93 protein-coding genes, 1 pseudogene and 1 riboswitch (2 of these 95 cut by a window edge) are annotated in these 115,343 nt (G+C 70.1%); of the genes and pseudogenes, 55 read left to right on the forward strand and 39 right to left on the reverse strand.

What is annotated here, in order from left to right:
- Positions 1–976, reverse strand: the 5' portion of a protein-coding gene (locus ABTV10_RS07980) for a D-arabinono-1,4-lactone oxidase (protein WP_499033793.1). Its footprint begins 335 nt before the window's first position; only the first 976 of its 1,311 coding nucleotides appear in the window; the start codon lies at positions 974–976; its stop codon lies off the left edge, out of view.
- Between the two features lie 77 nt (positions 977–1,053).
- On the opposite strand from ABTV10_RS07980, the gene ABTV10_RS07985 reads away from it, so the two are divergent.
- Both ABTV10_RS07985 and ABTV10_RS07990 read left to right on the forward strand, forming a co-directional pair.
- The gene (locus tag ABTV10_RS07985; protein WP_433611412.1) at positions 1,054–1,725 is read left to right on the forward strand and encodes a TetR/AcrR family transcriptional regulator; all 672 of its coding nucleotides are present in this window, start codon (positions 1,054–1,056) and stop codon (positions 1,723–1,725) included.
- 48 nt (positions 1,726–1,773) lie between these two features.
- The gene (locus ABTV10_RS07990) at positions 1,774–2,952 is read left to right on the forward strand and encodes an amino acid deaminase/aldolase (protein ID WP_499033797.1); all 1,179 of its coding nucleotides are present in this window, start codon (positions 1,774–1,776) and stop codon (positions 2,950–2,952) included.
- 10 nt (positions 2,953–2,962) lie between these two features.
- Here ABTV10_RS07990 and ABTV10_RS07995 read toward each other — a convergent pair whose 3' ends face one another.
- Complete coding sequence (locus ABTV10_RS07995) at positions 2,963–6,442, reverse strand: TM0106 family RecB-like putative nuclease (RefSeq protein ID WP_499033799.1); 3,480 nt, start codon at positions 6,440–6,442, stop codon at positions 2,963–2,965.
- 100 nt (positions 6,443–6,542) lie between these two features.
- Between ABTV10_RS07995 and ABTV10_RS08000 the strand changes: the two genes are divergently transcribed.
- Together ABTV10_RS08000 and ABTV10_RS08005 are read left to right on the forward strand one after the other, a co-directional pair.
- Positions 6,543–7,187, forward strand: a complete 645-nt coding sequence (locus tag ABTV10_RS08000) for an alpha/beta hydrolase (RefSeq protein ID WP_499033802.1) — start codon at positions 6,543–6,545, stop codon at positions 7,185–7,187.
- Complete coding sequence (locus tag ABTV10_RS08005; protein ID WP_499033805.1) at positions 7,187–7,942, forward strand: maleylpyruvate isomerase N-terminal domain-containing protein; 756 nt, start codon at positions 7,187–7,189, stop codon at positions 7,940–7,942. Before ABTV10_RS08000 ends, ABTV10_RS08005 begins: the two co-directional genes overlap by 1 nt.
- Before the next feature lie 84 nt (positions 7,943–8,026).
- Here ABTV10_RS08005 and ABTV10_RS08010 read toward each other — a convergent pair whose 3' ends face one another.
- The 4 genes from ABTV10_RS08010 to ABTV10_RS08025 all read right to left on the reverse strand — a co-directional run bounded on the left by ABTV10_RS08010 (position 8,027) and on the right by ABTV10_RS08025 (position 12,797).
- Positions 8,027–9,814: an AMP-dependent synthetase/ligase gene (locus ABTV10_RS08010; RefSeq protein WP_499033807.1), complete on the reverse strand. Its 1,788-nt coding sequence runs from the start codon at positions 9,812–9,814 to the stop codon at positions 8,027–8,029.
- Positions 9,815–9,978: 164 nt separating this feature from the next.
- Complete coding sequence (locus tag ABTV10_RS08015) at positions 9,979–10,698, reverse strand: DUF8548 family protein (RefSeq protein ID WP_499033808.1); 720 nt, start codon at positions 10,696–10,698, stop codon at positions 9,979–9,981.
- Between the two features lie 68 nt (positions 10,699–10,766).
- Positions 10,767–11,411: a phosphoribosyltransferase gene (locus ABTV10_RS08020; protein WP_499033809.1), complete on the reverse strand. Its 645-nt coding sequence runs from the start codon at positions 11,409–11,411 to the stop codon at positions 10,767–10,769.
- A gap of 96 nt (positions 11,412–11,507) precedes the next feature.
- Positions 11,508–12,797 (reverse strand): TrpB-like pyridoxal phosphate-dependent enzyme, encoded by a 1,290-nt coding sequence (locus ABTV10_RS08025; protein WP_499033810.1) that lies wholly within the window; start codon positions 12,795–12,797, stop codon positions 11,508–11,510.
- 223 nt (positions 12,798–13,020) lie between these two features.
- On the opposite strand from ABTV10_RS08025, the gene ABTV10_RS08030 reads away from it, so the two are divergent.
- Positions 13,021–14,811, forward strand: coding sequence for a DEAD/DEAH box helicase (locus ABTV10_RS08030; protein ID WP_499033812.1), 1,791 nt, complete (start codon positions 13,021–13,023; stop codon positions 14,809–14,811).
- Between the two features lie 171 nt (positions 14,812–14,982).
- Complete coding sequence (locus ABTV10_RS08035) at positions 14,983–15,585, forward strand: NlpC/P60 family protein (RefSeq protein ID WP_499033813.1); 603 nt, start codon at positions 14,983–14,985, stop codon at positions 15,583–15,585.
- Here the strand turns inward: ABTV10_RS08035 and ABTV10_RS08040 are convergent, their stop codons facing one another.
- The 3 genes from ABTV10_RS08040 to ABTV10_RS08050 form a co-directional block, all read right to left on the reverse strand.
- A complete protein-coding gene (locus ABTV10_RS08040; RefSeq protein ID WP_499033814.1) occupies positions 15,586–17,475 on the reverse strand; it encodes an ABC transporter ATP-binding protein in 1,890 nt (629 codons plus the stop codon).
- A 98-nt stretch (positions 17,476–17,573) separates the two neighbouring features.
- On the reverse strand, positions 17,574–18,221 hold the full coding sequence (locus ABTV10_RS08045; protein WP_499033815.1) for an AMIN-like domain-containing (lipo)protein: 648 nt from the start codon (positions 18,219–18,221) through the stop codon (positions 17,574–17,576).
- Positions 18,222–18,307: 86 nt separating this feature from the next.
- On the reverse strand, positions 18,308–19,084 hold the full coding sequence (locus tag ABTV10_RS08050; protein ID WP_499033816.1) for a deoxyribonuclease IV: 777 nt from the start codon (positions 19,082–19,084) through the stop codon (positions 18,308–18,310).
- A gap of 109 nt (positions 19,085–19,193) precedes the next feature.
- Between ABTV10_RS08050 and ABTV10_RS08055 the strand changes: the two genes are divergently transcribed.
- From ABTV10_RS08055 to ABTV10_RS08090, 8 genes are all read left to right on the forward strand, one after another.
- Complete coding sequence (locus tag ABTV10_RS08055) at positions 19,194–19,955, forward strand: SDR family NAD(P)-dependent oxidoreductase (RefSeq protein WP_499033818.1); 762 nt, start codon at positions 19,194–19,196, stop codon at positions 19,953–19,955.
- An 85-nt stretch (positions 19,956–20,040) separates the two neighbouring features.
- Positions 20,041–22,401 (forward strand): sulfatase-like hydrolase/transferase, encoded by a 2,361-nt coding sequence (locus tag ABTV10_RS08060; RefSeq protein ID WP_499033821.1) that lies wholly within the window; start codon positions 20,041–20,043, stop codon positions 22,399–22,401.
- Between the two features lie 81 nt (positions 22,402–22,482).
- Entirely contained in the window at positions 22,483–23,241 is a 759-nt protein-coding gene (locus ABTV10_RS08065; protein ID WP_499033824.1) for an ABC transporter ATP-binding protein, read from the forward strand.
- A 4-nt stretch (positions 23,242–23,245) separates the two neighbouring features.
- The gene (locus tag ABTV10_RS08070) at positions 23,246–25,771 is read left to right on the forward strand and encodes an ABC transporter permease (RefSeq protein ID WP_499033825.1); all 2,526 of its coding nucleotides are present in this window, start codon (positions 23,246–23,248) and stop codon (positions 25,769–25,771) included.
- A 60-nt stretch (positions 25,772–25,831) separates the two neighbouring features.
- Positions 25,832–26,275 (forward strand): hypothetical protein, encoded by a 444-nt coding sequence (locus ABTV10_RS08075; protein ID WP_499033826.1) that lies wholly within the window; start codon positions 25,832–25,834, stop codon positions 26,273–26,275.
- Positions 26,276–26,365: 90 nt separating this feature from the next.
- Positions 26,366–27,541: an acyl-CoA dehydrogenase family protein gene (locus ABTV10_RS08080; protein WP_499033827.1), complete on the forward strand. Its 1,176-nt coding sequence runs from the start codon at positions 26,366–26,368 to the stop codon at positions 27,539–27,541.
- An 8-nt stretch (positions 27,542–27,549) separates the two neighbouring features.
- Complete coding sequence (locus tag ABTV10_RS08085; RefSeq protein WP_499033828.1) at positions 27,550–28,683, forward strand: acyl-CoA dehydrogenase family protein; 1,134 nt, start codon at positions 27,550–27,552, stop codon at positions 28,681–28,683.
- A 35-nt stretch (positions 28,684–28,718) separates the two neighbouring features.
- Positions 28,719–31,586 carry an ATP-binding protein gene (locus tag ABTV10_RS08090; RefSeq protein WP_499033829.1) on the forward strand — a complete coding sequence of 956 codons (2,868 nt, stop codon included), beginning with the start codon at positions 28,719–28,721 and terminating at the stop codon, positions 31,584–31,586.
- Here ABTV10_RS08090 and ABTV10_RS08095 read toward each other — a convergent pair.
- Both ABTV10_RS08095 and ABTV10_RS08100 read right to left on the reverse strand, forming a co-directional pair.
- Complete coding sequence (locus ABTV10_RS08095; RefSeq protein WP_499033830.1) at positions 31,580–32,518, reverse strand: hydroxymethylglutaryl-CoA lyase-like TIM-barrel protein; 939 nt, start codon at positions 32,516–32,518, stop codon at positions 31,580–31,582. The genes ABTV10_RS08090 and ABTV10_RS08095 overlap by 7 nt on opposite strands.
- Positions 32,518–33,753 carry a CaiB/BaiF CoA transferase family protein gene (locus ABTV10_RS08100; RefSeq protein ID WP_499033831.1) on the reverse strand — a complete coding sequence of 412 codons (1,236 nt, stop codon included), beginning with the start codon at positions 33,751–33,753 and terminating at the stop codon, positions 32,518–32,520. The genes ABTV10_RS08095 and ABTV10_RS08100 overlap by 1 nt, the downstream gene beginning before the upstream one ends.
- A 140-nt stretch (positions 33,754–33,893) precedes the next feature.
- Here ABTV10_RS08100 and ABTV10_RS08105 point away from each other — a divergent pair, with 140 nt between their 5' ends.
- From ABTV10_RS08105 to ABTV10_RS08145, 9 genes are all read left to right on the forward strand, one after another.
- A complete protein-coding gene (locus ABTV10_RS08105; protein ID WP_499033833.1) occupies positions 33,894–34,760 on the forward strand; it encodes an SDR family NAD(P)-dependent oxidoreductase in 867 nt (288 codons plus the stop codon).
- Positions 34,761–34,816: 56 nt separating this feature from the next.
- Positions 34,817–35,989, forward strand: coding sequence for a hypothetical protein (locus ABTV10_RS08110; RefSeq protein ID WP_499033835.1), 1,173 nt, complete (start codon positions 34,817–34,819; stop codon positions 35,987–35,989).
- A 362-nt stretch (positions 35,990–36,351) separates the two neighbouring features.
- Positions 36,352–37,578, forward strand: coding sequence for a DegT/DnrJ/EryC1/StrS family aminotransferase (locus ABTV10_RS08115; RefSeq protein ID WP_499033837.1), 1,227 nt, complete (start codon positions 36,352–36,354; stop codon positions 37,576–37,578).
- A gap of 227 nt (positions 37,579–37,805) precedes the next feature.
- Entirely contained in the window at positions 37,806–39,041 is a 1,236-nt protein-coding gene (locus ABTV10_RS08120) for an amidohydrolase family protein (RefSeq protein WP_499033839.1), read from the forward strand.
- Entirely contained in the window at positions 39,038–39,898 is an 861-nt protein-coding gene (locus ABTV10_RS08125; protein ID WP_499033841.1) for an SDR family NAD(P)-dependent oxidoreductase, read from the forward strand. Before ABTV10_RS08120 ends, ABTV10_RS08125 begins: the two co-directional genes overlap by 4 nt.
- Complete coding sequence (locus ABTV10_RS08130) at positions 39,895–40,758, forward strand: amidohydrolase family protein (RefSeq protein WP_499033842.1); 864 nt, start codon at positions 39,895–39,897, stop codon at positions 40,756–40,758. Before ABTV10_RS08125 ends, ABTV10_RS08130 begins: the two co-directional genes overlap by 4 nt.
- 6 nt (positions 40,759–40,764) lie before the next feature.
- Positions 40,765–42,966 (forward strand): acyl-CoA dehydrogenase family protein, encoded by a 2,202-nt coding sequence (locus ABTV10_RS08135; RefSeq protein ID WP_499033844.1) that lies wholly within the window; start codon positions 40,765–40,767, stop codon positions 42,964–42,966.
- Positions 42,963–43,847: an SDR family NAD(P)-dependent oxidoreductase gene (locus tag ABTV10_RS08140; protein WP_499033845.1), complete on the forward strand. Its 885-nt coding sequence runs from the start codon at positions 42,963–42,965 to the stop codon at positions 43,845–43,847. Before ABTV10_RS08135 ends, ABTV10_RS08140 begins: the two co-directional genes overlap by 4 nt.
- Positions 43,848–43,856: 9 nt before the next feature.
- Complete coding sequence (locus ABTV10_RS08145; protein WP_499033847.1) at positions 43,857–44,477, forward strand: TetR family transcriptional regulator; 621 nt, start codon at positions 43,857–43,859, stop codon at positions 44,475–44,477.
- Between the two features lie 3 nt (positions 44,478–44,480).
- Here the strand turns inward: ABTV10_RS08145 and ABTV10_RS08150 are convergent, their stop codons facing one another.
- The 3 genes from ABTV10_RS08150 to ABTV10_RS08160 all read right to left on the reverse strand — a co-directional run bounded on the left by ABTV10_RS08150 (position 44,481) and on the right by ABTV10_RS08160 (position 45,947).
- Positions 44,481–45,167, reverse strand: coding sequence for an SDR family NAD(P)-dependent oxidoreductase (locus tag ABTV10_RS08150; RefSeq protein ID WP_499033849.1), 687 nt, complete (start codon positions 45,165–45,167; stop codon positions 44,481–44,483).
- A 27-nt stretch (positions 45,168–45,194) separates the two neighbouring features.
- Positions 45,195–45,320 carry a hypothetical protein gene (locus ABTV10_RS08155; RefSeq protein WP_499033851.1) on the reverse strand — a complete coding sequence of 42 codons (126 nt, stop codon included), beginning with the start codon at positions 45,318–45,320 and terminating at the stop codon, positions 45,195–45,197.
- Between the two features lie 114 nt (positions 45,321–45,434).
- A complete protein-coding gene (locus tag ABTV10_RS08160; RefSeq protein WP_499033854.1) occupies positions 45,435–45,947 on the reverse strand; it encodes an excalibur calcium-binding domain-containing protein in 513 nt (170 codons plus the stop codon).
- A 503-nt stretch (positions 45,948–46,450) separates the two neighbouring features.
- Here ABTV10_RS08160 and ABTV10_RS08165 point away from each other — a divergent pair.
- The gene (locus ABTV10_RS08165; protein ID WP_499033856.1) at positions 46,451–46,654 is read left to right on the forward strand and encodes a hypothetical protein; all 204 of its coding nucleotides are present in this window, start codon (positions 46,451–46,453) and stop codon (positions 46,652–46,654) included.
- Positions 46,655–46,666: 12 nt separating this feature from the next.
- Here the strand turns inward: ABTV10_RS08165 and ABTV10_RS08170 are convergent, their stop codons facing one another.
- Complete coding sequence (locus ABTV10_RS08170; RefSeq protein ID WP_499033859.1) at positions 46,667–47,803, reverse strand: T3SS (YopN, CesT) and YbjN peptide-binding chaperone 1; 1,137 nt, start codon at positions 47,801–47,803, stop codon at positions 46,667–46,669.
- A gap of 202 nt (positions 47,804–48,005) precedes the next feature.
- Between ABTV10_RS08170 and atzF the strand changes: the two genes are divergently transcribed.
- Together atzF and ABTV10_RS08180 are read left to right on the forward strand one after the other, a co-directional pair.
- Positions 48,006–49,727 carry an allophanate hydrolase gene (gene atzF / locus ABTV10_RS08175; RefSeq protein ID WP_499033863.1) on the forward strand — a complete coding sequence of 574 codons (1,722 nt, stop codon included), beginning with the start codon at positions 48,006–48,008 and terminating at the stop codon, positions 49,725–49,727.
- A gap of 26 nt (positions 49,728–49,753) precedes the next feature.
- On the forward strand, positions 49,754–50,455 hold the full coding sequence (locus ABTV10_RS08180; RefSeq protein ID WP_499033866.1) for a GntR family transcriptional regulator: 702 nt from the start codon (positions 49,754–49,756) through the stop codon (positions 50,453–50,455).
- A 96-nt stretch (positions 50,456–50,551) separates the two neighbouring features.
- Here ABTV10_RS08180 and ABTV10_RS08185 read toward each other — a convergent pair whose 3' ends face one another.
- The gene (locus ABTV10_RS08185; RefSeq protein ID WP_499033869.1) at positions 50,552–50,824 is read right to left on the reverse strand and encodes a chorismate mutase family protein; all 273 of its coding nucleotides are present in this window, start codon (positions 50,822–50,824) and stop codon (positions 50,552–50,554) included.
- Positions 50,825–50,957: 133 nt separating this feature from the next.
- On the opposite strand from ABTV10_RS08185, the gene ABTV10_RS08190 reads away from it, so the two are divergent.
- From ABTV10_RS08190 to ABTV10_RS08205, 4 genes are all read left to right on the forward strand, one after another.
- The gene (locus tag ABTV10_RS08190; protein ID WP_499033873.1) at positions 50,958–51,437 is read left to right on the forward strand and encodes a MarR family winged helix-turn-helix transcriptional regulator; all 480 of its coding nucleotides are present in this window, start codon (positions 50,958–50,960) and stop codon (positions 51,435–51,437) included.
- Positions 51,430–53,223 (forward strand): AMP-dependent synthetase/ligase, encoded by a 1,794-nt coding sequence (locus ABTV10_RS08195; protein WP_499033875.1) that lies wholly within the window; start codon positions 51,430–51,432, stop codon positions 53,221–53,223. Before ABTV10_RS08190 ends, ABTV10_RS08195 begins: the two co-directional genes overlap by 8 nt.
- A 327-nt stretch (positions 53,224–53,550) precedes the next feature.
- Complete coding sequence (locus ABTV10_RS08200) at positions 53,551–72,180, forward strand: non-ribosomal peptide synthase/polyketide synthase (protein WP_499033877.1); 18,630 nt, start codon at positions 53,551–53,553, stop codon at positions 72,178–72,180.
- Positions 72,177–73,097 carry a glycosyltransferase family 2 protein gene (locus ABTV10_RS08205; protein WP_499033880.1) on the forward strand — a complete coding sequence of 307 codons (921 nt, stop codon included), beginning with the start codon at positions 72,177–72,179 and terminating at the stop codon, positions 73,095–73,097. The genes ABTV10_RS08200 and ABTV10_RS08205 overlap by 4 nt, the downstream gene beginning before the upstream one ends.
- A 3-nt stretch (positions 73,098–73,100) precedes the next feature.
- On the opposite strand, the gene ABTV10_RS08210 is transcribed toward ABTV10_RS08205, so the two are convergent.
- The 3 genes from ABTV10_RS08210 to ABTV10_RS08220 all read right to left on the reverse strand — a co-directional run bounded on the left by ABTV10_RS08210 (position 73,101) and on the right by ABTV10_RS08220 (position 75,767).
- Positions 73,101–73,988 (reverse strand): glycosyltransferase family 2 protein, encoded by an 888-nt coding sequence (locus tag ABTV10_RS08210; protein WP_499033882.1) that lies wholly within the window; start codon positions 73,986–73,988, stop codon positions 73,101–73,103.
- 17 nt (positions 73,989–74,005) lie between these two features.
- Positions 74,006–74,896, reverse strand: a complete 891-nt coding sequence (locus ABTV10_RS08215) for a glycosyltransferase family 2 protein (protein ID WP_499033885.1) — start codon at positions 74,894–74,896, stop codon at positions 74,006–74,008.
- A gap of 115 nt (positions 74,897–75,011) precedes the next feature.
- Positions 75,012–75,767 (reverse strand): SIR2 family NAD-dependent protein deacylase, encoded by a 756-nt coding sequence (locus ABTV10_RS08220; RefSeq protein WP_499033889.1) that lies wholly within the window; start codon positions 75,765–75,767, stop codon positions 75,012–75,014.
- A gap of 102 nt (positions 75,768–75,869) precedes the next feature.
- Between ABTV10_RS08220 and ABTV10_RS08225 the strand changes: the two genes are divergently transcribed.
- The 4 genes from ABTV10_RS08225 to ABTV10_RS08240 all read left to right on the forward strand — a co-directional run bounded on the left by ABTV10_RS08225 (position 75,870) and on the right by ABTV10_RS08240 (position 79,734).
- Positions 75,870–76,742, forward strand: a complete 873-nt coding sequence (locus tag ABTV10_RS08225; RefSeq protein ID WP_499033893.1) for a uracil-DNA glycosylase — start codon at positions 75,870–75,872, stop codon at positions 76,740–76,742.
- Between the two features lie 112 nt (positions 76,743–76,854).
- Positions 76,855–77,373 carry a VOC family protein gene (locus ABTV10_RS08230; RefSeq protein WP_499033897.1) on the forward strand — a complete coding sequence of 173 codons (519 nt, stop codon included), beginning with the start codon at positions 76,855–76,857 and terminating at the stop codon, positions 77,371–77,373.
- Between the two features lie 89 nt (positions 77,374–77,462).
- Positions 77,463–79,001, forward strand: a complete 1,539-nt coding sequence (locus tag ABTV10_RS08235; protein WP_499033899.1) for an FAD-binding protein — start codon at positions 77,463–77,465, stop codon at positions 78,999–79,001.
- Between the two features lie 136 nt (positions 79,002–79,137).
- Complete coding sequence (locus tag ABTV10_RS08240) at positions 79,138–79,734, forward strand: hypothetical protein (RefSeq protein WP_499033901.1); 597 nt, start codon at positions 79,138–79,140, stop codon at positions 79,732–79,734.
- On the opposite strand, the gene ABTV10_RS08245 is transcribed toward ABTV10_RS08240, so the two are convergent.
- The 5 genes from ABTV10_RS08245 to ABTV10_RS08265 form a co-directional block, all read right to left on the reverse strand.
- A complete protein-coding gene (locus ABTV10_RS08245) occupies positions 79,731–80,426 on the reverse strand; it encodes a chymotrypsin family serine protease (RefSeq protein ID WP_499033902.1) in 696 nt (231 codons plus the stop codon). The two genes, ABTV10_RS08240 and ABTV10_RS08245, sit on opposite strands and share 4 nt — an antisense overlap.
- 232 nt (positions 80,427–80,658) lie before the next feature.
- A complete protein-coding gene (locus ABTV10_RS08250; RefSeq protein ID WP_499033904.1) occupies positions 80,659–81,432 on the reverse strand; it encodes an ABC transporter ATP-binding protein in 774 nt (257 codons plus the stop codon).
- On the reverse strand, positions 81,425–82,240 hold the full coding sequence (locus ABTV10_RS08255) for an ABC transporter permease (RefSeq protein WP_499033907.1): 816 nt from the start codon (positions 82,238–82,240) through the stop codon (positions 81,425–81,427). The genes ABTV10_RS08250 and ABTV10_RS08255 overlap by 8 nt, the downstream gene beginning before the upstream one ends.
- Positions 82,218–83,246, reverse strand: coding sequence for an ABC transporter substrate-binding protein (locus tag ABTV10_RS08260; protein ID WP_499033910.1), 1,029 nt, complete (start codon positions 83,244–83,246; stop codon positions 82,218–82,220). Before ABTV10_RS08260 ends, ABTV10_RS08255 begins: the two co-directional genes overlap by 23 nt.
- Positions 83,243–83,971: a TenA family protein gene (locus tag ABTV10_RS08265; RefSeq protein WP_499033913.1), complete on the reverse strand. Its 729-nt coding sequence runs from the start codon at positions 83,969–83,971 to the stop codon at positions 83,243–83,245. Before ABTV10_RS08265 ends, ABTV10_RS08260 begins: the two co-directional genes overlap by 4 nt.
- A riboswitch (TPP riboswitch) is annotated at positions 83,965–84,061 on the reverse strand. Its footprint overlaps the gene before it by 7 nt.
- A 114-nt stretch (positions 84,062–84,175) precedes the next feature.
- On the opposite strand from ABTV10_RS08265, the gene ABTV10_RS08270 reads away from it, so the two are divergent.
- Entirely contained in the window at positions 84,176–85,762 is a 1,587-nt protein-coding gene (locus tag ABTV10_RS08270) for a carboxylesterase/lipase family protein (protein WP_499033915.1), read from the forward strand.
- Here the strand turns inward: ABTV10_RS08270 and ABTV10_RS08275 are convergent.
- A complete protein-coding gene (locus ABTV10_RS08275) occupies positions 85,759–86,217 on the reverse strand; it encodes a MarR family winged helix-turn-helix transcriptional regulator (protein WP_499033916.1) in 459 nt (152 codons plus the stop codon). The two genes, ABTV10_RS08270 and ABTV10_RS08275, sit on opposite strands and share 4 nt — an antisense overlap.
- An 86-nt stretch (positions 86,218–86,303) precedes the next feature.
- Between ABTV10_RS08275 and ABTV10_RS08280 the strand changes: the two genes are divergently transcribed.
- Positions 86,304–86,681 (forward strand): cupin domain-containing protein, encoded by a 378-nt coding sequence (locus tag ABTV10_RS08280; protein WP_499033918.1) that lies wholly within the window; start codon positions 86,304–86,306, stop codon positions 86,679–86,681.
- A gap of 38 nt (positions 86,682–86,719) precedes the next feature.
- On the opposite strand, the gene ABTV10_RS08285 is transcribed toward ABTV10_RS08280, so the two are convergent.
- From ABTV10_RS08285 to ABTV10_RS08305, 5 genes are all read right to left on the reverse strand, one after another.
- A complete protein-coding gene (locus ABTV10_RS08285; protein ID WP_433611526.1) occupies positions 86,720–87,067 on the reverse strand; it encodes a zinc ribbon domain-containing protein YjdM in 348 nt (115 codons plus the stop codon).
- Positions 87,068–87,093: 26 nt separating this feature from the next.
- The gene (locus tag ABTV10_RS08290; RefSeq protein ID WP_499033920.1) at positions 87,094–87,390 is read right to left on the reverse strand and encodes a DUF2470 domain-containing protein; all 297 of its coding nucleotides are present in this window, start codon (positions 87,388–87,390) and stop codon (positions 87,094–87,096) included.
- A 21-nt stretch (positions 87,391–87,411) separates the two neighbouring features.
- Positions 87,412–88,665, reverse strand: coding sequence for an MFS transporter (locus tag ABTV10_RS08295; RefSeq protein WP_499033921.1), 1,254 nt, complete (start codon positions 88,663–88,665; stop codon positions 87,412–87,414).
- 102 nt (positions 88,666–88,767) lie between these two features.
- Positions 88,768–91,275, reverse strand: a complete 2,508-nt coding sequence (locus tag ABTV10_RS08300) for an FtsX-like permease family protein (protein ID WP_499033922.1) — start codon at positions 91,273–91,275, stop codon at positions 88,768–88,770.
- A 2-nt stretch (positions 91,276–91,277) separates the two neighbouring features.
- A complete protein-coding gene (locus ABTV10_RS08305) occupies positions 91,278–92,048 on the reverse strand; it encodes an ABC transporter ATP-binding protein (RefSeq protein WP_499033923.1) in 771 nt (256 codons plus the stop codon).
- A 109-nt stretch (positions 92,049–92,157) separates the two neighbouring features.
- Here ABTV10_RS08305 and ABTV10_RS08310 point away from each other — a divergent pair, with 109 nt between their 5' ends.
- Both ABTV10_RS08310 and ABTV10_RS08315 read left to right on the forward strand, forming a co-directional pair.
- A complete protein-coding gene (locus ABTV10_RS08310; RefSeq protein WP_499033925.1) occupies positions 92,158–93,408 on the forward strand; it encodes a sensor histidine kinase in 1,251 nt (416 codons plus the stop codon).
- Positions 93,396–94,040, forward strand: a complete 645-nt coding sequence (locus ABTV10_RS08315) for a response regulator (protein ID WP_433611538.1) — start codon at positions 93,396–93,398, stop codon at positions 94,038–94,040. Before ABTV10_RS08310 ends, ABTV10_RS08315 begins: the two co-directional genes overlap by 13 nt.
- Before the next feature lie 7 nt (positions 94,041–94,047).
- On the opposite strand, the gene ABTV10_RS08320 is transcribed toward ABTV10_RS08315, so the two are convergent.
- The gene (locus tag ABTV10_RS08320; protein ID WP_433611540.1) at positions 94,048–94,332 is read right to left on the reverse strand and encodes a hypothetical protein; all 285 of its coding nucleotides are present in this window, start codon (positions 94,330–94,332) and stop codon (positions 94,048–94,050) included.
- 81 nt (positions 94,333–94,413) lie between these two features.
- Between ABTV10_RS08320 and ABTV10_RS08325 the strand changes: the two genes are divergently transcribed.
- The gene (locus ABTV10_RS08325; protein WP_499035151.1) at positions 94,414–94,551 is read left to right on the forward strand and encodes an Rv1535 domain-containing protein; all 138 of its coding nucleotides are present in this window, start codon (positions 94,414–94,416) and stop codon (positions 94,549–94,551) included.
- Between the two features lie 62 nt (positions 94,552–94,613).
- Here ABTV10_RS08325 and ABTV10_RS08330 read toward each other — a convergent pair.
- Positions 94,614–97,337, reverse strand: a pseudogene (locus ABTV10_RS08330) (cation-translocating P-type ATPase); the annotation flags it as partial.
- Positions 97,338–98,584: 1,247 nt separating this feature from the next.
- Positions 98,585–99,184 carry a hypothetical protein gene (locus tag ABTV10_RS08335; protein WP_499033927.1) on the reverse strand — a complete coding sequence of 200 codons (600 nt, stop codon included), beginning with the start codon at positions 99,182–99,184 and terminating at the stop codon, positions 98,585–98,587.
- Positions 99,185–99,490: 306 nt separating this feature from the next.
- On the opposite strand from ABTV10_RS08335, the gene ABTV10_RS08340 reads away from it, so the two are divergent.
- The 11 genes from ABTV10_RS08340 to ABTV10_RS08390 all read left to right on the forward strand — a co-directional run bounded on the left by ABTV10_RS08340 (position 99,491) and on the right by ABTV10_RS08390 (position 108,722).
- The gene (locus ABTV10_RS08340; RefSeq protein ID WP_499033930.1) at positions 99,491–100,519 is read left to right on the forward strand and encodes an NrtA/SsuA/CpmA family ABC transporter substrate-binding protein; all 1,029 of its coding nucleotides are present in this window, start codon (positions 99,491–99,493) and stop codon (positions 100,517–100,519) included.
- Positions 100,520–100,521: 2 nt separating this feature from the next.
- A complete protein-coding gene (locus ABTV10_RS08345; RefSeq protein WP_499033932.1) occupies positions 100,522–101,376 on the forward strand; it encodes an ABC transporter permease in 855 nt (284 codons plus the stop codon).
- Entirely contained in the window at positions 101,373–102,185 is an 813-nt protein-coding gene (locus ABTV10_RS08350) for an ABC transporter ATP-binding protein (protein ID WP_499033934.1), read from the forward strand. Before ABTV10_RS08345 ends, ABTV10_RS08350 begins: the two co-directional genes overlap by 4 nt.
- Complete coding sequence (locus tag ABTV10_RS08355; protein ID WP_499033935.1) at positions 102,182–103,219, forward strand: ABC transporter substrate-binding protein; 1,038 nt, start codon at positions 102,182–102,184, stop codon at positions 103,217–103,219. The genes ABTV10_RS08350 and ABTV10_RS08355 overlap by 4 nt, the downstream gene beginning before the upstream one ends.
- Positions 103,216–104,262, forward strand: coding sequence for an LLM class flavin-dependent oxidoreductase (locus tag ABTV10_RS08360; RefSeq protein ID WP_499033936.1), 1,047 nt, complete (start codon positions 103,216–103,218; stop codon positions 104,260–104,262). Before ABTV10_RS08355 ends, ABTV10_RS08360 begins: the two co-directional genes overlap by 4 nt.
- The gene (locus tag ABTV10_RS08365; protein ID WP_499033937.1) at positions 104,259–105,416 is read left to right on the forward strand and encodes an LLM class flavin-dependent oxidoreductase; all 1,158 of its coding nucleotides are present in this window, start codon (positions 104,259–104,261) and stop codon (positions 105,414–105,416) included. Before ABTV10_RS08360 ends, ABTV10_RS08365 begins: the two co-directional genes overlap by 4 nt.
- 10 nt (positions 105,417–105,426) lie before the next feature.
- Positions 105,427–106,134, forward strand: coding sequence for a class II aldolase/adducin family protein (locus ABTV10_RS08370; RefSeq protein WP_499033938.1), 708 nt, complete (start codon positions 105,427–105,429; stop codon positions 106,132–106,134).
- Between the two features lie 27 nt (positions 106,135–106,161).
- The gene (locus ABTV10_RS08375) at positions 106,162–107,106 is read left to right on the forward strand and encodes an ABC transporter substrate-binding protein (RefSeq protein WP_499033939.1); all 945 of its coding nucleotides are present in this window, start codon (positions 106,162–106,164) and stop codon (positions 107,104–107,106) included.
- Between the two features lie 100 nt (positions 107,107–107,206).
- Positions 107,207–108,061, forward strand: coding sequence for a spermidine synthase (locus ABTV10_RS08380; protein WP_499033940.1), 855 nt, complete (start codon positions 107,207–107,209; stop codon positions 108,059–108,061).
- Positions 108,062–108,115: 54 nt separating this feature from the next.
- The gene (locus tag ABTV10_RS08385; protein ID WP_499033942.1) at positions 108,116–108,430 is read left to right on the forward strand and encodes a hypothetical protein; all 315 of its coding nucleotides are present in this window, start codon (positions 108,116–108,118) and stop codon (positions 108,428–108,430) included.
- A gap of 10 nt (positions 108,431–108,440) precedes the next feature.
- The gene (locus tag ABTV10_RS08390; protein WP_499033943.1) at positions 108,441–108,722 is read left to right on the forward strand and encodes a hypothetical protein; all 282 of its coding nucleotides are present in this window, start codon (positions 108,441–108,443) and stop codon (positions 108,720–108,722) included.
- Between the two features lie 9 nt (positions 108,723–108,731).
- Here the strand turns inward: ABTV10_RS08390 and ABTV10_RS08395 are convergent, their stop codons facing one another.
- Positions 108,732–109,139 carry an SdpI family protein gene (locus tag ABTV10_RS08395; protein ID WP_499033944.1) on the reverse strand — a complete coding sequence of 136 codons (408 nt, stop codon included), beginning with the start codon at positions 109,137–109,139 and terminating at the stop codon, positions 108,732–108,734.
- 170 nt (positions 109,140–109,309) lie between these two features.
- Between ABTV10_RS08395 and ABTV10_RS08400 the strand changes: the two genes are divergently transcribed.
- On the forward strand, positions 109,310–110,236 hold the full coding sequence (locus tag ABTV10_RS08400) for an SPFH domain-containing protein (RefSeq protein ID WP_499033945.1): 927 nt from the start codon (positions 109,310–109,312) through the stop codon (positions 110,234–110,236).
- A gap of 11 nt (positions 110,237–110,247) precedes the next feature.
- Positions 110,248–110,448: a type II toxin-antitoxin system antitoxin gene (locus ABTV10_RS08405; protein ID WP_127917344.1), complete on the forward strand. Its 201-nt coding sequence runs from the start codon at positions 110,248–110,250 to the stop codon at positions 110,446–110,448.
- 45 nt (positions 110,449–110,493) lie between these two features.
- Here the strand turns inward: ABTV10_RS08405 and ABTV10_RS08410 are convergent, their stop codons facing one another.
- Both ABTV10_RS08410 and ABTV10_RS08415 read right to left on the reverse strand, forming a co-directional pair.
- Positions 110,494–111,492 carry an MBL fold metallo-hydrolase gene (locus tag ABTV10_RS08410; RefSeq protein WP_499033947.1) on the reverse strand — a complete coding sequence of 333 codons (999 nt, stop codon included), beginning with the start codon at positions 111,490–111,492 and terminating at the stop codon, positions 110,494–110,496.
- Between the two features lie 106 nt (positions 111,493–111,598).
- Positions 111,599–111,877, reverse strand: coding sequence for a GNAT family N-acetyltransferase (locus tag ABTV10_RS08415; protein ID WP_499033948.1), 279 nt, complete (start codon positions 111,875–111,877; stop codon positions 111,599–111,601).
- Between the two features lie 207 nt (positions 111,878–112,084).
- On the opposite strand from ABTV10_RS08415, the gene ABTV10_RS08420 reads away from it, so the two are divergent.
- Genes ABTV10_RS08420 through ABTV10_RS08430 form a run of 3 tightly spaced genes read left to right on the forward strand, consistent with a single transcriptional unit; the run spans position 112,085 to position 113,263 of the window.
- Entirely contained in the window at positions 112,085–112,534 is a 450-nt protein-coding gene (locus ABTV10_RS08420) for a DUF6325 family protein (protein WP_433611573.1), read from the forward strand.
- 18 nt (positions 112,535–112,552) lie between these two features.
- Positions 112,553–112,849, forward strand: a complete 297-nt coding sequence (locus ABTV10_RS08425) for an SHOCT domain-containing protein (RefSeq protein WP_499033949.1) — start codon at positions 112,553–112,555, stop codon at positions 112,847–112,849.
- Between the two features lie 36 nt (positions 112,850–112,885).
- Entirely contained in the window at positions 112,886–113,263 is a 378-nt protein-coding gene (locus tag ABTV10_RS08430) for an SHOCT domain-containing protein (RefSeq protein ID WP_499033951.1), read from the forward strand.
- A 148-nt stretch (positions 113,264–113,411) separates the two neighbouring features.
- On the opposite strand, the gene ABTV10_RS08435 is transcribed toward ABTV10_RS08430, so the two are convergent.
- The 3 genes in view from ABTV10_RS08435 to ABTV10_RS08445 are tightly spaced (at most 16 nt apart) and all read right to left on the reverse strand, a layout consistent with a single transcriptional unit that may run on beyond the window.
- Complete coding sequence (locus ABTV10_RS08435) at positions 113,412–113,819, reverse strand: hypothetical protein (RefSeq protein ID WP_499033952.1); 408 nt, start codon at positions 113,817–113,819, stop codon at positions 113,412–113,414.
- A gap of 3 nt (positions 113,820–113,822) precedes the next feature.
- Positions 113,823–115,253 carry a hypothetical protein gene (locus tag ABTV10_RS08440; protein ID WP_499033954.1) on the reverse strand — a complete coding sequence of 477 codons (1,431 nt, stop codon included), beginning with the start codon at positions 115,251–115,253 and terminating at the stop codon, positions 113,823–113,825.
- A gap of 16 nt (positions 115,254–115,269) precedes the next feature.
- Positions 115,270–115,343 carry the final stretch of a DUF7144 family membrane protein gene (locus ABTV10_RS08445; protein ID WP_499033956.1) on the reverse strand. The gene runs 334 nt beyond the window's last position, so the window shows 74 of its 408 coding nt (coding positions 335–408); the start codon falls outside the window, past its right edge; it ends in the stop codon at positions 115,270–115,272.

A 115,343-nucleotide genomic window follows, 5' to 3' on the forward strand; every position in this document is an offset into this window, starting at 1 on the left:
CCGCGATCTCGCGCAGCGTGTCCTTCACCGCCTCCTGCGGCACCGCGTACTCCATCTCCTTGAACCGCACCCGGCGGGGTGACGCGAACACCTCGTAGCTGCGGTCGGTGAACTCCCGCGCCGAGAGCGCGCGCGCCGAGACCTGGTTGATCTGCGGAATCGTCGCCGGGAACGCGGTCGTGAGCCGGTTGATGCCCTCGAACAGCGTGTTGGAGAGCAGTTCGTCGTCGATGTAGCCGCGCACACGCCCCACCGGTTGCAGCGGCGTGTGCCCGGGAAGTCGGGTGTTCCGCTTCGTCAGAACACGATTGGTGTGCGGGAACCAGTAGAACTCGAAGTGGTCGACGGTCGCGAGATCGTGTTCGAGACCCTCGAGGGTCTCGTCGAGCGCGGCCGGGCCCTCGACCGCCCGCATCGCGTACCTGGGCTGGACCGCGAGGTCGAGCTTGGTGATGATGCCGATCGAGCCCAGGCTGATCTTCGCGGCCTGGTAGAGGTCGGGGTTCTCGGTGTCGGAACAGTCCACGACCGAGCCGTCCGCGAGGACGATCTGCAGCCCGCGGATCAGCGTCGCGAGCCCACCGAATCGTGCTCCGGTGCCGTGGGTTCCCGTCGAGAGCGCGCCGGCGATCGACTGCACGTCGATGTCGCCGAGGTTGATCATCGCGAGTCCGCGGTTCCAGAGTTGCTCGTTGAGGCTCCGCAGGCGGGTGCCCGCCCAGGCGGTCGCGATCGGTCCGTCCGGGGTGGTGCGGACCGACTCGATCCCCGCGATGTTGTCCAGGCTGACCAGAATGCCGTCGGTGACCGCGACTCCGGTGAACGAGTGGCCCGCCCCCACCGCCTTGACGCGCAATCCTCGTTCGGTCGCGCTCGCGACGAGCGCGCTCAGTTCGGCCACCGATCTCGGAGTTTCGAATCGGTGCGGTGTCGACGAGTGGGTCCCCGCCCAGTTGCGCCACGTGTCCTGTGCCATTCCGGCAACTATTCACCTGGACGAGCGTCCAGGCAAATGAAACACGAAAATTCGGCTCCGGGTTTTACGATCGGGGGATGTTGAATCGGCTCCCTGCGGAAGAACGCCGCGCCCAGCTCATCGAAGCGGCGCTGAACATCGCCGAACGCGGCGGGATCGCCTCGGTGACGATCCGCGCCGTCGCGGAAGAGGCGGGCGTGTCGCTCGGCGTCGTGCACTACTGCTTCGAGAGCAAGGAAGCCCTGGTTGCGGCCATGGCGGAGAGCCTGGTTCTGCAGCTCAGCGCCGGTATGCGCGAGGCGTTCGCCGCGGTGTGGGATTCCCAGGAGCTGCACGGTCTGCGCGACCTGCGCGAGGTCCTGCACACGGGTCTGACCGGGATGTGGCCGCTGGTCGAGGCCACCGCCGATCGCCAGTTGCTCACGTACGAGATCACCGCCTACGCGCTGCGTCACCGCGCGGCCGGCGCGCCTCTCGCCGGGAGCGTCGCGGACGAGCAGTACCGGATCATGGACGTCGAGGCCACCGTCTTCCTGCAAGAGAGCGCCCGCCGGACCGGCTGCACATGGACCGAACCGGTCGAGGCGATCGCCCGCTTCGCGCTGGCGGTCATCGACGGGATCGTGCTGCGCTGGCTCGTCGACCGTGACAGCGACGCGATCCTCACCGAACTCGACGATCTCGTGCGCATCGTCGCCAGCAAGGCGGTCGAGGCGGAGTCAGACCTGGACAATCGTTCAGGAGAGTGATCGACTGGTCCGGACGCCGGCCTCCTCGGACTGACGAACGGAACTGATGTGACTGCCACGATCGACCGACTGACTGCCGCCACCGCTCATCTCGATCCACCATTGGCGGCACTGGATCTCCCGACGCTGCACACGAATGCAGCCGACCTCGTCCGGCGGGCGGAGGGTACGCCGGTACGGGTCGCCAGCAAGTCGGTGCGCTGCCGCGCGGTCCTCGAGATCGCGCTCGGATCCGGCCTGACCTCGTCGGGCGGCTTCCGCGGCATCATGTCGTACTCGCTGCGGGAGGCGATCTGGCTCGCCCGGCAGGGCGCCGAGGACATCCTGATGGGCTATCCCACCGTCGACCGCGGCGCGCTCGCCGAACTCGGTGGCGACGCCACGCTGCTCGACAGGATCACCCTCATGGTCGACGACGTCGCGCAACTCGACGTCGTGCGCGCCGCAGTGGGATCCGACAAGGTCCGGCCGCGGATCTGCCTCGACGTCGACGCGTCGCTGCGGATCGGTCCGGCGCATCTCGGGGTCCGGCGGTCACCGCTGCGTGAGCCCGCCGCGGTGGCCCGGCTCGCCCGGCTGGCGACCGACCGCGGATTCGCCGTCGTCGGCGTGATGTTCTACGAGGCCCAGATCGCCGGCCTGCCCGACACCAGCTTCGCGGTGCGGATGGTCAAGAAGGCATCGGCGGCCGAGTTGTCCACGCGCCGAACGGCGGTCGTCGACTCCGTCACCGACGAGGTCGGCAAGCTGGAGATCGTCAACAGCGGAGGGACCGGCTCTCTCGAGGTGAGCTCCGCCGACCGGACCGTCACCGAGGTCACGGCGGGCTCGGGGCTGTACGTGCCGACGCTGTTCGACCGCTACCACTCGTTCACGCCGCGTCCGGCGATGTTCTTCGCACTGCCCGCCGTCCGCAAGCCGACCTCGAAGGTGACGACCCTGTTCGGCGGCGGCTACATCGCCTCCGGACCGGCGGGCAACACCCGCGTTCCGGTGCCGGTGTGGCCGCGCGGACTGAAGCTGCTGCGCAACGAGGGTGCGGGGGAGGTCCAGACGCCGGTCACGGGTGCCGCGGCCGCGGCACTCGCGGTGGGGGACCGGGTCTGGTTCCGGCACGCGAAGGCCGGCGAGTTGTGCGAGCGCTTCACCGAGGTGCACCTGGTGGACGGCGACGGAAAGGCCACTGCGGTACCGACCTATCGCGGTGAGGGCGGCTGTTTCGGGTGATGGCGCCGGGTCACGGTCTCCGGCACGGCTCGCTCGCGAGCCGCATGAACGCACCCAGTTCGGCGAGCCCGGCGGGCGTCGCCGGCAGGTAGTGGGTGAGGGCCCGTGAGCGCACGATAACCGCACACCACTTGCCCCGCGACACCGCCACGTTCAACCGGTTTCGGGACAGCAGGAACGACATTCCGCGGGGAACGTCGTCGACCGACGACGCCGTCATCGACACGAACACCACCGCGGCCTGACGTCCCTGGAACTTGTCGACGGTTCCGACGAGGACGTCGGTGAACCCGGCCGCCGCGAGGTGCTGCCGGATCAGGCCGACCTGCGCGTTGTAGGGGGCGACGACGAGGACGTCGGACTGGTCCAGCGGCCGGGTGCCGTCGAACGCGCCCAGGTCGGTCCACGCTCGTCCCAGCAGCGCGCCGATCCGGGCGACGATCTCGCGGGCCTCCTCGACCGACTCCGTGGCGTTGCCGCGGTGGTCGAGTATCGCGCTGTGCACCCCCGGTTCGACGCCGTCGAGGCGGCGGGCCGTCGTCACCGGTTCCTCCGAACGCAGCCGGCCGTCGTACGAGAGTGCGGACACCGGGGCGCACAGTGCGGGATGCATCCGCCAGGTGCGCTCGAGGAAGTAGCCGCGGTCGGACGGGAGCGCGTCGTGTCCCTGTGCGAGCCAGCCCAACGCGGACTCGTCGACCGGTTCGGGGTGGGTGCCCTGACTGACCTGCGGCAGCTGTTGCGGGTCCCCGAGCAGCAGCAGGTTCCGTGCGGCGGCACCGACCGCGATGGTGTTCGCGAGCGCGAACTGCCCGGCCTCGTCGATCACCAGCAGGTCGAGGCTGCCGGGCGGAATCCGCCCGGCGTGCGCGAAGTCCCACGCGGTGCCGCCGATGACGCAGCCGGTGCCGGCGGAGGTGTCGACGAACTCCGCGTAGGCGTCGGCGGTGATGGCCGTCCACGAGCGTTCGTCCCGACGCCCGTCTTTCTTGGCGACGAGCCCGCCGTCGAGGCCGGCCGCGACCACCGCGTCGAGCATGTTCTCGATCACCGAATGCGACTGGGCCACCACGCCGATCCGCCACCGGTGCCAACCGACGAGCTCGGCGATCACCCGGGCACCGGTGTACGTCTTGCCGGTGCCGGGCGGTCCCTGCACGGCCACGTAGGAATCGTCGAGATCCAGCAACGCGGCGGCGATGGTCGCGGCCGGGTCCGCGCCGCGCGCGAGGCCCGGGAGCGGAGCGCCGCTGCGGGTACGGGGCGGGATCCGCCGCAGGACGTCCACCGCGGCGTCCGGCGGCATCACGGGCACCGCCTCCGCCATCCGGTCGGCCGCGGCCTCGACGGCCTTCTCGATCCGAACCGTCGCGATCGGGTGGCCGGGAGCGGTCGCGATCGGCAGATCGCCGTACTCGACCGTGCCGGTGAGCAACTCCTCGACCACGACCACGTCGTCGAAGCCGGCGCCGGAGCCGACCGACAGTACGACCGCAGTCGACGTTCCCCGCTGGGTGGGCTTCTCACCGGCCAGCGCGTCGGGGAGCGGCGGCTCGTAGAGGGTGAACACCTCGGCACCCGGCACGACCGTGCTGCCGGTGCCCAGCCGTCCCGTCAGTCGGAGGTGCCGGCGCAGCTTCCGCTGTTTGGGGCTGCTCTTGTGCCAATCCTGCAGCACGTCCGCCTGCTCCACCTGGAGCACGTCGCGGGTATCGGACCAGTCGTCCACCGGCTGCGTCAGCCTGTCGAAGTGAGCCCACCAGAACGGCTTCCGTTCCCTGCCGTGGTACCCGATCGCGGCCGCCATCAGCGCGGCGGCCTGCTGGTCGGCGGATCGCGCCTCGCGGGGCCCGTCACCGGCGAAACGTCGCAGCACGCGTTCGGCGTGTCCGGCCGCGTCGTCGGCCGCGGGAGCGGAGGGCGCTCGTCGATGCGGCGACACACCGTGCTCGGCGGCGCGGACGAGCAACCAGTTGCGCAGTTCGCGCGTGGAGACGCAGTCGTACTCGTTGTAGTCGGCGATGCCGAGCAGCACCTCGTCCGCGGCCTCGACCATTCCGCGATCGCGAAGGTCGCAGTAACCGGCGTAGGCCACGACGGAATCGGCGGCGTTCGTGACGTCGCCTCCGCGTAGTCGATCGCCCATGTAGAGGGGCTCGAGCTTCTTGATGCTGTACGAGCGCTCCCCGATCCGCAGCGCGGCGCGGACGATCGGGTACAGGTCCACCAGCACACCGGCGCGCAGCAGGTCGTCGACGGCGTCCTCGCCGACACCGTGCCGTCCGGCCAGCCGTAGCAGAGCGGACTTCTCGTACGCGGCGTAGTGATAGACGTGCATGTCCGGGTGCTCGGTGCGCCGGGCCCGGATGTACTCCAGGAAGTCGATCAGCGCGCGCCGCTCCTGCCGGCGATCGTGCGCCCAGAACGGCCGGAACATCGGATCCGACGATCCCGCGCGCGGTTCCTCCACCACGCCGAAGAGGTATTCGAGACCCCAGTCGTTCGAGCCGGCCTCGGACCACAGCGGGTCCCCCTCGAAGTCGAAGTAGACATCCCCGGGGTCGGGCTCGGGGAGGGCTGCGAGCGCACCCGGGTCGAACACCTCGAAGGTACTGCCGCCGTCTCGTTCCCGGCGCAGTTGGATGGCGGCCTGCGCCTGCAGCGTCGCCAGGGTCCGGCCGGACAGATCCGCGACGGAGCCGGTGTGCGCGGCGAGGCCGTCGATGGTCGAGATTCCGCCCGACACCAGCTTCTGCCGACTGCTCGTACGAATCCCCGCCACCAGCAACAGGTCCCGATGGCCGTCGACCTCCGGTGCACACGTTTCGCAGCGACCGCACGCGAGGTACCGTTCGTCGCCCCACGCCACGGGGACGCCGCCCGCTCGGTGCTGGTCGAGGACGCGCTGCAGGTCGATGCGGCGCGCGGTGAACACCGGCGCGAGGTCGGCGAGGGAATGGGCCGAATCGGAACCGTCGCCGAGCAGGAGGTGCACGAGCGGCGCGGGACGGATTCCCGCGGCGGAGAGCGCGTCGGCGTACGCCGCCAGTTGCAGCAGCGCCGGAACCTCGGCGTGGCGGGCGAGTTTGGTGTCGTACACGGCGTACGCGTCGTCGCCGTCGTGAACGAGGAAATCGCAGAACCCGAGGAAGCGTCCGTCGAAGAACGTGCCCTGGTAGATCACCGGGACGCCCGCGTGGGCCGCGTCGACGGTGGCCCGGTGTGCGTCGTACAGGCCGGTGACGGTGTACTCGGGTCGGGGGATCGTCTCGACCCTGCCGTAGCGGCGTTCGAAGTCCTCGCGCACGCCGCGCTCGTGGGCTGTGCCGAGTCGAGACGTCCGTTCGAGCAGGGGATCGGTCGCGGATCCGGCTGCGGCGGGGACGAATCCGAGGAGGCCGTCGAGTCGTCGGAGCAGTGCGAACTCGCATGTCGCGGCGAGCGTCAGGTCGCCGGAGCTGTAGACCACGACGTCGTCGAGAAGGAACATCGCACCCCTTCCGGGTCGGTTCCGGTCGATTGTGCCACCGGGCGCCGACAAGGTGGGTGCCGTCGCACGACGCGTCGAACGCGTTGCGCACAATGAAGGTATGCCGTTCTTCGCCGGTGCCACCGGACAGATCCACTACCGCCGCTGGCCCCTCGCGTCTCCCGAGGGGCAGGGCCGGCCGCGTGCCGGTCTCGTCTTCCTGCACGGGATGGGGCAGCACACCGGTCACTACCACCGGTTCGCCGCCGGTCTCGCCGCGCGGGACATCGAGATGTGGGGCGTCGATCAAGCCGGGCACGGGCTCTCGGAGGGGACTCCCGGCACGCCCGGCGCGCTCACCGACCTGGCCGACGATGCGGCGCGACTCACCGAGATCGCCGCCGGTGACCGGCCAGGCCTGCCGCTGGTCCTCATGGGGCACTCCCTCGGCGCCGCCGTCTCCGTCACCCTGCTCCGTCGCGGACGCGCACCCTTCCGCGCGGCCGTGCTCTGCGGAACTCCCAAATCGGTTGTGCAACACGAGGACACCGCAGACTTCGCCGATCCGGTCTTCCCGGTGCTCGCGATCCACGGGGTCGACGACCGGCTGGCGCCGATCGACGGCGTGCGGGGCTGGACGTCGGGTCTCGCGGGCGTCACCTTGCGGGAGTATCCCGACATCGGACACGACCTGCTGCACGAGAAGACCCACCGGACGGTGACGAACGACGTCGCGGACTTCGTCCTCGGCGCTACCGTGGGCTGATGGATTCCACAAGTCTGCTGTCCGCGCTGCGCGAGCAGGGCGAGATGCTGGCCGCGACCCCGGTCGTGGCGTTGTCCGAACCCGTGCCGACGGTTCCGGGCTGGACCGTCGAACACGTGGTGCGACACACCGGCAAGGTGCACCAGTGGGTGCTCGCGGCGTTGCAGACGCCGGCCGACGCGCCGCTGTCGGACGTCGTTCGACTCGGCGACATGCCGAGGGGCCCGGAATGCGTTGCCGCATACCGACTCGCGTTCGATTCACTCGTGGACACCTTCGCTCGCCTCGACCCCGAACATCCGGCGCCGACGATGGTCGGGCCGGGCACGGCGTTCTGGTGGCTGCGCCGGCAGACCCACGAGGTGTCGGTCCACCGGATCGACGTGTCCGACACGCTGCGAGCGGCCGGCGGCCCGAGCGTTCCCGAACTCGATCCGGAGATCGCCGCCGACGGGGTCGACGAGTGGGCGCACAGCTTCCTCGACCTCCTCGCGCGGGACGGTCGACTGCCGGAGTCGCTCCACGGCCGCACCATCCACCTGCACGGAACGGACACCGGGTCGGGGGAATGGCACCTCGCGTTCGAGCCCGGCGCGGTGACGGTGACACGCGAACACCGCAAGGGCGACGTCGCGCTGCGTGGTCGGGCCCAGGATCTGTTGCTCACCATGTGGCGTCGGCGGCCGCTCGAGCGTCTCGACGTGGTCGGGGACGAGACCGTCGCGCGCGATCTGCTCGAGGCGGCAGCACTGTAGCTTCCGAACAGCTTCCGAACAGCTTCCGAACGGCTCGGGGCCCGGGTGCCGACGGCATCCGGGCCCCGAATCGTCTTCTCGCGCTTACGTGTAGATCCGGGCGATGGCCTCCGCATGCTGTTCGTGGATGATGTTGCGCTTGAGCTTGAGCGTCGGGGTCAGCTCGCCCGAGTCGACGGTGAAGTCGACCTCGAGGATCCGGTACTTCTTGATCTGCTCCGGGTTGGAGACCTTCTTGTTGCCCTCGGAGACCGCCGCGTCGATCTCGGCGACCAGGTCGGGGTGCTTCACGAGTTCCGCGATGGGGGTGTCGGCGGCGAGGCCGTTCCGCTCCTTCCATCCGGGCAGTGCCTCGGGGTCGAGCGTGATGAGCGCGCCGATGAAGGGCTTCGCGTCGCCCACGACGAGACACTGGCTGATCAGCGCGTGTGCGCGCAGGGCGTCCTCGAGCACGGCCGGGGCGACGTTCTTGCCGCCGGCGGTCACGATGATCTCCTTCTTGCGGCCGGTGATCGAGACGTAGCCCTCCGTGTCGATCGATCCGAGATCGCCGGTGTGGAACCAGCCGTCGCGGATCGCGTCGGCCGTGGCCGCCTCGTTGTGCCAGTAGCCGCCGAACACGACGGGACCGCGGATCAGCAGTTCGCCGTCCTCCGCGATCTTCGCGGCGTGACCGTCGATCGGCTTGCCGACCGTCCCGATCTTCTGGTCGCGCGTGGTGTTGACGGTGACCGCCGCGCTGGACTCGGTGAGGCCGTAGCCCTCGTACACCGGGATGCCGACACCGCGGAAGAAGTGACCGAGGCGGGCGCCGAGCGCGGCGCCACCGGACACCGCACGGTCGCATTCACCGCCCAGGGCCGAGCGGAGCTTCGAGTAGACGAGCTTGTCGAACAGGGCGTGACGCAGGCGCAGGCCGAGTCCGGCGCCGCCGGCGTCCTGCGCCTCGCTCCACGCGATCGCGGTCTCGGCGGCCTTGGCGAAGATCTTGCCCTTGCCACCGTCCTCCGCCTTCTGCTTGGCCGAGTTGTAGACCTTCTCGAACACACGGGGGACCGAGAGGATGAAGTTCGGCTTGAACACCGCGAACTGATCGAGCAGCGTGGTCAGGTCCGCGGTGTGTGCGACGGTGACCTTCGCGTCGAACGCGCCGAACGAGATGGCCCGAGCGAACACGTGGGCGAGCGGAAGGAACATCAGTGTGCGCTTGCCCTCTTCCAGCGCGTCGCCGAGCGCGATCCGCACGGCGGCCGATTCGGCGTAGAAGTTCGAGTGGGTGAGCTGCACCCCCTTGGGGCGTCCGGTGGTGCCGGAGGTGTAGATCAGGGTCGCGGGCGACGACGCGCGGACCTGGTGCCGTCGCTCGTCGAGGTCGTCGTCGCTGATGCTCGCACCGCGGGTCACCAGTTCGTCGATGGCGCCGGCCTCGATCTGGAGGACCTCGCGCAGGGCAGGGGCGGCCTCGGCGACGTCCTTGACGGTCTCGGCGTGGGTCGACGTCTCGACCACGAGCATGGACGTTGCGGAGTCCTCGAGGATCCACTGGGCCTGATCGGCCGACGATGTGTCGTAGATCGCGACCGTGCAGCCACCCGCGGTCCAGATCGCGTAGTCGAGGACCACCCATTCGTACCGGGTGGACGACAGGATCGCGACGCGGTCACCGAGTTCGATGCCCGAGGCCATCAGGCCCTTGGCAACGGCCCTGACCTCCTTCGCGAACTGGGCTGCAGTGACGTCCACCCAGCCGCCGCTGCCCGGCTTCTTGAAGGGCACGAGGTTCGGGCATTCCGCTTCGTAACGGAAGACCGTGTCGGCCATCGACGCGTCTTCCGGGATGGTGAACGACTGTGGAACCGAATACTCACGCACTGTGACCCCTCCGAGAAATGACATGACGGATGTGCATTGCATCACACTTGGAGTCTCATTGCACTCAGTCAAACGCCCGATTTGCGGCATTCCGCGCCGCCACCTGGGAAAATAGGTGTAACCGTAAGTCCTGCTAACTTTCTGCAGGTCCGGGCCCTGCAGCGTCACGAGACGGGTACGAAGTGGTCCTCCCGCGTGCACCTCCACCGGCGGACTGCGTGTTCGAGCGCGGCCGGAGGGACGTCGAGGCGGTCGGCGGCCGCGGAGAGGATCGCCGCCGGACGGGCGTCGGGCTCGACGCCGGCATCCGAGGACGCCAGGGCCGATCGGACGAACTCGTCGATGGCGAGCGTGGTGTCGTCGGCGCCCGGGGCGCCCGCGAGCAGCAGCAGGTGCTGCCAGGTGGTGTCGTCGCGGGCGCCGCTGGACTCGTCCCACACGGTGCGCAGGTGGTGCCGGGTCCCGGCGGTGCGCGTCGCGCCCACCAGGTCCTCGACGGAATCGACCTGCAGGGTGTGGAGACGTTCGGCGGTGCGCTGGATCTCGGTGGCGCGCAGAGGTGCGGTCGACTCGGAGTAGCGGCGCTTGTAGTTGCCGATCTTGCCCGCCCACAGATCGGCGCTGCCGGCCTCCTCGAACGTCCGGAGCAGGGCGCGGGCGCCGTCGGTGATCGGGCCGGACTGATGGGCGCGGCGATAGGCGAGGTAACGGTCGACGACGGTTCCCGCGTCCGCGAGGCGGGTTCCCGCAGCCTGTACCGACTCGATGATGCACAGCGCCAGGCTGTGGCGGTACTCGTCGGGCGGAACCCACCCGGCCGGATCGCCCAGCCGTTCCCGGCAGGCCTGTGTCACCGCCTGTACTTGCTGTTCCGAGACGCTCACGGATCCTCCCTGACTGCGTGGGGCCTCCGAAACGTGTATCGCCGGCGAGGCGTCGAGTGTTGCACCGGTCACGTGCCCGGTTCGCGGGCGCGTGCCAGCAGCTCCGTCACCTCACGGTCGTCGAGTTGGTGGAAGTCGATGTAGGCGCCGCCGACCCCGCCGAGGTTCGCGGGGACGAACGGGCAGACGACCTCGTCGGCGGTGACCCTCAGCCTCGACATCGCTTCGGGGGACGCGACCGGTACCGCGACCACGATCCGGCTCGCTCCCTGGGCGCGCGCCACCTGGCAGGCGACCGCGGCCGTTGCGCCGGTGGCCATCCCGTCGTCGACGAGGACGGCGGTACGGCCGGTCAGCGGTGTACGCGGATGACCGCCCCGCAGGGCGTCGGCCCGTCGAAGCAGCTCCTGCCGCTCCCTGGCCCGCACCGCGTCCACCGACTGGCGCGAGACGTGGCCGAGGCGGATGACGTCCTCGTTGAGCACCTCGGTGTCGCCCTCGCCGATGGCGCCCATCGCCAGTTCCGGCTGCCACGGCACGCCGAGCTTGCGAACCAGGATGATGTCGAGGGGGGCGCCGAGCGCGTGTGCCACCTCGAATGCGACCGGCACGCCGCCGCGGGGGAGTCCGAGTACGACCGTGTCCGTCCCGCGGAGGTGGCTCAGCGATGTGGCCAGCGCGCGACCGGCTCTCGCGCGCGTCGCGTAGTGCATGCGCGTGCTCCGTTTCGCTCTCGCTTCCGACGATACGCCCGCCGAACCGGCGCGGGCCGCGGCGGAGCACTCCGACGCGGCCCGCTTCGATGTCGACTAGGCCGTCGAGACCAGGTCGCCGTCGATGTGTGCCTGGTAGGCGGGCAGATCGAGCATGCCGTGGCCGGACAGGCCGATCACCAGGACCTCGGGCTCGGTCAGCCCGCGGGCGTACTCGGCGGCCGCGGCGATCGCGTGTGCCGACTCCGGGGCGGGGACGATGCCCTGCGTGCGGGCGAACAGCACACCGGCGTCGAAGGAGTCGCGCTGGTCGACGGCCTGGCCGGTGACGTAGCCGAGTTCGACGGTGTGGCTGAGCAGCGGCGCCATGCCGTGGTAGCGCAGGCCACCGGCGTGGATCGGGTCCGGGACGAAGTCCTGGCCGAGCGTGTGCATCTTCAGCAGCGGCGTCAGGCCGGCGACGTCGCCGTGGTCGTAGCGGTACTCGCCCTTGGTGATCGACGGGCACGCGGCGGGCTCGGCGGCGACGATGCGCGTCTGCGCCTTGCCGTGCAGCACCTCGCGGATGAAGGGGAACGCCAGGCCGGCCAGGTTGGAACCGCCACCGGCGCAGCCGAACACGACGTCGGCGTTGGCCTCGCCGGCGGCGCGCAACTGCTCGACGGCCTCGAGGCCGATCACCGTCTGGTGCAGCACCACGTGGTTGAGGACACTGCCGAGCGCGTACCGCGCGTCGGGGTCGTTCGCGGCGACCTCGACGGCCTCGGTGACCGCCATGCCCAGCGAGCCGGGGGTGTCGGGGAAGTCGGCCAGCATCTTGCGGCCCGACTCGGTGAGCTCCGACGGGCTCGGGTGCACGGTGCCGCCGTAGGTCTCCATCAGGTGCCGGCGGTACGGCTTCGACTCGTACGACGCGCGCACCTGCCACACCTCGAGGTCGATGCCGAACTTGGCGCACGCGAACGACAGCGCGCTGCCCCACTGGCCGGCGCCGGTCTCGGTGGTGATCTTCTTCACGCCGTCCTGTGCGTTGTAGTACGCCTGCGCGACGGCCGTGTTGGTCTTGTGGCTGCCGACCGGGCTCACGCCCTCGTACTTGACGTAGATGCGGGCCGGGGTGCCGAGGGCCTTCTCGAATTCCCGCGCGCGGATCAGCGGCGCGGGCCTCCACGTCCGGTACGCCTCGCGGATCGGTTCGGGGATCTCGATGTACTGGTCGGTGGTCACTTCCTGCTCGATCAGCGCGCTCGGGAACAGTGCGGCCAGGTCAGCGGCCTGAACCGGCTCCTTGGTGCCCGGGTGCAGGTGAGGCGGCGGGGCGACCGGCAGGTCCGCGACGATGTTGTACCAGTGGGTGGGGATGGCGTTCGCTACAGAATCGGACACTGCGGGTTCCTCTCGAAATGAAGGGGGGTCGCCCACATTGTGATCCCGGTCATTTCGGGCGCGCGGGCGGGGTCGTCCCTGCTCCGGTTCCGTCCCGAAGCGCTGAACGGGAGTTCACGATACGGATCGGACCCGAAAGCGGACCATGAATTCCCGTTCAGGAGTTGGGAGGGGGAGGAGGGCGGCAGGGCCATACCACGCATCGACTAAACTCACTGGTCAAATGAGTGACACCGAGCGCGACCCGCAGTCCGACAACAATCCCATCACCTTCGCCGACCTGCAGATCGACGAACGGGTGCTGAAGGCCCTCTCCGATGTCGGCTACGAGTCGCCCTCGCCCATCCAGGCCGCGACCATCCCGCCCCTGCTCGCGGGCAACGACGTCGTCGGCCTCGCGCAGACCGGTACCGGCAAGACGGCCGCGTTCGCGATCCCGATCCTGTCCCGCCTGGACGTGGAGCGGAAAGTGCCCCAGGCGCTGATCCTGGCCCCCACCCGTGAGCTGGCGCTCCAGGTCGCGGAGGCCTTCGGCAAGTACTCGGCCCACATTCCGGGTCTGCACGTGCTGCCGATCTACGGCGGCCAGGCGTACGGCGTGCAGCTGTCGGGCCTGCGTCGTGGCGCGCAGATCATCGTGGGCACCCCCGGTCGCGTGATCGACCACCTGGAGAAGGGCACGCTCGACCTGTCGAATCTCGAGTACCTCGTCCTCGACGAGGCCGACGAGATGCTCAAGATGGGCTTCCAGGACGACGTCGAGCGGATCCTCGCCGACACGCCCGAGTACAAGCAGGTCGCGCTGTTCTCGGCGACGATGCCGCCGGCGATCCGCAAGATCTCCAAGCAGTACCTGCACGATCCCGTCGAGATCACCGTCAAGGCGAAGACCGCGACCGCCGCGAACATCACACAGCGGTGGGTGCAGGTGGCGCACCAGCGCAAGCTCGACGCCCTCACCCGCATCCTCGAGGTCGAGTCGTTCGAGGCGATGATCATCTTCGTTCGGACCAAGCAGGCCACCGAGGACCTCGCCGAGCGGCTGCGGGCGCGCGGCTTCTCGGCCGCCGCGATCAACGGCGACATCGTCCAGGCCCAGCGTGAGCGCACGATCGGCCAGCTCAAGTCCGGTGCGCTCGACATCCTCGTCGCCACCGACGTCGCGGCCCGCGGCCTGGACGTCGACCGCATCTCGCACGTTGTCAACTACGACATCCCGCACGACACCGAGTCGTACGTGCACCGCATCGGCCGCACCGGCCGCGCGGGCCGCACCGGCGACGCGCTGCTGTTCGTGGCCCCGCGCGAGCGGCATCTGCTCAAGTCGATCGAGCGCACCACGCGCCAGCCGCTCACCGAGATTCAGCTGCCCACCGTCGAGGACGTCAACGCGCAGCGGGTCGCGAAGTTCGGCGATTCCATCACCGCGAGCCTGAGCTCGGACAACCTCGCGCTGTTCCGCAAGCTCATCGAGGACTATGAGCGCGAGCACGACGTGCCGCTCGCCGACATCGCCGCCGCGCTGGCGGTGCAGTCGCGGGACGGCGAGTCGTTCCTGATGGCGCCGGAGCCCCCGGCCCCGCCGCGCCGCGAGCGGGAGGCGCGGGAGCGGCCGGCCCGCCGATTCGACGAGGGCGGTCCCAGTGGTCCGCGCGTCGGTCGCGACGGCCAGGAGTTCGCGACCTACCGGATCGCGGTCGGCAAGCGGCACAAGGTGGTGCCCGGTGCCATCGTCGGCGCTATCGCCAACGAGGGTGGCCTGCGCCGCAGCGACTTCGGGCACATCAGCATCCGCCCTGATCACAGCCTGGTCGAGCTGCCCGCGAACCTGTCACGCGAGACCGTCGAGGCGCTGCGCGCGACGCGGATCTCGGGTGTGCTGATCCAGCTGCAGCCGGACCAGGGCGCGCCGGCGGGCCGCCCGTCGTCGCGGGGCGGCCGCGACGACCGGGCCGGTGGCAAGTTCAACCGCGGCAAGGGCGAAAAGTTCGGCAAGCGTCGGCCGCGCGACTGACGCCTGACCTGGGCGAACGGCTTTCGAAAGGGGCGCCGGCGGGTATCGAACCCGCCGGCGCCCCTTTTCGTCGATCGCCGAATCCTGTGACGGAAGTGATTCCTGCTCTGTAATGTGCCTCACAGTTTGGGGTCGGGGGATTCGCGCATTTCCGAGCAAGGAGGCACGAGCGTGGCCCACGTGATTCGTCGAGGATTGATCGCAGCAGGACTCATCGCCGGTGGTGCTGTCGGATTGGCTGCACCCGCCGCCGCACAACCCGATATCGCAGGCTCGATCACCGGGGCAGCCGAGTTCACCAACGGCCTGGCCGACATCGCATCGTCCGGCAGCGCCGGCGGCAGTGGCGGAACGGGGAGCGCCAGCCTGTTCGCCGGCAGCGGCGACATCGCGATCCCGCTGCCGATTCCCAGCCCCCGCGGCCTGGCGGCGCTGGCGGCTGCCACGACCCAGACCGGAAAGCCGTATCTGTGGGGCGGCAACGGCCCCGACGCGTGGGACTGCTCGGGGTTGGTGCAGTGGGCCTTCCGGACGGTGGGGATCTCGCTGCCACGCACCAGCCAGGAGATGGCGCGCGACACCGGCGGCATGCTGGTACCGCTGTCGGCGCTGCAGCCCGGCGACGTGATCACGATGAATACCTACGACATCGCCGGACACGTCGGCATCTACGCCGGCAACGGCATGGTGTTCAACGCGTACGGATCGGGTGTCCCGACCGGGCTGCGGCCGCTGTCGGACTTCACGATCCACAACATCCGTCGGTTCTTCTGATCAGCGCAGGACCTCGGTGAGAATCGGCGATCCGGTGTCGAACTGCGTCCGGTACAGCTCGGTGTAGCGTCCGCCGGCGGCGAGCAGTTCGGAGTGGTTGCCGCGCTCGACGATTCGGCCGTCTTCGACGACGAGGATCTGGTCGGCTGCGCGGATGGTGGACAGCCGGTGGGCGATCACGACCGCGGTCCGCCCTTCGAGGGCTTCGCCGAGTGCGTCCTGCACCGCGGCCTCCGACGTCGAGTCGAGGTGCGCGGTGGCCTCATCGAGGATCACGACGCGCGGCTGTGCCAGCAGCAGTCGCGCGATCGTGAGGCGTTGCCGCTCACCGCCCGACAGTCGGTACCCCCGTTCGCCGACGACGGTGTCGAGGCCGTCGGGCAGCGACTCGATCAGCGACTCCAGGTTTGCGCGCCGCAGCACGTCCCACAGGTCGGCCTCGGTCGCGTCGGGCCGCGCGAGCAGGAGGTTCGCGCGCACCGACTCGTGGAACAGGTGCCCGTCCTGCGTCACCATGCCGACTGTTGCGCGGACCGAATCGGTCGTCAGATCGCGGACGTCGACGCCGCCCACCAGGACCGCGCCGGAATCGACGTCGTACAGGCGCGGAAGCAGTTGCGCGATGGTTGATTTCCCCGCGCCGGACGACCCGACCAGTGCGGTCATCCGGCCCGGTTCCACCCGGAACGAGACGTCGTGCAGCACGGTCGCGCCGCCGCGGGTGTCGAGGCCGGCGACCTCCTCGAGGGAGGCGAGGGAGACCTTGTCGGCGGCCGGGTACGCGAAGTCGACCGACCGGAACTCGACGGACACGGGCCCTTCGGGGACATCGACGGCGTCGGGCTTTTCCGCGATGAGCGGCTTCAGGTCGAGGATCTCGAAGACTCTCTCGAAGCTGACCATCGCGCTCATGACGTCGACGCGGGCGCTCGCCAGCGAGGTGAGCGGCGAGTACAGCCGGGTGAGGAGCAGCGCGAGCGAGACGACGGCGCCGGCCTCGAGTTGTCCGCGCAGCGCGTAGTAGCCGCCCAGGCCGTAGACGAGGGCGAGCGCGAGGGCCGAGACGAGGGTGAGGGCGGTGACGAACACCGACTGCAGCATCGCGGTGCGGACGCCGATGTCGCGGACACGGCGGGCGCGCACCGCGAACTCGGCGGATTCCGCGGAGGGGCGGCCGAACAGCTTCACCAGGGTCGCACCGGGCGCCGAGAACCGCTCGGTCATCTGGGTGCTCATCACCGAGTTGTGGTTGGCGGCCTCGCGGCTCAGCCGCGCCAGTCGGGTACCCATGCGGCGGGCCGGGATCACGAACACCGGCAGGAGCAGCAGCGACAGCAGCGTGATCTGCCACGAGATGCTCACCATCACCACCAGGGTGATGGCCAGTGTCACGAGGTTCCCGACCACGCCGGAGAGGGTGTCGCTGAACGCCCGCTGAGCGCCGATCACGTCGTTGTTGAGACGGCTGACGAGCGCGCCGGTGCGGGTGCGGGTGAAGAACGCGACGGGCATGCGCTGCACGTGATCGAAGACCGCGGTGCGCAGATCGAGGATGAGGTCCTCGCCGATACTCGCGGACAGCCACCGGGTGAGCACGGCCATCCCCGCCTCGACGAGCGCGATGGCCGCGATGGCCGCGGCCAGCAGCACGACGACGCGGGTGTCGTCGCCGGCGACGATCGCATCGACGACCCGTCCGGCCAACACGGGTGTCGCCACCGCGAGCGCGGCGGTGACGACGCTGAGGAGCACGTACCAGAGGATGTGGCTACGGTGCGGGCGCGCGTAACCGGCAACCCTGCGCAGGGTCGCCCGCGAGAAGGGGCGGCGGTCCTGTTGCGCGTGCATGGCGTTGTACATCGCGTTCCACGCGGTCACGTCCATACTCATCCGTCGCCCCTCTCGTCGGCCCCGCCACTGTAGGACGGGGGTACGACACCGAAGGTAGGACCTCGAGAAAGGTTGAGGTCAAACCGGGAGGTTCGGCGTCAGCGCGCGATGTCGACGACCAGGCGTGTCGGCTCGGTGAGGGTGTAGACACGGTACGAGACGTTGCGGTCGGTGAGCCCGACGAGCGTCTGGTCGGTGCCCTCGAAGATCCCGGCGTCCCGGACCTCGGTGACGACGACGGGATTCTCGACCTCGAGCGGGTTCGGGCCCGCGTACGGCTCGACGTTCGTCATGAACGGCATCGAGGAGCCGTCGATCAGGACCTGCAGAATGCCCTGGCCGGCGACCGCGAGGGGGTTGCCGCTGCCCTGCTGGGTCGCAGTGGACACGATCTCGGCGCGCCAGCCGGGGGTTCCGGTGCCGCCGAACTCGTAGACCACGCGGTCGAAGCCGTCGTGCTTCCCGACGCGGATGTCGGTGATGGTGAGCGCGGCATCCGCTGACGCCGCGGAGGTCTGCGGCGCCGCCTGCCCGGTCGGTGCGGCGGTCAGCGTGCCCTCGGCGGGAGCAGCGAGCGCCTTCGGCTGGCGGCTCGAGTCGGAGTCGGAGTCGACGGCGGCCGACGAGGTCATCGACGTGGTCGAGGCGGCCGGCTCGGATTCGGCGCTGGTGCACCCCGCGAGGGCGAGTGCGGCGACGGCGACGGACGACATGGCGAGGGTGCGGCGGGACCGGAAGTGCGTCATGTCTCGGGATGGTAGGTGCCGGTGGCGGGTCGGTTCGCCTCCGACGCGGCGTCGTGTCCGATTCGGTATGTGATGTCGGAGACTCGTCAGTCCCCGGCCAGCGCGTCGCGCAGGTAGGCGAGATCGTCGGCGATCCCCTCTGCAGGCGTCTCGAGAATCACCGGGGCGTCCGCGGTGGCGGCGACGGCGGTGAGCATCGCCGGGTCGATCGTGCCGGTGGCCAGGTTGGCGTGCCGGTCGCGGGCGGAGTCGAACTCGTCGCGCGAGTTGTTCAGGTGCACCAGGTCGATCCGGCCGGTGATGGCCTTGACGCGCTCGACGATGCCGAGCAGTTCCTCGCCCCCCGCCCACGCGTGGCAGGTGTCGAGGCAGAAACCGGCGCCGAACTCGCCGACGGCGTCCCACAGCCGTGCGATCGCGTCGAGGTGGCGGGCCATCGCGAAGTCGCCGCCCGCCGTGTTCTCGATGAGGATCGGCACCGGGAATCCGCCCTTGTCCTGCTGCCGTTCGAAGAGCTTGCGCCAGTTCGTGACACCGGCTGCCGGATCCTCACCGTCGCGGACATGACCACCGTGGACGACGAGACCGATCGCGCCGATCTCGGCGGCCGCCGCGGCCTGGTCCGCGACGGCCTTGCGTGACGGCATCCGTAGTCGGTTGTTGAGGCTGGCCACGTTGATGACGTACGACGAGTGCACGACGACGTCGATCGGGCTCTGCAGGATCTGTTCCGTCCGCGGATGCGGTTCGGGCTTGTCCCATGCCTGGGGGTCGGTGAGGAACAACTGGACGATGTCCGCACCGAGACGTTCGCCGGCCCCGATGGGGTCGGCGTCCTGCCGGACGTGGGCTCCGATCCGCATGCCGTCGAGCGTAGCGGCGAACCGGTCCCGATCAACGGGAAACACGACGTGACGATCGGCCGTACCTGGTTGTGTGTGCGACACATCGATTGCGGGAGATTGAAACCACATGGGCAAGTTGGAGGGAAAGGTCGCGCTCATCACGGGTGCCGGCCAGGGCGTCGGTCAGGGCGTCGCGTTCGCGCTCGCCAAGGAGGGCGCGCGAATCGCGGTGTCGGGGCGGACCGAGTCCAAGCTGATCGACACCTGTGAGGCGATCGCCGCGTTCCGCGGCGTCGCCGAACCGGTCGTCGCGGACGTGTCGGACGCGGAGGACATCGCACGTGCCGTCGACACGACCGCCGCGCTGTTCGGTGGCGTCGACATCCTGGTCAACAACGCCAGCCTCAATCCGTTGGGGCCGGTCAACGAACTGAGGCCGGACGTCCTCGAGCGGGCCTACACCTCCGGTCCGATCGCGGCGCTGCGGACGATGCAGGCCTGCTATCCGTACATGAAGGAACGGGGCGGTGGCGCGATCGTGAACATGGTGTCGTCCGTCGCCGTCCGGTGGGACGCGAGCGGGTACGGCGGGTACGCGTCCGTGAAGGAGGCGGTCCGCGCCCTCACCCGCGCGGCGGCGTGCGAGTGGGGTGTCGACAATATCCGCGTCAATGCGGTTGCACCGCACGCGATGTCGCCAGGTCTGCAGCGTTGGACCGAGGCGCGTCCGGAGGAGGCTGCCGCGTTCGTCGCGAGTATCCCGATGCGTCGGATCGGTGATCCCGAGACCGACATCGGCAATGCGGTCGCGTTCCTGGTCGGGCCGGACGCGAGATACCTGACGGGTGCGACGATCCCCCTCGACGGCGGTCAGGCCCGGTGGTCGTGAATCCCGCGTAGTTCGACGAAGCGGTCCGGGTGGCTCCCGGTGCGTGTGATGATGATCGGGTACCACGCATCGGGAGGACCCGGCCATGGCTGCGGAGTTCACGGGCAAGGTTTCGGTCGATATCCGGGATTCGACGCCGGACTGGGCGCCGTTCGCGGAACCTCGCGCGCCGGAGGGTGCCCCGAATGTCCTGTACCTGGTGTGGGACGACACGGGGATCGGTACGTGGGACTTCTACGGTGGCCTGGTCGAGATGCCGAATCTTCGGCGCATCGCCGAGCGTGGGGTGCTGCTCAGTCAGTTCCACACCACCGCGTTGTGCTCGCCGACGCGGGCGGCGTTGCTGACCGGACGGAACCCGACGTCGGTGGGAATGGCGACGATCGAGGAGTTCACCGACGGGTTCGCCAACGCGAGTGGTCGGATCCCCACGGACGCGGCGCTGCTGTCGGAGGTGCTGAGCGAACGCGGGTGGAACACCTACGCCGTCGGCAAGTGGCATCTGACTCCGTTGGAGGAGTCGAATCTTGCGGCTAACAAAAGAAATTGGCCGCTCTCGCGAGGATTCGAACGCTTCTACGGATTTCTCGGTGGTGAGGCGGACCAGTGGTATCCCAATCTCGTCTACGACAACCATCCGGTCACCCCGCCGTCGACGCCCGAGGACGGCTACCACCTGTCGAAGGACTTGGCGGACAAATCGATCGAGTTCATCCGCGACGCCAAGGTGATCGCGCCGGACAAGCCGTGGTTCCTCTACCTGTGCCCGGGTTGCGGGCATGCGCCGCATCACGTATCGAAGGAATGGTCCGATCGGTACGCCGGTCGGTTCGACATGGGCTACGAGCGGTACCGCGAGATCGTCCTCGACAACCAGAAGCGGCTCGGACTGGTTCCCGCGGACACCGAACTGTCGCAGATGAATCCGTACGCGGGCGAGGTGAGCGCGGACGGGGTGCCGTGGCCGGTGGGGGACACCGTCCGCCCGTGGGACGCGCTCGACGACGGCGAGCAGCGTCTGTTCTGCCGGATGGCGGAGGTGTTCGCCGGGTTCCAGAGCTACACCGACGCCCAGATCGGTCGTCTGCTCGACTATCTCGAGGATTCCGGGCAGCTCGACAACACGATCGTCGTGCTGCTGTCCGACAACGGCGCCAGCGGTGAGGGCGGCCCCAACGGCTCGGTGAACGAGTACAAGTTCTTCAACGGCTATCCGGACCGGGTCGAGGACGGTCTGGCGCAGATCGACGACCTGGGTGGTCCGGAGACGTACAACCATTACTGCACCGGGTGGGCGATGGCGTTCAACACCCCGTACAAACTGTTCAAACGGTACGCATCGCACGAGGGAGGGATCGCGGACCCGTGTGTCGTCTCGTGGCCGGACGGGATCGCCGCCCGCGGTGAGGTCCGCGACAACTACATCAACGTCTGCGACATCACGCCCACCGTGTACGAGCTGCTCGGTATCGATCCGCCGCTGCTGGTCGGCGGGGTGCCGCAGCGCCCGCTCGAGGGGGTGAGCTTCCGTCCCGTCCTCGCGGACCCGGATGCGGCGACCGGCAAGACGACCCAGTTCTATTCGATGCTCGGCACCCGTGGGATCTGGCACGACGGCTGGTTCGCGAACACCGTGCACCCGGCGGCTCCGTCCAACTGGGCGCACTTCGACGAGGACCGCTGGGAGCTGTTCCACATCGAGCGGGACCGCAGCCAGGTCCGCGACCTCGCGGCGGCGCGGCCCGACAAGCTCGACGAGATGCGCCGGCTGTGGTTCGACCAGGCCGCGAAGTACGACGGGTTACCTCTCAACGACCTCGACGTGCTGTCCGCGTTCCTGCGCTACCGTCCGTACCTGACGGGGGCGCGCGAGTCGTTCGTCTACTACCCGGACGCGGCCGAGGTGGGGCCGGGCGCTGCCCTCGAGATGCGGGGCCGCTCCTTCTCTGTGCTGGCAAACGTGCGAATCGAGGCCGACAGTCCCGTCGCGGTCGAAGGGGTCCTGTTCGCGCACGGCGGCAGGCTCGGGGGCCACACCCTGTTCGTCCAGGACGGGCACCTGAAGTACGTCTACAACTTCCTCGGGGAGGACGAGCAGCTCGTCGTCTCGTCGGAGCCGGTTTCCGCCGGCGCGCACGTGCTCGGAGTGCGCTTCGACCGGACCGGAGCGGCCGCCGATGGATTCACCCCCGTCGGGGACGTGACCCTGCACATCGACGACCGAGAGGTCGGTTCGCTCGGTGGCGTGCGGATCCAGCCGGCGATGTTCTCCGGGGTGGGCGAGGGAATCCGGGTGGGACGCGACACCGGGCAGTCGGTGTCACGGCTGTACCAGGCACCGTTCCGGTTCCGCGGGGGAACCGTCGCGACGGTGACCGCCGACGTCTCGGGCAGCGCGTATCTCGACCTCGAGCGGGAGATCGCTCGCGCCTTCTCCCACGACTGACATGCCATCCCTGGGTCGGGGGACAAGATCAGGGAAGTCCCCGATGGTTTTCCGTCACCCTCTCGGGTGAGGATGTTGGGCATGCCAACCGAAACCGAGATGCCCACCGAAACCACCGTTGCCGCACGGGCGGTCAACCTGACGAAGGTGTACGGGACGGGGGACACCCAGGTCCACGCCCTGGCCGGCGTGTCCGCGGAGTTCGCGCGGGGGGAGTTCACCGCCATCATGGGGCCGTCCGGCTCCGGCAAGTCGACGCTCATGCACTGCCTGGCCGGTCTCGACGCGGCGACGTCGGGTTCGGTGCTGATCGGTGCGACGGACCTGACCACCCTCTCGGACAAGCAGATGACGCAGCTGCGCCGGGACCGGATCGGGTTCGTCTTCCAGGCGTTCAACCTCGTGCCGACCCTCACCGCGCTCGAGAACATCACCCTGCCGCTCGACATCGCCGGCCGGAAGGCCGACCAGCAGTGGCTCGACACCGTGATCGACCGGCTGGGTCTGCGCGATCGCCTCGACCACCGTCCCGGTGAGCTCTCCGGCGGCCAGCAGCAGCGTGTCGCGTGTGCGCGTGCCCTCGCCGGGCAGCCGGAGATCATCTTCGGTGACGAGCCGACCGGCAACCTGGATTCGCGCTCGTCGGGCGAGGTGCTGTCGATCCTGCGCGCCGCGGTCAACGAGTTCGACCAGACCGTCGTGATCGTCACGCACGACCCGCGGGCCGCGAGCTTCGCCGATCGGGTGGTGTTCCTCGCCGACGGGCAGATCGTCGACGAGTTGCGCGAGCCCACCGCGGAGTCGGTCCTGGACCGCATGAAGAACCTCGAGACGGTCTGACGCCATGGCAGTCACCAACTCCCCGATGCGCAAGGTCTCCCTGCGCAACCTCGCCGCGCACAAGGTGCGGCTGATCCTCACCGTGCTCTCGGTCGTGCTCGGCACGGCGTTCGTCGCGGGATCCTTCGTCTTCACCGACACCCTGCAGAAGACGTTCGACAGCATCATGGACGGCGGCGCCAAGGGTGTCGACGTGCGGGTGAGCCCTGTCGAGCAGGGCTCGAGCGGTGTCCCGATCGCGGACGTCGACACCATCCGCGCCGTCGACGGTGTCCGTGCCGTCGCGCCCGCTGTGGGCGGTCAGATCGTGGTTCTCGACTCGGCCGGCAAGCCCCTGCAGAACGGCGGCGCGCCCAGCATCGGGTCGTCGTACCTGCCGCCGGACCAGCAGCTCGGCGAGCCGGAGAAGTTCGTCGGCGGCACGCCTCCGCAGCAGGCGGGTCAGATCGCGCTCAACGAGAGCGCCGCGAAGCGGGCCGGACTGGCGGTCGGCGACCACACGCGCGTGTTGACCATGAGCGGCTGGAACGACGTCACGCTGTCGGGCATCTACGCCCCCGAGACCGACACCGGCGGGTACGTCGGTGCGCTGTTCACGGACGCGCAGGCGCGTCAGCTGTTCACCGATGGCAGCCACGTCGGCTACATCGACGTCGCCGGTACCGGTGTCTCTCAGGACGAGCTGCGTGACCGGATCGCGGCAGCGGTGCCCGATACCAAGGTCCAGACCGCCGACGAGGTCCGCGAGGAGACCAAGGACGAGGTGGGCAAGGCGCTCAGCTTCGTCAACTACTTCCTCCTGGCATTCGGCGCGATCGCGCTGCTGGTCGGCACCTTCATCATCTACAACACCTTCTCGATGATCGTCGCGCAGCGCCTGCGCGAACTCGCGCTGCTGCGGGCGATCGGCGCCAGCCGCAAGCAGGTGGGCCGGTCGGTGGTCTTCGAGGCACTCGTCGTCGGCGTGATCGGCAGCGCACTCGGCATCGCGGCCGGCGTCGGCCTCGCGTACGGTCTGCGCGGTCTGCTCAACGCGTTCGACCTGGGCCTGCCCGAGGGGCCGCTGCAGATCGAGCCGCGCACGATCATCGTGGCGCTCGTGCTCGGTGTGCTCGTGACGGTCGTCAGCGCCTACGCGCCGGCCCGCCGCGCGTCGAAGGTGCCCCCGGTCGCGGCCATGCGCGAGGAGTTCGCGTCCACCGGCGACACCCTGAAGGTGCGCACCCTGATCGGTGCGATCGCCGGCGTGCTCGGTCTCCTCGCGCTGGTCGTCGGCGCCCAGTCCACCGGTGGCGGTGCGGCGGCGATCGTCGGACTGGGGGCACTCGCGCTCGTCCTTGCAGTGTTGCTGGCCGCGCCGGCGCTGTCCCGGCCGGTCGTCGGTGCCCTCGGCGCGGTGTTCGCCAAGCCGTTCGGCCCGGTGGGACGACTGGCCCGCACCAACGCGGTGCGCAACCCCAAGCGCACGGCCGCGACGGCGTTCGCGCTGACCCTCGGCCTGATGCTGGTGTCGGTGATCGGGGTGTTCGGTGCGTCCGCCAAGTCGAGCGTGAACGCGCTCGTCGACAAGGGCGTCGAGGCCGACTTCGTGCTCACCGGACCGCAGGGCATCGGTGTCCCGGCGGGCGCGGCGGCAGCCGCGGCCCAGGTGACCGGGGTCGAGGAGGCCGTCTCGCTCCACGGCGTCGCCGTGAAGATCGACGACAAGGACGTGTTCGGCACGGCGCTGAGCGGTTCTCCCGACGGCGTGCTCGACTACACGATGAAGGAGGGCACCACCTCCATCGCCGGCACCGACATGCTGGTCAGCGAGTCCGAGGCCACCGATCACGGTTGGAAGCTGGGCACGCCGGTCACGCTCACCGACCGCGACGGCGAGCAGGTCACCACGACAGTCACCGGCATCTACGCCGACAACCAGTTGCTCGGCCCGTGGGTCATCTCCGACCAGGTGTACCAGCAGGTGACGCCGCTGAGCATGCGCACCGAGTGGGCTGTGCTGGTCAAGGCGGCGCCGGGCACGAACATGACCATGATGGCGACCGACCTCGCGACCGCGACCGACCCGTTCGTCGTGGTGCAGGTCCAGGACCGGGAGCAGTTCAAGGGCACCCAGGGCCAGCAGATCGACATGCTGCTCGCCGTGCTGTACGGCCTGCTCGCGCTCGCGGTCGTCATCGCGATCCTCGGCATCGTCAACACCCTCGCCCTCTCGGTCGTCGAACGGCGGCGTGAGATCGGCATGCTCCGGGCGGTCGGTATGCAGCGGGCCCAGGTGCGGCGCACCATCTATCTCGAGTCGGTGCTGATCGCGGTGTTCGGCGCCATCGTCGGCGTGGTGCTCGGCGTGGTCTTCGGCTGGGGCTTCGTGCGGACGCTCGCCGATCAGGGCCTCGACCAGATCTCGGTCCCGTGGGGCCAGGTGCTGGCCATGCTGATCGGGTCCGCGGTCGTCGGCGTCCTCGCGGCCCTGTGGCCGGCGAGCCGTGCGGCGCGGACCAAGCCGCTCGAGGCCATCGCCGACATGTAGGGGTGATGCTCCGGGGACGGTACCGCCGCGGCCCGACGCCGCGGCGGTACCGTCGTCACGATGAGCAACCTGCAGGACATCGGTGAACGCGACGGCTGGCGCTGCTGGCTGTGCGACGAGCCCGTCGATCCGGACATGTCGGTGAACGATCCGCGTGGGCCGAGCGTCGACGGCATCAGTACCGCGAAGAAGAGCAAGGGCAAGTCGGTTCAGGAACGCCTTGCGCATCGCGCGTGCAATACGAAAAAGGGCGCCGTCAAGCCCGTCGTGCCCTGGCCCGACGAGTTGTTCGTCGTCGATCCGGCGCCGATCATCGGTGTCGTCGAACAGCTGGGCCGCAAGGGCGGCCGGGTTGCGGTGGCCCGCTGTCCGGGTGAATCGGACGCCACCGCCGCCGGGGAGTGGCTGCTCGACCGGCTCTCGCGGCTGGCACCGGATCTGGCGCTGACGACCCGGGTGGATGCGGGCGGCGGCGGATATCTCCTGGTCCTGGAGACGCGCTAGGAGCCGAGCAAAGCCGCCGTTCGTCGCGCCCGAGGGAGTAGCGTTCGGATCGAGGACCATTGAGATCCGTGCGCGTGAAGGGAACCGTCGATGAACCTGGCCCTGACCGCGGAGGAGCGCGCGTTCCGGGAGGAGATGCGGACCTTCTTCCGCACCGAGATCCCCGGGGAGATCCGCGAGCGGGTGGCGTCGGGTGCACAGATCGGCCGCGACGATTTCGTCGCGACGCAGCGCATCCTCAACGCGGCGGGCCTCGCGGTGCCGCACTGGCCGGTCCGGTGGGGCGGCCGGGACTGGACGGCGGTGCAGCGGCACATCTGGCTCGACGAGATGCAGTTGGCCGCGGTGCCGGAACCGCTCGCGTTCAACGCGAACATGGTCGGTCCGGTGATCGCGACGTTCGGGTCGGAAGAGCAGAAGGAACGGTTCCTGCCGCCGACCGCCAACCTCGACATCTGGTGGTGTCAGGGGTTTTCCGAACCCGGGGCCGGATCCGACCTCGCGTCGCTGCAGACCCGTGCGGTGCGCGACGGCGACCGCTACGTCGTCAACGGGCAGAAGACCTGGACGACGCTGGCGCAGTACGCCGACTGGATCTTCTGTCTCGTCCGCACCGACCCGGACGCCCCGAAGAAGCAGGCGGGGATCTCGTTCCTGCTCGTCGACCTCACGTCGCCGGGCGTCACGGTCCGGCCGATCCGGTTGATCGACGGCAGTTACGAGGTCAACGAGGTGTTCTTCGACGACGTCCACGTTCCCGCCGAGAACCTGGTCGGCGAGGAGAACGCCGGGTGGAGTTACGCGAAGTTCCTGCTCGGCAACGAACGCACGGGCGTCACGGGGGTGGGCCGCGCCAAGGTCAGGTTGGCGCGGGCGAAGGAACACGCGGCGCGCACCTCCCTCGGACCGGGCAGCCTTCTCGACGATCCGTTGTTCGCGGCCCGTGTCGCCGAACTCGAGAACGAACTGCTCGCGCTCGAACTGACACAACTGCGCGTGGTGGCGGCCTCGGCCCACGGCAAACCCGACCCCGCGTCGTCGCTGCTGAAGCTGCGCGGCTCGGAACTGCAGCAGGCCGCGACCGAACTTCTCGTCGATGTGGCCGGTCCGGACTCGTTGCCGTTCGAGGCCGGGCCCGACATCGAGACACCGTCCTGGGCGCAGCGCGCGGCGCCGACCTACCTCAACTACCGGAAGGTGTCCATCTACAGCGGGTCGAGCGAGGTGCAGCGCAGCATCATCGCGTCCTCGATCCTCGGACTGTGAGGAGGGGCATGGACTTCGAACTCGACGAGGAACAGAAGCTGTTGCGGGACACCGCGAGAAGCCTGCTAGACCGCAGTTACGACCAGGAGACCCTCGCCGCGGTGAAGGCGTCGCCGCGGGGGTGGAGCGAGGACGTGTGGCGTCGGCTGGCGGAGACCGGGCTGCTCGGACTCGGGTTCGCCGACGAGGACGGCGGATCGGGTGCCGGGCCGGTCGAGGTCGGGCTGGTGATGACGGAGTTGGGGCGGCGCCTCGCACCCGAACCGGTGCTCGATGCGGTCGTGGTGCCCGGCGCCGTGATCGCGGACGTGGGCAGCGAGGTGCAGCGGCGGAAGATCCTTCCCATCGTCACCGACGGTGGCATGCTGCTGGCCTTCGCGCATGCCGAGCCAGGGTCCCGTTGGCCGGCAGTCGAGGTGAACACTCGCGCTGTGCGGCAAGGAGATTCGTGGACGGTGACCGGAACCAAGAATCCGGTCCCGCACGGCGACTGCGCCGACACGCTCGTCGTCTCGGCGTCGCTCCCGGAGGTTGGGGTCGGTCTGTTCCTCGTGGGTGCGGGCGGCCCCGGTGTGACCCGGCGACGCTACGCCACCCACGACGGTCTGCGGGCCGCCCAGATCGAGTTGCGCGACGTCGCTGCGGAACCGCTGGGTGATGGCGGGGACGCCGTCGTTGCGATCCGGGCGGCGCAGGTCCGCGCGCAGGCCGCTCTGTGTGCCGAGGCCGTGGGCGCGATGGAGGAGGCGTTGCGGCTGACTACCGAATACCTTCGCACCCGAAGAAAGTTCGGCGTTCCGCTGGCCAGCTTTCAGACGCTCACGCAGCGCGCCGCCGACATGTACGTGTCGTTGGAGTTGGCGCGGAGCATGAGCCTGTACGTGACGATGTCGCTGGCGGACGGCGTGGTCGATCCCGTGGTCGCGTCGCGCGCGAAGCTGCGGATCGGCAGGTCGGCGCGGCACATCGGGCAGGAGGCGATACAGATGCACGGCGGTATCGGCATGACCGCCGAGTATGCGGTGGGCCACTACGTTTCCCGGCTGACCGCGATCGAGCACACGCTCGGTTCGGCCGACGACCACCTGCGGGTTCTCGCGGCCGACGTCGCCGGGCACGACATGGTCGAGGTCGCAGAGTAGCCGTGCCCGCGGGACGGCGTGAAGGGAGCAAGGTGGTGGCGAGCGACATCGCGTTCACGGTCCTGGGTCCCGTCGCGGCCACCCGGGCCGGCCGCCAGATCGTGCTCGACCAGCAGCAGAGGGCACTGCTCGCCGCGCTGTTGGTGGCCTACCCGCATTCGGTCGACATCGAGCGGTTGCGCGCCCAGGTCCGGTACACGCGTGCGGCCGCGGCGGGGAACGGCCAGGCCGGAAGCGGACCCGACCCCCTCGAACAGGCGCTCGAGGGACTCCGTGGTCGACTCGACGACGGGGGCGCCGCGGACAGTGTCCTGGTGCGGGATGGCACGCGATATCAGCTGGTCGTGCCCCGCGACGCGGTCGACTCGGCGCGGTTCGTCGACGAGGTCCGTCGGGGCGACGCGATGCTGCGGCATGCCCCGGACACGGCCGCAGACGCCTACCGCGAGGGACTGCGCCAGTGGCGCGGCCTCGCGTACGAGGGCCTCCCGGTGTCCGCGTTCGCCGACACCGTCTTCATCGAGTCCGACGTGGCGCGGCTGACGGAACGCCGGTTCGAGGCGCGGATCTCGCTGGCGCGGGCGGAACTCGAGGCCGGCTCCCCGGCGTCGGCCGCGGTGGAGGCCGAGGCCGTTCTGGCGGACCATCCTCTCGACGAACGCGCCTGGGAGTTGTTGACGCTGGGGCTCAGTCGATCCGACCAGCAGGCGCACGCCCTGGCGGCGCTCCGGCGGTGCCGCGCCATCTTCGACGACCGCCTCGGGTGCGAGATCGGGGCCGGCCTCCGGCGCATCGAGACGGCCCTCATGACGCACGACAGTGTCTATCTCGAATCGGCGCAGCTCTCGCCGCCGCTCGAGGTGCCGAACTCGAATCTGATCCAGCCCCGGACCCGGCTGGTCGACCGTGAACACGACGTCTCGGCGGTCATGCAGTTGCTCGACGAGCGCCGGCTCGTCACGCTCGTCGGTCCGAGCGGGGTGGGCAAGACGCGACTGGCGGTCGAAGTGTGTCGGAGAGTTCAGGCTCCGGACGGACCGTGGATCGTCGATCTCACGAAAGTCAGTGACGGTGCCCTGATTCCGTCGACGATCGCAACGTTGCTGGCGCTGCCGGGCGTCGGCTCGCCGACGCATCTTGCGGAGACCATGGCAGCCAGGTCCTGTGTCCTCGTGCTGGACAACTGCAAGCACGTCGCCGACTACACGGCGGACGTCGCCCGGGCGGTCCTCGCACGCTGCCCGGACGTCCGGTTGATCGTGACGGGACGGGTGCCGCTCGGTGTCGTGGGTGAGGGCGTCCACGAGGTCGAGCCGTTGTCGGTGGACCGCGCTGCCATAGAACTCTTCTCCGAACGCTCCGTCGGCGTCAGTGCCACTTGGACGCTCAATGCGAAGAATCAGAGTGCGGTGCAGGCGATCTGCCGGGAGGTCGACGGGCTGCCGCTCGGTATCGAGTTGGCGGCGGCGCAACTGCGCTACGTGAACGAGGAGGCGATCGCCGACGGCCTCGCGGAGCGCTTCACACTGCTGCACGGGGACCCGGCGCCGGCGATCGGGCCGCGTGGGCGGACGTGGGACATCGTGGACTGGGCCAACCGATTGATGTCGGGCGGCGAGGCCCGCCTGTTGCGGCGGATCGCGGTGTTCGCGGGCTCGTTCGACGTGGAGGGTGCGACCGCGATGTGCGTGTTGGGTTCCACGACACAGGTTTCCGCGGTGCTCACCGCGCTGGTGCGCCGGGGGCTGCTCCGGGTGGTGCCGGGGTCCTCACCGACCCGCTATCGGATGTTGGCGACGATCCGCCAGTTCGCGCGCGAGCAGGCCGACGACGCCGAGTCGATCGCAGTCCGCACGGCCCATCGCGATTTCGTGTTGGGGCGGGTCGAGTCGGTGTCGGCGGCGCTGCGCAGCTCCCGTGGTCGGCAGGCGATGAGGCTCCTCGCCGCGGATCAGGCGGAGCATCGCGCGGCGCTGGAGTCGGCGTTCGCGGTGGACGACGCTCATTACGCGCTCGACCTGGCGGGTCGTCTGGCCTGGTTCTGGTATCGGACCGGGAACATCGGCGAGGGCCTGCAGTTCCTGCGGACCGCGTTGGATCTGGTGGCGGGGGACTGGCGCCCGCCCGAGCCGCGCGTGATGGCACGCGCCTTGGACGGCCTGGCGTCGCTGACATACCTGACGGGTGACGCCGCGAGCGCCGAGGACGCTGTCCGGCGGGGCGGGCAGTTGTGGTCGTCGATCGGCGACGTGGGGGAGGTGGCCCGCGACGAGGCGTGGCGCGCGCACTTCGTGGCGATGCAGGGACGGTCCGACGAGGCGGTCGACCTGGCCCGGCATGCCGTCGCCCTGGCCGTCGAGCACGACGCGGGATGGATCGAGGCCGAGGCGCGGATGGTGCTCGGCATGCTGCTGCGCGCGGTCGGGCAGGCCGCGGAGGCGAGGGTCGAACTGCGGGAGGCCATCCGTGCGGGTGAGCGGTACGGGCACCGCTGGGCGGTGACGTCGTCGACGTGGGCGCTGATGAAGGCCGCGGCCGACACCGGGGACGTGGAGGGCGCGCTGGCGACGATGCGGGTGCTGCGGGCCGACCTCGAGGAGGAACCCGACGTCATCTCCTGGCTGGTGATGATCCACTCGACCGCCGCCGTGCTGGCCGGCGCGGGACGCCCGACGGACGGTGCCGTGCTGATGGGCGCCGTGGACGCGCTCGGCGCGCAGGCAGGATTCCTGCCGGCGTGGATCGACGCGGTGGACGGTCCGATCGAGGCCGCCGTCGTCCACGACGCCCTCGACGACGAGGAGTACGAGCAGTACGCCTCCCAGGGCGCCCATCTCACCCGCGAGCAGGTCAACCGGCTGGTCGGCGAGCTGGTCGAGGGGCCGGTCGTCGAACCTCACTGACTCTGCGGACGCACCCACTCGAAAGCGTGTGCCGCCGAACGGCTTCCCTCCGCAGTGCGGGACCGGTTGGGCTCGCCCAGTTCCGCGAGCATGGGTGCCGCGATGTCGACGAGCGCGGTCAGGGTCTCGGGTGTGAGCCAGTCCGGCCGGGTCGCGAACGCAATGTCCTCGGTCGAGGTGTTCCCGCTGGCGCCCGGAGCGAACGGGCAGCCACCGAGCCCGCCGAGGGAACCGTCGACGACGGTCGCGCCGGCGCCGATCGCGGCGAGCGTGTTCGCGACGCCGAGCCCCCACGTGTCGTGCCCGTGGAAGACGATGCGGCGCTGCGGTGACTCCGCCGCGACGCGGGCGACCAGTGCGGCCACCTGCGCCGGCACGGCCTGGCCGAGGGTGTCGGCGAGCACGATGTCGTCGGCGCCGTCGCTCCGCGGGTCGTTCGCGATCGCCAACACCCTGTCGTCGGGCACCTCGCCCTCGAACGGGCACGTGAACGACGTGGCGATGCACAGCTGGATGCTGCCACCGACGGATCGGGCGATCTCGATGGCCGTCGGCATCGCGGCGAGGCTGTCGTCGGTGGGGCGTCCGATGTTGGCTCGGTTGTGCGAATCCGATGCCGAGAAGCAGTACTGGAAGTTGCGGGCGCCCGCGGCCGCCGCCTTCTCGACGTGGCGCGGGGTGGCTACCCACACCCAGCAGCGGTCCAGTTCGTCGGGGGTCAGTTCCCCGATCACCTCGAGCGTGTTCGCCATCGGCGGCACCAGGTCCGGTCGGGCCATCGAGCCCACCTCGAGTTCGGGAACGCCGAGCGCCAGCAGGCCGCGGGCGATCTCGAGCTTGCGGTCGGTCGACAGCGGCTTGCCGGTGAGCTGGAGCCCGTCGCGCAACGTGACATCACGCAGAATCGACTGCGGTGCAAAGGAATAGGTCATCACGCCTCCGTCTCGGTGATGATCCGGTCGATGTCGGCGTCGGACTTGCCCAGCACTGACGCGAGCACCTCGCGGGTGTGCACGCCCAGGTCCGGGCCGATGTGGTCGATCGGCAGCGACTTGTCGCCGATCACCGGCACGATCCCGGGGAAGCCCACGGGTTTCGCAGACGTGTCGCCTGTATCCACCCAGAACGTCTGAATCATGTTACGGGCGTTGTACTGTTCGTCCTCGACGATGTCGGCGGCGGTGTAGATCGGGCCGGACGGGACGTTCGCCGCATCGAGGATCCGCAGCGCGTCGTCGCGGGTGTGCCGCGACGTCCAGGCGCCGATCGCGGCATCGAGTTCGTCGCGGCGCGCCCACCTGCCGGCGTTGGTCTGCAACTCCTCGTCCGCCGCGAGGTCCGGGCGTTCGATGGTTTCCATGTAGCGCTGGAAGATCGCGTCCCCGTTGCCCGAGATGATGATGCTGGTGCCGTCGCTGCACGGGTACGCATTGGACGGGGCGATGCCCTCCATGCGACCCCCGACGCGCTCGCGCTGGACCCCGTACGCCAGGTAGTCGGGGACGAGCGATTCCATCATCGACATGATCGACTCGTTGAGGGCGACGTCGATGATCCGCTGCGACAGCGCGAGCGGCTGCCCGTCGCGCGACTTGCGTTGGTAGAGCGCCATCACCGAGCCGAACGCGGCGTACAGACCGGCGATCGAGTCGCCGATCGACACGCCCACCCGCACCGGCGGCCGGTCCGGGTCGCCGACCAGTTCGCGGAAGCCGCCGAGGGCCTCGGCCACGGCCGCGAAACCGGGCCGCTCGGCGAGCGGGCCGGTTTGCCCGAACGCCGAGATCCGCGTGATCACGAGCTCCGGGTTGACGGCGTTCAGCTGCTCGGGGCCGATGCCCCACTTCTCGAGCGTGCCGGGGCGGAAGTTCTCCAGCAGAATGTCGCACTCCGCGGCCAGGTCGAGCACGAGGCGGCGGCCCTCGTCCGACCGCAGGTCGAGCACGATGGACTTCTTGTTCCGGTTGATCGTGCGGTAGAGCATGGACGTGCTGCCCGAGTAGAGGCGCCAGTTGCGCAGTTCGTCACCGGTGCGCGGCCGTTCGACTTTGATCACCTCGGCGCCGAAGTCGGCGAGCAGCCGACCCGCGGTGGGGGCGGCGATGTAGTTGCCGAGTTCGAGGACGCGCACACCGTCGAGGGGGCGCGTCGGGATGTCCTGCGTCATGCCTCGATTGAATCAGTTTCCGCGGCGCCGTGGTTTCCCGTCCATCGGGAAGTGACATGCACGGACGCCCGCGCCTACGGTGTGCTGGATGAGACGTGAGCCACACTCGGCGTGTGGTCGCCCGACGACGGATGGAGTGCATGGTGGGTCTGAGTTCGGATCGGATCGTGGTGGTCACCGGAGCGAGCCGCGGTGCCGGCAAGGGCATCGCCCTCGCCCTGGGCGAGACCGGCGCGAAGGTGTACGTGACCGGACGGTCCAAGACCGAGGGTGACGCCCCGCTGCCGGGCACGGTGTTCTCGACCGCGGAGGAGATCACCCGGCGTGGCGGCACCGGCGTCCCCGTCGTCCTGGACCACAGCGACGACGCGCAGGTGGAGGCGTTCTTCGCGCGGCTGCGCGAGGAGCACGGCCGCCTGGACATCCTCGTCAACAACGCCCTGGCGGTGCCGGACGCACTGACCATGAAGGGCCCGTTCTGGGAGAAGCCGCTCTCGCTGCTCGATCTGTTCGACGTCGGCATGCGCTCGAGCTACATCTCGAGCTACTACGCGGCCCCGCTGCTCGCGGCGAACGGCGAGGGTCTGGTCGTGAACACGTCGTCGTTCGGCGGCACGTGCTACATGCACGGTCCCGCCTACGGCGCCGGCAAGGCCGCGGTGGACAAGATGGCCCACGACATGGCCGTCGACTTCCGTCCCTTCAACGTCGCGGTCGTCTCGCTGTGGATGGGACTGCTCATGACCGAGCGCACCAAGGCCGGGTTCGATGCGAACCCCGGTGCCTACGACGGTCTGGCGGCGACCGCGGAGTCGATGGAGTTTCCGGGCCGCGTCATCGACGCTCTTGCCCGCGACCCCGAACTGATGAAGCGCAGCGGTCAGGTCCTGGTCGGTGCCGAGGTGGCGGAGGAACTTGGCGTCAAGGACCTCGAGGGGAAGCAGCCGCCGTCGCACCGGCCGTTCCTCGGCAATCCGCCGGTGTTCTCCGACGCTGTCATCGACTGACGACGCCCGCGAATTCTGGAACAGTGGTGTGGTAGAGCGCTCCCTGAGGAGGCACCATGCCCGCTCCCGACCCCGCCACGGCCGAGCGCCGCGCGCGCATCAACGAACAGGTCCGCTGCTGGTGCGAGCGCGCGCGTCTCGACGGTCGGCACGCGCCGCTGTCGGACGCTGCGTCGCTGCTGATCGCCGCCGGCAGGGTCGACGCCTCGACCCGCGGAATCGTGGCGGCCCGCCGGCGGGCGGGGCGGACCCTGCCGTCGATCGGCGGCTTCGGTGCTCTGCGCCTGTTGGCCGACGAGCATGCCCGGATCTTGCGGAAGGCCGCGTCGCTGCGGCCGGGGCCGGTGCAGTTGGCGTACCGGTACCGGGCTGCTGAACTGGGCAAGCGGCTCGACGGCCTGCGAACGGCGACGACGATGTCGAACGCGCACTACGCGGGCGGGGTCCGGGCCATCCGCCGGGACCGCCGCGACGGGGTCCACCTCGACCCGGAGCAGCGCGACGCGCTGTTCGTCGCGCTGACGCGGACCCCGGCGCCGGTGCCGGAGTATCGACGCCACCTGCACGAGTTGCGCAACGCGATGCTCGAGGGCACGGCCTCTCGGGTGACGCGCGTGTCCGAGCACACGAGGGCGCACGAGGCGGGTCGCCGTGCCGCGGACGTGCTGGCGGCCGCGGTGACGCCCGACGACGACCGGTTCGCCGACCGCTACGACACGCTGCTGTTCCTGGCCGGAACGCTGTACGACCGGGTCGAGGGTTCGGCGGCGTGGCACTCGGAGCACTTCGCGGTGCAGCGGGCGCAGCTCGACCTCGCGGAGGAGCTGACCCAGATCGCCGTCGACACCGTCGCGCTGCACGGGATCGTCGGCGAACTCGACGGTGCGCTCGAGTCCACGCCGGAGGCCCGCGAGCACGTGGAGTCCCGCCGCGACGCACTCGCACCGGTGTGGGACCAGCTGGTGGAAAGGGTCGCCGCCCTCGCCCGGATCGGGGACCTGCTGGCGCATGCCGAGATCCAGCTCCGCGCAATGGAATCGATGCGGTGGGCGACCAGCCTCGATACCCGGATCGACGCGCTGATCGCCCGGTCGGGGAACCGGGAGTTGTCGGCCGAGAACACCCACCAGGTCGGCGATCAGCTCGGCGGGGTCGAGGAACTTATCGGGACGTACCGCAACACCCTCGGTGGCGACATCGCGGCGCTGACCTCGCGCGGGGTGCAGTAAGGGCTCAGGCCGAGCGAGCCTTCAACCGCTTCTAGAACCCGGGTTCGGAATCGTGCCCCACGGCGGCAGCGGTGCAAGCGCGTCCTTCGGCGACGTTCCCGTGGATGACATGGTGGTAGAGCGCAGTGGTCGGCACTGCCAGACGTATCGTCTCATCTTGACGATGTGAGAACCCCGTTCTATATTCGCTTCTGAATGAACCGTCGTATGGACTTCGTTCACGTGTGACGGCGCGGTACCCGTGCGGGGCGATCCGCCTCTTCCTTTCCGTCCCTGCTCGAGCAGGGTTGGCGTGCAGAGCTTGCTGCCGTAGCTGATCGGTGCCCACGGACGCCTTCCGAGATATCAACCGAGGAGATCCCATGACCAGGGTTGTCTACGCCCGAAGTGTTCACGACGATGCCGAGATCGATGCGTGTCTGGAGGTGCTGCGGGGTGGTCCGTTCGCGCTGAAGATCGGTAAGAATGTGGCCGAGATGGAGCGGCGGGTCGCCGATTTGTACGGCAAGAGGCTCGGACTGATGTGCAACTCGGGCTCGTCCGCGCTGTATCTTGCGTTGGAGTTGCTGGATCTGCCGAAGGGGTCGGAGGTCATCACCTCGCCGCTCACGTTCTCGACCGATGTCTCGCCGATCGTGCGTGGGGGCTGGGTTCCGGTGTTCGTGGACGTCGAGCCGGATACGTACAACGTCGACGCGTCGAAGATCGAGGAGTTGATCACCGACAAGACCAGGGCGATCCTGGTGCCGAACCTGGCGGGCAATGCGCCTGACTGGGACGCGATCCGGGAGATCGCGGACCGGCACGATCTGAAGGTCGTCGAGGATTCGTGCGACTGCATCGGAACGACGCTGCGTGGCACCAGGACCGGGTCACGCTCGGACATCACCGTCACGAGCTTCGCGATGGCGCACATCATCACGTGTGCGGGTAACGGTGGCATGGTGTGTCTCGACGACGAGAAGCTGCGGGACAAGGGTCTGATGCTGCGGCGGTGGGGGCGGCGTTCGGAGCCGCACCTGTTCGGCTCGGAGAAGACGGGCCGGGTGTTCCGTGAGGATCTCGACGGTGTCGCGTACGACAACGACTTCATCTTCGATGTTCTGCCGTGGAACTTCGAGCCGTCCGAGCTGGGTGCGGCGTTCGGTTTGGTGCAGCTGAGCAAGCTCGACGTCAACTACACGCGGCGGGCGCAGATCTTCGAGGCGTTCTCCGCGGCGTTCGGGGCGTATCCGTCGCTGTTCCGGCTGCCGAGGCAGCTCGAGGGGTTCCACACGGCGTGGCTGTGTTATCCGGTCACCGTTCGTGAGGATGCCGGCTTCACCCGGTCCGATCTGCAGGAGTCGCTCGAGGGTGCCGGTATCGACACGCGGACGGTGTGGAGCGGCAACGTCACCCGCCATCCGATGATGCGGGGCGTCGAGTACCGCATCCCGGAGGGTGGTCTGCCCTTCGCCGACGAGGTCTTCGAGCGTGGGATGTCGCTCGGCATGAGTCACGGGATGAGCGACGAGGAACTCGATCACGTCGTGGAGAGCATCCACGCCTTCGCCTCGAAGCACGCGCGCACAGCTGTAGCGCCGACGTAGGCGCCGGTGCGGGGCATGCAGCCGCCTTCCACGAGCCCTCGACTTCCGAGTCGGGGGCTCGTCGCGTTCTCACGCACCATCCATGCTGGAGTCGATAGGGCATCTATGGAACCTGGTTCTATATTTGCACACCCCGGCGCTCCTTGACTTTCGAGGAAGCCTCGCTAGTCTGAAGACAATCGGATAGAACACGGTTTCATATTGAACCCCTGTAAGGAGTGTCCATCGTGACGAACGAAACGCCGTACATTCTCATCTCCGCGGACAGTCATGCCGGTGCCGATCACGCCACCTACCGGTCGTACCTCGAGTCGAAGTGGCACGACGAGTTCGACACCTGGCGCGGCAAGTACAAGAACCCGTACCGTGACCTGGTCGACGACGGACGAAACCGCAACTGGGACAACGAACGTCGAATGCGTGAGACGCAGGGTGACGGCACCGTCGGCGAGGTGCTGTTCCCCAACACCGTGCCGCCGTTCTTCCCGAGCGCGGCAGTTCTCGCCGGCCCGCCGCGGGCGGAGGATTTCGAGAAGCGCCTTGCCGGCATCCGCGCCCACAACCGGTGGCTGAAGGACTTCTGCAACGACGCCCCCACTCAGCGGGCCGGTGTGGGGCAGGTGTTCCTCAACGACGTCGACGAGGCGATCGCGGACGTGAAGTGGATCAAGGACAACGGGCTGCGTGGCGGTATCCTGCTGCCGATCCTGGCGCCGGATGTCAAGTGGGTCAAGCCGCTGTACGACCCGGAGTACGACCGGTTGTGGGAGGTGTGTGAGGATCTCGGCGTTCCGGTGAACAGCCACGCCGGCACGGGTCTGCCGGACTACGGCCGCTACAAGACGTCCTCGTTGCTCTACATCAACGAGGTCGGGTTCTACTCGATGCGTCCGCTGGTGCAGATGATCCTCTCGGGTGTGTTCGAGCGGTTCCCGCGGCTGAAGTTCGCGGTCTCCGAGCAGGGGTGCGCGTGGGCGCCGGACTTGATGCGTCAGCTCGACACGGTGGACCTGCGGGTCAAACGGACCGGGCGGATCGGTGAGCTGTTCTACAGCGAGGACGAGCAGTTGCCGCTGCGTCCGAGCGAGTACTTCCGTCGCAACGTGTGGGTCGGTGCGACGATGCCGTCGGCGCAGGACATGGCCTCGCGCGGCACGCTCGGTGAGGGCAAGTTCATGTGGGGCAGCGACTACCCGCACAACGAGGGTACCTACCCGTTCACGCGTGAGTGCATCCGTCAGGTCATGCACGACGTCGAGGAGGGTGAGCTGCGGAAGCTGTTCGCGGAGAACGCCGCCGAGCTGTACGACTTCGATCTCGATGCGCTTGCCTCGCTGGCGGCGAAGTACGGTCCGACACCGTCGGAGGTGGCGCGGCCGCTGACCGAGCTGCCGGAGAACCCGAACGACGTGCTGCTGCGGGAGTCGTTCGCCGAGCAGCTCGAGGCGGAGCTCGGCGCATGAGCGTCCGGCTGCAGGGCCGCAGGGCGATCGTCACCGGCGCCAGCCGCGGGATCGGGGCGGGCATCGCGCAGCGGCTCGCGGCGGAGGGCGCGGCCGTCGCGATCGTCGCGCGGACGGTCGACGAACCCGATCGCAGAGCCGAGGGCACCCTCGCGAAGACCGCAGAGCTGATCCGCCGGGCAGGCGGCACGGCTGCGATCGTTCCGGCAGCGCTCGAGGATCCCGAGTCCCGTGGTCGGATCGTGGAGGAGGCCGAGCGGCAGCTCGGCGGTCCGATCGACATCCTCGTCAACAACGCCGCGGCGGCGATCTTCCAGCCGCTGCGGGACTACCCGGCGAAGCGGGCACACCTGAGCTTCGAAGTCAACGTGCATGCGCCGCTGGACCTGGCGCAGCGGGTGATTCCCGGCATGCGCTCGCGGGGGGAGGGCTGGATCGTCAACATCACCAGTGGCACCGCCCGGATCAGGCCCGTCGAGCCGCTCCCGGACGGCGCCACCGACCTGGACGCCGACATCCACGGCACCACGCTCTACGGCATGAGCAAGGCCGCTCAGGACCGGATGACGGCCGGCCTGGCAGCCGAGTTGAACGGCACCGGGATCCGGGTCAACGCCGTGCGCCCGCGTTCGGCGGTCGCGACGGCCGGTGCGCTGACGGTCGCGTCGAACATGGTCGGATCCGAGTGGTTCGTGCCGGAGTCCCTCGAGGAGATGGTCGAGGCGGTGACCTGGCTGTGCGACGCCGCACCGCACTACACCGGCCATGTCGAGGCCAGCCTGGACATCCTCGAACGTGAGAAGGTCACGGTTCACGGCCTGGACGGCAGGCCGATCGCGAAGGAGCAGAACGCATGACACCTTACGCCGGCATCCCGATCATCGACACGCACATCGGATTCCGCGAGGCCGGCCACGACGAGTACGCCTTCATCACGCGGCAGACGAAGGATCAGGAGAGTCGCGCCGAGTTCAGCATGCCGGCGCAGTACATGTTCAAGGGCGTGCCGGATCTCGCGACCGACGATCCGATCTCGGTGACGCTGCACGAGATGGACAAGCACGGCATCGAGATCGGCATGGTCAGCATGGCCAAGGAGTCCGGGCAGCGCGCCGTGCGGATGTTCCCGGACCGGTTCGTACCGCAGGGTTCCGCGGTCGACCCCAACGACATCATGGGCACGCTGAACCGGATGACGCGCGAGTACGAGGAATTCGGCATCCGGTCGGTGAGTTCGTTCGCGGCCGGCACCTTCCCGCAAGTGGCACTCAACGCGCCGCAGATGTATCCGATCTACGCCAAGTGCGTCGAGTTGGACATCCCGATCTTCGCGTGCGCGGGTATTGCCGGACCGCGGGTCAAGTCGTCGGTCCAGCACGTCGAGCTCATCGACGACGTGATGTTCGACTTCCCCGACCTGGTGTTCGTGACCCGCCACGGGTGCGAGCCGTGGGAGGACTTGGCGATCAAGCTGATGCTCAAATGGCCCAACCTGTATTACTCGACGTCGGCGTTCGCGCCCAAGCACTATCCGAAGGCGATCGTCGACTACGCGAACACCCGCGGCGCCGACAAGATCATCTACGCGGGCTACTTCCCGGCCGGGCTGAGCCTGGACCGCATCTTCGAGGACATGCCGCACGTGCCGTTCAAGGACGACGTGTGGGCCAAGTTCCTCCACGAGAACGCCCGCCGGGTACTGAAACTGAAAGGTTGATCGGATATGCCGATCGGTATCGGAGCAGACCACGACGCACTCGCCGACGCGCTCTCCAGATTCGCCGCGCGCGAGACACCCGTGGAACGCACCCGCACCCAGTTCTCGGAGCTCGGTCGGGGAGAGCTGCCGGAACACTGGAAGCAACTCGTGGACATGGGGATTCCGTCCCTGCACATCCCCGCGGTGTTCGACGGAGCCGGCGCGGGAATGCTGGAACTGGCCGTCGCGCTGGAACGGTCGGGTCACGGGCTGATCCCCGGTCCGCTGCTCGCAACGGTGACGGCGAGTGCGGTGGTCCAAGCGCACGGCACCGACGCCGTGCATCAGGCTCTGCTGCCGCGTTTCGCGGCGGGCGCGACCGGAGCGTGTGCCCTCGAACCGGGGACGGTCACACTCGAGGGCGACGGCGACGAGGTCGTCGCGTCGGGCACGACGGCGCCCGTTCTCGGCGCGGTCGGTGCGGACATCCTGGTGCTGGCCGGCCAGTGCGGTGAGAAACCGGTGTGGTTCGTGGTCCCGGCCCACACCTACGGCGTCAGCCGGACAGTTGAGGAAGGTGTCGACCTGACCCGGGACATCGGTCGGATCCACCTGTCCGAGGCCCGCATTCCCGCCGACCACATCCTCGGGGCGCTGCCCGAGGAGGTCAATGCGCTCGCCGTCGTGCTGCAGTGCGCCGAGGCCGTCGGCATCGCCCGGTGGGCGCAGGAGACGAGCCTCGCATACGCGAAGATTCGCGAGCAGTTCGGCCGGCCGATCGGATCGTTCCAGGCAATCAAGCACAAGTGCGCGCAGTTGTTCATCCGCGTCGAGGTGATGACCAGTGCCGTGTGGGACGCCGCGGCCGCCGCCGACAGCGGGGCCCGGGCACAGGCGGCGTTGACAGCCGCCCGCGCGGCTACCGTGTGCCGCCGCGAGGCCGTGGACATCGTCCTGGACTGCCTGACGCTGCTCGGCGGCATCGGCAACACGTGGGAGCATGACATCCACCTCTACTGGCGGCGGGCGGTGAGCCTGCTCGCTCTGGGCGGTTCACAAGACCAGTGGGCCCGGCGTGCCGGCGAACTCGCGTTGACGATCGAGCGGAACGCCGACCTCGGCGTCGAGGACCGTCCCGAGTTCCGAGCGCAGGTCGCCGCGGCGATCGCCGCGGCCGCGCAGCTGGATTCCGGGGCGGCGCGCACGCTGCTGGCCGAGCGGGGGCTCGTCTCCCCGCACTATCCCGAGCCGTACGGTCTCGGCGCAGACACTGTCGGTCAGCTCATCGTCGCTGAGGAGTTCGACCGCGCCGGGATGTCACAGCCCACGACCGTGATCGGGGAGTGGGCGCTTCCGTCGGTCCTCCAGTACGGCACTGAGGAGCAGACGAGGCGGTTGGTGGCCCCCACCCTGCGCGGCGAGATCGTGTGGTGCCAACTCTTCTCGGAGCCGGGCGCCGGATCCGATCTCGCGTCGCTGACGACGTTCGCCACCAAGGTCGACGGCGGCTGGCGCATCGACGGCAACAAGGTATGGAACTCCAGGGCGCACGAGGCGCACTGGGGCATCTGTCTGGCGCGCACCGACCGTGAGGCACCCAAGCATCGCGGCATCACCTTCTTCCTCGTCGACATGAGCGCGCCCGGTGTCGACGTGCGGCCGCTGCGGGAGGCCAACGGCGACAGCATGTTCAACGAGGTGGTCCTCGACGGAGTCTTCGTGCCGGACGCCGACCTGGTCGGCGCTCCGGGGGAGGGCTGGAAGGTGGCCCGCACGACGCTCGCGAACGAGCGGGTCGCGATGGGCAACACGCCGGTTGCGGGCGGGCACCGCTTCGATCCGATCGAGGTGGCCCGCACGCTGGACCCCCAGACCCGTCGAGACGCGCTGCCGGAGCTCGGACGGATCACCTCCACCACCGGCGCACTCGACGCGCTCGGGCACCGCAGCGTACTCAAACGGCTCTCGGGACTGAACCCCGGCGTCGAGGCGAGCGTGCTCAAGGCCGCGGCGGCGCGGCACATCACCGAGGCCGCGGCACAGGTGTTCGAGTGGTTCGGCTCCGAGTCTGCGGTCGGCAGCCTGGGCCCCGACGTGGTCGGGGGTGGCCGCGCGGCCAAGGCGTATCTGTCGACGCCGTCGCTACTGATCGGTGGCGGCACCCTCGAGATCCAGCTCAACGTCATCTCGGAACAGATCCTGGGACTGCCGAGGGAATCGCGGTGAGCACGCGATCCCTCGACGGCCGCACCGCCATAGTCACGGGGGCCGGCGAGGGGCTCGGGCGGGCCGAGGCTCTTGCGCTCGCTGCGGCCGGAGCGAATCTCGTGATCAACTCCCGCAGCGCGCGCATCGACGACGTGGCCGCCGAGATCCGCCGCGTGGGCGGGAAAGTCGTCACGTGCCGCGGGGACGTCGGCGAGCGCTCCACCGCCGATCGGCTCGTCGCACTCGCGCTCGAACGGTTCGGTGGGCTCGACATCCTCGTGAACAACGCGGGCATCATTCGGGATCGCATGGTGTTCAATATGTCCGACGAGGAATGGGACGAGGTTCTACGAGTCAACCTGCGGGGAACGTTCCTCACGACGCGGGCGGCCACCGAGCACTGGCGTCGTTCGGCCAAACAGACTGGTGCGCCGGTGTACGCGCGCATCGTGAACACGTCGTCGGAGGCGTACGCGTCCGGACCGCCGGGCGCCGCCAACTACGCGGCGTCGAAGGCTGGCGTCGTCGCGCTGACGATGTCGACGGCCCGCGGATGCGGAGCGTTCGGCGTGCGGGCCAACGCGATCTGTCCGCGCGCCCGGACCGAGATGACCAGCGAGGTTTTCGGCCCGCGACCCGAGACGGGGGCGGATCCCCTCTCCGTCGAGCACGTCGCACCGCTCGTCGTCTACCTAGCGTCGCCCGTGGCGGATTCGGTCACCGGCCGGGTCCTCGTCGCGTACGGTGATCGGATCGATGTGATGTCCGCGCCGACGGTCGAGACGAGCTTGCGGTCGGCATCGCGATGGAGCCAGGACGAACTGCACGACGTGCTGGGCGGGCATCTCGCCGCGACGTCACAGGCGACGGGCCAGGTGGTGGCAGGTGGCGACCGCTAGGCTGCACTCGTGACCGAATCCGTTGCCGTGCCAATGAGCCCCGACGACATGACTGACGCGCAACGCGCGCGTCGCCGGCACCTGACAGACACCGTGATCGCGATGCTCGCCGAGACGGGGCCCGACGGGATCCAGATGCGCGAGGTCTCCGAGCGGTCGGGGGTCGCCCTCGGCACGCTGTACCGCTACTTCCCGGCGAAGCAGCATCTGCTGGCCGCCGCGATGGTCGCGTGGAACGAGATTCTCGCCGAACGGCTCGCCGAGGAACGGACCACCGGGCGGCGCAGTCGAGGGCACGCCTCGGTTCTCGACCGTGTCGTCGACCTCTACACCCGGCAGATGAAGGCGTTCCAGCGGGGGCCGAACTTCGCGCGCCTCGAGGTGGAGCTGCAGACGTCCGACGACCCGTACGTCCGCGACACGCTCGACGAGCGGTCGGCCGCGAACCGGACGGCGCTGTTCGAGCTGATGGAAGGCGTACCCGCCGAACTCGCCCGGCTCGCGTCGCTGTCGATCGGTAGCACGATGCTCAATTCGCTGGTCCTGTGGACCACCGGCCGCATCGGGTTCCCCGAGGCCCTCCGCAACGTCCAGGACGTGTCCCGCCTGGTACTCGGGGACTACGCGTAGTCGTCAGAGTCCCAGCGGGATCGCGGCACCCGAGATCGGACCGGAGTCGTCCGAGAGCAGGAAAGCGATGACCTTCGCGATATCGGCCGGATCGACCCAGTTCGACCGGTCGGAGTTCGGCATCGCGGCGCGGTTCGCCGGCGTGTCGATCACGCCCGGCAGCAAGGCATTCGACCGGATGTGATCCGTCTTGTACTCGACCGCGATCGACTCGGCCAGCGCGAGAACCGCAGCCTTGGACGTGCTGTACGCGGTCCCGCCCGGGAACGGCTTCAGTGCCGCGCCCGACGACATCGACACGACCGAGCCGCCGCCGTTGGCGACGAGGTGCGGCAGTCCCTCGCGCAGCACCGCATACGTGGTGCGCACGTTCAGATTCAGTTGGCGGTCGATGGCCTCCGCGTCGGCCTCGTGGGTGCGCGGACCCGACTCGAATCCGCCGACGAGGTTGACGAGCGCCGTCAGCGGTGCGTCCGCGTCGCCCGCGGCCACCGCCACGGCCTCGGTGAGTTCCGCCGGCACCGAGACATTGCACCGGACCAGCTCGAGCCGGTCGTGGTCGTCGAGTCGCGCGGCCTCGGACGGCTGGATGTAGGGAACGACAACCCGCCAGCCCAGCGACAGCAGGTGGTTCGTGACGTGGACGCCGAGGGCGCCAGTGCCACCGGTCACGAATGCGGTTCCAGTCATCTACGTTGTGTCCTTTGCCGTTTCGGGTCAGCGGCTGTCCGGTGCGACCCAGCCGTCGAGGGGTAAGGCGACGAATTCGTCGGTGCACTCGGGCGCCGTCGACGTCGGGGGCACCGCCCGCGCGCATGCGCTGGTGCCTGAAGCTCCGTACATGATTGCAGCCGTAAGCGGGGGGCCGCAATAGACGCCCCCGGCCGCACGCCGCTGTCGGTCGCGCGCGCGAATTGACGTCCCGCGCGCACGATTGTGCGCGCGGGACGGCGACCCCTACTCGCAGGCGATTCCGTCGTTGTCGCGATCCAGGTGCGGCGCGTATCCGGCCTGGCCCCGGTAGATCGGCGTGACTCCGGCATTGCGGGCCTCGGTGCAGTTCTTGTACCCGGTCTGCGGTACCGGCGCGGGAGCGGCCTCTGGAGCCGGCGCCGGAGTCGGCGCCGGAGCCGGGGTGGGAGCGGGGGCGGGCGCCGGAGTCGGGGCAGGAGCGGCGACGGGCGGCGCCACGACCGGCGGGAGCATCGAACCGAGTGCGTCGGCCGAACCGGTGGGGATCAGATTGGCGATCTCGAACGGGAGGAAATCCTGAATTGTTCCGGGTCGCATCGGCGTTCCCGGCGCCGGGGGAAGCAGGGGCTGGACCGCATCCGCGACGAACTGCGGAACTGCGTTGGCCACCGCGGGCGGCAGGAAATCGTGAACCGTCGATGCCGTCGCGATAGCCGGCGCGGCAACGGTCACCGCCGCGCAGCCGACGAGTGCCAGTGTGAACGTGCGAACTCGCATGAATCCTCGATTCGTCGACGAGGCTGCAGAACAGCAGGACCTCGCGTGCTTGTGGGAACAGGGAAGATTTACACGAAACCTTTCAGTCGGTTTTGTTGGGGTGTCGGATCGAGCTTCCACGACGGTGCGGTATAACTGCCGCCGTTGACATAACTGCCGCCGTCGGCCGGCCGAGGCCATTGGGATAGGTAGTCATATCAGGGGGAGGTTCCATCACGATGTTCGGTGTCCGGGATGTGTGCGGTACCAGTCCGGTTCGAGTCGCGGGCGGCGTGGGCGCGTGCCTGGCGATCACTGCAGCGCTGACGGGCTGCGGAGCGTCCGACGCCTCGTCGACGGCGGCCGCCTCGACGACGACCCCGCCGGTCACGACGACTGTTGAGGCACCGGCATCTTCGCTTCTGGGACCCGAGCCGAGTCCGGATGCTGTTCCCCCCGCCACGGTGCCGGTCGTGTCCTCCGCGTCGGCGCCGACGCTGGTGCCCATGCCGAATGTGATGTGCATGAATCTGCAGGCTGCGCAGAACCTCATCCAGGAGAGCGGCGTCTTCTTCTCTCGCAGTGCGGACGCCACCGGCAAGGGGCGCAACCAGGTCGTCGACTCGAACTGGATCGTCGTCGGTCAGACCCCTGACGTGGGTGCGCTGATCGGCGAGGGAGATGCTGTGCTCTCGGCCGTGAAGATCGGCGAACCGAACCCCTGCTGAGCGGGCGCGGGCCTACTGGTCGTCGAGGTCGTCGAAGAGCGACGGCTGGATGGGCTCCTCGACCGGGGCCGGCTGCGCGGGCCGCTCGTCCGGCTGGGCGTCCCTCTCGGGTTCGGGCTTGTCGGGTGTGGGCTCCGCCGGCGCCTCCGGGGCGTCACCGATGGTGGCGGGAGACGCGGGCGGAAAGTGCAGTTGCCCGCCGAAGTGGGCCGCGAACTCTGCGTCCACCCCGCTGAGGAAGTCGCCCAGGTGCTCGACCATGTCGGCGAGGTGCTGGGGGACGAAGGGATCGGCCAGCATGTCGATCATGACGCGCAGCCGGTCCTCGTAGAGGCCGAACCGCAGGTACGGCCAGCGTCGGTTGAGATCGGTGATCAACTCGGACGCGCGGGTCCGCCCGCTGATGTCGCGCACCAGCGGCGCCCACAACTGCACCTCGGGGGTGCTCTCGTTCGCGATGACGAGCGCGAGAGCCGAACCGAACCGCAGGACGATGTCGCCGTCGGAGTCCCGTTCCGGGATCTGGCCGTACATGTCGGCGAGCGTCATGGCGATCACCTCGCGGAGGTGTTCGGTGTCGCGCGGCCTGATCGCGACGTGCCGGTCGAGCGCGGTCGGTCGGGGTGCTCCCGCTCCGGGCTGGGCGGGGTCGACATCACCGTCGGCGCCGAGGTGATGGAGCGAGAGGAAGCTGGGATGCGGCACGTTCCACGTGTCCCGGAACACCGACACCGTCATCGCCGCGAGTTGGTCGGCCCACCGAGGCGCCTTCTCGACGACGAGTGAGGCTTCGTCCTCGCTGAACTCCGCGAACAGGGGCGGCTCGTCGACGGCCGGTGGAAGTGTCCAGCCCTGCTCGAGCAGTCGCGCGCGGTCGGCGTCGGAGAGTCGTCGGCGCGGCGGCAGGTGCAGGTCGGCCGGAATCTCGCAGCGGACGAGGGGCCCGTCGGGTCCGGTGACGATCTGGCACTGCACGAACGGGACGCGACCGTCCGCCTCGTCGGTCTCGCACGTCGTCTCCAGGACCAGTTGGTCGTCTGCGGAAATGGCCGCGATCCGGTCGGCGAGGCGCGCCCGGTAGGCACCCCAGGCCTCGTCGACCGCCTGATCGAAGTCGCCTCGGGCGGACCTGCTGGAGAACTCGGACACGACATACACGGTATCGCGCCGGTGGGGAGGCCCTGGCAGAGGCGGTCGGGGCTCTCGCCGAGAGGCCCGATACGGCCCGGTCGGTCGACACGAGATCGTCACGCCGCGTAGCTCGCACGTAACACCAGGCCACCTAGCGTATACGCCGAGGTATACACCGGTTGGGCCGTTGTCTGCGGTCCTCGCGAGAAAGCGGTCGACGATGACGACGACACTCGAGACCCCCACCCCGACCGACAGCGTGCGCTCCGCCTTCGCCCGGATCGCCGCCTGTGGTCGTCCGGAGGTCTGGATCTGCTTGCGTGCCGAGGTCGACGTGCTCGCGGACGCGGCGACGGTCCAGGCGCGCCTCGCCGCGGGGGAGGCGCTGCCGCTCGCCGGAACGGTGTTCGCGGTCAAGGACAACATCGACGTTGCCGGGCTGCCGACCACGGCGGCCTGCCCGGAGTTCGCCTACGTGCCCGAGGTGTCCGCGCCGGCGGTGACGCGACTGCTCGCCGCCGGTGCCGTGCTGCTCGGCAAGACCAATCTCGACCAGTTTGCGACCGGCCTGGTCGGCACCCGCAGTCCGTACGGAATCGTCCGTGCGGCACAGCATCCCGAGCGAGTGTCCGGAGGGTCGAGCTCCGGGTCGGGCGCGGCCGTCGGATTGGGGCTCGTGGATTTCGCGCTCGGCACCGACACCGCGGGCTCGGGCCGCGTCCCGGCGGCGTTCAACGGCGTCGTCGGCATCAAGCCGACCGTCGGCCTGGTGCCGACGCTCGGTGTCGTGCCGGCGTGCGCCGACTTCGACTGCGTCACGGTGATGGCGCCGACCGTGGGCCTCGCCGGACTCGTGATGTCGATCATGGTGGGGCCGGATGCGGCCGACCCGCGCAGCCGGGTGTGGCCGGCGGACGTGACCCTCTCCGCCCCGAGCCGTCCCCGGGTCGGTGTCCCGCTGGAGTCGCAACTCGAGATGCTCTCGGACAGCTATCGGGCCGCCTTCGCGGCGACCGTCGTCCGGGCGGAGGAGTCCGGCACGGATGTGGTGCCCGTCGACATCGCACCGCTGCTCGAGGCCGCGCGGCTGCTCTACGACGGCGCCCTCGTCGCCGAACGGTTCGACGCCGTCGGGGAATTCGTCGTGGCACATCCCGACGCCGCGCTCGATCCGACGGTCGCGGCCATCGTCCGCGCCGCCGCTGCGAAGCCTGCGCACGAATTCGTCCGCGACACAGGTGTTCTCGTGGCCGCCAAGCATTACGCCGCCGGACTGTTCGCGGAGGTCGATGCGTTGCTGCTGCCCACCACGACCGAGCACCCACTCGTCTCCGACGTGCTCGCCGACCCGGTGGAGATCAACCGCCGCCTGGGCACCTTCACGAACTTCTGCAACCTGCTCGACATGGCCTCGGTCGCGGTGCCCGCCCCGGGCGTCCCCGGCGAATCGTTCGGGGTCATGACCGTCACGCCGGCGTTCGGCGACCAGGTGGCGCTCGACGTCGCGGCCCGCGTCGCGGGCAGCGACACCGCCGTTCTGGCGCCCGACGCCGGGGTGCTGCTCGCAGTGTTCGGCGCGCACCTGCGCGGGCAGCCGCTGCACCACCAGTTGGAGGCGCTGGGGGCGCGGTTCGAGCGGGCGGTGTCGACCACGGACGACTACCTCATGGTCCGCCTGGACTCGGTGCCGCCCAAGCCGGGGCTGGTGCACGTGCCGGGCGGAGGCGGACGGTCGCTGCCCGGGGAGCTGTACCGGATCTCGCCGGCCGGCCTGGGCGTCTTCCTGGCGGCGTTGCCGGAGCCGATGGCGCTCACCGCCATGACCCTGGCGGACGGCACCGCCGCGGTCGGGTTCACCTGCACGCCCGCGGCGGCGGCGTCGGGCGTCGACATCACCGATTTCGGTGGCTGGCGGTTCTTTCTCACCGGGACACCGGCGTGACGGCGGGCAGGCACGGGGGCGACCACGTGACGGCCACCGTCGGCGAGGGATCCGGTACCGGCCTGCGGGAGAAGGTGTACCTGGAGCTGCGGGAACGGATCATGAGCGGGCAAGTCCCGGCGCACGCGCGGTTGGTGGAGGGGCGGCTGTGCGAGGCGCTGGGTGTGTCGCGTACTCCGTTGCGGGAGGCCCTCGTCCGGCTGCACTCGGACGGCATCGTCACCCGCCGCGAGGACGGGTACTACCCGATGTTCCCCGACCTGGACAGCATCCGGGACCTGTACGAGCTGCGGATCACGCTCGAATTGCGCGGGATCGCGCGGCACGTGGAGAACCCGGCGCTGGAGTTCGACCGGACACTGCTCGAATCGGTGCGCCTCCGCTGGCTCGGTCTGAAGGCTGAGCCGCCGCGCCCGTCGCCCGACATCGTCCAGCTGGACCAGCAGTTCCACCTCGACCTGTCGACCGCGGCCGGCAATCCGGCCCTGACGCGCGCGCTGGCGACCGTCAACAGCCAGATCCGACTCGTCCGGATGTACGACTACCGAACGCCCGAGCGGGTGGAGGCGACCGTCTCCGAGCACCTCGCGATCGTGGAGCAGGTGCTCGACGGTGAACTGACGGGTGCGCTCGCGGCGCTGCACGCGCACGTCGGCGAGTCCCTGGAGGTCGTCGAGCAGCGCGCCGCGCACGCGCTCACTGCGCACGCCCTCCACGGGCGGCACTGACGACGCCACGGATCCCGGAACCAGTCGAGCCGCCTGCGTTCACGTGACGGATGTCACGGAGCGGAGGCGGCTCGCATCGTCCGGGTGCGCGGGCGGCTACTGCGGATCGGCCGCACTCAGGCGCGCGAGCATGCGGTCGAGGGCCGGGCCGTCGGGGCCGAGGTCATCGAAGTGGGACGCGGTCGCGTCGGATCCGATCGACTCCGCGGACGCGAGGCTGCGGGCCAGGTCGCTGCGTCGGCGCACGGTAGCCAGGATGAGGGCGTCCAGGTCGACGATCTCCTGCTCGAGCCGGTCGAGCGTGGTCGCGTCGGCATCCCGGGACGATCCAACGGTGTGGACGGCGAACGATTCGGTCTGAACGGTCACATCGTCTCCTCGAGGCTCGGGCGGCAAGGCCGCGGTGTGCGACGCCGTCTCATGGTTAGTCGCAGCAGCGGGCTATACGTTACTTCCGGTACGCGAAGCGTGCCCGGTTCGCTCGACGGCGTATAGTTGCACTGTGCAACACGAACTGGCGGTCGACCATGTGGCGGCGGTGCATGCTGAGCTGGTCCAGTTGGCGCGCGAGTTGGTCGCCGGGGGTCGCGACGCAGAGGGCGGGCCCTCGTTCGCCCAGCACTCGGTGCTCTCGTTCGTCGCGCGGCACCCGGGGTCCCGGGCCACCGACATCTCCGACGCGTTCGGGGTCAACCGGTCGACCGTTTCCCGTCAGCTGCGAGGGTGCCTCGATGCAGGTTGGGTGCGCACCGAGCCGGGCTCGGTGCGGAACGGGTACCCGCTGCGGCTGACCGACAAGGGTGCCGCGGCGCTCGCGGAAGCGGATCGGAAACGGTTCGACGAGGTCCGTGCCCGGGTGCGCGGGTGGTCGCCCGCCGAGATTGCTCAGTTCGCTCGCACCCTGCGTCGGTTCCGTGACACACCGGTTCCGGCTGACGACCACAACCCCACCGCCCGAGTTGGAGATGACGCACATGCGTGAGTACGGCACCCCCGCCCGCTTCACCGTCGCCGAGGACGACTCGATCGTCCATACCGTCTTCGAACACGCGCGCCGCAGCCCCGATCTGGTGCTCTTCTCCCGGCCGCGCGGCGGCGAATGGGTGGACGTCACCGCGACGGAGTTCGCGGACCTGGTGACCGGCGTTGCGAAGGGGCTCATCGCGGCGGGCGTGCAGCCGGGGGACCGAGTCGCGCTGCTCTCGCCCACCCGGTTCGAGTGGACTCTGTTCGACTTCGCGATCTGGGCGGCCGGGGCCGCGTCGGTGCCGATCTACGACTCCTCGTCGCCCGAGCAGATCCGGTGGATCATCGAGGACTCCGGGGCCGTGGTCGCGATCGTCGAAACCGCCACGCATGCTGCGGGATTCGACGGTGTGGACGGGCAGCTCACGCGGCTGCTGCAGATCGAGGACCGGGCCGTCGAGAAGTTGATCGCGGAGGGCTCCGGAATCGACGACGCCGTGATCCGGGAGCGTCTGTCCGGTATCCGGGCCGACGCTCTCGCGTCCCTGGTCTACACGTCCGGCACCACGGGGCGCCCCAAGGGCTGCGTCCTCACGCATCGGAACTTCCTGTCCGAGGTCCGCGGAATCCTCTCCGCGTCGATCGGTGAGGTTGCCCGCCCGGGCCACCGGATGCTGACGTTCCTGCCGCTCGCGCACGTGCTGGCCCGCGCGGTCTCGCTCGCGATGTTCGAGGCCGGAGGGATGCAGGCGCACTGGTCGAACTTCGGCACCGTGGCCGCGCAGTTCGAACGGTTCCGCCCGCACGTGATTCTCGGCGTGCCGCGCGTGTTCGAGAAGGTCCGTGACAGCGCCGCGCACGCCGCGGAGAAGGGCGGCCGAATCCCGCGGGCCGTTTTCGCGTTCGCCGAGACCACCGCCGTCGCCTACAGCGAGGCGCTCGACGCAGGTGGCCCGTCGCTGCGGTTGAAGCTGTACCACGGCGTCGCGGACCGCCTCGTCTACCGGAAGCTGCGCGCCGCGATCGGCAACGAGTGCTGGTGGGCGATCTCCGGCGGAGGCGCGCTGATGCCGCGCCTCGGGCACTTCTTCCGAGGCGCCGGCATTCCCATCTACGAGGGCTACGGGCTGACGGAATCGACTGCCGCGCACTGTGTCAACGTCCCGGGGCAGCAGAAGATCGGGTCGGTGGGCAGGCCGATGGGTGGCAACGCCGTCAGGATTGCCGACGACGGCGAGATCGAGCTGAGCGGTGGCGTGGTCTTCGGCGGGTACTGGGGCAACGAGACCGCCACTGCCGCAACCCTTCACGACGGTTGGCTCCGGACCGGAGACCTCGGTGAACTCGACGATGACGGATACCTGACGATCACCGGGCGGAAGAAGGACCTACTCGTGACCGCCGGCGGCAAGAACGTCTCGCCGGGTCCGCTCGAGGACCGACTGCGCTCCCACGTCCTGATCTCGCAAGCGGTGGTGGTCGGTGACGGTCGGCCGTTCATCGGTGCACTGCTCACTCTCGACCCGGAGCCGTTCGAGAACTGGAAGGCATCCAACGGCAAGCCCGCTTCGGCCACCGTTGCCGACCTCGTCACCGACCCCGATCTCCGCGCCGCCCTGCAGGCCGTGATCGACGATGCGAACTCGACCGTCTCCCACGCCGAGGCGATCAAGCGATTCGAGATCCTACCCGTCGACCTCAGTGAGGAAGCCGGCGAGCTCACCGCGACGCTGAAGATCAAGCGCAATGTGGTGTCCGAACACTTCGCCGACCGGATCGAGTCGATCTACCGGGGGCACTGAGCCCGGCGCACGGCCTGGTCGAATCCGGCCAGGTCCGGCGCGCCCCGACGGTATCCGGATGGGACTCGACCACCGCTCCGAACCCGCGCATACCGCGCATTTCACCCAGTCCGAGCATTCGCGCTGAGTGGACGCTCCCGACGCGATACTCTCACGTCCGGCATTGGAGAAACACCGCTCTTCGGTCGCTTGTTTGTGCTCTCTGAAGTTGGACGTGAAGGGTCGTTTTGCGTGGGGTCGGAACGTATTTCTGCGAACGCTGTATTCGCGGAATTGGACGGAACTGGTACCGGATCCGTGGCCGGAGCAGGGGCTTCGGTCACCGGTGTGATCGCTTCCGACGGCGAAGTGTTACCCCTGTCCGCGGCGCAACGCGGAATCTGGTTCGCGCAGCACCTGATCGAGGACGTCCCGATCGCGATCGCGCAGTACGTCGAGATCGTCGGTGATCTCGACGTCCACGCTCTCTCTGAGGCGTGCGCGGACGCGGCCCGCGAGTTGGGCACCGGCATGTTGCGAATCGTGGAGATCGACGGCGAGCCGTACCAGGCGATCGACTACGCGGTGAACGACCGGACGACGCATCTCGACTTCCGCGCCGAGTCCGACCCCGTTGCGGCAGCGCAGGCGTGGATGCGGCGTGAGTACAGCACCCCGACGAACATACTGGTGGACCGGTTGGTGGAGTCCGCCACCCTGCGGATCGGCGAGTCGCACTACTACTGGTACGCCAGGATCCACCACATCGCCCTCGACGGGTTCGGGGCCATGACCTTCGTGAACCGGACCGCGGAACGGTACACCTCGGCGGTCACGGGCGCGGAACTCCCCGATTGGAAGGCCTACGGCCTCCGCGAGATCAGCGAGGACGAGGCGAGGTACCGGACGTCGTCGCGGTTCGAGACCGACCGCCGGTACTGGGCCGAGCGCACCCGGGACCTGCCGCACCCGATCAGTCTGGCCGGCCGCTCCGCGGACGTGGGACCGCACTCCCAGCGTGCGACCGGCCCGCTGCCCGCCGCCGTCGAGTCCGCGATGCGCCGCATGGTGGCCGAAGCGGACGGAATCACGTTCGCCGCGATCGTGGTCGCCGCGGTCGGGGCGTTCCTGTCCCGGCTGACGGGTGAGGACGACGTGGTCCTGAGCCTGCCCGTCTCGGCTCGAACCACCGCCAAACTGCGCCGCTCGGGCGGAATGGTCTCCAACGTCGTGCCGATCCGCCTCGACACCGGCGGCGGTGTCACGTGCGCCGAGTTGTCGCGCCGGGTCCAGGTGGAACTGACCGGCGTCCTACGCCATCAGCGGTACCGGCACGAGGACATCAGGCGTGACGCGGGAGTGGGCGGCGGCCGGCGCGGGTTCTTCGGCCCCGCCGTCAACGTCATGATGTTCCACGGCGAGATCCGCTTGGGGCACGAGGTCGGCACGCTGCACGTCCTCACCACCGGCCCCGTCGAGGACCTCGCGGTGAACATCTACCCGGCGCTCGCGGGCGAGGGCGCGCACGTGGACTTCGAGGCGAATCCCCATCTCTACACGCCCGAGGAACTGCATGCGCACCACGCGCGGTTCCTCGAATTCCTCGCGGCCTTCGCCGAGTCGGCGAACACCGCGGTCGCCGACCTCGACGTGATGCACGTCGACGAGCGTGCCGCGCTGGTCCCGCTCCGCGGTCCCGCCGCCTGCCCGCCGCGGCTGCTGCCCGATCTGCTGCGCCGCGGTGCACAGGCCCATCCCGACAACGTCGCCATCGCGGCGGAGACCGGGGACGTCACCTATCGCGACCTCGATGCGATGTCGAACCGATTGGCGCGGTTGCTCGTCGATCGTGGTGCGGGTCCGGAGACGTTCGTCGCGATCAGCATGCCCCGCTCTGCGGACGCACTGATCGCGGTGTGGGCGGTGGCCAAGACCGGGGCGGCGTTCGTGCCGATCGACCCGGGACTGCCGACCGATCGCATCGTCCACATGCTCACCGATTCGCGGGCCGCCATCGGACTGACGTGTGCGTCCGAACGGCCGGGACTGCCCGACGGTACCGACTGGATCGTCGTCGACGACGACGCGACCGATGTTGCCGCGGAACGCTTCTCGTCGGAGCCGGTCACCGACGTCGACCGGCTCGCGCCCGTCGGGATCGCGAACACCGCGTACATGATCTACACGTCCGGCTCGACCGGACTCCCGAAGGGTGTCCTCGTGACGCACGACGGACTGTCCGCGTTCGCTTCCGGGGCACGCCCGGAACTGAACATCGGTCCGCAGTCGCGCGTGCTGCGGTTCTCGTCGGCGAGTTTCGACGCGTCCGTGTTCGAGATGCTCCAGGCGTTCAGCTCCGGGGCGACCATGGTCGTCGCGCCGCCCGACGTCTACGGCGGCCTCGACCTTGTGGATCTGCTTCGTCGGCAGCGGGTTTCGCACATCATCTCCGCGCCCACGCTGATGAACACGGTCGATCCGCGGGGCCTGACGGACCTCGAGGGCGTCGTCGTCGGCGGCGACGTGTGCACGCCGGACCTTGTCGAGCGGTTCGGTGACGTGTGCCGGTTCACCAACAGCTACGGCCCCACCGAGACGACCATCGTCATCACCACCGGTGACCCGCTCGCGCCCGGCGATCCGATCACGATCGGGCGTCCGATCCAGGGCGCCGGGGCGCTCGTCCTCGACCGCAAGCTGCGTCCGGTCCCCGTCGGCGTCGTGGGCGAGCTGTATCTCACCGGACCCGGGCTGGCCCGCGGCTACCACCGTCGCGGTGCGCTCACCGCCGACAGATTCGTCGCGGATCCGTTCGGCGGACCGGGCACCCGCATGTACCGCACGGGCGACGAGGTGCGGTGGACGGCCGCGCGCGAGCTCGAGTACGTGGGCCGGTCCGACTTCCAGGTCAAGATTCGCGGCTTCCGGATCGAGCTGGGGGAGATCGACGCGGCGCTGCTCGAACAGGACGGCGTGAACTTCGCGGCGACGGTCGCGCACGAGCGGACCTCCGGTCCGGTGCTGGTCTCCTACGTCCGGATGGATCCCGGTGCGGAGTTCGATGCCGCCGCCGTCGTCGCGGGTGTGGCGCGGATCGTGCCGTCGCACATGGTGCCGGCCGCCGTCGTACGCCTCGACCACGTCCCGGTCACTCCCGCCGGAAAACTGGATCGACGCGCGCTGCCGGTGCCCGAGTTCGGCGGCGACGCCGAGGAGTACCGCGCGCCGTCCACCCCGGCAGAGCAGGCCATCGCCGACATCGTCGCCGAGGTGCTCGGTATCGAACGCGTGGGCGTGCACGATTCGCTCTTCGCGCTGGGTGGCGACAGCATCGTGGCGATGCAGCTGGTGTCCCGCGCGCGGGCCGTCGGACTCGGATTCACCGCGCGGGAAGTGTTCGAACACAAGACCGTTGCCGAGATCGCGCGCGTGTCCGTGCCGATCGACAGCGTGCCGCAGGGCCTGCTGGAAGAGCTTCCGGGTGGCGGAATCGGATCGGTTCCGCTGACACCGGTGATGTACGAGATGACGGCCCGCGGACCGTTCGACGACTTCCACCAGTCGGTGCTCCTCACGGCGCCCGACGACATCGACGAGCGAGGCCTGGCGGACACCGTCCGTGCGGTCGTGGACCGGCACGACATGGTGCGCAGCCGTCTGGACACGGACCCGCAGGGGGAGCGGGCGCTCACCGTCGGGGCGCCCGGAACCGTCGATCCGTCCGACCTGGTGACCCGGGTGGCGGTGCCGAGCGCGCCGGGCACCCGAGCCTTCGAGTCCGCGGTGCTCGACGAATGCGACCGTGCCGCACAGCGTCTCGATCCGGGATCCGGCGTGATGCTGCAGGTGGTGTGGCTCGACGCCGGCGACCTCGGCGGCAGGTTGCTCGTCGTCGCGCACCACCTCGTCGTCGACGGCGTCTCGTGGCGGATCCTGGTACCGGACTTCGTGGTGGCCTGGATGCAGGTCCGTGCCGGTGGTCAGGTCGAGCTCCCCGCGGTGGGTACCTCGTTCCGGCGATGGGCCCACGGGCTGCGTGAGGCCGGTGTCGAGGGCGCCTACCGCGACGAACTCGTGCGGTGGCGCGAGATCCTCGCCGGACCGGACCGGCTGGTGGGTGCGCGCCCCCTCGATCCGCGCACCGACACCGTCGCCACGACCGCACGCGTCCACGTGGAACTCGGTGCGGCTGTGACGGACACCGTCCTCGGGCGGCTCCCCGACGCGTTCGGGTGCGGCGCCGCCGACGGGCTGCTCGCGGCGTTGACGATGGCGATCGTGCACTGGCGTCACGAGCACGGATTCCCCGAACGGTCGGTCCTGCTCACCCTCGAGGGGCACGGCCGCGAGGAGGACGCGGTCCCGGGCGCCGACCTTGCCCGCACGCTGGGTTGGTTCACCAGCACGTTCCCGGTGCGGCTGGCGCTTCCCGACGTCGATCTCGGTGACGCCTTCGCCGGTGGACCGGACGCCGGCGCCGTGATCAAGGCGGTCAAGGAGCAGACGCTCGCGGTGCCGAGCCGCGGATTGGGTTTCGGTGTGCTGCGACACCTCGATCCGCGCACACGGGACGAACTCGCGGACCAGCCGCGCCCACAGTTCAGCTTCAACTACCTGGGCCGCCTCGGTGTGGGGCAGACGGTCGACGCGACGACCGGGTGGTTGCCGGACCCGGCCGCTCCGGATCTCGTCGCGCGCAGTGGGTCCGCGATGGCCGTCGCGGCCGCCGTCGACATCAACGCGATGGTGACCGACGGCCCCGACGGGCCGCGCCTGACCGCGACGTTCGCCTATCCGACGGCGGTGCTCGGTGACGCCGACGTGGCTGAGCTGGCCGACCTGTGGCGCCGGGCGCTCGAGGGTCTGGCCGCGCACGCCGACCTGCCCGGCGCCGGCGGGCTCACCCCGTCCGACCTTCCGCTGGTCGCGGTGTCCCAGACCGAGATCGACCGATGGGAGCACCGCTATCCGGCGGTGCGCGACGTATGGTCCCTCTCGCCGCTGCAGGCCGGACTGCTGTTCCACGCGCGCCTCGTCGCCGACGGGGTGGACGTGTACACCGCGCAGCTGCGGATGGACCTCGTCGGCCGCGTCGATGCGGCCCGCCTGCGATCGGCGCTCGACGCGGTGGTCGAACGGCACGCGAATCTGCGGACGGCCTTCGTCTACGACAACTCCGGTGCGCCCGCCCAGCTGGTTCTCGAGCGCGGCGAGGTGCCCTGGAACGAGGTCGATCTCCGGCAGCTTCCCGCTGTGCAGCGCGATCAAGAGCTGTGCCGGATCCTCGACGTGGACCGGACCACCCGGTTCGAACTCGACCGTCCGCCGCTGCTGCGGGCGACGCTGGTCCGCCTCGACGCCGACCGGTACGCGTTCGCGGTGACCAACCACCACATCGTGCTCGACGGATGGTCGATGCCGCTGCTGGTGCGCGAGCTGCTCGTCCGCTACGCGGCCGGCGACACGGCGGCCGCCGTGCCGGAACCGCGGCCGTACCGGGACTTCCTGCAGTGGCTCGCCGCCCGCGACACCGCGCGGTCCCGGCAGGCGTGGCGCACCGCGCTCGACGGGATCGCCGAGCCCACCCTGCTCGGCGGTGCGACCGCGGACGCGGGGTCCGACGACGCCCCGATCGAAATCGACGTCCCTGCGGCGCCGTCGCTGATCGACACGGTCACCGACCTCGCGCACACCCTCGGCGTCACGGTCAACACCGTCGTCCAGGCCGCGTGGGGAATCCTGTTGTCCCGGAGTACCTCCCGATCCGACGTCGTGTTCGGCGCGACCGTCTCGGGCCGACCCCCACAACTGGAGGGCGTCGAGGAGACGCTGGGCCTGTTCATCAACACGATCCCCGTGCGGCTGCGCACCGATCCCACGGAGCCGATCGGGGCGCTGCTGTCCCGGCTGCAGGGCGAGCAGGCCGAGTTGCTGGACCACCACCACGTCGGGCTCGCCGAGATCCAGGCGATCGCTGGAATCGGCAATCTGTTCGACACCCTGACCGTGTTCGAGTCGTACCCCATCGAGCGGGCCGGACTCGACGAGAACACCGACATTGCGGGCATGCGGGTGCGCGCCCTGCAGGGTCTCGATGCCACGCACTACCCGATCACACTGATGACGCTGCCGGACATGCGCATGACGCTGCGGTACCGGCCGTCGTCGTTCACGGCCGACGAGGCGGCGACCCTGGCGGCACGGCTCGCCCAGATCCTGGGTGCGATCGTCGCCGACCCGTCGCGGCCCGTGGGCGACATCGACGTCCTGACTGCCGACGAGCGCACCACCGTCGTCGAGACCTGGAACGCGACAGAGCATCCGGTCCCCGCGACGACCCTGGCCGAGTTGTTCGCCGCTCAGGTCGCGCGCACCCCGGATGCGCCGGCGGTCTCCTTCGGTGACGTCACGCTGTCCTACGCGGATTTCGATGCCCGGGTGAACCGTCTGGCCCGGTACCTCGCCGCGGCCGGCGTCGGCCCGGAGACGTCGGTGGGCATCGCGATGCCGCGGTCGATCGACCTGCTCGTGTCGATCCACGCGGTGGTGGCCGCCGGCGGCGCGTACGTACCGATCGACCCGTCGCAGCCGTCGGAACGCATCGGATACGTGATCCTCCAGGCGGAACCTGTTCTGGTCCTGACGGATTCGGGGACCGTGGACGTGCTGCCGCCCGGCGCGCCGGTGATCGCCGTCGACGCCCTCGTGCTCGACGACGTCGATTCGGCGCCGCTGACGGCGGAGGAACGAGGCGGACTGGGGCCCGGGCACACCGCGTACGTGATCTTCACGTCCGGATCGACGGGACGACCCAAGGGGGTCGCGGTCCCCCACGCGGGCATCGTGAACCGACTGGTGTGGATGCAGGACGCGTTTCCGCTGGACGCGTCGGACGTGGTGTTGCAGAAGACCCCGGTCACCTTCGACGTGTCGGTGTGGGAGCTGTTCTGGCCGTTGCAGGTCGGTGCCCACCTCGTGATCGCCGAACCCGACGGGCACCGCGACCCGCGGTACCTCGAGCGGGTGGTGCGCGACCACGGCGTCACCACGATCCACTTCGTCCCGTCGATGCTCGACGCGTTCCTCGCCGGCGCCGATCCGGCGCGATGCCCGTCGCTGCGCCGGATTTTCACCAGTGGCGAAGCGTTGCAGGCCAACACCGTCGGGCGCGTGCACGAGCGTGCCGATATCGAACTCCACAACCTGTACGGGCCCACCGAGGCGTCGGTGGACGTGACGTACCACCGGACCCGCTCCGGCGGGGCGTCGGTGCCGATCGGTGCGCCGGTGTGGAACACCGCGCTCTACGTCCTGGACTCGCGTCTGCGTCCGGTCCCGGTGGGCGTCGACGGCGAGCTGTACCTGGCCGGTGCGCAACTGGCGCGCGGCTACGTCGGTCGACCGGATCTCACCGCCGACCGATTCGTGGCGTCGCCGTACGGCCCGGTCGGGACCCGCATGTACCGGACCGGCGACGTGGTGCGGTGGAACCCGGCCGGCGAGCTCGAGTACATCGGGCGCAGCGACTTCCAGGTGAAACTGCGCGGCCAACGCATCGAACTCGGCGAGATCGAGGCGGCGCTGCTCGCGCAGCCCGGTGTCGCGCAGGCCGTCGTGGTGCGGCTCGTCCACGAGATCGCGGGGGAGTACCTCGCCGGGTACGTCGTGCCGCACGCCGGCGCGGACGTGCGTGAGGCCGACCTGCTGGACGCCGTCGCCGCCGTCCTGCCGCGGTACATGGTGCCGTCGACGCTGGTGCTGCTCGACGCGCTGCCGGTGACGGCGAACGGCAAGCTCGATCGTCGGGCCCTGCCCGTCCCCGAGTTCGCGAGCACGTCCGAGTACGTGGCCCCCGGCACCCCCACCGAGTACGCGCTGGTCGCGGTGTTCGGGGAGGTGCTCGGGCACGAGGCGCCGATCGGCGCCTCCGACAACTTCTTCGACCTCGGCGGCAATTCACTGGTGGCCACGCGGCTGCTGGCGCGGGTCAACTCCGAGTTCGGGGTGCAACTCGGGGTGCGGGAGCTGTTCGACGCCCCCACGGTCGCGGGTCTCGCGGCGGTGGTCGACGCGTCCCGGGCCGGCGGGCCCGTCCCGGCACTCGAGGCGGGGCCGCGTCCCGCGCGGATCCCGTTGTCGCCGGCGCAGTCCCGCATGTGGTTCCTCAACCGGTTCGATCCCGGGTCGCCGGCGTACAACGTGGCGGTGGCGCTGCGGATGACCGGCGCGCTCGACCGCGCGGCGCTCGCCGCGGCGGTCGCCGACATCCTCGACCGGCACGAGTCGCTGCGCACCGTGTACCCCGACTCGGTGGACGGCCCGCACCAGCGGATTTTGCCGACCGGTGAGGCGCTCGACGAATTGGCGCTCGATGAACTGGGTCTCGGCGAGCCGGTCGGGCCCGAACTCGCCGACCGCATCCGGGCGGCGGTGTCCTCCGGGTTCGACGTCACCGCGGAGCTTCCGATCGAGGTGACGCTGCTGCGCGAGAGCGCGGACCGCCACGTGCTGGTCGTGGTGGTGCACCACATCAGCATCGACGGGTGGTCGATGGACGTGCTCGCCGCCGACCTGGTGCAGGCGTACTCGGCGCGGGTCCGCGGCGAGACGCCGGCGTGGGAGCCGCTGCCGGTGCAGTACGCCGACTACGCGTTGTGGAAGCGTCAACTGCTGGGCGCCGAGGACGATCCGCAGTCGACGGCGGCTCGGCAGATCGCCTACTGGTCGGCGGAACTGGCCGGTGCACCCGAGGTGCTCGAGTTGCCCGCCGACCGGATCCGCCCCGCGACCCCCAGCCACGTCGGTGGCACGGTCGCCACGACGATCGACGCGGACGTCTACGACGCGGTGTGCGCCCTGGCACGCGGCGCCCATGCCACACCGTTCATGGTGCTGCACGCGGCGCTCGCGGTGCTGCTCGCGCGGCTCAGCGGGGCCGACGACGTCTCGATCGGCACCCCGGTGGCCGGTCGTGGCGAGCGGGAACTGGACGACGTGGTGGGCATGTTCGTCAACACCCTGGTGCTGCGCACCGAGATCGACCCGTCGGCGTCGTTCGCCGATCTGGTGGCAGCGGTCCGCGGCACCGACCTGGCCGCGTACGCGCACGCGGACGTCCCGTTCGAGCAACTGGTCGAGGTCATCAGCCCGGCACGGTCGACGGCGCACCACCCGCTGTTCCAGGTGGTCCTCGCTCTCGAGGGCCCCAAGCCGCAGTCGATCTCGCTGCCCGATGTCGAGATCGCCTCGGAAGAACTCGATTTCGGGATCGCCAAGTTCGACCTCCAGGTCGAGGTCGCGGAACGGGTGGACGCAGCCGGGGCCGGTGCCGGTGCGCGGGTCACGTTCACCTACGCGTGCGACCTGTTCGACGCGTCGACCGCCCGGGGATTCGCGGACCGGTTCGTGCGACTGCTCGCCGCCGCGGTCGCGGACCCCGGCGTCCCGGTCGGCGACATCGAACTGCTGGGCGCCGCCGAACGATCGGCACGCCTGTCGGCCGCGGCGGACCCGGTGCCGCCGCGGTTGCTCCCGGATCTGCTCGCCGACGCCGCCGTCGACCGCGCCGCGACCGCCCTGATCCACGACGATCGGGTGCTGACCTACGGCGAACTCGACGACCGCTCCAACCGGTTGGCGCGGGACCTGATCGGCCGGGGCGTCGGCCCCGAGTCGTTCGTCGCGCTCGCGCTGGCGCGCTCGCTCGAGTCGGTGTGCGCGGTGTGGGCGGTCGCCAAGACCGGTGCGGGCTTCCTGCCGGTCGATCCGACCTATCCGGCCGAGCGGATCGCCCACATGCTTGCGGACTCCGGTGTGCGGGTCGGCGTGACCGTCGGTGAACACCTGGCAGCCCTGCCCGACACGGTGGCGTGGACCGTCCTCGACGGTGATGACGGCCGGGCCGGGCACTCCGCGGCCCCGATCACCGACGCCGACCGTCTCCGGCCGCTGCGCCCCGACAACCCGGCGTACATGATCTACACGTCCGGCTCCACCGGTGTGCCCAAGGGTGTGGTCGTCACGCACGTCGGACTGGCGGCCTTCGTCGCCGAACAGCAGCACCGCTACGGGGTCGATTCCGCCTCGCGGGTACTGCATTTCGCGTCGCCCAGCTTCGACGCCTCGATCCTCGAGCTGCTCATGGCGGTCGGGGGAGCGGCGACGACCGTCGTCGTCCCGGTCGGGGTGTACGGCGGGGAGGAACTCGCGCAGGTCCTGCGCGCACAGCGGGTGACCCACGCGTTCGTGACCCCGGGCGCGCTGGCGACCGTCGAACCGGCGGGACTCGAGCACATCCGGGTGGTCGTCGTCGGCGGTGACGCGTGCGACGCCGCGCTGGTGCGGCGGTGGGCGCCGGGACGAGCGATGTTCAACGCCTACGGGCCCACCGAGTCGACGATCATGGCAACCCATCACGGCCCGATGGCTCCGGACCAGTCCGTGTCGATCGGGGCGCCCGTGCGCGGCACGGGTGTCCGGGTCCTCGACCGGCGGCTGCATCCGGTGCCGGTCGGCGTCGCGGGTGAGCTGTACGTGACGGGGCAGGGGCTGGCCCGGGGCTACCACTATCGCGCGGCGCTCACGGCGGAGCGGTTCGTGGCCGACCCGTACGCGTCCGACGGTACCCGGATGTACCGCACCGGTGACCTGGTGCGCTGGACGACGAACGGGCTCGAAGGCTCGCTCGAATACCTCGGCCGCACCGACTTCCAGGTCAAGGTGCGCGGACACCGGATCGAACTACGGGAGGTCGACGCGGTCCTGGCGTCGCATCCCGCCGTCGACGTGGCGGTCACCGTCGGACACCGCGGCGGTGGCGCCGACGCGCTGGTCTCGTACGTCGTACCGGCGGCCGGGCAGGTCGTCGACCCGAGGGACGTCGTCGTGCACGCGCGCGGCCGTCTCCCCGAGTACATGGTGCCGTCGGTCGTCACGGTGGTCGACGCCCTGCCGCTCACACCGTCCGGGAAGGTGGACACGCGGGCGCTGCCGGAGCCGGTGTTCCCGACCCGCGAGTTCGTCCAGCCGCGCACCCGGACCGAGGCGATCGTCGCCGACGTGTTCGCCGACGTCCTCGGGATCGTCGGTGTCGGCGCGGAGGACGACTTCTTCGACCTCGGCGGCAACTCGCTGAGCGCCACCCGCGTCGTCGCCCGCGTGAACGAACTGCGCCGCACCAGGATCGGCGTCAGGGAACTGTTCGACGCATCCACCGTCGCCGCGCTGTCGGTCCGCGTGGACCGGGCCCGGCACGAGGACGACCGTCCCGCGCTCACCGCTGGTCCCCGCCCGGCCGAGCTGCCGCTCTCGCTCGCGCAGCAGCGCATGTGGTTCCTCAACCAGTTCGATCCCGCGTCGCCGGCGTACAACATCCCGCTGGTGGTGCGGCTGACCGGACGGCTCGACGTCCCGGCACTGCAGGCCGCGATCCGCGACGTCCTCGGCCGCCACGAGTCGCTGCGCACGCTCTTCCCGCAGTCGGAGGACGGGCCGCACCAGGTGATCGTGCCGGCGGACCGTGTTCCGCTCGAACTCGACCCGGTGACGGTGCCGGGGGAGGCCGCCCTGCAGGCCGCGGTCGCCGCGGTCGTCGCCGGTGGCTTCGACGTGACGACGGCCGTCCCCGTGCGCGGACGACTGCTCCGGATCGCCGACGACGACGTCGTGCTCGTCCTCGTCGTGCACCACATCAGCGCGGACGGTGTGTCCACGCTGCCGCTCGCCCGGGACGTCATGACCGCGTACACCCGGCGGATGCGCGGCGAGGAGCCCGACTGGGCGCCCCTCGCGGTGCAGTACGCCGACTTCGCGTTGTGGCAGCGGCGGGTGCTGGGCGACGAGGCCGATCCGCGGTCGCTCGCGGCGCAGCAACTCGGCTACTGGAGGGAACGGCTCGACGGAGCGCCGGCGGTGCTCGAGTTGCCGCTGGACCGCCCGCGGCCGCCGGTCGCGTCGTATCGCGCTGCGCGCGTGGACTTCACGGTCGATCCGGACGTCACCCGGCGTCTCGAGGGGCTGGCGGCGGAGCACGCCACGACACTGTTCATGGTGCTGCACGCGGGACTGGCCGCGGTGCTCGCGCGGCTCACCGACACCTCCGACGTGTCGGTGGGAACCCCGATCGCCGGGCGCGGCGAACGCGCACTCGACGACCTGGTGGGCATGTTCGTGAACACGCTCGTGCTGCGCACCGAGGTCGATCCGGCCGAGCCGTGGGACCGGCTTCTGCGGCGGGTCCGATCCGTCGATCTCGCGGCGTTCGCGCAGTCCGACGTGCCGTTCGAGCGGGTCGTCGAGGTGGTCGATCCGCCTCGGTCGCAGGCATATTCGCCGCTGTTCCAGGTGGCGCTGTCGTTGCAGAACCACGGGGAGGTGGTCCTCGAGCTTCCCGGCGTGACGGCCACCGTCGTCGACCCGGGTGCCAATGTCGCCAAGTTCGACCTCGAGTTCACACTCCGTGCCTCGGCGTCCGCGGGACTGCTCGGCTCGTTGACCTACGCGACGGACCTGTTCGATCCCGCGACCGCGGCCGCGATCGCCGACAAGTTGGTGCGCGCGCTTGCGCAGGTCGCCACCGACCCGGCCCTGCCGGTGGGGGATCTCGACCTGCTCGACGACCGCGACCGGGCGCTCGTGTCGCCGGCCCCGCTGCCGCTGACCGTCGCCCCCCGGACGATGGCCGAGATCCTCACCGCGGGTGCGGCCTCCGCGCCGGACGCGGTGGCAATCCACGGCGACGGCGTCGCCCTCACCTACGCCGAACTCGACGCCCGGTCGAACCGGCTGGCACGGGTGCTCCTCGACCGGGGGGTCGGCCGCGAGCGGTTCGTCGCGCTGTCGTTCCCGCGGTCCGCGGAGTCGATCGTCGCGATGTGGGCGGTCGTGAAGACCGGCGCCGCGTTCGTACCGGTCGACCCGGCGCATCCCGCGGACCGGATCCGGCACATGCTCACCGACTCCGGCGCCGACGTCGGCGTCACCGCGGCGGCCGTCGTCGACCGACTGCCGGACTCGACGCAGTGGCTGGTGCTCGATTCCGCCGAACTCGAGCACGACTGCGCGCAGCGTTCGGCGTCCGCCGTCACCGACCGGGATCGCGGTGGGCCGATCGCCCTCACCAACGCTGCGTACATGATCTACACGTCCGGGTCCACCGGACTGCCGAAGGGCGTCGTCGTCGAGCACACCGGACTGGCGTCGTTCTGTGCCGACGCCCGCACCGAACTGGCGCTGTCGCACCACTCCCGGGTCCTGCGGTTCTCGTCGTCGAGCTTCGACGCGTCGGTGTTCGAGATGCTCGCGGGCTTCAGCGTGGGCGCCACGCTCGTGGTGGTGCCGCCCGCGGTGATCGGCGGCCACGAACTGGCCGAGCTGATCCGGGACCGGGAGGTGACACACATCCTCACCGCACCGGCGGCACTCGGCACGGTCGACACCGACGGCCTCGACTCCCTCGAGACGGTGATCGTCGGTGGCGACGTCTGCCCGCCGGAGCTCGTCGAGCGGTTCGCACCCGGACGCCGGTTCTTCAACAGCTACGGACCGACCGAGACCACGATCATCATCACGATGACCGAGCCGCTGTCGGTGGGCGAACGGATCACGATCGGCGCGCCGATCGCCGGTGCCCGCGCGACCATCCTCGACTCGCGCCTGCGCCCGGTGCCGGTGGGCGTGATCGGCGAGCTCTACCTGTCGGGCCCCGGTGTCGCCCGCGGGTACCACCAGCGCGCGGGTCTGACGGCGTCGCGGTTCGTGGCCGACCCGTTCGGTGGCGGCCGCATGTACCGCACGGGCGATCTGGTCCGGCGCACCCGGGACGGACTGCTCGACTTCGTCGGCCGCGCCGACTCGCAGGTCCAGTTGCGCGGTCTGCGTATCGAACTCGGCGAGATCGAGGCGGCGCTCGTGGGTTGCCCGGACGTCGCACAGTCGGTGGTGGTGCTGCACAGTGACACCCGCACCGGCGATCACCTCGTCGGCTACGTCGTGCCCGAGCGGGGCGCGACCCTCGACCCGGAGGACCTGCGGGAGCGGGTCGGTGCGTCGCTGCCCGGGTACATGGTCCCCACCCAGGTCGTGGTGCTCGACCGGCTGCCGGTGACGGCGGGCGGCAAGCTCGACCGGCGGGCTCTCCCGGTTCCCGAGTTCGTCTCGACGCGGGAGTTCCGGGCCCCGTCGAGCCCGGTGGAGGAGAAGGTCGTCGACGTGTTCGCCGATCTGCTCGGCCTCGAACTGGTGTCGGTGGACGACAGCTTCTTCGACCTCGGCGGCAACTCGCTGCTCGCGACGCGGCTCATCGCCCGCGTCAACGCGGTGCTCGGTACCGCGCTGGGCATCCGGGAACTGTTCGAGTACCCCACCGCTGCGGCGCTCGCGGCGCGGGCCGAGTCGGCCCGCACCGAGTCCGGGCCGGCACTGGGGACGCTCGCGCGTCCCGACCGGATCCCGCTCTCGCCGGCGCAGCAGCGCATGTGGTTCCTCAACCGGTTCGACCCGACGTCGGGCGCCGAGAACATCCCGATGGCGTTGCGGCTGTCCGGGGCGCTCGACGTCGACGCGCTACACGCCGCGATCGCCGCGACCGTCGATCGGCACGAGGCGCTGCGCACCGTGTACCCGGATTCGCCGAACGGCCCGCACCAGGTGATCGTGACCGCGGCGCAGGTGATTCCGACGTTGGACCCGGTGGCGGTCGAGCCGACCGAGATCCTGCCGACGGTCGTCGGGCTGGCGGGCGCGGGATTCGACGTCACCGTGGAGGCGCCGCTGCGCGTGGCCCTGCTGCGCGTCGGACCCGACGACCACGTGCTTGTGCTCGTCGTGCACCACATCTCGGCGGACGGATTCTCGGTGACCCCGCTCGCCCGGGACGTGATGGTCGCGTACGCCGCGTTCCGTCAGGGCCTCGAACCGTCGTGGGCGCCGCTGCCCGTCCAGTACGCCGACTACAGCCTGTGGCAGCGTGCGATTCTCGGCGACGAGGACGACGGTGGATCCGTCGCCGCCCGCCAGATCGCCTACTGGTCGGACACTCTCGCCGGCCTGCCGGACCAGTTGGACCTGCCGACCGACCACCCGCGTCCGGCCGTGCAGTCGTTCCGCGGGCAGACCCACGCGTTCACCCTCGACGCGTCGCTGCACCGGGCGCTGCTCGCGCTCGCCCGCAGTCAGGGCGCCACGCTGTTCATGGTCGTGCACGCCGCGTTCGCGGCGCTGCTGAGCAGGCTCAGTGGAACCGACGACATCACGATCGGCACCCCGATCGCGGGTCGCGGCGAACAGGCACTCGACGGTCTGGTCGGCATGTTCGTCAACACCCTCGCGTTGCGGACCGGTGTGCGCGCCGATGCCACCTTCGCGGACCTGCTCGACCGGGTGCGCGGCACCGACCTGGCCGCTTTCGCCCACGCGGACGTGCCGTTCGAGCGGATCGTCGAGGTACTCGATCCGGAGCGCTCCACGGCGCGCCATCCGCTGTTCCAGGTGGCGTTGTCGCTGCAGAACCTCGGCCGCACCCGGTTCGAGCTCCCCGGTCTCGACATCGACGTCCTCGACGCGGGATTCGAGCCCGCGAAGTTCGACCTGCACCTCACGCTCGTCGACCATCGCGACGCCGACGGGGAGCCGGCCGACATCGCCGCGTCGTTCACGTATGCCGCCGACCTGTTCGACGGGGCGACCGTCGCGCGGTTCGCGAACAGGTTGGAACGGCTGTTGCGCGCGGTCGTCGCCGACCGCCGCGCGGTGATCGGTGACATCGACCTGCAGGGCGAGGCCGAGCGGCGTGCCGTGCTGGTCGAGTGGAACGCCACCCGGCACGAGGTGCCGAGCACGACGCTGGCCGACCTGTTCGCGCAGCGGGTGCGCGCCACCCCGGACACGGTGGCCGTGGTGGTCGAGGAGCTCGAACTCACCTACGCCGAGTTCGACGCCCTCGCGAACCGCCTGGCCCGCGAGCTGATCTCGCGCGGCGTGGGGCCCGAGACCCGGGTCGCCCTCGCGATCCGGCGGTCGCTCGAGTTGCTGGTCGCGATGTACGCGGTCGCCAAGACGGGCGGCGCGTACGTCCCGATCGACCCGGACCATCCCGTCGAGCGAACCGAGTACGTGCTCGAATCCGCGTGTCCCGTGGTTGTTCTCACCTCGAGCGGTGAGACGGTTCCGGTGCCGGAGACCGCCCAGCGGGTGGACGTCGACACCGTCGACCTCGCCGGGCACCGGTCCGATCCCATCGCCGACGCCGAGCTGCGGTCACCGCTGCGCCCGGAGAACACGGCGTACGTCATCTACACGTCCGGTTCGACCGGCCGACCCAAGGGCGTCGCGGTTCCACACGCGGCGATCGTCAACCAGTTGCTCTGGAAGCAGGCGCAGTTCGCACTCGACGGCACCGATGCGGTGCTGCTGCGGACGGCGGCCACGTTCGATCTGTCGGTGTGGGAGTTCTGGTGGGCACTGACCGCCGGCGCCCGGCTGGTGGTCGCGAAGGCCGGGGGCGAGCAGGACCCGGCATACCTGGAGCGGCTGATCCGCGATCACCGCGTCACCACCGTGCATTTCGTGCCGTCGCTGCTGACCGCGTTCCTCGCGTCGGTGGGCGATGAGCCGCTCGACGCGTTGCGCCGGGTGATCTGCATCGGCGAGGCGCTGCCCGCCGAGGTGGTCCGCAGGTTCGGTGAGGTGAGCGCCGCCCCGGTGTTCAACCTGTACGGGCCCACCGAGGCCGCGGTGAGCGTCACCCATCACGCGTGCGGGCCCGACGACGGTCCGTCCGTGCCGATCGGTCTGCCGGAGTGGAACACCCGCGTCTATGTGCTCGACGCGCGCCTGCAGCCGGTGCCGATCGGGGTACCCGGCGAGCTGTACCTCGCGGGTGCCCAGCTCGCCCGCGGATACGTGGGGCGGACCGACCTGACGGCCGACCGGTTCGTGGCCGATCCGTTCGGAGCCGCCGGAACCCGCATGTACCGAACCGGTGACCTGGTGCGCTGGGTGCCGCGTCGGTCGGGTGCCGTCCTGGACTACCTGGGCCGCACCGATTTCCAGGTGAAGCTCCGGGGCTTCCGGATCGAGCTCGGAGAGATCGAGACGGCGCTGTCCGCGCACGCCGACGTCGACCGGTCCGTCGTGGCGGTGCAACGGGCCCCCGGCGGGGCCGAGCACCTCGTCGGTTACGCGGTGCCGCGGCCCGGGACCTCGCCCGACGTCGCCGCACTGCTCGCGTTCGTCGCGGAACGCGTGCCCAGCTACATGGTGCCCTCGACCGTGATCCTGCTCGACGAGCTTCCGCTCGGCGTCACGGGCAAGCTCGATCGCCGGGCGCTGCCGACACCGGAGTTCGCGAGCAGCAGCGGGTTCCGGGAGCCGGTCACCGCCACCGAGGAGATCGTCGCGGGCATCTTCGCGGACCTGACGGGCGGTGCCCGGGTCGGCGCCGACGACAGCTTCTTCGAGGTCGGCGGCAACTCGCTGTCCGCGACCCGGGCCACGGCACGGATCAACGAGGCGTTCGGGACCGCGCTGACGGTCCGCGAGTTCTTCGAGGTGCCGACGGTGTCGGCGTTGGCGACGCGGGTCGATGAGCACGCCGGGCTCGAGCGGCCGAGGCTGACGGCGTCGGAGCGTCCGGACCGAATCCCGTTGGCGCCGGCCCAGGAACGCATCTGGGCCGACAACCAGCGCACCCGGGGCGGCGAGTGGAACATTCCGTTCGCTCTGCGGCTGCGCGGCGCGATCGACGTCGCGGTGCTGCGCGCCGCGGCCGGCGACGTGGTCGCGCGGCACGAGTCGCTGCGGACCGTCTACCCGGCCACCCCGGACGGTCCGGTGCAGGTGATCGTGGCCGCGGAGGACGCGGTACCACAGGTGGAGGTCGTCGCTGCGGATGCGGCGTCCCTCGATGCCGAGCTGAATGCGTTCCTGTGGGGCGATTTCGACGTCACCACGCAGTTGCCGATGCGGATGCGGCTGTTCCGGATCGGACCGGACGACTACGTGCTCGCGGTCGTCGTGCACCACATCTCCGCGGACGGCTACAGCGTGGGGCCGCTCACCCGCGACGTCGTGGTGGCGTACGCGGCGCGTGCAATGGGTGTTGCACCGCAATGGGATCCACTGCCCGTGCAGTTCGCCGACTACGCGGTGTGGAAGCGCTCACTGCTCGGGGAGTTCGACGACCCGGCGAGCGAGGCACACCGCCAGATGGACTACTGGACGCGCTCGCTCGCGGACCGGCCCGGCTTCCTGGACTTCCCGACCGACCGGCCGCGGCCGGCGACGCGTCCGACGGCGGGAGCGGCGCTACCGGTCCACCTCGACGCCGACACCCACGCGGGCCTCGTGTCGCTGGCCCGGGAGTGCGGTGCGAGCCTGTTCATGGTGCTGCAGGCGGCGTTCGCGTTGTGCGTCAGCCGGTTCGCGAACGAGCAGGACGTCACGGTGGCCACCTCCATCGCGGGCCGCGGCGAGCCCGAACTCGACGACCTGGTCGGCAACTTCTCCGACGACGTCCTGATGCGAGTGGTCGTCGACGAGCGGCAGTCGGTCGCCGACCTCGTCGCCGCCGTTCGGTCGGCGGCGCTGGGTGCCTACGCGAACCCGGACGTGTCGAACCCACGGCTCGAGCGGGCACTCGGACTCGACCCGGACGCGCCCTACAACCCGCTGTTCCAGGTCACGTTGATCCTGCAGCGGGCCGCCGACGGGCTCGCGGCGCAGTTCCCCGGGCTGTCGATCGAACCGCATCCGGTACCGACGACCGTGGCGAAGCACGAACTCGAGTTCAGCCTGAACGACCACTACGACGCATTCGGCGTGCCGACCGGCGTCACCGGTGGTTTGCTGTACCAGACGGCGCTGTTCGACGAGTCGACCGCGCAGAGCGTCGTGGAGCGGTTCGTGTCGGTACTGCGAACCATGGCCGCCGATGCGTCCCGCGCCGATCGTGACATCCGACGATGTGAGGAGTGTAGGTGACCGACCGGGAGCGACCACTGGCCACAGCGACGTTCGGAACACCGACAGGGGTTTCGGTGGTCGTCGCCGCGTACAACGCGCTCCCGGAGATCGACATCCAGCTGGAGGCGCTCGCGCGCCAGGACTACGACGGCGAGTTCGAGGTCGTGGTGAGTGACAACCAGAACAGTGCGGCACTACGGAGTCATGTCGAGCAGCACCCCCTGCGGGACCGTCTGCGGCTGCGGTGGGTGGATTCGAGTGCCGTGGCCGGGACGTCGCATGCGCGCAACGTCGGCACCCGGGCCGCCCGGTACGACTTCGTCGCGTACTGCGACCAGGACGATGCGGTGTACCCAGGCTGGCTCACCGCGATGACCGTCACCGCCAAGGAACACGGCATCGTCGGTGGTCTCCTCGAGCGGGACACCCTCAACGATCCGGTGATCGCGCAGTGGCGGGCGCTCCCGCCACCGGACAAGCTGCCGCTGATGGCGCACTTCCTGCCGAGCACGTTCGGGTGCAACCTCGGCATCTGGCGCTCGGTGTTCGACGAGATCGGCGGCTGGGACGAGACGTATCCGACCGCCGGCGGCGACGTCGACTTCTGCTGGCGTGCCCAACTGCGCGGGTACGACCTCGGCTACAACCCGGACGCCCTTGTCGCGTACCGGTATCGGACCACCCGCCGGGAGATGTTCGACCAGGCCGTCGAATACAACATGGCGGAGGCGCGGCTAGCAAAGCAGTACGCGGCGGAGGGCGCCCGCGGCACCAATCCTCTGATCCTGTTCGGCTACCTCGGGTGGCTGCTGTTCCGGCTGCCGGCGTTGCCGTGGAACTGGCCGGCCGGGCGCCGCGGCCAGTGGTACTGGGTCGCCGGGGCCGTCACGGGTCGGATCAAGGGCAGCATCGAGCAGCGCCACCTGTACCTGTAGCCGTCAGAGGTAGAAGACCCGGTTACGGAGACTGCCGCGGATGCGGCCCGCGAACCCGGCGAGATAACAGATCCACGTTCCGGTCGGCAGTTTCGTGACGGCCTGGGGGAGTAGCGGATTCCTCAGCACCAGCAGCACCGGCATGGCGAGGGCGAGCACCGGACTACGGCGCCGGTGGCCGCGGTCCCGGTACCGGACGAAGGTGTCGACGTCCGACTGCGCCCACAAGTACTGCTGACGCCACAACTGCGGATACGAGCTCTTCACGCGATAGGCCATCATCGCCTCGGGCTCGTGGCCGAACGTGAGGCCCGCGAGCTGAATTCGCAGGCAGTAGTCGACGTCTTCGCCACCGCCGAGACAGTCGACATCCCACGGTCCGACCTTGTCGATCGTGTTGCGCCACATCCCCAGGTTGCAGCTCCCGGCGACCGGGAACAGCCCGGGGACCTCGGTTCGGACCTCGGGCGGATTGACCGGCGTCCATTCCGCGGCCCGCGCGGAGTTGAGGGTGCTCGACTCGACCGGGCCGCTGACCGCGTCGAAGGCGGCGGCACGGGAGACGAGACGTCGGAGCCACTGTGGATGGGCCTGGTCGTCGGCGTCGCAGAAGGCGATGAAGTCGCCGCGGGCGGCGTCGACGCCGACGTTTCGCGCGTGCGCGGCGCCGCGCGCCCCTCCGGCGTCCACGCGGCGCAGCCGCAGCCGTTCGGCCAGAGGATGCTCGGACAGGTGCCGGTCCAATCCGTCCGTCGACCCGTTGTCGGCGACGATCACCTCGAACTCGCCCGGGTAGTCCTGCCCTGCCAACGCGGCGAGCTGCACGTCGATGACCGGAGCAGCGTTCAACGCGGGCAGGACCACCGAGACGAGAGTGGGCGTGCGTGGCATGGAGCCTCCCAAGGTTCCTACACGTAGAAGACGTCGAACTCGCGACTGCCTGCGACCCGTCCGAACAGCGCGCTCACATGCCAGAGCCATTGTCCGCGTGGCAGCCTCGTCAGCGTCGTCGGCAGCAGCGGGTTGCGGATGACGATGAGCACGATCAGCAGGACGAGATATGGAACGGGGCGCCCGGACATACACGTCGCGCGGTGGTCCCGGTACAGCTGCACCTCGCCGCGGCCGTAGGCGAACGACTGACGCCAGAGCGAGCGGAGGTCGTCGCGCAGACGGTAGTCCACCACTGCGCGCGGCTCCCAGCCCAGCGAGTAGCCGCGCAATTGCAGGCGCCAGCTGAACTCCATGTCCTCGAGCGCGTAGACGTACGAGGTGTCCCACCCGCCGATCTCGTCGAACACCTCACGCCAGATGCCCATGTTCCCGCCGCCGCCCCACGGGAACCGGGCGTTCGCCGAGGTGGGCTGCGTCGCCACGTCCGCGAGCGGGCGCCAGGCCACGGCCCGCTCGCTCGACAGTGGGCGACCGTCGAGTCCACCGGCTACCGCGTCGAACCGAGTTGCGGCCGTGGCCAGGTGGCGCAGCCAGTCGAGGCGGACCCGGTCGTCGGCGTCACAGAACGCGACGAAGTCGCCCGCGGACCGGGCGACGCCGACGTTGCGAGCATGGCTGACGCCCCGCGCGTCCGACGCATCCACCCAGGACAGGTGCAGCCTGTCGCGAAGCGGATGGTTCCGGAGGTACTCCTCGAGCCCGTCGCTCGACCCGTTGTCGGCGACGACGACCTCGAAGGCGCCGTCGTAGTCCTGCTGGGCGAGCGCCGTCAGCTGGACGTCGATGATTCCCTTGACATCGAGCGCGGCGATCACGACCGAGATCAGTGCGGGGCGGCGAGGCACCGCGCAATCGTATTGCATACCTGCGTATTACGGGCGGAATGCGAAACCCCCCGGACTTGGACGGTTGTCCATGTCCTGGCGGGGTTTTAGATGTCCTGGGGTGGAGTCAGCGCTCCTAGCCGACCGCAGCGACGAGCGCGGGCAGTCCGACGGCCGCGGTGGTGCGCCACGAGTGGTGGACGAGGGCGCTGAGGTCGGTCGCCTCGGGGTTGATCTCGATCACCGTCGCGCCCGACTCCACCGCGCGCAGCGGCAGTCCGGCGGCCGGATACACCACCGCGGACGTGCCGACGACCACCATCAGGTCGCAGGCGTCGACGGCGTCGGTGGCCCGTGTCCAGGCGTCCTCCGGCAGTGCCTCGCCGAACCAGACCGCCCCTGGACGCACGTCGCCGCCGCAGCTCGCGCACGCGGGCGGCGTCACCGGACCGGTGGGCTCGACGTCGAGTCCACCGTCCGACGGATGTGGCGCGGCGCAGACACTGCAGCGCGGGGTGAACAGGCTGCCGTGCAGGTGGGCCGCGACCTCGCTGCCGGCTCGTTCGTGCAGATCGTCGACGTTCTGGGTGACGAGCGTCATCGGCACCCGCTGCGCCCACGTCGCCAGTGCGCGATGGCCGTCGTTCGGCTGCACTCGCCGGATCAGTCCCGTGCGCCACTGGTACCACGCCCACACGAGGGCCCGATTGCTCTCCCATGCCTGCGGCGTCGCGAGTTCGGCGGGGTCGAAGCGTTCCCACAGGCCGGTCTGTGCGTCGCGGAATGTCGGCACGCCGCTCTCGGCGGACATTCCGGCGCCGCTGAACACCACCACGCGACGGGCGGCACGGGCGGCCTCGACGAGTGCCGGGTCGACTGCGAACTGGTCCATGTGGTCGATTGTGCGCGCAGGGCTTCCGGTGGGCTGCACCCGAGTGGGCGGTGTGCCTGCGATCGGGTTGAATTGACGCATGCCAACGTGTGCGCGGATCCGATGACCGGCGAGCTGCTGCCGCACCCCGGCACGGGGGAGTTGTTCCCGTCGCCGGTGCCGCCGGGTGCCGGATGGCCAGGCGATCCCGCGACCGCGGACACGCCCGTCGCGCGCTCCGCCCGGGACGTCGTCGAGGGGGCCGCGGCGGCGTCGAACCTGGCAGAACTCGACGCCCGGATCAGCGTGTGCCGCGCCTGCCCGCGGTTGGTGGACTGGCGTGAGCAGGCCGCGGACGTCAAACGCCGCTCGTTCGCCGATCAGCCGTACTGGGGTCGGCCGCTGGCCGGGTTCGGCGACATCCTCCCCAAACTGCTGATCATGGGGTTGGCGCCCGCCGCGAACGGCGGCAATCGCACGGGCCGGATGTTCACCGGGGATCAGGCCGGCGATTGGCTGTTTCGGGCTCTGCACCGCGCCGGTATCGCGAACAAGGCGACCGCCGAGCATGCCGGGGACGGCCAGAAGCTGTTCGGCGCGCGGATGATCTCGGCGGTGCGCTGTGCGCCCCCGGGCAACAAGCCGACCGTCGGCGAACGGGACTGCTGCGCGGGCTGGTTGGATGCCGAATTCGCCGACCTGCTGCCGTGGGTGCGTGCCGTCATCGCGCTCGGTTCCTTCGGCTGGGACGCCACGCTGGGCGCCGTCCGGCGGGCCGGAGGCACGGTGCCCACGCCCAGACCGAAGTTCGGGCACGGCGAAGTCACCGTCCTCCATACCCCGGACGGCAAGCCGCTCACGGTGATCGGCTGTTACCACCCGAGCCAGCAGAACACCTTCACCGGCACGCTCACCGAGCAGATGCTCGACGACGTCGTCGCGCGCGGCAAAGACCTCGCCGGGCTCGGCTTCGGATGTGGCGGTTCGGGACGCTGATCCCCGTGACGGGCAGGCACGTCAAGAGTCTGCTCAGTGGGACGAAGGCTTGAGGACCCTCCGGTAGGCGTGGCTACCATCACTCCCACGTCGACTGCCGTTGGAGGTGTGCATGGGCCACGAGGTCCCCGAACCCGCTGTTCAGATGGGGTATGTCGTGGCCGATCTCGATGCCGCGATCGATCACTGGGTCACGCAGGCCCGCGTGGGGCCGTGGACCGTGTTCCGCGGCGTCACGCTCAGCGGCCGTTACGCGGGAGCCGACACCGTGGTGACCATGGACGTCGCGATGGGCTACACCGGCGACCTCCAGATCGAACTCATGCAGATCACGTCGACGACTCCGTCGCCGTACACGAACGCCGCCGGCGAGCCGCACGTCGGACCCCACCACATCGCCTGGCTCACAGACGATCTCGACGAAGCCCTCGCCTCCGCGCACCGCCGGGGACTCGAGGAACTGTTCGTTGCCGAAGGCCCCGGCACCCGCGTCGCGTACGTGCACTCGCCGGCCCAGCCGGAGGTCGTGTTCGAGTACATCCAGAGCGCCGGCATGCGCGCGATGCTCGAGTACGGCATCGAACAGGCCCGGACGTGGGACGGGACGGATCCTGTCCGGCCGATCGCCTGACTGCGGGCGAGCCACTCAGACATCAAGTCCCACCGTCCTCCTCGACGAGGTGGAGAATCCAATCCGGCGTGGCCGGGAAAGGCTGAACGATGGTCAACTGGAACGAAGAATGTGACGTGTTGGTGGCCGGGTCCGGTGGCGGCGGCGTCACCGGCGCGTACACCGCGGCCCGCGAGGGGCTCGACGTGATCCTGGTCGAGGCGACCGACAAGTTCGGCGGCACCACCGCCTACTCCGGCGGCGGCGGCTTCTGGTTTCCGTGCAACCCGGCGCTGAAGCGCGCCGGCACCGACGACACGATCGAGGACGCGCTCGAGTACTACCACGCGGTGGTCGGCGACCGGACCCCGCGCGAGTTGCAGGAGGCGTACGTCCGCGGCGGCGCCCCGCTGATCGAGTACCTCGAGCAGGACGAGATGCTCGAGTTCGAGATGCTGCCGTGGCCCGACTACTTCGGCAAGGCGCCCAAGGCCCGCCTCGACGGCCAGCGCCACACCATGCCGACCCCGCTCCCGATCGCGGAGGTCGGTGACCTGCACGAGCTGGTGCGCGGACCGCTGGACGTCGACCGACTCGGTGCCCCGCTGCCCGACTACCTCATCGGTGGGCGCGCCTTGATCGGCCGGTTCCTCAAGGCGATGGAGAAGTACCCCAACGCCACACTGCACCTGAACACCGTCCTCGTCGAGTTGGTCGTCGAAGACGGCGCGGTCGTCGGCGCCATCGTCGAGCGTGACGGCGAGCGCGTCGCGATCCACGCTCGCAAGGGCGTCCTGCTGGCGGCCGGTGGCTTCGAAGGCAACGACGAGATGCGCCAGAAGTACGGCGTTCCCGGCGAGGCCCGCGACACGATGGGTCCGTGGGGCAACCTCGGTCAGGCGCACCAGGCGGGCATCGCGGTCGGTGCCGACACCGACCTGATGGGCGAGGCGTGGTGGTCGCCGGGCATGACGCACCCGGACGGGCGTTCGGCGTTCGCGCTGTGGTTCACCGCCGGCATCTTCGTCAACCAGGATGGCAAGCGGTTCGTCAACGAGTCCGCGGCGTACGACCGCATCGGCCGCGACATCATCGCCCAGATGGACGAGGGCAAGGCCACGCTGCCCTACTGGATGATCTACGACGACAAGGACGGCGAGCGTCCCCCGGTGAACGCCACCAACGTCTCCATGGTCGAGACGGAGAAGTATGTCGAGGCGGGCCTGTGGCACACCGCGGACACGCTCGAGGAACTGGCCGAGAAGGTCGGTGTCCCGGCGGAGAACCTGGTCGCGACCGTCGAGCGGTTCAACTCGTTCGTCGCCGCCGGCGTCGACCCTGACTTCGGTCGCGGCGACGAGGCGTACGACCGCGCGTTCTCGGGTGGTGAGCCGCCGCTCGTGACGATCGAGCAGGGCCCGTTCCACGCGGCCGCGTTCGGCATCTCCGACCTCGGCACCAAGGGCGGTCTGCGCACCGACACCGCGGCGCGTGTCCTCGACACCACCGGCAACCCGATCCCCGGCTTGTACGCGGCGGGCAACACGATGGCCGCGCCGAGCGGCACCGTGTACCCGGGCGGTGGCAACCCGATCGGCACCAGCATGCTCTTCAGCCACCTCGCGGCAATGGACATGGCCGGCAAGTAAGCCGTCCCGTCACGGCAGCGCCGCGCCGCCCGAATCGGGGCGGCGCGGCGCTGTTCGTTCGCCGGGCGGCCGAGGCGTGCGGGCGGAAACCGTGGAACTACCTCCCGCGGCTGCCCTGCTTGGTAGGTTGAGCCCCATGTTTCGAAACGTCCGGTTTGTTCCGATTGCGCTTCTGCTCGCGGCCGCGGTGACGGCCTGCGGTTCCTCCGACGATGCCGACACGTCGGTTCCAGGCGCGACGACCGCCGAGATCGCGCTCGCTGACGAGGGCACGGCCGGCGCCTCCGGTGCGGAGGTGCTGGCGCGGTTCACGAGCTGCAACGACGTTGCGCCGGCCGTCGCGCAGTACATCGCGGGACTGCAGGAGAGCGAGTCCAACGTGGTCGACGAGTACGGGGTCTCGTGCAATTGGGAGATCCTGGACGGAGTCACGGATCTGAGCCAGATCCGTAGCGTGGAGGTTCTCGTCGAGCCGGGGACGGGGGAAGTTCCGACGGTGCAGGACCTGGAGACGGGCAAACTCGTCGTGCTGCCGGACACCGATCTCGAGCGGGCCGGGGCCGTGGCCTACACGCTGCCCGTGACGACGGCCGTCGCCGGGGTGACCGTCACCACGGTCGTGACGCCGGACGTCAAGGTGACGATCACCGGCGGGCAGTGGGACGACGTGCCGTCGCTGGACGGGCCGGCCGCCGTGGCCGCCGCCAAGGAACTGATCGGCGCCCAGGGTTAGTTGTTCGTGACGGTGAAGCCCTTGCCGATCGGGTTGGGCTGCGCCGCGATGCTGTCGAGTACCGAGGCGAAGTCGATGAACTCGAACGGCCCCCGGGTCATGCCCACCAGCTGGGTGTCGTTGACGAACGCGGGGCCGCCCGAGTCACCACCGTTGGCAGTGACGGCCGAGTTGATCCGGGGCGCGGCCTGTCCGTAGATCGGCCCGCACGTCACCCCGGTCCGTACGCCGGCCTTGCACAGCATGCCCTCCGGGGTGGACGGCCCGATGCTGTCGATGCGCACTTCCGGTCCGTTCGAGGAGAGGACCACGTCCGGGTTCAGCTCGATCACGACGTAGTCGATGCGCGGATCGCGGTAGGCGATGGTTCCGATCGGATCCCCGGTCCCGGTCGGCCCGAAGCGGTAAACCGTTGCGCCGTCGGGGAAGTCGGTCGCACCACCGGCGGCCGTGGATACGCAGTGCCCCGCGGAGATCGCGATCTTGTTGCCGAGGTCGTCGGTGCCGACGACGCCGAGGGTGCAGTATTCCTGATTCGCCATCGGGTTGGACGGTCCGGCGTCCGGATTCGCCGTCCACGCGATTCCGTTGGAGACCGTTCCTGGCGCCGCGGACGCGGCTGGGGTGATGGCCAATGCCGGCACCAGCGCGGCGCAGGCGGCGAGCGTGGCCAGCAGGACTCGTTTCGTCATCGTCATCTTCTGCTTCCTGTCGGGTGACGGGCACCCGGGAGACGAGGTGGAGAACCGGCGCCTGGGGGAGGGATTACGTTTCCGCTCCCAGCGCCATAACAGAAGAGTAACGAGGATACATCGATCCGTCGAGGGGCCCGAAGCATTGTCTCGATTGGACATGAACCGACCGGTTCCTATTGAACCGGAAGGGATTTCGATGCCCAGGAGGGGGACCGGACGGTACGTGCGGTCAGCCGGCGGTCTCCTGCTCCGCCAGCGCCCGGCGGGACTCCTCGTGGAGGACCTCGATCAGTTCGCCTTCGATCGCGGCGAACTCGGGGGAGGTGACGATCGAGAGCTGCCGTGGCCGGGGCAGGTCCACGACCACCTCGCGGCGCACGGCCGCCGGCCGGGCGGACAACACGACCACCCGGTCCGACAGGAACACCGCCTCCCGGACGTCGTGCGTGATCATCAGGACCGTCCAGCGGTACTGCTGCCACACGTCCTGCAGCCAGGTCTGCATCTCGGTCCGGGTGAGCGAGTCCAGCGCACCGAACGGTTCGTCGAGCAGCAGGACCGAACGATCCTGCACGACGGTTCGCAGCAGGGCGGCCCGCTGGCGCATTCCCCCGGAAAGCTCGTGCGGCCGGGCGTCCTCGAAGCCGGCCAACCCGAACCGCGGGAACAGCTCGGCGGCGCGGGCGCGGGCCTGTGCGCGGGGCATGCGCTGCACCTCGAGGCCGAGGGTGGTGTTGTCGAGCACCGATCGCCACGGGAAGAGCAGGTCCTTCTGCGGCATGTGCGCGCACGTCGGGGCCGCGACGCGGCCCGAATCCGGTGCCTCGAGGCCCGCGACGATCCCGAAGAGGGTGCTCTTGCCGCACCCGCTGGGGCCGATGACGGACACGAACTCGCCCGGGCGGACCGCGAGGTCGACCCTGTCGAGTACCTGCCGGGCGCCGAACGACTTGGTGACCGACGACAGTTCGACGACGGGGGCCTCGGAACGATCGCTAGTCATGACGCGCCTCCTGCCGTGGCTGCTGGATCCACGGCGCGACGACCCGTTCGATCGCGAACGTGCACAGGTACAGGGCGACACTGATGGTCGCGGTCACCAGGACGGCCGCGAGGACCAGGTCGGTGCGGAACGAGTTCTTCTGCACGCTCATGTAGATGCCGAGTCCGGAACTCGCGCCGACATACTCGGCGAACACGGCGCCGACGACCGCGTAGGTGACGCCGATGCGCAGCGCCGTGAAGAACCGGGGGAGGGCCGACGGCAACCGCACGTACCGGAACTGCTGCCACTTCGACGCGCCCATGCTGCGCAGCAGCGCGCCGGCCTCGCGATCGGCCGAGGCGAACCCCTCGACGAGCCCGATCGCCATCGGGAAGAACGTCGCGAGCGCGATGACCAGGACCTTGGGCAGCAGGCCGAAGCCGAACCAGATGATCATCAGCGGCGCGATCGCGATGATCGGCAGGGTCTGCGACACCACGAACAGTGGCACGAAAGCCCTTCGCAGCCAGGGCGAGAAGTCGACCAGGATCGCGAGCGCCCACGCCACGACCAACGAGACCGCGAACCCGATCAGCGTCACCTGCAGCGTCGCCCAGGCGTGCACGGCGATGTCGTCGCGGTGGGCCCAGCCCTGCTCGAGCACGCGGCCCGGCGACGGCAGCACCTGAGGGCGGATCCCGCTGATCGTCACGTAGACCTGCCACGCCGCGACGAGCGCGAGTGCGACCACCACCGCCGGAAGTAGCCGGCGGACCGGGCCGGCGGTGGTCGTCGCGTCGCGCTTACGGGGTCGCGAGATACTCATCGGTGAAGTACGTCGACCAATCCGGTTCCGCCGTCAGTGGTTTGCCGTCGGGGCCGGCGAGCAGTCCGTGTTCGTACAGGAATCCCGAGTACCCGGCCCACTGCTCCCGCGTCTGAGTTCCGACCCGGCCGGATGCGTCCTTCATGTAGTCGGCCGCCAGCATCCGCTGGCTCTCGACCACCAACTCCTCGTCGCTGAAGACCCCCGGGTTCGCGTCGATGAGGGCCTTCGCGCCGCGGTCCGGATCGTCGGCGGCCACCTGGTAGCCGCGCTGGAGTGCCTGCACGAACTTGCGGGCCTGCTCGGGGTGTTCGGCGAGCCACTTCTCGTTGCCGTTCACGACGATCGCGTAGGCGTCGGGGAACCCGAAGTCGGTGTAGTGGAAGTAGCGCATCGGGGTGCCGCGGCGCGCCGCCTCGACGCCCTCCCACGCGAAGTACGACACCGTGAAGTCGGCCTGCCCGCCGTATACGGCTTCGTACGCGGAGGTCCCGAGCACGACGGTCTCGAAGTCGCCTGTGCCGCCGTCGTTCCGGATCACCTGGCGCAGCGTCTCCCGCTCGCCCGGGTCGCCGAAGCCGGCGTACGTCTTGCCGTCGAGATCCCTCGGGCTCGCGAGGTCGGCGCGGTCCGCTCGGACCCCGATGCCCGTGGCCCAGTGCTGCAGCGGCGCCAGGACCGACACGGTCTGCGCACCGGCGGCGCGGGAGAACGTGGCCGAATCCTGGAAACTGGTACCGAATTCGGCGTTGCCGGCGTCGACGAGCGTGTCCGGCGACGTGTTGTTGTACGGCAGCACTTCGACGTTCAGCCCGGCGTCGGCGAAGTAGCCCTCCTGCAGGGCCACGTACAAACCGGTGTGGTTGGTGTTCGGCGTCCAGTCGAGGGCGAAGCGGATGGTATCGCCGGAATCGTCGGAACCCCCGCATCCGGTGAGGATGCTCAGCGCCGACGCGACGATCGCCGAGGTGGCCAGGGCGCGGCGCAACCGCGACACCGTCGTCACGACGCCGGCCAGGGCTGCGGGTTCAGGGCGGTGTCCCAGAACATGAACTCGTAGCGCGTCGCTATGACGAACGCGCGGACCATCGCCTCGCGCTGCTCGGGCGTCGCGGCGTCCGCGGCAGCGTCGACGAGCTGTCGTGCCGTGGCCACGGACTCGTGGAACGCCGGGTCGTCGTACGTGGTGACCCACTGCGCGTACGGGTGTGTGGGGTCGGCGGCGAGCACCTCGTGCGCGTCGGCGGCGAGGCGGCGTCCGACCTCGGCGTAGATCCAGAAGCACGGCAGGACGGCCGCGGCCGCCACCGGGTACGGCTCGGTGGACGCGGTCGAGGTCAGGTACGACACGTACCCCAGGCAGGCCTGTGAGTGCTCGGGTTCGCCGATGCGCTCGGGCAGCACGCCGCTGCTCATGAGCCCCTCGTGCAGTTCGGTCTCGACGACCGCGGCCGTCGCGGCCGACGTCGCCCAGAACGCGGCCGTACGGGGGTCCGGGGCTTTGGTGGCCAGCAGCGCGAGGGCCTTCGCGTACTCGGCGAGGTAGAGCGAGTCCTGCTCGATGTAGGTGCGGAACACCTCGAGCGGCAGGGTGCCGTCGCCGAGGCGGCGCAGGAACTCCATGTCGTCGATGGCCGCACGCAGGACGGCGCTTCGCTCCCACAGCAGATCGGTGAAGCGTGAGCCCGCTGGGGCGAGGTGGACAGATGTGTCGTGGACAGGCGTCGTCATCGCCGTGACATCCCTTCGTCAGCATTACCTGATGCAGGTTCCCGGGTGTGATCTCAGCCCCGCCCGTGCGGAGCACCCCGTGTCAGTGAACGAGCCGACCTTAGCACCGCAGGATTGGTACCTTGGCAATCGGCTGTTCTGTCGTGCGGGGGACCGACCGACGGACGGCTCCGACCACGTGTCGGAGGTGAGGAGGGGCGCGTCATGGAAGCTGTGGAAGTCCTGGAGACGGGGGCGTCCCGTGGCCCCGAGACGCTCGTCGTCGAGACGTCGCTCGGCCCGGTCCGCGGATACGGCGGAGGCGTTTCCGGACCGGTGTTCGCGTGGAAGGGCATCCCTTACGCGATGGCCCCGACGGGAGACCTGCGCTTCCGTTCCCCGGTGCCGGCCGAGCGGTGGAGCGACGTGCTCGACGGCCGTGCGTTCGGCGCGATGGCGCCGCAGGGGCACGACACCTCCGTCCCGCTCGACCCGTCGATGCGCATCGACGAGGACTGCCTGACGATCAACGTCTGGGCGCCGCGGCCCGACGGCACACCGCGACCGGTGATGGTCTGGATCCACGGCGGTGCCTACGTCCTGGGCTCGTCCGCGCAGGCGATCTACGACGGTCGGCTGCTCGCTCAGCGCGGCGACGTCGTGGTGGTGACGTTCAACTACCGACTCGGGACGCTGGGGTTCCTGGACCTGTCCTCGTTCTCCACCGCGGCCCGGACGTTCGAGTCCAACCTGGGCCTGCGGGACCAGATCGCGGCACTCGAGTGGGTCCGCGACAACATCGCGGTGTTCGGTGGGAACCCGGACGAGGTGACGCTGTTCGGCGAGTCGTCGGGCGGTGGCGCGATCACCACCCTGATGACGGTGCCCAAGGCGGAGGGGTTGTTCCACCGGGCGATCTCGCAGAGTCCGCCGGCGACGTCGGTGTACGGCGCCGAACGTGCTGCGAACGTCACTCGCCGCTACCTCGAGATCCTGGACCTGCCGGTCGGCAGGATCGGCGACCTGATGGACATGCCGGCCGCACGTTTGGTGAAGGCCGGCGACATCCTCGTCGACGAGGTGCCGACCCGGGTGCCCGGCACGCTCGCGATGGCACCGGTGGTCGACCGCGACCTGGTCCCGCACTATCCGGTGGCGGCGTTCCAGAAGGGGTACTCGCACCGGATCCCGCTGATCATCGGCTCCAACAAGGACGAGGCGTCGATCTTCAAGTTCATGCGCTCGCCGCTGCTGCCGGTCAGCTCCGAGGCCGTCCAGCAGATGTTCGCCGGACTGGCCGAGGACAATCCCGGGCTCTCGCCGGTGCGGCTCGCCGAGATCGTCGCCGCGTACCCGGACAACACCAAACCGCGAGGGGTGCTGGCGATTTCGCGTGACGCGGCGTTCCGGATGCCCGCCCTGTGGGTGGCCGACGCGCACAGCAGGCACTCGCCGACGTGGGTGTACCGCTTCGACCACTCCACCCCGCTGCTCAAGGCGGCCCGGGTCGGTGCGGGGCACGCGACCGAATTGCCTTACGTATTCGGCAATTTCGGGACCCTCAACCCGGACCCGACCTTCTGGCTCGGAGGCCGCAAGAGCGCATCCGAGGTGTCCGGCCGGGTGCAACGGCGGTGGCTGGCATTCGCCCGGCACGCGGTCCCGGCCGCCCTCGACGGCTCCAAGCACTGGGCGCCGTACACCGAGGCCGGCCGCGCCACGCTGCTGATCGACAACCACGACACCCTGGTGCAGGACCCCGACCACGCGATGCGCGTCGCCTGGGGCGACGAGGTGATGGGGTTCAGCTAGGACCAGTCCGACAGGTCGGTGTCGCTCCGCTTTCCCCGGCCGACGGTCGACAGTGTGGTCAGGGTCGCGTCGACGTGATCGTCACCCACCCTCGCTCGCCAGGCTGATACTTCCTGCCGGAAGGCGGCTGCCGACAGGTCGAGCAGCATTCGTCCTCGTGGGGTGATGACCAGGGTGCGCTCACGCCGATCGTCGTCGTTCGTCCGGCGGTCGACCAGGCCCATGGTTTCCAGGCTTTTGGCGGTCTTCGTTGCCGCCTGTTTGGACACCCCGAGGCGATCGCCCAGCTCCACGCTGGTACATCCGCCGGTCCCGATCGCCTGGAGCGCGAAGCCGTGGTGAGCGCGGATGCCGGGGAACCCGTCCTGCGCCAATCGCTCGTGGACGGCGTCGACGAGCGCCCGGAAGGCGCCCATCAGTAGGAAGGGCATAGCGAGATCGTCGGCCGGCTTCATGGATTCACCCTAGAACGCTGTGGACAACCAGGTTGACCGTATATGGTCAACTTGGTTGTCCATTCGCTGTATGACAAGGAGGGGTCATGGTTCATCTGCCCGAGGAAAAGGCCCGCGTGTTCCACATGCACGGGGTCGATTTCACGTCGTTCGCCGCGGGGGCGAGCGGAGCGCGGACGCTCGCGGCCTGGCGTGCCGACTTCTCCCCGAACACCCCGGGGCAGGCCCACGCGATGACGGAGGAAGAGGTGCTCTACGTCCTCAGCGGCACCCTCGACATCGAGATGGACGACGAGAGCTTCACGGCGGGAGTCGGCGACTGTGTGGTTGTCCCGGCGGGTGCACTCTTCCGTGTCACCAACGCCACGCCCGAGCCCGCCAGCGCATGGGTTACATCCGTCATCGGCATGAAGGCGGCCATGCAGGCCGGCGGTGACCAGATTGCGCCGCCCTGGGCGCAGTAGCCCCGGGCTTCGTCCCTCCGCTGTAGGTGGGGGGCCGGTCAGGCCTTCTTGACGACGCTCGACTTGAGCTGCATGGGGCCGATGCCGTCCACCTTGCAGTCGATGTCGTGGTCGCCGACGCCCTGGACCAGCCGGATGTTGCGGACCTTCGTGCCGGCCTTGATGCCGGTCGGGCTGCCCTTGACCTTGAGTGTCTTGACCACGGTGACGGTGTCGCCGTCGGCGAGGACATTTCCGACGGCATCCCGGATGACCCCGTCATCGGGGTCCGCCCCGTGATCGGTGGGGGCCCATTCGTGCGCACACTCCGGGCAGACCAGCAGCGCACCCATCTCGTAGGTGTACTCGCACGAGCAGTTGGGGCAGGGCGGCAGGGCGTTTTCCACGTGGAGAGCCTAGCGGCAGCGCACGCTCAGTGCTCGGACGGTGCGATCCCGAGCTTGTCGCACGCCGCCCGGTACAGCGCGACGACTTCGGTGCGGATCGACGCCCGGTCGGTGACCGGGCCGAGCCACGGCACCCGCACCGTGCGCTCGGTGCCGTCGACGTCGGCCACCCACTCGCCGGACTCGCCGTCGAGCCCGGTCATGCGGGCGGCCGTCGCGGCCGGTGCGGCGAAGGCGCGCACGATCAGCAGGTTGTCGGCGGTGTGGTCGACGTTCATGTGGCCGGTCACGGCGGCGATGACGGTGGCGTCGAAGGAAGTCACACGACGAGCCTATCGACGGGGTCAGGGGTGTTCGATCATCGCCGGCCGATCCGAGTCCAATTCGTGCAGCACCGGCAGCATGAAGCACACGGCCGCGACGGCCACCACCGGGATCGCGAGGGCGAAGAACGTGGTGCGGATACCCACCTGGTCGATCAGCGGTCCGGCGAGCAGGTACCCGAGCGGGCCGGCGGCGTACGCGGTGGACGTCATGACGCCGACGACGCGCCCACGCATGTGCTCGGGGCTGCGGGTCTGCATGGCCCAGTTGGCGATCGGGCCCACCGGTCCGTACACCAGGCCGATCACCACCGAGAGGGCGAGCAGCACCCACAACGGCGGCAGGAACGCCATACCGATCATCGACAGGCCCAGCCCGCTGACCGCAATGAGCATCAGGTTCCGGCGCCGCAGGTACGGGGCCAGCGCGCCGTACGCGAGCGCGCCCACCAGGCCGCCGATGCTCATCGCCATGAGCACCCAGCCCAGTTGGGCGGGCTCGCCGCGGTCGGTGAAGTACTTGGGGAACAGCACCGACTCGATCGGCAGGTACAGCGCCACGATCACCATGTCGACCAGTGCGAGGGTGCGCAGCAGTCGGTCCCGCCACACGAACCGCAGCCCCTCGAGCGTGCCGGACCACATCGACGTCGGCCGGGTCTCGTGGTCCGGCCGACCGGAGCCCTCGAGCCGCATGAACGCGATCGTGACAATCGACAGGACGAAGCACACCGCAGTGACCCACAGTGTGCTCTCCGGCCCCACGAGCGCGATCAGCACGCCGCCGATGCCTGGGCCGACGAGGTAGGCGACGTTGTAGTTGGCCTCGTAGAGGCTGTTGACGCGGTCGAGTCGCCAGCCTGCAGCCTTCGTCGCGGCCGGCAGCATCGACTCGCGTGCCGAGATTCCGGCCGGGTCGAATGTCGCGCCGAGCGCGGCCAGGACCGCGAGCACCGGCACGGACAGGCCCACGGTCCCCGCGACGACCGGGATCGCGGCCACCGACAGCGCCGACAGCCCATCCGAGACCAGGGACGTGGGTCGTCGTCCGAACCGATCGACGACGGTGCCCGAGAACAGGCTCGCCAGCAGCAGCGGCAGGGTCGCGGCACCCGCCACGACCGCGGCGTCCGTCGCCCGCCCGGTCTGCTCGAGCACCAGCCACGGCAGGGCGACGATCACGATGCCGTTGCCCGTCGCGGACAGCAGGGTGGCGAGGTTGAGCAGAATCAACGGCCCCACGCGGCGGGTCGTCGTCTCGTCCGTGGTGGTCACAGCAGGGGGCCTTCGGTCGATCGGTCGTCGACCCCGAAGCTAACAGCGCGGCCGGAATCCGCGCGAGCGGTTTTCCGGCCGTGCCGTCGGCGCCCGCGGCCGCTACTCGCGGGTGCCGATCGCCGCCACCGGGTCCTGGCGCAGCGCGGTGCGGGTGGGGATCGCGATCGCGCCGAGGCCCAGTACGACGGTGACACCCAGGATCAGTGCGTAGACGACCGGGGAGACGGTCGGGATCGGGCGGCCGGACACCGCGGCGGCGATCCCGGCGAGCGGCGGCAGCGCGATCGCGGAGCCGACCACCGCCGCGACCGTGACCACGATCACCGACTCGGCGCGCATCATCCGGCGCACCTGGCGGCTGCTCGCACCGACCAGGCGCAGCAGTGCGAACTCCCGGCCGCGTTCGGCGGTGGCGAGCACGAGCGTGTTCACCACGGCGACCGCGAGGTAGCCGAGCAGCACGGCGAGGGCCACGACGTTCACCCATGCCTGCGTCCGGCGCTGCTCCTGACCGGCGGCGGCGAATTCCGCGCGATCCGACACGACCACGCCGCCCGTCGCGGCGATCGCGGCGCGGGCCTCGTCGACCCGGCCGGGTTCCGCGGTCACGAGGAGCATGTCGGTCAGCCCGGTGGTGGTGTGTGCCCGCACCTGCGACGCCGGCAGCGTCACGTCGCCGAAGCCGAGTCCGCGGCCGTACGTCGCGACGACCGTCGGTGTGATCAGCGTGCCGTCCCCGAGTCGGATCGGGACGGTGTCGCCCACCCGGGCGCTCATGCCGACCGCGGCGTCCGTGCTGAGCGCGACCGTGCCGTCCCGCAACTGGCCGAGGTCGCCGTCGCGCACGTCGAGATCGAGGGTCGAGCCGGTCGTTGCGGGATCGACGCCCTGGATCGGGTACGGCTCGGTGGAGGCAGTTTCTCCACCCGTCGTGAACAGTGCCTGGCTGCGGACGATCGGATTGGCCGCGCGCACAGCCGGATCCGCGGCGACGGACTCGACGAGCGTGGGAGCGAGCCCGGTGGGGGCGGTGACGACGAGGTCGGCGGTGATGCCGCTGCGGGATTGGTCGTCGGCCGCCGCAGCGATGGTGGACTGGGTGAACAGCTGCACTGACCCGATCGCGAGGGCGAGCGCGAGCGGCGTGATCGCGGCCGCGAGGCGCCGGGCGCGGGCCCCGGAGTTGGCGGCCGCCAGGACCAGTGTGGGGGACGAACTGCGGCGCAGCGGGCCGCCGAACCAGCGGACGGCACCGGACACCAGCAGGGGACCCAGCAGCGCAACCGAGATGACCAGCAGGACAGCCGAACTGCCGGCGCCCGCGAGTGCCGCCTGCCCGGGGAGCACCGCCGGCAGCGACGCGGTGGCGAGCCCACCGGCGCCGACGACGAGGCCCGCGATCAGGCGTCCACGACCGATCGCGGCGGGTTCGACCGCGGACTCCCGCAACGCCTCCGTCGGGTCGAGGCGGGCCGGACGCCGCGCGGCGACGGCGGCGGCGATGCGCGCGGTGCTCACCGCGAGCAGCACCCCGATCAGCGCGGGCAGCGGACTGTACGCGAGCGCGAAGTCCGACGGGAGGACGCCGGCCTCGGTGAACTGGGCGCGCAGGACCTGGGCGAGCGCGTAGCCCGGGCCCACACCGAGCAGGGCGGCGGCGCCCGCGACCAGCAGGACCTCGCTGCCGATCAGCCGGTGGATCTGGCCGGGGGTGGCGCCCATCGCCCGCAGCAGTGCGAACTCGCGGCGCCGCTGCTGGATCGACAGCGACAGCGTGCTCGCGACCACGAACATCGCGATGAGTACCGCCATTCCCGCGAACGATCCGCACAGCATCATCAGTTCGGTGCGTGCCGCGCCGGCGTCGAGGTACTCGACGTCGCCGCGGTCGTCGCCGGTGTAGGTGCGGACGTCGGTGCCGGCCAGCGCGTCCCGCGCCCGGACGGCCAGCGACGACGCGTCGACTCCGCTGTCGGCGAGCAGCCCCACCGTCGCCACACGATCGCCGTGCGGCCACAGGTCGCGGGCGCGGTCGTCGGACAGGAACACCGTCGCGGGGCGGTCGGTGGGCTCCGTCGTGGGCGCGGCGGCCACGCCTACGACGGTGTAGTCGTCGCCGATCCCGCCGTGCTGCACCGTGATCCGCTCCCCGGGGCTGCCCGCGCCGGTCACCACCACCTCGTCGGGCGCGGACGGCGCCCGTCCGGCGGTGAGCGCGTACGGCGCGAGCGCGGCCGAGGCCCAGCCGTGCCCGTCCAGCAGGCGGCCGTCGGCGGTGGTCATCGGCACGCTGATGTCACCGACCGCGGCCCGGACACCCGGCACCGCGGACAGTTCGTCCACGGCCGATGCCGGCAGCAGCGCGCGTTCGACGTACTGCGGGTCGATGTCCTCGCGGATGTCGAGCGACTGGGCGGCCCCGACCACGACGTCGGCTCCGGCGTAGCGGTGCGGGGTGACGCCGCCGCGGATCCCCGATTCGAACAGCACCCCGAGTCCGCACGTGAGCAGGGCGGCGCAGAACACCGAGACGAACACGGCCGCGAAGCTGCCCCGGCGCTGTCGGATGTTTGCGCGCGCGAGTGCACGCAGGCGAGACCGGTCCATGCTCACCACTCCCCGAGATGGGTCATGTGGTCGGCGACCGCGGCGGCGGTGGGGGAGTCCATGCGACCGACGAGGCGCCCGTCCGCGAGGAACAGGACCCGGTCGGCGTGCGCGGCCGCCACCGGATCGTGGGTGACCATCACGATCGTTTGGCCGAGGTCGGTGGTGGTGCGGCGCAGCAGGTCGAGCACCTGTCGGCCGGTGCGGCTGTCGAGCGCGCCGGTCGGCTCGTCGGCGAACACCGCGTGCGGCTGCGTGACGAGCGCCCGCGCGATCGCGACCCGCTGCTGTTGACCGCCGGACATCTCGGCCGGACGCCGGTCGCGCTTGTCGGCCAGCCCGACCGCGCCCAGAACGTGGTCCAGGTGTACCCGGTCGGCCCTGCGGCCCGCGAGCAGCAACGGCAGGGTCACGTTCTGTTCCACGGTGAGGGCCGCCATCAGGTTGTACGCCTGGAAGACGAACCCGATGTGGTCGCGGCGGAAGACGGTGCGGGCCTTCGGCTTCAACGCGCTGATCTCGGTGTCGCCGAGCCACACCGATCCTCGCGAGGGCTGGTCCAGGCCGGCGGCGCAGTGCAGGAAGGTGCTCTTGCCGGAGCCGGACGGGCCCATGATCGCGGTGAAGCTGCCGGGGGCGAGGGCGAGGCTGACGTTGTCGAGTGCGGTCACCTGGGCGCGCCCCGAGCCGTACGTCTTGCTGACGTCGGCGAGCCGGACGGCGGCCCGCGGCGGACTCTGGAGAAGCGGTGGTGCGGCGGTGAAGGAGGGCATGGACGCAACGCTATGGATCGGGGAGGCTGCGAAACATCCCGTCAGGTACCCGATCCATGGTGTAGCCAGCTCTACCGACACGGTCACGGCGGTGCGGCATGCTGGAGCGATGGATCGGAAGGAACGGGTGGCGGTGCGGTGGCGTGCCGTCCGCTACCTGGTGGTCGAGGCGGCAGCCGCCGTCGTGTCGATGGCACTGCTGGTGGCGGGGCTCGTCGTCGGTGCGCTGCTCATCCTGATCGTGGGATGGCTGGCCCTCCCCGCGTACCTACGGGTGCTGCGGTGGTGGGCGGGAGGTGCGAGGGGTCGCGCCGGCCGGTTCACCGGCGTCGAGATCGCCCAGCGGTACCCGCCGATCCCCGAGCACGCCGGGTTCGACGACCTGCGCCGGCTGCTGCTCGCCCCGTCCACCCGGCGGGACTTCGCGTGGGTGGCGATCCACTCGATCGCGGCGCTCACCGCGGGCCTGCTCGCGGTCGGGCTGCCGTTCGCCGCGCTCAATTCGCTTGCGATCACTTTCTACTGGTGGATGCTGCCCGCCGACGAACCGGTGAGCAGTATCTACCCGGTCACGTCGTGGTGGGGTGCGGCGCCGATGCCGCTGGTCGCGGTGGGATACGCGGCGCTCGCGTGGTGGGCGATCCCGGCCATGGCGCGCGGGGTGGCGGGCCTCGCCGCCCGACTGCTCGCGCCGCGTCGGGAAACCGAACTGTCCGAACGAGTCTCGGCCCTGACGGCGAGCCGCGCCGCGGCCCTCGATGCGCACGCCGCCGAGCTGCGGCGCATCGAACGTGATCTGCACGACGGTGCCCAGAACCGTCTGGTCGCCGTCGTGATGATGCTCGGACTGGCCGAACGTTCGCTGCGGGTCGCGCCCGAACAGGCGCTGCCGCAACTGCTCCGGGCTCAGGACGCCGCGTCCGATGCGCTGTCGGAGCTGCGCACCCTCGTCCACGACATCTACCCGCCCGTGCTCGACGAACTCGGACTCGGCGGCGCTGTCTCGGCGCTCGCGGGCCGCAGCGCGGTGCCGTGCGTGCTCGACGTCGACCGCCTGCGCCGCGCGCCGGCCGCGGTGGAGGCCGCGGCCTACTTCGTCGTCGCGGAGGCGCTGACCAACGTCGCCAAACACAGCGGCGCCGAGCGGGTGCAGGTGACCATCGCCACCCGCGACGACCAGCGCGGGGCGACGATGGTGATCGACGTCGTCGACGACGGCGTGGGCGGCGCGGTCGAATCGGCGGGCAGCGGATTGGCGGGGATCCGCCGTCGCGTGGCAGCGTTCGAGGGGACGATGACCATTGACAGCCCGCTGGGCGGGCCGACCCGACTCGAGGTGCAACTGCCGTGCGGATTCTGATCGCCGAGGACGACGCCCTGCTGCGGGAGGGGCTCGCGCTGCTGCTCGGCAGCGTCGGGATCGAGGTGACCGCGGCCGTCGACGACGCCGAGAAGTTCCTGGAGGCGTTCGAGGCGGATCCACCCGACGGGGCCGTGCTCGACGTGCGGATGCCGCCGACCTTCACCAACGAGGGACTGAAGGCGGCGATCGAGGCGCGCCGGCGGCGTCCCGGGTTCCCCGTCCTGGTGCTGTCGGCGTACGTCGAGGACCGGTACGCGGGGGAGTTGCTCTCCGGCGGCGCCGGTGGCGTGGGCTACCTGCTCAAGGAACGGGTGGGCCGGGTCGAGGAGTTCGTCGACGCGCTGCGCCGTGTCGTCGACGGCGGCACGGTCATGGATCCCGAGGTGATCTCGCAGTTGATGAGCCGCCGCCGCGCCGACGACCCCATCCGGACGCTGACCCCACGCGAATCGGAGGTGCTGGGGCTGATGGCCGAGGGGCTCGGCAACGCCGACATCGCCCGCAAGCTCGTGGTCAGCGACACCGCGGTGAGCAAGCACATCGGCAACATCTTCGCCAAGCTCGGTCTGTCGGCGTCCGACAGCGGACATCGGCGGGTGCTCGCGGTGCTGGCGCACCTACGTTCCTGACGGCCGATCACACGGCCTCGAGGGCCTCCCCGACCTCGTGCAGCGCGCGGTGGTGCTGGTCCTCGGCGAGCGCGTGCCCGACGGCGATCGCGACGGCGACGGGCCACTCGATCACCTCGAACGCCGCGAGCAGGCCGAGTGCGGCGTAGTAGGCCAGGTGGTCGGGACTGGGGACGCCGACGTCGCCCACGAGCGGTAGACGGATCGCGAACCGTGAGCCCTGCGTGATCCGGTCGAGCGCGGCTTGGTGGGATCGTGGGGAAATGCCGCGATCCAGGGTTGCTTCGGTCATCGTTCGGCCTCCCCATTCCTGTCGTTCACCTGGCGTACACCTTCGGCCGTCATCGTGGGCACCGTGATCTTTTCGTTACCGATGATCTCCACTTTCGCCTCGGCCGTCCGCCCGTCGGGTCCGGACCCGTTGACGGGGGCCGTCACGTCCGTCCTCACGCCGCCGCTGCGCCACGCGTATGCGGTGCTGCTGCGGGCCGGGGTGCTGGTTGTCGACTGATCGTTGGGCGCGCCGCGGGCCGACCACCAGGCGAGAACGCGCGGAGCGGCGGCGGCGACGGCCGTCGCACCCGCCGCAGAGCCGAGGGCCTGCGCCCACGCGAGCGGGCCGAGCGGCGTGCAGCCGAGGAACTGGCTCAACCCGGGCACACTGATCACTCCGGCCAGCGCCGCCATGGAACCGGCGGCTGTCGCCAGGACGAGCGGGCTGCGCGAGTCGATGAGCGTCTGACCCAACTGGGCCCCGACCAGCGCGACCAGGCCCACCGTCGACGCCCGTCGGGGACGCCCGGTGACCGACGCCATGCCCCAGGCGACGCTGGCTCCGATCGCGGTGGTCGCGCCGCGGACGGCGACGGTCCGCCACAGCGCCGCACGGTCCGGTCCGCGCCCGTCGTACGCGTGGTTCCGGTTGGGCGGGCTCACCGCGAGGGCAGCCGCGGGCAGCGCGTCGGTGAACAGGTTCACCAGCAGCAGTTGCCGGGCGTTGAGCGGCGCCCGGCCTCCGATCGCGCTGCCGATCAGGGCGAACGCGACCTCGCCGGCGTTCCCGCCGAGCAGCACGGCCACCGCCGACTGCACTCGCTGCCACAACTGCCGACCTTCGTCGACGGCGTCGAGGATCGCGTCGACGTGGCCTCCGATCAGGAGGATGTCGGCCGCGCTGCGCGCCGGATGGCTGCCGTGGGAGGTGACGCCGATGCCAATGCTCGCCGCGCGGATGGCGGCGGCATCGTTGGCGCCGTCACCCACCATCGCGCACACGCTCCCGGCGCGCTCGAGGGTCTGCACGATCTGAACCTTCTGCTCCGGCGACATGCGGGCGAACACGCGCCGCTCGCGAACCGCGGTCTCCTGGTGCCGATGCGCCAGCGATTCCCATTCGCTGCCGCTCATCACGTCGCAGGCGTCCACGTCGAGCCCGAGGTCCCACGCGACGGCCGCGGCGGTGACGGGGTGGTCGCCGGTGATCAACCGGACGGAGATACCGCGGCCCTCGAGTTCCGGCAGCAGCCCCGCCGCCTCGGGGCGGGCGGTGTCCGACAGTCCCAGCAGGCCCATCGGCTCCAGGCCTCGGCCGCACAGCGATTCGACGGCGTCCGGGTCCGCCGCTGCCCGCTCGGCGTCGGACGCGGTCACGGTGCGGCGGGCGACCGCGATCACCCGCAGGCCCTCCTCGGCCATCGCCTGCACGTCCTCGACGATCGATTCGAGCGCATGGGGTGCGGCGCCGGAACACGCTGCCAGGACCACCTCGGGGGCACCCTTCACGACCAGTTCGGTCCCCTGCAGCGCCGCGGCGTACGGCCGGCCCGCCCGGAACGGGAGCAGCACATCCGATGTCGGTGTTCCGTCCGGTTCGTCGTCGGCCTCGACGACGGCCCGGTCGGTGGCGTGGGCGGCGGCCCGGCCCTCCGTCGTCACGGACGTCCGGGCGGCGGAACGGACGACCCGGGCGCGGTCGTGCGCGCCGACCGGGCGGACCCGCGTCACGCGCAACCGGTCCTCGCTGAGTGTGCCGGTCTTGTCGAAGCACGCGACGTCGACGCGGCCGAGCGCCTCGACGGACCGGGGAGCGCGCACGAGCACGTCCGCGTGAGTGAGCCGCCGGGCGGCCGCCTGCTGGGCCAGCGTCGCAACGAGCGGGAGTCCTTCCGGAACCGCGGCGACCGCGACGGCGACACCGCTCGTGACCGCCGAGCGCAGGCCGCCGCCGCGCAGCATCGACGTCGCGGTGACGAGCGCGCCGCCCCCGATGCTGGCCGGCAGCACCCGGTCGGTGAGGGCGCGGAGTTGTGCCTGCAGGCCCACCTTCCGGACCGGGGCCGGTGACAGGGCCGCGGCGCGGCCGGTCTCGGTGTCGTCGCCGACCGCGGTGACCAGCGCGGTCGCGGTGCCGGTCAGGATCGTCGTCCCGGCGTAGAGCATGCAGCTGCGCTCCGCGAGGGGCACGCCGGGCGTGGCGTCGGTCTGTTTGTCGACCGGCATCGACTCGCCGGTCAGCGAGGACTCGTCCACTTCGACGCCGTCGGCTTCGATGAGCCGACCGTCGGCGGGGGCCACCTCGCCGGACCGGACTGCGATCACGTCGCCCGGCTGCAGGAGTCCCGCTTCGACCGATTCGTACTCGTCGTCCGTCCCGGCGCGGATCCGCCGGGCCGGCGCGTCCTGGACGGCCAGCAGCCGATTGAGCAGACGCTCGGCGTGCAGTCGTTGCGCCGCGGACAGTGCGGCGTTACCGACCAGCACCGTGCCGACCAGGACGGCGTCGACGGGGGACCCGAGCACCGCGCTGGCCGCCGACCCGGTCGCCAGGATCGGGGTCAGTGGGTCGGACAGCTCGGTGCGGAGTGACCTGCCGAAGGCCCACATTCCGGTGACGGGACGTCGGACCCAGCCGATGGTGGTGTCGACGCGTCCGGGACGCGCGTCGGCACTGCGTGGTGGCGGGCTACCGAGCATCCGACGGACGCGGTCCACCGACATGGCGTGCCAGTCGTGCTGTGGGTTGGCGCGTGGGGGATCGGCCCCGAGCACGTGCCGGGCGAGGCTGTGCCCTGTCCACAGCGCGGCGCCGGCGCCGGCGCTGACCGGTCCCGGGCCCCTCCCGTGCGTCCCGGGAATCATCAGCAGGGCGCCCAGAAGTGATGCACCCGAAGCTATCTCGATGCCTCGCCGGCTCGCGGTGCGGGCGGCCGGTAGGGCGCGCACGATCCGCCACGCCGCGGCCAGATCCGGCACGATGAGATCGCAGTTCGACGGCATCGCACGCGAACGTAGGCACATGCTCACGTCCGCTGCGGTGACGGCATTCGGACAACCCGCGGCCAGTACCGCTACCTTCCCACCCGCCGACCGCAGCTCCTCGATCCCGGTCGTCAGATCGGAATCGATTGTGTCGGTGTGTTTCCGGAGGTCGTCGAAGGCGGATCGCAAGGTTCCCAGGGCCTCGTCGTCCACCGAGTGGACCGTGACGCCGGCCTGCCGTGCCTGCTCGAGCACCGCGCCGGCAAGGGCATCCCGGACCGGGGAGATCAGTACCGCGGCGTCGGGATCGTCGGTGTCCGCGAGGGCTGTGAACCGGCCCAACGGATGCCAACCCACGTCCAGGTCGCCGGCGTCGACGGCGGTTCGTGCCGCTTCCCACACCGCGGGGCGGCGGCCGTCGCGGACACCGCGTATCCGGCTCACCCTCAGGTCCTCGGTGAGGAGTGCACGGGGGTCGACGACGAGCGCGGTCACGCCGTCGAGACGACGCAGGACGTCGGGCCCGCGGCACAGCACGTCGTGATCGTCCGCGAGGCCGCGACCGAACGTGCAGGCGAACGATTCGCGGGCGATACGGGCGGCCTTGGGGGCGGCGACGAGCGCGGCAGTGCCGGCGGCGCGAACACTGCCGGTGGCGGCGCCCACAGCCGCTGCGCCGCCCAGCTGGGCCCACGCGGCGCGTTCGAGATGGCGGTCGACGGGACCGGGGGCGGCGGGCCGCGGTGCCGCGTCGTCGGGGGGATCCAGCGCGCTGCGCTGCCACGCGCGCCGGTTGGCGAGAACCTCGCCCACGAGAGAAGCGCGCAACAACGCCTCGATCGCCAGCGGCGGTGGAGCCTGAGCGAGCGTGTAGCCGACCGCGGTCAGGGTCGAGAGGAGCAGGTCTGTGCGGCCGCGCCCGAGGCTCGTCTCGAGCGCGCGGCGCAGCGCCGGCTGGTAGTCGACGAGCGTCACCGGCGCGGCCACCGCCAGCGGCAGTCGAGGGATCCGCAACAACCGCCCGGTGGTGGCGAGACCGAAGCCGAGCGAGTGCGTGGCGAGTGCCGTGATGCGCGCCGAGAGGACGGTGTCGTCCCAGTCTCGGGGAAATCGTGCCGGGGCCGTGCCGCCACCGGTGTGCGCCTGGCGACCGGACGGGGCGAGCAGGCCAGTCAGCACGCCCGCGGTCGCGGCGGTGCCGACGGTGGCGGCGGTGAGCGCGGCATGCACGGATCGTCCCGGCAGGCTGCGCGCCTGCCCGACGATTGCCCCGATTCCGGCGATCTTCACCGAGCGGCACGCCCCCGTGGGCGGGAGGTGGTGCTCTTCTGGGCGCTGCTCTTCTTGACGGTGCTCTTCTTGGCCGGGCTCTTCTGGGCAGCGCTCTTCTTCGCAGCGGTCTTCTTGGCGGGACTGCGTCTGGTGGTGCCCGCAGCGGCGGTGGTCTTCTTCGCGGACGTGCGGGCGGTGCTCCTGCTCGGGCTTCCGTCTGCGGTGCCGTCCGCCTCGGTCGTCGTGGCCGGTTGCCGCCGCGCGGGTTGCGCGCCGCGCTCGTGGAGTTGCCTCAGTACGAGCGCGGCGCCCCCGACGGTCAGGACCACCGGCCATTCGACGAGACCGGCGGCACCGGCGGCGGCCATCGTCAGCAACGCGGCCGGCGTGGAGTGGCTTCCCCGCTCGATGCCCCGGCGGGTGCCGTCGGCGACTCCGGTGACGGCGCCGCGGACGCCGCCCACGACGCTACCCACGGCAGCGCCGCCCAGCGCCCCGATCGACGACGTGGTCACGTCGGCGATCCCCGAGACGGTCCGCACTGCACCGTCGGCGAACGACATTCGGCCGCCAGGTCTGTGACCGTTGCGCGAGATGTTCCCTGTCTGTTCCATCGAACGCCTATCGTCCGGACTACGCGGATCGGTTCGGCGGTGGATCTGCGCCGAGCCTCGCTGGATCGGGTTGCCACTAGTAGCCGAGTCTAAACCCGACCACTTGTGATGTGAACCTCTCTGCGGATCCGTCGACACGAAACCGCCGGTGTGTCAAGCGTTGTGTTCACGAAAACGGCAACGGGTGGATTCTCGACCGTCCAGTCCTAATGTTGCATTCCGTCACCCGCGACCCTCCGACGCGAATCTATGTCGGTGCGGCGCATTCACTTCTGTTCACATTCCCCTTCCTCCGAGGAGTCTCCGATGTTCCGTCTCCGCCGACTGCCCCGAGCCGTTCTCGCGCTCGCGCTCGTTCCCGTGGCCGGGTTGGCGGTCGCGTGCGGGAGCGGTGCACAGGCGGACGGCGCGACCGCCGGCGCGACGTTCACCCTCAAGGTCTTCGACCCGGGCAACGCGGGTGCCATCGCGGTCGGCAAGCGTGACGGCGACTACGATCGCGCGCTCGCGCCGCTGGGTGCGAAGATCGAATGGGTCAAGACCACACCGGGTTTCAGCTCGAACCTCAAGCTGTTCAACACCGGTGAGCTGGACATTCAGACCGGTGCCTACAGTCCGGTGGTCGGGGCGCTGTCCAAGGACGTCGGGGTGCAGATCTTCGCGACGGCGGATCCGTACAACAAGGATCAGAGCGGCATCGTCGCCACTCCCGCATCGGGCATCTCGAAGCTCGAGGACCTGAAGGGTAAGCGCGTCGCGGTGAACCCGGCGGCCAAGGGCGAGTACATCGTCCTGAAGGCGTTGACCGAGGCGAACATCCCGATCGACTCCGTCGAGCGCGTCCCGCTGCAGCAGGCCGACGCGGCGTCGGCGTTCTCGACCGGCCAGGTCGACGCGTGGGCGTCGTTCCTGGCGCCGTATCAGGAGGCGAAGGCCAAGGGAGCCACGGAAATCGTCACCGAGGGCGACATCAAGTCGGTCGACAACACGATCATCGCCGGCCGGACCGTGGTGCTGCAGGAGCACCCCGAGGTGGTGCAGAAGTTCCTCGAGGTCACCCGGGACCTCACCCGCCGCCAGCGGGAGAATCCGGCCGCGTTCGAGAACGTCTTCGAACCGGCCGGCCCGCGCGCGCTCAGCGGGCAGCGCCTCGACGACGCGATCGCGCTGGGCGGCCAGGTCACCGACTTCCGCTACCCGACCGCTGCAGACGAGGCCGACCTGCAGTCGGTGGTCGACCTGTTCTACCGCAACGGCGTCATCCAGCGGCAGCTCACCGCCGCCGACCTGACGTTCGACCTGCAGGGTGCGGTCGCCGCGAAGCCGGGGGCGTGACCGTGACCGCGACGCTGAAAGACACCGGGCGAACCGGTCCGGTGGAGCGGCTCGACCTCGAGACACCCGCGTACCGCCGGCGGCGCAGCCGCCCCGCGTGGCTGTCGCTGCCCTTGCGGCTGCTCGTGCCCGCGGCGCTGCTCGCCGGCTGGTGGATCGGGTCCGCCACCGGACTGATCTCCGAGGCGGTGCTGGCCTCGCCGGTCAAGGTGTGGGACGCATTCGCGGAGCTGTACTCCACCGGCCAGCTGGTCGACTTCTCGCTCGCGTCGCTGCAGCGGGCCGCGATCGGTGTCTTCTTCGGCACCGTCATCGGCTTGGTGCTCGGGGTTCTGTCGGGGCTGTCGACGCTCGGTGAGGAGCTCATCGACTCGACGATGCAGATCAACCGGGCCGTCCCCTTCCTCGCGCTGGTGCCGCTGTTCATCGCGTGGTTCGGGATCGACGAGACGTTCAAGGTCGTCCTCATCGCGGTCGCGACCGTGGCACCGATGTACGCCTACACGTACCTCGGCGTCCGGAACGTCGACCGCAAGATGGTCGAGGCGGCCCGCGGGTTCGGGCTCACCGGCTGGCGCCTGGTCGCCGAGGCGATCCTGCCGGCCGCGCTGCCCGGCGTGCTGATGGGTCTACGAATCTGCCTGTCGCTCAGCATCACCGGACTCATCGCCGCGGAGCAGGTCGGCACCCGTGTGGGCATCGGCTACCTGGTCACGCTGGCGCAGGAGTACAACCGGACCGACTACATGGTGCTGTGCGTGGTGCTGTACGCCGCCCTCGGTCTCGTCTTCGACGCGATCGTGCGCGTCATCGAGCGGTTCGCGATGCCGTGGCGACGACTGGCGGTGGTCCGATGATCCCCGCACAGGCCCCGCTGCCGCCGCTCGCGGAGCGGGAGCAGACGGCGACCACGGCGGCGGCCCGTCGCGCCGGGGAACCGGTCGCGGTGCGGCTGCACGGAGTGCGGAAGAGCTTCGGCGACAAGACGATCCTCGACGGTGTCGACCTCGAGATCCATCGGGGCGAGTTCGTGGTCCTGCTCGGACCCAGCGGCACCGGCAAGACCACGCTGCTGCGACTGCTCACCGGCCTCGAACGACCGGACGGCGGCGAGATCCGGGTTCCGCACCAGCGGACCGTCGTCTACCAGGAGCCGCGGCTCATCCCGTCGAAGCGGGTCCTGGGCAACGTCGTCGTGGGGCAGCGCCGGTCCGCCAGCGTCCGTGCCGCCGGGGCCAAGGCTCTCGACGAGGTCGGTCTGGCCAGCAAGCAGCGGGACTGGCCGGCGACGCTGTCCGGCGGCGAGGCACAGCGTGTCGCCCTGGCTCGGGCCCTGGTCCGCGAGCCGGAGCTGCTCCTGCTCGACGAGCCGTTCGCGGCGCTGGACGCCCTCACCCGACTGCAGATGCAGGACCTGGTCGGCGACCTCGTGGCCCGGCACCGGCCGGCGGTCCTGCTCGTCACGCACGACGTCGACGAGGCCGTCCGGCTCGCCGACCGCGTCCTGATCCTCAACGAGGGATCGTTCGCGGTCGACGTCGACATCGACCTCGCGCGTCCCCGCGACCGCAACGACCCGGAAGCGCTGCGCTACCGCGCGGCGTTCCTCGCTGAACTCGGCGTCGGCAGAGACGCCACCCACCACCGCGGAAGGAGTACCCCGTGACCATCGCATCACCCCTCGACACCCTCTGGTACACACGGTGCCCCGTCCCGACCGCGAGCGGACTCGCGAACTCGCTGGGCTGGCTGGCCGAGACCGCCGACGACGCCGGACTGCGGTTCGGCATCCTGCAGGACGCCGACGCCGACCTCGCCGGGCGGCACTTCGATCACGGGCTGCCGAGCCTGGTCCGGGAGGGCGGCAACGTGCCCGCGCTCGCGGCGCGGGCTGAGGGCGCCCCCACTCGGCTGATCGGGCTGACGTGGATCGACGAATCGCAGGCGATCCTCGTCGGACCGGCCGCATCCCTGGACTCGCCCGCCGAACTCGCGGGTCTGCGCATCGGTATTCCTGCGTGGGCCGACGACCGGGCACGCAGCTTCCCGCGGGCGATGGCCCTGCACGGCTTCGCGTCGGCGCTGCGCCTCGGTGGGCTCACATTCGCCGACGTCGTGGCCGTCGAGGTGCCGGCCGAGCCGAACCCCCAGGTACGCACCGCATCCCGAGCTCGCAGCACCACGTGGGGCGTCGAGGCGCTGCTGCGCGGCGACGTCGACGCGATCTACGTCAAGGGCGCACGGGCGCAGGAGGTGGCCCGCGAGCACGGTCTGCAGGTCGCCGTCGACCTCGACGCCACCGCGTCGAAGCGGCTGCGGGTCAACAACGGCACGCCGCGACCGATCACCGTGCACGCCGACCTGCTCGAGTCCCGACCCGACCTCGTCGTCGCGTTCCTCGCACAGACGCTGCGCGCCGCGGACTGGGCGGCCGATAACCTCGACAAGGTCCGCGACGTCCTGGCCCGTGAGACGTACTCGGGGGCAGCGGGTGTCGAGGCCGCGTACGGGGACACGTTCCACCGCGGGCTGCACCCGACGCTCGACGCCGACCGGCTCGAACTGCTCGACATCCAGAAGCAGTTCCTCTACATGCACGGCTTCCTGGCCGCCGACTTCGACCTCGCGTCGTGGGTGGCACCCGAGCCGCTGGCGCAGGCACGCGAGCTGCTCGCGTCCGAACGGAAGGTGGCATCGTGATCGAGTTCCTGTGGGAGCTGCCGGTACGCGGCGACGGCCGGCACGTCGGCACCGTGTCCGAACGGCGGGACGGTTTCGACTTCCTCGACCAGGCGATCCTCGCGGCCGAGCTGTCCGGTCTCGACGGCGTCGTGGTTCCGTACGACCCCGCGGGGGACGACTCGTGGGTGGTCGCCGGCACCGCGCTGCGCCAGACCCGGCACGCCCGCGTCACGGTCGAGTTCCATCCGGCGTTCGGCACCCCGGTGTACGCGGCCAAGCTGTCGGCGACGCTGCAGCGGCTGTCCGCCGGTCGCCTGGACTGGCGGGTGCGGGTGGACGTCGACGACCACGACGCGCGTTCGCGTGGGGATGACGTCACCGGAACCGATCGCTACCGCCGGGCCCGCGAGTTCCTCACCGTCGCCCGCGGCGTGTGGAACGAGCAGCAGGTGCTGCCGGGGCGTTTCGGTGGCACCGGATTCGAGTTCGCGGGTGAGTTCTACGACGTGATCGACGGCGGTTTCCGCGGCATCCTGTCGGGGCTGCCGGTTCCCACGGTGTATCTGTCCGGCACGTCCCCCGAGGCGATCGCGCTGTCGGCCGAGCACGCCGACGTCCACTTGCTCGACGAGCAGCCGCACGGCATCGCCGCGACCGTCGCTGAACTCCGCAGCGCTGCTGCCGGATTCGGTCGCGCCGTCCGCATCGGGCTGGAGTTGCCGATCGTGGCACGCGAGGACGCCGACGAGGCGTGGGCACGCGTGCTGCGGCAGTGGCGCGAGGTGCATCCCGAGGCCACGGCGGCCGACGTGCGGGCTCTGGCTCTGGACGGCTCCCGCTGGGCCGGGTTCGAGCGCATCGGATACCGGCAGCAGATCGGGCTGGTCGGAAGCTATGAGCAAGTGGCGCAGGCGCTGTCGCGCTACCGCGAGCAGGGCGTCGAGGTGTTCGTCCTCACCGGACACCCGCATCTCGAGGAACTGCACCGCGTCGGGGAGCACCTGCTGCACCTCGTCGACCCCGCCGGCCGCACGCTCGCTGGACAGGAGATCTCCGCATGAGCACCGACTTCTACTGGCGCATCGGGATGGAGGGCGACCACGCGTCGCTGCGCACTCCGCGCCGCTACAACCGCGGACACGCGGGTGGGCACGGTCCCGGCAACATCGCTCCCGCGATCCGCGGCGGCGAACTGGACGGCTACAGCTACATCGACCACATGGCCGCGGTGGTGAAGGCGTCGGAGTCGGCCGGATTCGTCGGTGGGTTGCTGCCGTCGTTCCCGATCACCGAGGACCCGTGGGCGGCGGCGTCGGCGCTGGCGCGGGAGAGCGACACCTACCGGTTCATGGTGGCGTTCCAGCCCGGGTTCCTGCATCCCGTGCAGGCGGCGCGGATGTCCGCGAGCCTGCAGCGGGCGACCGGCGGTCGGCTCGTCTACAACATCATCAGCGGCGGCGGGGGAGCACCTCAGCTGTGGTGGGGTGACAAGGTCGCGCACGACGACCGGTACGCGCGCACCACCGAGTTCCTCGACGTGCTGCGCGGGGTGTGGGACGGGGCGCCGTTCGACTACGACGGCCGCTTCTTCCGCACCGCCGGCGCCGCGCTGCCGCCGCTGCTGGCGGGTCAGCCGTTCCCGGAGGTGTTCTTCTCGGGGTCGTCCGGCGCGGCCGTCGCGGCGGCGGGAGCCCACGCCGACTACTACCTGTCCTGGCTCGAGCCGTGCGCGGACCTGCGCGCCAAGTTCGACGGTGTCCGCGAGCATTCCGCGAAGCTCGGACGGACTCCGAAGTTCGCGGTGCGCATCGACATCGTCGCGCGGCATACCGAGGAAGCGGCGTGGGCCGAGATCGAGAAGGGGTGGGCGTTCGTCGATCGTGAGGCCGCCAATCGCGCCGCGCAGGGTGATTCGGTGGGAGCTGCCCGTATCGCGGGCTGGGTGCCGGAGAACATCACCGGTTATCGCGACCTCGAGGTCCAACCCAACGTGTGGTGCGGGTTCAGCCTCATCCGCGGGGGACCGGCGTTCGGGCTCGTAGGCAGCTACGAGCAGGTCGCCGAGCGCCTCGACCAGCTGATCGATCTCGGCGTGGACGCCTTCATCCTCGCCGGCAACCCCCACCTCGAAGAGGCCTACCGCGTGGGCGAGGAGGTGCTGCCGCTGTTGCGCCGCACCACGCCCACCCCGGTCCGCAGTCTTTCCGTCCGATAGGAGTTTTCCCTTGACCAGCACCGAAATTCGAATCACTCCCGCGATCGAGGCGTTCGTCGACGACGCCCGCCGCGCCGCCGACACCGCGTTCCGGGTGTTCCGGGAGACCGGCACCGTCTCCGCCAACGGCACCGTCAACTTCGTCGAACGCGTGCCCGGCGAGGAACTGGCGGTCGCGCTCAACGAGCCCGGACCGTGGGCCGAGGACCGCAGCGCGAAGCCGATTCTCGCGACCTTCGACGGCGAGGTGCTGTCCGGCGACGGACCCGCAGGCTTCGTCACCGGCTACGCCAAGGTGTTCCGCGCGCACCCCGAGATCACGTCGATCGTGCACGTGCACACCCCGTGGCTGGGCGGGTGGGCGCAGACCCACCGCACGCTGCGGATCAAGTACGCGGCCTCGCAGCGCCTGACGCTCTCGCGCGACATCCCGCCGCACATCGACCGCAGCCAGTCGCCCGGCGACTTCATCCTCGACCGCCTCGTCGACGACCCCGATCTCGTCGCCATCTTCGAGGCCAACGGCGGCGTCAACGTCATCGGCCGCGACGGACTGCTCGAACTCGCCAAGTTCGTGGTGCTGCTCGAGGAGGGCGCGCAGTACCAGGCGCTCGGTGAACTCGTCGGCGGCACCCTCGACTTCGACAAGACCAACCTCGTCGCCCAGTGGGGCCGCAGCGGCCTGCTCGACGAGGCCCGTCGCCGCGGACTCGTCTGAGCCGCGCGCAGTCAGGAGGAGCATCTCATGACGATTCGAGTCGGGTACTTCCCGAACAACAACTCCCTGTTCGCGATGCGCCACAACGGCCTGCTCGAACTCCGCCTGCCCGACGTCGAGTGGGTCGACCTGCGCGAGCTGCCCGCGCCGCAGCGAGTCGATCCGCGGCACGGTCTGCCGACACTGCACTCGGACTGGCTCTTCGAGGAGGGCGGGTACGACGTCATCGGCACCGGGTTCACCCCACCCATCACGGCGCTCGGTCAGGGCCGGGACCTCGTGTATGTCGGCATCTCGGGACCTCGGGTCGAGAACGGCCGGCTGGTCGCGCTGTCGGAGTCCGGAATCCGGACGGTTTCGGACCTGCGTGGCAAGCGGGTCGGTGTCGCGCACGGCTCGTGGCAGACCACCCTGGTGTTGCTGGCGCTGGACCGCGACGGTCTGACCTGGTCGGACATCGTCCCGGTGGACGTCGACGTCGACCGCGGTGGGGCCGCGCTCCTCGCCGGGGAGATCGATGCGTGGGTCGGCGCCTACCCGGGCCTGGCCGAGGTGGAGGCGCAGACGGAGGTGCGCACCCTCGTCGACACCGACGGTCTGTTCAGCCACCCGTCGCTGTGGTTCGTACGGCGGGAGTTCGCCGAGACTCGCCGCCCGGAGCTCGAGGCGGTGATCGCGGCGCTGCAGGAGTCGGACGCCTGGATCGTGGCGAATCCGCGTGAGGCCGCACGGTTCTTCGTCGAGGACGCCGAAAGGCACGGCGGCACCGCCGATCTCGACCGCTGGGAGGAGGCGCTGCGTGGCCGGCCGTTCGGGATCGGTCCGGTCACGGCGGAGTTCCTCGACGAGCAGCAGCGGGCGGCCGACCTGCTGCACGCCAACGGGCTGCTGCCGCGCGCCGTCACCGTGCGTGACGCGGTGCTGCCGTGGCTCGGCGACGTCGTCGAGGCGAGCCGCCGCGCCGCCGTCTGACCGACGGAATCCGGCGGTCGCCCCGCCGTCGCCCACCGCTACCCTGGTCATCGAGCGTCCGCGGATGTTGCGGCGTAGACGAGCAACAGGGATGGCGTCGATGGGCAGGCAGCGGGGCGGCCGCAGGGCAGAGGGCCGCAGCCCTCGCGGCGACGGTGAACCCGTCGCCGGCACCTACGAGATCGACACCGGGATGTGCGAACTCGAGGAGGATCCGTTCGACCAGCAGAGCTGGATCCTGCGGATCAACGGTGAGCCGAGTTCGCACATCGACCTCGGTGATCCGCAGACACTGGCCTTCGACTACATGCGGTGGATATCTGAACTCGTTCGGTCCCAGTGGGATTCGTCGTCCAAGCTGCGCATCCTCCACCTCGGCGGGGGTGCGTGCACGCTGGCGCGGGCTTTCGCGTCGATGTGGCCGGAGGCCCGACAGGTGGTCGTCGAACTCGACGGTCGCCTCGCCGTCCTGGTGCGAGAGTGGTTCGACCTGCCCCGGGCCCCGCTCCTGCGGGTGCGGGTGGGGGAGGCGCGCGCGGTCACCGAGACCCTCACGGCCGACAGCCGCGATCTGATCATCCGTGACGTGTTCGCGGGCCGCACCACCCCGCGCCCGCTGACCACGCTCGAGTTCACCCGGCACGCGCGGCGCGTGCTGTCACCGGGCGGGATCTACGTCGTCAACTGTGGGGACACCCCGGACCTGCGTGGCGCCCGGGCGGAGGCCGCGACGATCGGCGCGGTCTTCGAGCACACGGCGATCATCGCCGATCCGGCGATGCTCAAGGGCCGGCGTGACGGCAACGTCGTCATCGCCGGCAGTGACGTTCCGATCGCGACGTCGTCGGCGCTCGCGAGTCGCGTTCTCGGCGGCGGCACCCAGGCGCACGTGTGGCAGGACGAGCAGGTGCGTCGGTTCGCCGAATCGGCGAAGGTGCTGCGCGACGAGGGTTGACCGGTCCCCGCTCAACCGCGCGATTCACGCGGCTGGATCGAGAGAACGAGGGCCATGATGCTGTGGATCGTCGAGTACGTGGCCGGGGAACCCGGTTGCCCGCTGGTTCTCAGGGGCAAACTCAACCGGCCGTGGGACTGGGACGCGTTCGATCCCGAACCCGCCGAGTCCGCGATCGAGTCGGACTACGAGCTCGTCACGACCAATCGGCGGCTCGACGTCGACTACTGGGGCGTCAACCGGCTCGCATCGGAAGAGTTCGTGCGGATCTGCCGGGACTTCGGGCTCCGGCTCGTGGCGGTGCCCGTGCGAGTGCTGCAGTCCGGCGGGATGCCGACGGCGAAGGTACAGCTACCTGCGCTGGGGTGAGTGGGCGTCGGTGATCGACGTGGCGGCATCCGATGTCGAGCTCGAGATCGATCCTGTCAGCGGTGAGCCGTCCCGCGATCGCATCATCCCGGACGCGCCGAGGTTCGACTCCGTCGCGCGGTTCGAGATCGCGGAGGCGCGCGTCCCCGAGGCTGCGGCCTTCATCTGCACCGACGTCGACGGCGCGCTCGTCTGCACTGACGAGTTCAAAAGCGCCTGCGAGGCGGCGGGGCTGCGCGGCCTGGGATTCTCGCCGCTCTCCGAATACACGAAGTCCGACTTCCGGGGGTAGTCCGCGGGCCTAGGGCGCGTCTGTCGACTGCTGGGTCGTCGCGGGTCCGTGGTCTTCGGGTTCCGGCGGCGTACTGCGGGCGGCGCGGACCCCGATCCAGGCTCCGACGAGGGCGAATCCGACCAGGCATGCCGCCCCGGCGATCCCGAGCGCCGTGAGCATCGTTTCCGGCATCGGGACCAGTGCGCCGAGCCCGGCGACGATCGCGAGCCACCCGCCGATCTCGGTGAACGGCCTGCTCGCACGGTGTGCGGCAATCCATGTGGTGTCGCTCGCCATCGTGGTGGGGGTGCGGACGCCCACGTATGGGTTCCGGCCCAGGCGGCCGCTCGCTGCTGCCCGTGCGGTCCAGACGAGCGCGGTCCCCGCGATCGTGAATGTCAGGCACAGCGCCACCCGCAAGCCGATCGAGTCCATGCAGCCACGCTAGATCACGAGCGGTCCGAATCGGTCGATTCCGGCGTCGGGTGAGTTGGTCGGGGCGCGGCGGAGTCGTGCCGCGCTGCGATTGCCTAAAAAGTGATATCACTTTAATATCTCTTTCGGCGGCACGCGCTGACGCGGGCCGCGCCGACGAGGAGGACACGATGACAGCGGTAACCGAATTCGCGCCCAGGGATGCGATCGACTCGACAGGGGTGGAGGAACGCCCTGGCTGGTCCGCGAACGGTTGGCCCTTCGCGATCGGTGGGCTGCTGGCGCTCGTCGCCGGTGCCGGTCTGATCGCCGCCGGGATCTTCCTCGGGTCGGACCCGAACATCGCGCTCATCGTCGCCGGCGGCGTGCTCGTCTTCCTTGCCCTCGACGCCCTCGTGGGACTCGTCCTGATCGAGCCCGGCCAGGCCCGGGTCCTGCAGCTGCTGCAAGGGTCGTACGCGGGCACGTTGCGCGAGGACGGCCTGCGTTGGGTCAACCCGCTGAACACCCGGCGGGCGATCTCCACGCGAATCCGCAACCACGACACCGGCAAGGCGAAGGTCAACGACGCCGACGGCAATCCGATCGAGATCTCCGCGGTCATCGTGTGGCAGGTGCGCGACACCGCCCGCGCGATGTTCGACGTCGATGACTTCGAGGAGTTCGTCGCGGTCCAGACCGAGGCCGCGGTTCGCCACATCGCCGGCAGCTACCCGTACGACGGCGACGGGACATCGATCTCGTTGCGGCAGAACGCGGACGAGATCACCTCGCGGCTGTCCGAGGAGGTGGGCGAGCGGGTTCGCTCCGCAGGCGTGCAGGTGATCGAGTCGCGGATCAACCAGCTCGCGTACGCGCCGGAGATCGCGCAGGCGATGCTGCGCCGACAGCAGGCCGGTGCCGTCATCGCCGCGCGCGAGCAGATCGTCCACGGCGCGGTCGGCATGGTCGCGTCGGCCCTGGAACGGCTCGAGCGCGAGCACACCGTCGAACTCGACGAGGAACGCAAGGCGGCGATGGTCTCGAACCTGCTCGTGGTGCTGTGCGGCGACCAGAGCGCTCAGCCGATAGTCAACACCGGAACCCTCTACCAGTAGGCTGCGCCGTCATGGTCGAACGCAAGAAGGTCCTGTTGCGCCTCGACCCCGCGGTGCACGACGCGCTCGCACGATGGGCCGCCGACGAACTGCGCAGCACCAACGCACAGATCGAGTTCCTGTTGCGGCGCGCGCTCGACGACGCGGGGCGGGCACCGTCCAATGCCGAGCGGATGCGGCGACCGGGGCGTCCACGCAAGGACGAGGAATAACGATGGGGCCCGGCGGTTCTCGCCGGGCCCCATCGCGCGTCTCGATCAGTTGCGGGCGAACCGCGCCGGCTCGGTGCCCGGCACCGCGGCGACCTGGCCGCGCGCGACCAGATGCCGCAGGTGGGCGGCGGCCTCCGACAGGGCCATCCCCTTCGCCATCGGATGGAACTTGTCCCACGGCCGGTACCACTTCATCCGCTCGGCAACCTGCCACACGGTGATCTGGTCGTCACCGAAGGCCTCGTAGAGGTGGTCGAGACGTTCCTCGTGGTGATCGATCAGTTCACCGGCGCGGCCTGCGACGTCCAGGATCGGGACGCCGTGCGCCCCGAGCCCGCGGGTGATGTCCATCTTCTGCACGCGGCGCAGCGAGTCCATGAACTCGGCGAGCGCGTCGCGCTCCTCGAGCGGGTACTCGAAGTTGCCGACGTGCGGCGTGGTCTTCTGCAGCACGTGGTCGCCGGTGAACATGACGTCGGCGTCCTCGAGGTAGAAGCACACGTGTCCGGGGGTGTGGCCCGGCGTGTAGACCGCCCGCAGGTCGCGTCCGGTCAGGGCGATCAGTTCGTCGTCGACGAGGATCCGGTCGGGGGCCGACTCCGGTCCGACGGGCGCGTCGCCCTCGGCGGCCCGGGCGAAGGCCTCGCGGTCGGCGAGCGGAGCGCCGGCACGTTCGAGGTTGACCAGGTGGTAGTCCATCCACTCCTGGTCCCGGCCGGACGACATCTTCTCGAACATGTCGTGATCGGCCTCGTGCATCGCGATCCACGCGCCCGACGCCTCCCGCACACGCCCGCACAGACCAGTGTGGTCGGGATGGAAGTGGGTGAGCACGACGCCCTCGACCTCCGATATCGAGTGTCCGATCGATTCGAGGCCCGACGTCAGTCCGTCCCATCCCTCGTCGCCGTCCCAGCCGGCGTCGACGAGAATCAGGCCGCCCGGCGACTCCATCGCGTACACCAGGGTGCTGCCCAGCGGGTTGTGGGACATGGGGACCGTGATCTGGAAGATGCCATCACCGATGGCCGAAGCGCCACTCATATACGCAACCTCGTTGGCTAGATGAAAACCTGTTCTACCTATGACGTCATAGTTACCCGGCGGCGCGTCGGCGCGGGTGAACGGGTCCCACTTATCGGAATGCGGGCTACGCGACGAGGTCCGCGTACTCGGGATGGGTGGCGATGTACTTCTCCACGTAGGAGCACGACGGCACGATCGTGAAACCCTGTTCGCGAGACGTGTCGAGCGCAGCCTTCACCACCTGGCCGGCCAGACCCTGCCCGCGGAAGTCGGGGTCGGTGACGGTGTGCCCGAAGTCCCGCACACCGTCGCGCTCGACGTAGTCGGCGTAGCCGGCGAGTGCGTCGTCGACGTAGATCTCGAACCGATTCTCGTCCGCGTTTTGCTCGATCCTGTTTGCCACGGCCGGGCTCCTTTCGTTGTGCTTACAATCGCACGTTACCTGGGTACAGCACCGACGTCGGGACCGAATATTCCCGTAGATCCCCCATGCGGCATGCGCCGATGGAATACTGATCTCGCAACTTCGAGCGGTACATGATCGCGCCGGATCCGGCGCCGGGTACCACCCTGGTTTCGGGTCCGCCGCCTCGGGAAGTGAGGGCGTGCGGTGAACGACACGGAACTCGACGAACTCGGACCAATCGACTATCTCGTGGTGGAATTCCCGGCAGACCGGAAGCCGGACGGATCTGCTCTGCCACACCTGCGCGACCTGGTCGAGCGGGGCATCATCCGGGTCCTGGACCTCGTGTTCGTCCGGAAGGACGTCGACGGGTCGCTGGCCGGAATCGCGATCGAGGACCTCGGGTTCGAGGGTGGTATCGACGTGACTCTGTTCGCGGAAGCGGCGTCCGGCCTGATCGACCGGTCCGATCTCGAGGAGGCCGCGGCCGTCCTCGAACCGGGCTGCGCCGGCGCGATTCTGGTCTACGAAAACTGTTGGGCGGCACCGTTCGCGGCCGCGCTGCGGCGTGAGGGCGCCCAACTCGTGGCCTCCGGAAGGATCCCCGTCCAAAGCGTGCTGTCGGCACTCGATGCGCTCGACGCCGCCAACTGAGAGATCGAGGAGAACATCATGCCGGGACTTCTCCGGGGTGTGGCCCGGACCGCCGTCGTCGCGGGAACCGCGACGGCGGTATCGAACCGAGTGTCGCGTCGGCAGGGACAGCGCTGGGCCGCGCAGGAGCAGCCCCCGCAGTACCGGGAGCCGCAGTACCAGGCCCCGCCGCCGCCTCCGCCGGCTCCTTCTGCGCCGGGCGCCGGCCAGATCGATCGCATCGAGGCCCTCAAGCAGCTTGGCGAGCTCAAGGCTCAGGGCGTCCTCACCGAGCAGGAATTCGCTGCGGAGAAGGCGAGAATCCTGGCCTCGTGAGCGGCGGCCGGTCGACAGGGAGAACGGAGCCGAAGGATGGACAGCTTCTGGGATTTCTTCTGGGTAGTCCTCGCGTGCTTTGCATTCGGCGCCTACCTGATCGTGCTCTTCGCGATCTTCGCTGACCTGTTCAGGGATCGCGCGACACGCGGATGGGCGAAGGCGGCGTGGATTCTCTTCCTGTTCGTCGTGCCGTTCTTCTCGGCTCTGATCTATCTGATCGTGAGAGGCGAAGGCATGGCACGCCGCTCACGGGTCGCGTCCGAGAGGCTCGCGGAGAGCCAGGACGCGACCGCCCGGCGGATCGCGGGCAAGTCTCGCGCCGAACAGATCTCCGACGCCCAGCGACTGCGGAGCGCCGGACTCATCAGCGACGAAGAGTTCGCGGCGCTCAAAGCCAAGGCCCTGTCGTAGGAGAGGGTCTTCGGCGGGCGCGAATCGAGGCGTAGGTCTCGGCGTCGACGACACCGACGGGGTGGGTGATCCGGCCACGCGGCCGGATCACCCACTTCGTGCTGACAGAGTGCTGTCGGGCAGCACTTCTCGCCATTGTCCTGCGTGCTCAGCGCTCTATCGGGTCGAGGGCTGCCTCGACCTGCTCGGGCGGCAGCAGGAGGTGGGCGACGGCGCGACGGTCATCGTCTTCCCTGTCCAGTTCCCAGAGGTCGGTGAGTAGGTGGCGGACGGCGGACGCGAAGTCGGGATAGGAGTCGAGGGGTTCGCCGGGGCACTCGGCGCTCCATCGGTGCACGGTGCCGTCCGGAGCGGCGAGCACCGTGGCGGTGCCCGCGCTCCACAACGGAACGAGGTCGGGACGGCCCTCCACGATCGACCAGGCCGGTGCCCAGACGGAATCGGCCAGGTCCCGCAGAACTGGGTGCACGGTCGCGCCGCCCTCGACGGCGATGCGCACGACCGTATCGGGTAGTCCGAGTGCACGAATGCGGGTGGTGTGTTCCTCGGGGTGCACGCTCTAGCTCGACTCGGTCTCGGACTCGTGGCCGGTGACTGGTTCCGCTTCGTTGGGGGTGTTGCTCTCGGGCGGCACGCCGGCCCGGGCGGGACGGATCAGAATCTCCAGCGCCAGGAGGGCGAGCAGACCGATGAGCACGATCCACAGCACGACGAGCCCGGTGGGGTAGCGCCAGAAGATCAACAGCAGTGCGGCGATGCCGATGATGAGGCATCGCAGCGGGATTCGTGCCTGCGCGGCCCACCGTTCCACGGTGCTCGGAGTGCGGCCCGGCGTGGGGTGGCGTGCGACGTCGAGGCCGCGGCCGAAACCGCGGCGCACGAGCGCGGCCGACGATGAGCCTCCGATCAGGTACGCGCCCAGTGCGATCACGAGGCCGAACACCGCGACGGCCCGCAGGCTCGTTCGCAGCGGCACCAGGATGGTGTCGATCACCGCGGTCGCGGCGTCGGGCGACAGGACGTCGGGCGGAACCTCGTTCAGGTAGATCGCGCGTCCGACGAGGATCCCGATCGCCAGGACGAGCATCCCCAGGGCGATCGACAGCCCCGCGAGAGACAGTGTGCGCAAACGGCGTCCGTTGGGGGCGACCGCGACGGCTGCGGCCGCGCACGCGATGGTCAGCCACGGCAGCACGGCCGAGGCCTTGTCGAGGGCGTTGACCGCGCGTTGCGCCTTCACCAGGTCGGGAGACTGGAACAGCACGAACTGTTTGTCCACGCTCGGAATCTTCTCGGCGAAGGTGAAACCGCGGTCGGTCAGTTCGGTGCGGACGTTGTCGATGATCGTCGCGAGCGAGATGCTGACAGTGCCGCTCTGGTCGACCTCCACGGAGCTGACCCCGTAGTTGCCCGTCACCACCGAGACGAGTGCGTTGTGTGCGGAGCGGTTGGCCTGGATCCAGAGGTCCTCGAACTGTTGCGACTGGACGAACGTGGTCACGGTGTCGCTGATGAAGTTCCTTGCCTGCCCGGCGATCACCGGCCCCAGCCCGCCCAGGATCTGATTGACGCGCGGCGCATTCTCGGCGAGGTTCGACGCGTTGGTGAGCGCCGTCAGCGCCTCCGTGGTGAGCGCCTCGACGTCGACGCGGTCGAAGATCTCGTCCGTGATCTGGTTCGAGATCTCCGCCTGGATCGCCGGATCCTCACCCAACGGCGCGACGGTGGCGACGTACCGGTCGGTGTCGAGGATCTGGCTGCGGGTGAACCGGGATGTCACCGACACGATGGACAGCACGGCCACCAGAACGAGCAGGATCGTCACCGCGACCCACCGCATCGTGTGGCGCGGGCCGTGCGGGACCTTCTCCGTTGGGACGGTGGTGGTTTCGGCGACCTGCGTGCGCAGGGCCGTCACCTCGTTGCGCAACCGGAGGAGTTCGGCGCGTTCGTTCTCGTCGAGGGGCTTGTTCTCGGGGCCGTTGTCCATCGTGTTCCCGTACAGGTCACACCTCCTTGGGGTTCCAGGTGGTTACCGCCCAGATCACCACGGTGTTCAGCGCGATGATCAAGATTGCCC

The sequence above is a fragment of the Paraburkholderia sp. RHO2 genome, assembly GCF_050955445.1.
GTDB classification, from domain to species: Bacteria; Actinomycetota; Actinomycetes; order Mycobacteriales; family Mycobacteriaceae; genus Prescottella; species Prescottella agglutinans_A.

What these genes read in the sequence shown, in the direction of transcription:
- ABTV10_RS07985 (WP_433611412.1), top strand. Translation starts at nt 1,054, where the DNA reads ATGTTGAATCGGCTCCCTGCGGAAGAACGCCGCGCCCAGCTCATCGAA.
- ABTV10_RS07995 (WP_499033799.1), bottom strand. Translation starts at nt 6,442, where the DNA reads ATGTTCCTTCTCGACGACGTCGTGGTCTACAGCTCCGGCGACCTGACG.
- ABTV10_RS08000 (WP_499033802.1), top strand. Translation starts at nt 6,543, where the DNA reads ATGCCGTTCTTCGCCGGTGCCACCGGACAGATCCACTACCGCCGCTGG.
- ABTV10_RS08005 (WP_499033805.1), top strand. Translation starts at nt 7,187, where the DNA reads ATGGATTCCACAAGTCTGCTGTCCGCGCTGCGCGAGCAGGGCGAGATG.
- ABTV10_RS08020 (WP_499033809.1), bottom strand. Translation starts at nt 11,411, where the DNA reads ATGCACTACGCGACGCGCGCGAGAGCCGGTCGCGCGCTGGCCACATCG.
- ABTV10_RS08030 (WP_499033812.1), top strand. Translation starts at nt 13,021, where the DNA reads ATGAGTGACACCGAGCGCGACCCGCAGTCCGACAACAATCCCATCACC.
- ABTV10_RS08040 (WP_499033814.1), bottom strand. Translation starts at nt 17,475, where the DNA reads ATGAGTATGGACGTGACCGCGTGGAACGCGATGTACAACGCCATGCAC.
- ABTV10_RS08045 (WP_499033815.1), bottom strand. Translation starts at nt 18,221, where the DNA reads ATGACGCACTTCCGGTCCCGCCGCACCCTCGCCATGTCGTCCGTCGCC.
- ABTV10_RS08050 (WP_499033816.1), bottom strand. Translation starts at nt 19,084, where the DNA reads ATGCGGATCGGAGCCCACGTCCGGCAGGACGCCGACCCCATCGGGGCC.
- ABTV10_RS08055 (WP_499033818.1), top strand. Translation starts at nt 19,194, where the DNA reads ATGGGCAAGTTGGAGGGAAAGGTCGCGCTCATCACGGGTGCCGGCCAG.
- ABTV10_RS08060 (WP_499033821.1), top strand. Translation starts at nt 20,041, where the DNA reads ATGGCTGCGGAGTTCACGGGCAAGGTTTCGGTCGATATCCGGGATTCG.
- ABTV10_RS08065 (WP_499033824.1), top strand. Translation starts at nt 22,483, where the DNA reads ATGCCAACCGAAACCGAGATGCCCACCGAAACCACCGTTGCCGCACGG.
- ABTV10_RS08070 (WP_499033825.1), top strand. Translation starts at nt 23,246, where the DNA reads ATGGCAGTCACCAACTCCCCGATGCGCAAGGTCTCCCTGCGCAACCTC.
- ABTV10_RS08075 (WP_499033826.1), top strand. Translation starts at nt 25,832, where the DNA reads ATGAGCAACCTGCAGGACATCGGTGAACGCGACGGCTGGCGCTGCTGG.
- ABTV10_RS08080 (WP_499033827.1), top strand. Translation starts at nt 26,366, where the DNA reads ATGAACCTGGCCCTGACCGCGGAGGAGCGCGCGTTCCGGGAGGAGATG.
- ABTV10_RS08085 (WP_499033828.1), top strand. Translation starts at nt 27,550, where the DNA reads ATGGACTTCGAACTCGACGAGGAACAGAAGCTGTTGCGGGACACCGCG.
- ABTV10_RS08095 (WP_499033830.1), bottom strand. Translation starts at nt 32,518, where the DNA reads ATGACCTATTCCTTTGCACCGCAGTCGATTCTGCGTGATGTCACGTTG.
- ABTV10_RS08100 (WP_499033831.1), bottom strand. Translation starts at nt 33,753, where the DNA reads ATGACGCAGGACATCCCGACGCGCCCCCTCGACGGTGTGCGCGTCCTC.
- ABTV10_RS08105 (WP_499033833.1), top strand. Translation starts at nt 33,894, where the DNA reads ATGGTGGGTCTGAGTTCGGATCGGATCGTGGTGGTCACCGGAGCGAGC.
- ABTV10_RS08110 (WP_499033835.1), top strand. Translation starts at nt 34,817, where the DNA reads ATGCCCGCTCCCGACCCCGCCACGGCCGAGCGCCGCGCGCGCATCAAC.
- ABTV10_RS08115 (WP_499033837.1), top strand. Translation starts at nt 36,352, where the DNA reads ATGACCAGGGTTGTCTACGCCCGAAGTGTTCACGACGATGCCGAGATC.
- ABTV10_RS08125 (WP_499033841.1), top strand. Translation starts at nt 39,038, where the DNA reads ATGAGCGTCCGGCTGCAGGGCCGCAGGGCGATCGTCACCGGCGCCAGC.
- ABTV10_RS08130 (WP_499033842.1), top strand. Translation starts at nt 39,895, where the DNA reads ATGACACCTTACGCCGGCATCCCGATCATCGACACGCACATCGGATTC.
- ABTV10_RS08135 (WP_499033844.1), top strand. Translation starts at nt 40,765, where the DNA reads ATGCCGATCGGTATCGGAGCAGACCACGACGCACTCGCCGACGCGCTC.
- ABTV10_RS08150 (WP_499033849.1), bottom strand. Translation starts at nt 45,167, where the DNA reads ATGACTGGAACCGCATTCGTGACCGGTGGCACTGGCGCCCTCGGCGTC.
- ABTV10_RS08155 (WP_499033851.1), bottom strand. Translation starts at nt 45,320, where the DNA reads ATGTACGGAGCTTCAGGCACCAGCGCATGCGCGCGGGCGGTGCCCCCG.
- ABTV10_RS08160 (WP_499033854.1), bottom strand. Translation starts at nt 45,947, where the DNA reads ATGCGAGTTCGCACGTTCACACTGGCACTCGTCGGCTGCGCGGCGGTG.
- ABTV10_RS08165 (WP_499033856.1), top strand. Translation starts at nt 46,451, where the DNA reads ATGAATCTGCAGGCTGCGCAGAACCTCATCCAGGAGAGCGGCGTCTTC.
- atzF (WP_499033863.1), top strand. Translation starts at nt 48,006, where the DNA reads ATGACGACGACACTCGAGACCCCCACCCCGACCGACAGCGTGCGCTCC.
- ABTV10_RS08195 (WP_499033875.1), top strand. Translation starts at nt 51,430, where the DNA reads ATGCGTGAGTACGGCACCCCCGCCCGCTTCACCGTCGCCGAGGACGAC.
- ABTV10_RS08210 (WP_499033882.1), bottom strand. Translation starts at nt 73,988, where the DNA reads ATGCCACGCACGCCCACTCTCGTCTCGGTGGTCCTGCCCGCGTTGAAC.
- ABTV10_RS08220 (WP_499033889.1), bottom strand. Translation starts at nt 75,767, where the DNA reads ATGGACCAGTTCGCAGTCGACCCGGCACTCGTCGAGGCCGCCCGTGCC.
- ABTV10_RS08225 (WP_499033893.1), top strand. Translation starts at nt 75,870, where the DNA reads ATGACCGGCGAGCTGCTGCCGCACCCCGGCACGGGGGAGTTGTTCCCG.
- ABTV10_RS08230 (WP_499033897.1), top strand. Translation starts at nt 76,855, where the DNA reads ATGGGCCACGAGGTCCCCGAACCCGCTGTTCAGATGGGGTATGTCGTG.
- ABTV10_RS08235 (WP_499033899.1), top strand. Translation starts at nt 77,463, where the DNA reads ATGGTCAACTGGAACGAAGAATGTGACGTGTTGGTGGCCGGGTCCGGT.
- ABTV10_RS08240 (WP_499033901.1), top strand. Translation starts at nt 79,138, where the DNA reads ATGTTTCGAAACGTCCGGTTTGTTCCGATTGCGCTTCTGCTCGCGGCC.
- ABTV10_RS08245 (WP_499033902.1), bottom strand. Translation starts at nt 80,426, where the DNA reads ATGACGAAACGAGTCCTGCTGGCCACGCTCGCCGCCTGCGCCGCGCTG.
- ABTV10_RS08250 (WP_499033904.1), bottom strand. Translation starts at nt 81,432, where the DNA reads ATGACTAGCGATCGTTCCGAGGCCCCCGTCGTCGAACTGTCGTCGGTC.
- ABTV10_RS08255 (WP_499033907.1), bottom strand. Translation starts at nt 82,240, where the DNA reads ATGAGTATCTCGCGACCCCGTAAGCGCGACGCGACGACCACCGCCGGC.
- ABTV10_RS08265 (WP_499033913.1), bottom strand. Translation starts at nt 83,971, where the DNA reads ATGACGACGCCTGTCCACGACACATCTGTCCACCTCGCCCCAGCGGGC.
- ABTV10_RS08270 (WP_499033915.1), top strand. Translation starts at nt 84,176, where the DNA reads ATGGAAGCTGTGGAAGTCCTGGAGACGGGGGCGTCCCGTGGCCCCGAG.
- ABTV10_RS08275 (WP_499033916.1), bottom strand. Translation starts at nt 86,217, where the DNA reads ATGAAGCCGGCCGACGATCTCGCTATGCCCTTCCTACTGATGGGCGCC.
- ABTV10_RS08280 (WP_499033918.1), top strand. Translation starts at nt 86,304, where the DNA reads ATGGTTCATCTGCCCGAGGAAAAGGCCCGCGTGTTCCACATGCACGGG.
- ABTV10_RS08300 (WP_499033922.1), bottom strand. Translation starts at nt 91,275, where the DNA reads ATGGACCGGTCTCGCCTGCGTGCACTCGCGCGCGCAAACATCCGACAG.
- ABTV10_RS08305 (WP_499033923.1), bottom strand. Translation starts at nt 92,048, where the DNA reads ATGCCCTCCTTCACCGCCGCACCACCGCTTCTCCAGAGTCCGCCGCGG.
- ABTV10_RS08310 (WP_499033925.1), top strand. Translation starts at nt 92,158, where the DNA reads ATGGATCGGAAGGAACGGGTGGCGGTGCGGTGGCGTGCCGTCCGCTAC.
- ABTV10_RS08320 (WP_433611540.1), bottom strand. Translation starts at nt 94,332, where the DNA reads ATGACCGAAGCAACCCTGGATCGCGGCATTTCCCCACGATCCCACCAA.
- ABTV10_RS08325 (WP_499035151.1), top strand. Translation starts at nt 94,414, where the DNA reads ATGATCTCCACTTTCGCCTCGGCCGTCCGCCCGTCGGGTCCGGACCCG.
- ABTV10_RS08335 (WP_499033927.1), bottom strand. Translation starts at nt 99,184, where the DNA reads ATGGAACAGACAGGGAACATCTCGCGCAACGGTCACAGACCTGGCGGC.
- ABTV10_RS08340 (WP_499033930.1), top strand. Translation starts at nt 99,491, where the DNA reads ATGTTCCGTCTCCGCCGACTGCCCCGAGCCGTTCTCGCGCTCGCGCTC.
- ABTV10_RS08350 (WP_499033934.1), top strand. Translation starts at nt 101,373, where the DNA reads ATGATCCCCGCACAGGCCCCGCTGCCGCCGCTCGCGGAGCGGGAGCAG.
- ABTV10_RS08365 (WP_499033937.1), top strand. Translation starts at nt 104,259, where the DNA reads ATGAGCACCGACTTCTACTGGCGCATCGGGATGGAGGGCGACCACGCG.
- ABTV10_RS08375 (WP_499033939.1), top strand. Translation starts at nt 106,162, where the DNA reads ATGACGATTCGAGTCGGGTACTTCCCGAACAACAACTCCCTGTTCGCG.
- ABTV10_RS08380 (WP_499033940.1), top strand. Translation starts at nt 107,207, where the DNA reads ATGGGCAGGCAGCGGGGCGGCCGCAGGGCAGAGGGCCGCAGCCCTCGC.
- ABTV10_RS08385 (WP_499033942.1), top strand. Translation starts at nt 108,116, where the DNA reads ATGATGCTGTGGATCGTCGAGTACGTGGCCGGGGAACCCGGTTGCCCG.
- ABTV10_RS08395 (WP_499033944.1), bottom strand. Translation starts at nt 109,139, where the DNA reads ATGGACTCGATCGGCTTGCGGGTGGCGCTGTGCCTGACATTCACGATC.
- ABTV10_RS08400 (WP_499033945.1), top strand. Translation starts at nt 109,310, where the DNA reads ATGACAGCGGTAACCGAATTCGCGCCCAGGGATGCGATCGACTCGACA.
- ABTV10_RS08405 (WP_127917344.1), top strand. Translation starts at nt 110,248, where the DNA reads ATGGTCGAACGCAAGAAGGTCCTGTTGCGCCTCGACCCCGCGGTGCAC.
- ABTV10_RS08410 (WP_499033947.1), bottom strand. Translation starts at nt 111,492, where the DNA reads ATGAGTGGCGCTTCGGCCATCGGTGATGGCATCTTCCAGATCACGGTC.
- ABTV10_RS08425 (WP_499033949.1), top strand. Translation starts at nt 112,553, where the DNA reads ATGCCGGGACTTCTCCGGGGTGTGGCCCGGACCGCCGTCGTCGCGGGA.
- ABTV10_RS08430 (WP_499033951.1), top strand. Translation starts at nt 112,886, where the DNA reads ATGGACAGCTTCTGGGATTTCTTCTGGGTAGTCCTCGCGTGCTTTGCA.
- ABTV10_RS08440 (WP_499033954.1), bottom strand. Translation starts at nt 115,253, where the DNA reads ATGGACAACGGCCCCGAGAACAAGCCCCTCGACGAGAACGAACGCGCC.